The organism is Parabacteroides sp. APC149_11_2_Y6, assembly GCF_054506995.1.
The window spans coordinates 4,207,738-4,323,080 of sequence record NZ_CP173709.1; the positions used below are offsets into that span (position 1 = coordinate 4,207,738).

Annotated in this window: 73 protein-coding genes and 1 tRNA gene (2 of these 74 only partly in view); 40 read left to right on the top strand and 34 right to left on the bottom strand. The window is 41.6% G+C overall.

The genetic code is table 11. The features are described 5' to 3' along the window. Nucleotides 1-208 carry the 3' portion of a phosphatidylinositol-specific phospholipase C domain-containing protein gene (locus ACGE0T_RS17540; protein WP_459187871.1) on the top strand. Its footprint begins 1,307 nt before the window's first position, so the window shows 208 of its 1,515 coding nt (coding positions 1,308-1,515); its start codon lies off the left edge, out of view; the stop codon is at nt 206-208. A 92-nt stretch (nt 209-300) separates the two neighbouring features. Here ACGE0T_RS17540 and ACGE0T_RS17545 read toward each other — a convergent pair whose 3' ends face one another. From ACGE0T_RS17545 to uvrA, 3 genes are all read right to left on the bottom strand, one after another. Continuing rightward, the gene (locus ACGE0T_RS17545; protein ID WP_459187872.1) at nt 301-2,520 is read right to left on the bottom strand and encodes a DUF2339 domain-containing protein; all 2,220 of its coding nucleotides are present in this window, start codon (nt 2,518-2,520) and stop codon (nt 301-303) included. Nucleotides 2,521-2,566: 46 nt separating this feature from the next. Beyond that, a complete protein-coding gene (locus ACGE0T_RS17550; protein ID WP_459187873.1) occupies nt 2,567-5,962 on the bottom strand; it encodes an ATP-binding protein in 3,396 nt (1,131 codons plus the stop codon). Between the two features lie 76 nt (nt 5,963-6,038). Further along, nucleotides 6,039-8,828, bottom strand: a complete 2,790-nt coding sequence (gene uvrA / locus ACGE0T_RS17555; RefSeq protein WP_459187874.1) for an excinuclease ABC subunit UvrA — start codon at nt 8,826-8,828, stop codon at nt 6,039-6,041. A 960-nt stretch (nt 8,829-9,788) separates the two neighbouring features. Here uvrA and ACGE0T_RS17560 point away from each other — a divergent pair. From ACGE0T_RS17560 to ACGE0T_RS17590, 7 genes are all read left to right on the top strand, one after another. Beyond that, nucleotides 9,789-11,312, top strand: coding sequence for a glycoside hydrolase family 10 protein (locus ACGE0T_RS17560; protein WP_459187875.1), 1,524 nt, complete (start codon nt 9,789-9,791; stop codon nt 11,310-11,312). Between the two features lie 10 nt (nt 11,313-11,322). Continuing rightward, nucleotides 11,323-12,174: a helix-turn-helix domain-containing protein gene (locus tag ACGE0T_RS17565; protein WP_459187876.1), complete on the top strand. Its 852-nt coding sequence runs from the start codon at nt 11,323-11,325 to the stop codon at nt 12,172-12,174. 98 nt (nt 12,175-12,272) lie between these two features. After that, nucleotides 12,273-13,181 (top strand): DUF5119 domain-containing protein, encoded by a 909-nt coding sequence (locus ACGE0T_RS17570; protein WP_459187877.1) that lies wholly within the window; start codon nt 12,273-12,275, stop codon nt 13,179-13,181. Between the two features lie 59 nt (nt 13,182-13,240). After that, a complete protein-coding gene (locus ACGE0T_RS17575; RefSeq protein WP_459187878.1) occupies nt 13,241-14,212 on the top strand; it encodes a fimbrillin family protein in 972 nt (323 codons plus the stop codon). A 61-nt stretch (nt 14,213-14,273) separates the two neighbouring features. Then, nucleotides 14,274-15,173 carry a fimbrillin family protein gene (locus ACGE0T_RS17580; RefSeq protein ID WP_459187879.1) on the top strand — a complete coding sequence of 300 codons (900 nt, stop codon included), beginning with the start codon at nt 14,274-14,276 and terminating at the stop codon, nt 15,171-15,173. A 368-nt stretch (nt 15,174-15,541) separates the two neighbouring features. Beyond that, nucleotides 15,542-16,525, top strand: coding sequence for a fimbrillin family protein (locus ACGE0T_RS17585; RefSeq protein ID WP_459187880.1), 984 nt, complete (start codon nt 15,542-15,544; stop codon nt 16,523-16,525). A 197-nt stretch (nt 16,526-16,722) separates the two neighbouring features. Further along, nucleotides 16,723-17,877 carry a clostripain-related cysteine peptidase gene (locus ACGE0T_RS17590; protein ID WP_459187881.1) on the top strand — a complete coding sequence of 385 codons (1,155 nt, stop codon included), beginning with the start codon at nt 16,723-16,725 and terminating at the stop codon, nt 17,875-17,877. 159 nt (nt 17,878-18,036) lie between these two features. Here the strand turns inward: ACGE0T_RS17590 and ACGE0T_RS17595 are convergent, their stop codons facing one another. From ACGE0T_RS17595 to ACGE0T_RS17610, 4 genes are all read right to left on the bottom strand, one after another. Then, nucleotides 18,037-19,326: a S28 family serine protease gene (locus tag ACGE0T_RS17595; RefSeq protein WP_459187882.1), complete on the bottom strand. Its 1,290-nt coding sequence runs from the start codon at nt 19,324-19,326 to the stop codon at nt 18,037-18,039. A gap of 20 nt (nt 19,327-19,346) precedes the next feature. Continuing rightward, nucleotides 19,347-19,958 carry a polysaccharide deacetylase family protein gene (locus ACGE0T_RS17600; RefSeq protein WP_459187883.1) on the bottom strand — a complete coding sequence of 204 codons (612 nt, stop codon included), beginning with the start codon at nt 19,956-19,958 and terminating at the stop codon, nt 19,347-19,349. A 3-nt stretch (nt 19,959-19,961) separates the two neighbouring features. Further along, a complete protein-coding gene (locus ACGE0T_RS17605; protein ID WP_459187884.1) occupies nt 19,962-23,201 on the bottom strand; it encodes a protein O-mannosyl-transferase family in 3,240 nt (1,079 codons plus the stop codon). Nucleotides 23,202-23,362: 161 nt separating this feature from the next. After that, nucleotides 23,363-24,445 carry a glycosyltransferase family 87 protein gene (locus ACGE0T_RS17610; protein ID WP_459187885.1) on the bottom strand — a complete coding sequence of 361 codons (1,083 nt, stop codon included), beginning with the start codon at nt 24,443-24,445 and terminating at the stop codon, nt 23,363-23,365. A 310-nt stretch (nt 24,446-24,755) separates the two neighbouring features. Here ACGE0T_RS17610 and ACGE0T_RS17615 point away from each other — a divergent pair, with 310 nt between their 5' ends. From ACGE0T_RS17615 to ACGE0T_RS17640, 6 genes are all read left to right on the top strand, one after another. Then, complete coding sequence (locus ACGE0T_RS17615; RefSeq protein ID WP_459187886.1) at nt 24,756-27,578, top strand: M16 family metallopeptidase; 2,823 nt, start codon at nt 24,756-24,758, stop codon at nt 27,576-27,578. Between the two features lie 21 nt (nt 27,579-27,599). Next, nucleotides 27,600-28,193: an RNA polymerase sigma factor gene (locus tag ACGE0T_RS17620; RefSeq protein ID WP_459187887.1), complete on the top strand. Its 594-nt coding sequence runs from the start codon at nt 27,600-27,602 to the stop codon at nt 28,191-28,193. Between the two features lie 39 nt (nt 28,194-28,232). After that, the gene (locus ACGE0T_RS17625) at nt 28,233-29,222 is read left to right on the top strand and encodes a FecR family protein (RefSeq protein WP_459187888.1); all 990 of its coding nucleotides are present in this window, start codon (nt 28,233-28,235) and stop codon (nt 29,220-29,222) included. A gap of 281 nt (nt 29,223-29,503) precedes the next feature. After that, entirely contained in the window at nt 29,504-32,974 is a 3,471-nt protein-coding gene (locus ACGE0T_RS17630; protein ID WP_459187889.1) for a TonB-dependent receptor, read from the top strand. Nucleotides 32,975-32,998: 24 nt separating this feature from the next. Then, entirely contained in the window at nt 32,999-34,741 is a 1,743-nt protein-coding gene (locus ACGE0T_RS17635) for a RagB/SusD family nutrient uptake outer membrane protein (RefSeq protein ID WP_459187890.1), read from the top strand. Between the two features lie 178 nt (nt 34,742-34,919). After that, nucleotides 34,920-36,779: an endonuclease/exonuclease/phosphatase family protein gene (locus ACGE0T_RS17640; RefSeq protein WP_459187891.1), complete on the top strand. Its 1,860-nt coding sequence runs from the start codon at nt 34,920-34,922 to the stop codon at nt 36,777-36,779. 205 nt (nt 36,780-36,984) lie between these two features. On the opposite strand, the gene ACGE0T_RS17645 is transcribed toward ACGE0T_RS17640, so the two are convergent. Together ACGE0T_RS17645 and ACGE0T_RS17650 are read right to left on the bottom strand one after the other, a co-directional pair. Next, nucleotides 36,985-37,881, bottom strand: coding sequence for a YitT family protein (locus tag ACGE0T_RS17645; protein ID WP_459187892.1), 897 nt, complete (start codon nt 37,879-37,881; stop codon nt 36,985-36,987). 67 nt (nt 37,882-37,948) lie between these two features. Continuing rightward, nucleotides 37,949-40,312, bottom strand: a complete 2,364-nt coding sequence (locus tag ACGE0T_RS17650) for a lamin tail domain-containing protein (protein ID WP_459187893.1) — start codon at nt 40,310-40,312, stop codon at nt 37,949-37,951. Nucleotides 40,313-40,440: 128 nt separating this feature from the next. On the opposite strand from ACGE0T_RS17650, the gene ACGE0T_RS17655 reads away from it, so the two are divergent. The 3 genes from ACGE0T_RS17655 to ACGE0T_RS17665 all read left to right on the top strand — a co-directional run bounded on the left by ACGE0T_RS17655 (nt 40,441) and on the right by ACGE0T_RS17665 (nt 43,715). Beyond that, nucleotides 40,441-41,451: an aspartate-semialdehyde dehydrogenase gene (locus tag ACGE0T_RS17655; RefSeq protein WP_459187894.1), complete on the top strand. Its 1,011-nt coding sequence runs from the start codon at nt 40,441-40,443 to the stop codon at nt 41,449-41,451. A gap of 227 nt (nt 41,452-41,678) precedes the next feature. After that, on the top strand, nt 41,679-42,986 hold the full coding sequence (locus tag ACGE0T_RS17660) for an alpha-L-fucosidase (RefSeq protein ID WP_459187895.1): 1,308 nt from the start codon (nt 41,679-41,681) through the stop codon (nt 42,984-42,986). A gap of 180 nt (nt 42,987-43,166) precedes the next feature. Further along, complete coding sequence (locus ACGE0T_RS17665) at nt 43,167-43,715, top strand: porin family protein (protein ID WP_459187896.1); 549 nt, start codon at nt 43,167-43,169, stop codon at nt 43,713-43,715. Here the strand turns inward: ACGE0T_RS17665 and rfbD are convergent. The 3 genes from rfbD to ACGE0T_RS17680 all read right to left on the bottom strand — a co-directional run bounded on the left by rfbD (nt 43,712) and on the right by ACGE0T_RS17680 (nt 47,851). Next, nucleotides 43,712-44,599, bottom strand: coding sequence for a dTDP-4-dehydrorhamnose reductase (rfbD, locus tag ACGE0T_RS17670; RefSeq protein ID WP_459190505.1), 888 nt, complete (start codon nt 44,597-44,599; stop codon nt 43,712-43,714). The genes ACGE0T_RS17665 and rfbD overlap by 4 nt on opposite strands. Next, nucleotides 44,596-45,819 (bottom strand): hypothetical protein, encoded by a 1,224-nt coding sequence (locus tag ACGE0T_RS17675; protein WP_459187897.1) that lies wholly within the window; start codon nt 45,817-45,819, stop codon nt 44,596-44,598. The genes rfbD and ACGE0T_RS17675 overlap by 4 nt, the downstream gene beginning before the upstream one ends. Before the next feature lie 808 nt (nt 45,820-46,627). Next, nucleotides 46,628-47,851, bottom strand: a complete 1,224-nt coding sequence (locus ACGE0T_RS17680; protein ID WP_459187898.1) for a DcaP family trimeric outer membrane transporter — start codon at nt 47,849-47,851, stop codon at nt 46,628-46,630. A 156-nt stretch (nt 47,852-48,007) separates the two neighbouring features. On the opposite strand from ACGE0T_RS17680, the gene ACGE0T_RS17685 reads away from it, so the two are divergent. Continuing rightward, nucleotides 48,008-49,372, top strand: a complete 1,365-nt coding sequence (locus ACGE0T_RS17685; protein WP_459187899.1) for a TrpB-like pyridoxal phosphate-dependent enzyme — start codon at nt 48,008-48,010, stop codon at nt 49,370-49,372. Nucleotides 49,373-49,715: 343 nt separating this feature from the next. On the opposite strand, the gene ACGE0T_RS17690 is transcribed toward ACGE0T_RS17685, so the two are convergent. From ACGE0T_RS17690 to ACGE0T_RS17715, 6 genes are all read right to left on the bottom strand, one after another. Further along, entirely contained in the window at nt 49,716-49,925 is a 210-nt protein-coding gene (locus ACGE0T_RS17690; RefSeq protein ID WP_459187900.1) for a helix-turn-helix domain-containing protein, read from the bottom strand. A 19-nt stretch (nt 49,926-49,944) separates the two neighbouring features. Then, complete coding sequence (locus ACGE0T_RS17695) at nt 49,945-50,601, bottom strand: DUF2975 domain-containing protein (RefSeq protein ID WP_459187901.1); 657 nt, start codon at nt 50,599-50,601, stop codon at nt 49,945-49,947. Between the two features lie 18 nt (nt 50,602-50,619). Continuing rightward, nucleotides 50,620-52,395 (bottom strand): signal peptide peptidase SppA, encoded by a 1,776-nt coding sequence (gene sppA / locus ACGE0T_RS17700; RefSeq protein ID WP_459187902.1) that lies wholly within the window; start codon nt 52,393-52,395, stop codon nt 50,620-50,622. Between the two features lie 14 nt (nt 52,396-52,409). Further along, a complete protein-coding gene (locus tag ACGE0T_RS17705) occupies nt 52,410-53,093 on the bottom strand; it encodes a DUF2975 domain-containing protein (protein ID WP_459187903.1) in 684 nt (227 codons plus the stop codon). A gap of 425 nt (nt 53,094-53,518) precedes the next feature. Then, entirely contained in the window at nt 53,519-53,725 is a 207-nt protein-coding gene (locus tag ACGE0T_RS17710; RefSeq protein ID WP_459187904.1) for a hypothetical protein, read from the bottom strand. Between the two features lie 90 nt (nt 53,726-53,815). Next, on the bottom strand, nt 53,816-55,573 hold the full coding sequence (locus ACGE0T_RS17715; RefSeq protein ID WP_459187905.1) for a T9SS type A sorting domain-containing protein: 1,758 nt from the start codon (nt 55,571-55,573) through the stop codon (nt 53,816-53,818). 72 nt (nt 55,574-55,645) lie between these two features. On the opposite strand from ACGE0T_RS17715, the gene hflX reads away from it, so the two are divergent. Together hflX and ACGE0T_RS17725 are read left to right on the top strand one after the other, a co-directional pair. Further along, nucleotides 55,646-56,863, top strand: coding sequence for a GTPase HflX (gene hflX, locus ACGE0T_RS17720; RefSeq protein ID WP_459187906.1), 1,218 nt, complete (start codon nt 55,646-55,648; stop codon nt 56,861-56,863). A gap of 3 nt (nt 56,864-56,866) precedes the next feature. Continuing rightward, the gene (locus ACGE0T_RS17725; RefSeq protein WP_459187907.1) at nt 56,867-58,855 is read left to right on the top strand and encodes a DUF4954 family protein; all 1,989 of its coding nucleotides are present in this window, start codon (nt 56,867-56,869) and stop codon (nt 58,853-58,855) included. A gap of 6 nt (nt 58,856-58,861) precedes the next feature. Here ACGE0T_RS17725 and xerD read toward each other — a convergent pair whose 3' ends face one another. Beyond that, on the bottom strand, nt 58,862-59,758 hold the full coding sequence (gene xerD, locus ACGE0T_RS17730) for a site-specific tyrosine recombinase XerD (protein WP_459187908.1): 897 nt from the start codon (nt 59,756-59,758) through the stop codon (nt 58,862-58,864). A gap of 104 nt (nt 59,759-59,862) precedes the next feature. Between xerD and aroQ the strand changes: the two genes are divergently transcribed. The 5 genes from aroQ (at nt 59,863) to ACGE0T_RS17755 (ending at nt 64,067) form a co-directional block, all read left to right on the top strand. Continuing rightward, nucleotides 59,863-60,288: a type II 3-dehydroquinate dehydratase gene (gene aroQ, locus ACGE0T_RS17735; RefSeq protein WP_459187909.1), complete on the top strand. Its 426-nt coding sequence runs from the start codon at nt 59,863-59,865 to the stop codon at nt 60,286-60,288. A 106-nt stretch (nt 60,289-60,394) separates the two neighbouring features. Then, nucleotides 60,395-61,846 carry a pyruvate kinase gene (gene pyk / locus ACGE0T_RS17740; RefSeq protein WP_459187910.1) on the top strand — a complete coding sequence of 484 codons (1,452 nt, stop codon included), beginning with the start codon at nt 60,395-60,397 and terminating at the stop codon, nt 61,844-61,846. Nucleotides 61,847-61,854: 8 nt separating this feature from the next. Next, nucleotides 61,855-62,481: an O-methyltransferase gene (locus ACGE0T_RS17745; RefSeq protein WP_459187911.1), complete on the top strand. Its 627-nt coding sequence runs from the start codon at nt 61,855-61,857 to the stop codon at nt 62,479-62,481. 12 nt (nt 62,482-62,493) lie between these two features. Beyond that, on the top strand, nt 62,494-62,829 hold the full coding sequence (gene rbfA, locus ACGE0T_RS17750) for a 30S ribosome-binding factor RbfA (protein ID WP_459187912.1): 336 nt from the start codon (nt 62,494-62,496) through the stop codon (nt 62,827-62,829). 11 nt (nt 62,830-62,840) lie between these two features. Next, on the top strand, nt 62,841-64,067 hold the full coding sequence (locus ACGE0T_RS17755) for an FtsX-like permease family protein (RefSeq protein ID WP_459187913.1): 1,227 nt from the start codon (nt 62,841-62,843) through the stop codon (nt 64,065-64,067). A gap of 50 nt (nt 64,068-64,117) precedes the next feature. On the opposite strand, the gene ACGE0T_RS17760 is transcribed toward ACGE0T_RS17755, so the two are convergent. Beyond that, nucleotides 64,118-65,200: a mannose-1-phosphate guanylyltransferase gene (locus ACGE0T_RS17760; protein ID WP_459187914.1), complete on the bottom strand. Its 1,083-nt coding sequence runs from the start codon at nt 65,198-65,200 to the stop codon at nt 64,118-64,120. A 157-nt stretch (nt 65,201-65,357) separates the two neighbouring features. On the opposite strand from ACGE0T_RS17760, the gene ACGE0T_RS17765 reads away from it, so the two are divergent. From ACGE0T_RS17765 to ACGE0T_RS17775, 3 genes are all read left to right on the top strand, one after another. Further along, a tRNA-Leu gene (locus ACGE0T_RS17765) sits at nt 65,358-65,441 on the top strand. Between the two features lie 174 nt (nt 65,442-65,615). After that, nucleotides 65,616-66,425: a Fic family protein gene (locus ACGE0T_RS17770; RefSeq protein WP_459187915.1), complete on the top strand. Its 810-nt coding sequence runs from the start codon at nt 65,616-65,618 to the stop codon at nt 66,423-66,425. Nucleotides 66,426-67,134: 709 nt separating this feature from the next. Further along, nucleotides 67,135-67,896 (top strand): hypothetical protein, encoded by a 762-nt coding sequence (locus ACGE0T_RS17775; protein ID WP_459187916.1) that lies wholly within the window; start codon nt 67,135-67,137, stop codon nt 67,894-67,896. A 213-nt stretch (nt 67,897-68,109) separates the two neighbouring features. Here the strand turns inward: ACGE0T_RS17775 and ACGE0T_RS17780 are convergent, their stop codons facing one another. Continuing rightward, entirely contained in the window at nt 68,110-68,595 is a 486-nt protein-coding gene (locus tag ACGE0T_RS17780) for a hypothetical protein (RefSeq protein ID WP_459187917.1), read from the bottom strand. 296 nt (nt 68,596-68,891) lie between these two features. Between ACGE0T_RS17780 and ACGE0T_RS17785 the strand changes: the two genes are divergently transcribed. After that, on the top strand, nt 68,892-71,069 hold the full coding sequence (locus ACGE0T_RS17785; protein WP_459187918.1) for a glycosyl hydrolase: 2,178 nt from the start codon (nt 68,892-68,894) through the stop codon (nt 71,067-71,069). 17 nt (nt 71,070-71,086) lie between these two features. Here ACGE0T_RS17785 and ACGE0T_RS17790 read toward each other — a convergent pair whose 3' ends face one another. After that, on the bottom strand, nt 71,087-71,974 hold the full coding sequence (locus ACGE0T_RS17790) for an AraC family transcriptional regulator (RefSeq protein ID WP_459187919.1): 888 nt from the start codon (nt 71,972-71,974) through the stop codon (nt 71,087-71,089). Between the two features lie 223 nt (nt 71,975-72,197). Between ACGE0T_RS17790 and ACGE0T_RS17795 the strand changes: the two genes are divergently transcribed. Continuing rightward, on the top strand, nt 72,198-73,631 hold the full coding sequence (locus ACGE0T_RS17795) for an arabinose isomerase (protein ID WP_459187920.1): 1,434 nt from the start codon (nt 72,198-72,200) through the stop codon (nt 73,629-73,631). A gap of 132 nt (nt 73,632-73,763) precedes the next feature. Here the strand turns inward: ACGE0T_RS17795 and ACGE0T_RS17800 are convergent, their stop codons facing one another. Both ACGE0T_RS17800 and ACGE0T_RS17805 read right to left on the bottom strand, forming a co-directional pair. Beyond that, nucleotides 73,764-74,909 carry an acyltransferase gene (locus ACGE0T_RS17800; RefSeq protein ID WP_459187921.1) on the bottom strand — a complete coding sequence of 382 codons (1,146 nt, stop codon included), beginning with the start codon at nt 74,907-74,909 and terminating at the stop codon, nt 73,764-73,766. A 72-nt stretch (nt 74,910-74,981) separates the two neighbouring features. Continuing rightward, complete coding sequence (locus ACGE0T_RS17805) at nt 74,982-75,338, bottom strand: winged helix-turn-helix transcriptional regulator (RefSeq protein ID WP_459187922.1); 357 nt, start codon at nt 75,336-75,338, stop codon at nt 74,982-74,984. 165 nt (nt 75,339-75,503) lie between these two features. Here ACGE0T_RS17805 and ACGE0T_RS17810 point away from each other — a divergent pair, with 165 nt between their 5' ends. Both ACGE0T_RS17810 and ACGE0T_RS17815 read left to right on the top strand, forming a co-directional pair. Beyond that, the gene (locus tag ACGE0T_RS17810; protein ID WP_459187923.1) at nt 75,504-76,031 is read left to right on the top strand and encodes a DJ-1/PfpI family protein; all 528 of its coding nucleotides are present in this window, start codon (nt 75,504-75,506) and stop codon (nt 76,029-76,031) included. Between the two features lie 172 nt (nt 76,032-76,203). Beyond that, nucleotides 76,204-77,679 (top strand): TlpA family protein disulfide reductase, encoded by a 1,476-nt coding sequence (locus tag ACGE0T_RS17815; RefSeq protein ID WP_459187924.1) that lies wholly within the window; start codon nt 76,204-76,206, stop codon nt 77,677-77,679. A gap of 229 nt (nt 77,680-77,908) precedes the next feature. On the opposite strand, the gene ACGE0T_RS17820 is transcribed toward ACGE0T_RS17815, so the two are convergent. From ACGE0T_RS17820 to ACGE0T_RS17855, 8 genes are all read right to left on the bottom strand, one after another. Further along, a complete protein-coding gene (locus ACGE0T_RS17820) occupies nt 77,909-78,676 on the bottom strand; it encodes a DNA-binding domain-containing protein (protein WP_459187925.1) in 768 nt (255 codons plus the stop codon). Nucleotides 78,677-78,929: 253 nt separating this feature from the next. Next, the gene (locus ACGE0T_RS17825) at nt 78,930-80,987 is read right to left on the bottom strand and encodes a glycoside hydrolase family 71/99 protein (protein ID WP_459187926.1); all 2,058 of its coding nucleotides are present in this window, start codon (nt 80,985-80,987) and stop codon (nt 78,930-78,932) included. A 60-nt stretch (nt 80,988-81,047) separates the two neighbouring features. Next, nucleotides 81,048-82,877 (bottom strand): RagB/SusD family nutrient uptake outer membrane protein, encoded by a 1,830-nt coding sequence (locus tag ACGE0T_RS17830; RefSeq protein WP_459187927.1) that lies wholly within the window; start codon nt 82,875-82,877, stop codon nt 81,048-81,050. Nucleotides 82,878-82,898: 21 nt separating this feature from the next. Continuing rightward, nucleotides 82,899-85,757: a SusC/RagA family TonB-linked outer membrane protein gene (locus ACGE0T_RS17835; RefSeq protein WP_459187928.1), complete on the bottom strand. Its 2,859-nt coding sequence runs from the start codon at nt 85,755-85,757 to the stop codon at nt 82,899-82,901. Nucleotides 85,758-85,788: 31 nt separating this feature from the next. Further along, on the bottom strand, nt 85,789-87,612 hold the full coding sequence (locus ACGE0T_RS17840; protein ID WP_459187929.1) for a RagB/SusD family nutrient uptake outer membrane protein: 1,824 nt from the start codon (nt 87,610-87,612) through the stop codon (nt 85,789-85,791). A 22-nt stretch (nt 87,613-87,634) separates the two neighbouring features. Further along, the gene (locus ACGE0T_RS17845) at nt 87,635-90,799 is read right to left on the bottom strand and encodes a SusC/RagA family TonB-linked outer membrane protein (protein ID WP_459187930.1); all 3,165 of its coding nucleotides are present in this window, start codon (nt 90,797-90,799) and stop codon (nt 87,635-87,637) included. A gap of 288 nt (nt 90,800-91,087) precedes the next feature. Next, a complete protein-coding gene (locus ACGE0T_RS17850; protein WP_459187931.1) occupies nt 91,088-94,330 on the bottom strand; it encodes a glycosyl hydrolase in 3,243 nt (1,080 codons plus the stop codon). A 316-nt stretch (nt 94,331-94,646) separates the two neighbouring features. Then, on the bottom strand, nt 94,647-96,335 hold the full coding sequence (locus ACGE0T_RS17855) for a Na/Pi cotransporter family protein (RefSeq protein WP_459187932.1): 1,689 nt from the start codon (nt 96,333-96,335) through the stop codon (nt 94,647-94,649). Between the two features lie 82 nt (nt 96,336-96,417). Here ACGE0T_RS17855 and ACGE0T_RS17860 point away from each other — a divergent pair, with 82 nt between their 5' ends. Next, complete coding sequence (locus tag ACGE0T_RS17860) at nt 96,418-98,085, top strand: uridine kinase family protein (protein ID WP_459187933.1); 1,668 nt, start codon at nt 96,418-96,420, stop codon at nt 98,083-98,085. A 746-nt stretch (nt 98,086-98,831) separates the two neighbouring features. Here ACGE0T_RS17860 and ACGE0T_RS17865 read toward each other — a convergent pair. After that, nucleotides 98,832-100,412 carry a sulfatase family protein gene (locus ACGE0T_RS17865; protein ID WP_459187934.1) on the bottom strand — a complete coding sequence of 527 codons (1,581 nt, stop codon included), beginning with the start codon at nt 100,410-100,412 and terminating at the stop codon, nt 98,832-98,834. Nucleotides 100,413-100,580: 168 nt separating this feature from the next. On the opposite strand from ACGE0T_RS17865, the gene ACGE0T_RS17870 reads away from it, so the two are divergent. The 5 genes from ACGE0T_RS17870 (at nt 100,581) to ACGE0T_RS17890 (ending at nt 110,714) form a co-directional block, all read left to right on the top strand. Beyond that, nucleotides 100,581-101,564 carry a FecR family protein gene (locus ACGE0T_RS17870; protein WP_459187935.1) on the top strand — a complete coding sequence of 328 codons (984 nt, stop codon included), beginning with the start codon at nt 100,581-100,583 and terminating at the stop codon, nt 101,562-101,564. A 152-nt stretch (nt 101,565-101,716) separates the two neighbouring features. Beyond that, complete coding sequence (locus ACGE0T_RS17875) at nt 101,717-105,241, top strand: SusC/RagA family TonB-linked outer membrane protein (protein WP_459187936.1); 3,525 nt, start codon at nt 101,717-101,719, stop codon at nt 105,239-105,241. A 23-nt stretch (nt 105,242-105,264) separates the two neighbouring features. Beyond that, complete coding sequence (locus tag ACGE0T_RS17880; protein WP_459187937.1) at nt 105,265-106,758, top strand: RagB/SusD family nutrient uptake outer membrane protein; 1,494 nt, start codon at nt 105,265-105,267, stop codon at nt 106,756-106,758. 217 nt (nt 106,759-106,975) lie between these two features. Further along, a complete protein-coding gene (locus tag ACGE0T_RS17885) occupies nt 106,976-109,093 on the top strand; it encodes an alpha-N-acetylglucosaminidase (RefSeq protein ID WP_459190506.1) in 2,118 nt (705 codons plus the stop codon). A 19-nt stretch (nt 109,094-109,112) separates the two neighbouring features. Next, a complete protein-coding gene (locus tag ACGE0T_RS17890) occupies nt 109,113-110,714 on the top strand; it encodes a glycoside hydrolase family 31 protein (RefSeq protein ID WP_459187938.1) in 1,602 nt (533 codons plus the stop codon). 129 nt (nt 110,715-110,843) lie between these two features. Here ACGE0T_RS17890 and ACGE0T_RS17895 read toward each other — a convergent pair whose 3' ends face one another. Continuing rightward, entirely contained in the window at nt 110,844-111,410 is a 567-nt protein-coding gene (locus ACGE0T_RS17895; protein ID WP_459187939.1) for an RNA polymerase sigma-70 factor, read from the bottom strand. 170 nt (nt 111,411-111,580) lie between these two features. Between ACGE0T_RS17895 and ACGE0T_RS17900 the strand changes: the two genes are divergently transcribed. Beyond that, nucleotides 111,581-112,525, top strand: a complete 945-nt coding sequence (locus tag ACGE0T_RS17900; RefSeq protein ID WP_459190507.1) for a FecR family protein — start codon at nt 111,581-111,583, stop codon at nt 112,523-112,525. 253 nt (nt 112,526-112,778) lie between these two features. After that, on the top strand, nt 112,779-115,343 hold the 5' portion of the coding sequence (locus ACGE0T_RS17905; protein ID WP_459187940.1) for a TonB-dependent receptor. Its footprint extends 723 nt past the window's final position; 2,565 of the gene's 3,288 nt are visible here — the first part of the coding sequence; it begins with the start codon at nt 112,779-112,781; its stop codon lies beyond the right edge, outside the window.

Consider the following 115,343-nt stretch of genomic DNA (forward strand, 5'->3'; position numbering starts at 1 on the left):
CAACGTTGGCTTTTCAGAAATACTGGTAGGAGGCAAAGGCATGGTTCGCAATTTCAAGCAATACTGGCGTGAAGCCTCAATTCCTGCTACCGGAAATCTGGGTACCGTATTGATGGACTTTAGCGGTTCGTATGAAACGGACCTCATCCGCGACCAGATTATTTTCCGCAACTATCAAAAGTTGCCTGCCGCTTCCAACGGAAGATAAGTACAACAGAATAATAATGGTATTCTTGCAGCGATGCACTGCTATCGGTAGCAAAAGAGTAAGGCTACGGGAGCAGTGCATCGCAGTCAGTGTTAACAGATCACATCATTCTTTTCATCCGCCTCAAACAAAACCTTCTTTAGTTTCTGATAAAGGAAAGAAAGGATAAGCAATATGACCCCTAAGATAATAAAAATGATTATTTTACCCACAGTAGGCAACAGCCAGATATCCACCAGTATCAATTTAACCAGTACAATACCGAAGGTCAGCAAGCTCACCATACGCAGGAACTTTTGATGCAGCCTCATTCCTAACGACATTTCCACGAAACCGGCAATAATCAGCGAAACGGAAAAACCGGCACTCGTCTCCCCCGAATACCCCACTTCCTTCAGAAATGTATTGACTCCTATAACCAGCAATACTGTCGATAAGAAACTAAGCAATCCGGTCATGGGATTGGATATCTTTTGGTGGAAATCATAAGCCGCATAGTAACTCTTTGCAAAAAGCCAGATGTGTACTGCTATGATAACAAACGAAATCCATTTCAAAGATTCCGCCAACTGCTCCTGAATATCCGGATAGGCGAACGCACAAATTCCATAAAGACAAACCGACAGGAACAGCCCGAAAGCATAGCAACCACTATAGACAGCCACAGGAAACCGCTTCCTCAGACACAACAACAGAGCCAGTAAAGCGGCAGCCGTAAACGTCTGCGCCAGTTCCATAGAAAGATGTGAGTCTTTCACATTCAGCAAAAACTCGAGGATAAAGGCAATATACAATATGGCACACCCGTTCAACAGGACAAATGCATTAAACGGAGAATATTTCAACACGTTTACAGCCTGAAACATCTCTTTTTCACGATTCATCAGCCAGCACCACACCAGCAAGGCAAACCCCGTAAATATGCCGGTAGCAAACATACCATTGGCAAACAAAGGAACTACGCCTCCCTCCGTAACCGCATTTTCCATATCCATCAAATAGGATGCATTGGTCAGGAAAAGCAGGGCTATCGAAAAATACTCATAGATAACCATACGGAAACGGGTAAAGAGCCAAAGTACAATGACCAGTTCGCAAGCCCACAAAAGGGTAATGAAAGTCCCTTCCAACTGCACAGGTACTGCGATGGACACAAATGTCAGGGCAAGTCCCGTTAAAGCCGGATAAAGGATTTTATTTTCCGGCGACCTCCGGCTGACAATAAACGCAATAACTCCATTCACCAAAGCAATCCCCAACGGGAAAAGCCCTTTCAAATTCTGCCCCGGTTGCATTTCCCTAAAAAAATACAGACAGAAGAACAGGTAAATAAAATTGTTCAATGAAACCTCGGCCAGCAACAAATGGCTTATTTTATTATTTCCCGTATTCAATATCGAAACAACCGGCAGCAGGAACGTCAAATAAAACAAGGTAGAGAACAATATCAGATGGACTAATTGCGGGCTCCGGGCAATATCCAGATCTGCCGTCCATATATAACCACCAAGGATAAGATAGGTTGCAGCAAAACAGATAAGCGGCAATTCTCCCCATTTCTTATACAAGGACAGCCCGAACATTCCGAGGTTCAGGATAGAAACATAAACAAACAGTACCATATAACTTCCCATTCCATCGCTTACCAGGAAAGGAGAGATAAAACCTCCAATCAGTGCGATAATAGCCAGTTCCCTCCGGTTATACAATACGGACAAGACCGTCACAAGAATTGTAAATATAATCAGAAGGATAAAAGCGGATGCCTGGCTGAACAGTCCATAATAATGGTAAGCCATCGCCACCGTCACATAAAAGACAGCAAATGCACCGCCAGCCAGTAATGAACTGAAAGTCAGGTAGGTCTTACGCAACTTACCGGAAATCACAAGCAACCCGACACCGGTTGCAAAGCCCAGTACCGTACGGAACACTTCGTTAATCCAATCCCTGTCGATAGCATATTTCACAAACAAGCCTACGCCTATCACAAGGATCAGGATACCTATCTTTCCGAATAAGTTTTCTCCGATATATTTCTCATAATTAACCTGACGCGGCTTCTTTTTGGGTTTAGAAGGCCTCTCTATCTTCGGCGGGACAAAGAGGATTTCCTGCTTTTTCACTTCCGCCTTTTCTTCCACCGGAACGGGTTTTACGGCTTCTGCCTTTGGACGGGCAGTTTCCAGTTGTTTCCGTAACTCGGCTATTTCTTTCTTCAGGCTCTCCGTATTCGAAATGGCTTTTCCAATCTGACCGTGTAAGCTAATCCAAATAACCAGAATTAATAAAATAAAAAATGCTGTTTCCATAATAGTCGGGGTTATAATCCACTCATAAATCAGTTCTAACCGTTTTTCAAGAATGAGGGTCGCAAGGCAAAGTAAACCAAAATTCCGTACCTTCGCCCAAGACGGACTCCACACCTATTTCGCCTCCTAAATGTTGTATGATCGACTGGCTGATGGAAAGTCCCAACCCTGTACCTTGTACAAACGCATCAAATTTAGCAAAACGATTGAAAACATTTGGTACATTTTCCGGCGCAATTCCTTTTCCTGTATCTAAAACATAAAAATGCAGACCTCCTTCTATAGGCTTATATCCCATGCGAATAGAACCTTTGGAGGTAAACTTGCAGGCATTACTCAGAAAATTGGAAATCACTTGTGTCAACCTGTTTTTCTCGGAGTGAATGAAACAATCCCCCTCCGGCAATTCACAAATCAGCTCCACTCCTTCCTTTACCCTCGAAACATAAGTCTGCTCTAATCCCCGGAACAGAGCAGGTATATCCACATCCGAATAATTAAAGTCCAGTTGCTCTGCTTCTATCTTCGACAGATCCAGTATATCATTAATCAACTGCAACAATAGTTCGTTGTTCGTCTCTATAATCTTAACATATTCAGCTATCTCGTCCGGATCGTCTTCCTGGGCTATCAGATTGGAAAAGCCGACGATTGCATTCAGCGGAGTCCGTATCTCATGACTCATATTGGCAAGAAAAGCACTCTTTAAACGATTGGATTCTTCCGCTCTATCGCGAAGTTCAATCAATTCGTTGGTCATCTTCAAATCTGTAATATCACGCCGTAAACCGATCAGCTTGGTAGCTCTTCCTTCCTCATCCAGCCCATAAGGTACGGCATGCATTTCAAACCAGCGCGATCCTAAAGCTTCCGTCTGAATACGAATCTGAACATCCATCACCCGTATACGCCCGGCCGACAAGTCCTCCAGCCCTTTACGCAGTACCAGAGCATCATCTTCCTGCACAAATGTCAAATAAAGTTCCAGAGGAATTGTTGCTTCTTCAAAAATTGTCGATTTCGGAGAATAGAATGTTGATGTATCCACATTGAACTCCCACGAAATAATCTGAGCAGCATCCAGCGTAAAATCCAGTTTCAGCTTATTCTCTTCCTGTTCCCTATTCCGCTGCATTTCGACCGTGATATTCCGCTCCGTTCCGATAATCTGGATCACTTCTCCCGTTTTATCGGATTTCAAAGCGATGGCATATGTTTCATACCAGTTGTATTCAGCCGTCCGTTTAAAACGGAATATTTCTTTCGACTTCTCATCCAGCCCGGAAGAAAGCCTATCCATAAACCTACGGTACTTTGCCTCATCATCCGGATGCAATATCTGAATTGCCGCTTCATAAGACAATGATTCATTGGCAACCGTTTCCTTATATAAAGAATAAAATTCCTTCTTCTCTATATCATAGCACCAGGCGGACATGGTTCCCGCATCAAGGGCTATAGACAATTCTTTACGGATATTCTCCAACTCCAATGCACTTTTACGTATTTCCGTCGTATCCACGACTGTCCCTATAATATAAGGACGTCCCTCGCCATCCAGATATTTCGTTTTAGTCACGACACTCCATCTCTGGGGGTCTCCGGTTTTCGGATCTTTATGGACAAACTCAAACGAGACGGGGGTATTACTTTGCAATACCTGCAAGTCTTCTTTCCTGAATAATTCGGCTGTAGGATTTCCGATTTCATTATCATTTTTACCCAATACAATGGATGTTGAGTTTCCGTTAATCTCCATCACCTTCTGATTATAAAACAGGTAACGGAACTTATTTGAGACATCCTTTACAAACAGCCCTACCGGCAGATTATCGATAATGGACTGTAAGAACGTTTTCAACTTCAGAATCTCCCTTTCCGCTTTCACATACGGAGTTACATCATGCATAAAACAAATCAACTGATTATCTTCGAGAGGTACTGTACGCGCCTTTATATAATAAGTGATTCCGCCTTTGACAAATTCATAATTAAATACCCGGACTTCCCTTGTTTTCATGGTGTGGGTTACATTCTGTGCCAACTCAGCCAAAGCTGAATCCGACAGCGGATAAATCTCTTTTATATTCCAAACATTTACCCCGATAAGCTTTCTCCAGTCTGTTCCGAACAAAACCTGCTCCAAAGGATTTATAATGTACTTGATATTTAAATTCTCATCATAGATCATTACCATATCCGGCATCTTCCCAAGCAGGTTCATCATGTGGGCATTTACCGTTTTATAATACTGCTCTTTACGTTTCCTGTAAAAAAGGGAGACAATAAGTAATACCAACATTAAAATAATGGTAAGACTAAACCACAAAACAGACAAAGGATGATCTTCCAATATGGAAGTCGGAGCATTATAAAACAAAACTCCTTCCGGAAGAAAATCTTCAGATATACCTGTTTCCTGCCATACAGGATAATTAATATAGTAATGAGGTCGGGCAGGCGTTTGCTGGAATGCCGGGCTGTTTTCTATTCCTTTTGTCAGCACATCATAAGTAAGCAATGCCAGATCGCGTCCCTGTTCCACACCCAAAACATAATAACCGCCTATATAATTCATATTCGCCCTGCTCTGATCCATCACCTGATAAACAGGAAAAGACTCCATCCTTGCCAATTCATTGTGCAACATGGTATAAGCATGCGGGTTACACACGGCATCCGTATACCATCCGGAAGAAAGCAAGGCATAAGAATCATCCATTTTCGCAATCGAATCCAGTAATTCGGGCGTTGTGAAATCGGTGCCGGACAAATAGCATAAATCCAACGAGTCAATCTTATCGAACAATTGCTTTAAATTATTCAGATAGAACCCTTTTGCATACCGGTTATCATAGCAGAAAGCAACATGGCGTATTTGTGGCTGGAGCTGTTTTATCAATAACAGGTTCTCCATTATATAATCCTTGAAAAAATATCCGGTAACTTTAAATCCACCGAAAGTATCAGAGATATAATGTATTCCATCGGAAAAGAGGACATCCGAGTCCGTATTCTTTTCATAATCCACAAAAGTCTCTTTGACATACCCTAATACAACCGGTATATCCTTCCAACCTTCTTTACATGTCATCTTATAGGAAGACCATGCCTCATTGCCAAGCAATACCACCACATCCGGCTTATCTTTATAGGCTTGGAATAGCTGTATCATCCACTCCTGCCAGGAAGAAAAAAGAGGGTATTGTTCACTGCTCATATATTCTACCTGCACTTTTGCCGGCATTTTTTCCGACATCTGTTCTACAAATGCAGAAATCACATGATTTCCTTCTTCCCTAATCGGTGAATACGAACTGATAAGCAGGATGCTTTTCTCCGGATTATTATTAGCTCTACGTCCCCATACATCTAAAGCAGAGAGTAACAACAGCAACAACAATATTCGTTTTAAAAACAGATGATTTTTATACAATTCCATTTATTGTTTTATTATTAAAAACAAAAATAGAGTTTTTTTATCTTTGGTTGCTCTTGTCGGCACGGAAAAAATAAGTTTACTGTAACTTCTCCTTCAGATATTTGCCGGTGTAGGAGTCTGCACAAAGTGCCACCTCTTCCGGAGTTCCCGCACAAACCAGGTTCCCGCCGGCATTTCCTCCTTCCGGTCCCAGGTCTATCAGATAGTCCGCACACTTTATCACATCCATATTATGCTCGATGATAACCACCGTATGTCCTTTGGCTATCAATGCATCGAAAGCTTTCAATAAGGTTTTGATATCATGGAAATGCAGACCGGTAGTAGGTTCGTCAAACACGAAAAGTGTTGGTTCCTGTTTCTCCTGTCCCAGATAGTAAGCCAGTTTCACACGCTGGTTTTCTCCACCGGAAAGAGTGGAAGAAGTTTGTCCCAGTTTGATATATCCTAACCCTACATCCTGCAATGGCTTCAACCTCCGGACAATCTTTTTCTCCTGTGTTCCGGCATGCTGTTCAAAGAATTCGATTGCCTGGTTGACGGTCATTTCCAACATATCATAGATGCTTGCTCCATGATACTCTACCTCCAAGACATCCGATTTGAAACGCTTTCCATGACAAGCATCACATTCCAGCGTAATATCTGCCATAAACTGCATTTCGACAGTGATTTTACCTTCTCCCTTACATTCTTCACAACGCCCGCCTTCTTTATTGAAAGAGAAATAAGCAGCCGTATATCCCATTTGTTTCGATAAAGCCTGTTCGCCATACAACTTACGAATCTCATCGTAGGCGCCTATATAGGTTACCGGATTGGAACGGGAACTCTTACCGATTGAATTCTGGTCTACGAACTCGATGCTTTTAATCAGTTGCATATCGCCGCTCAATCCCGAACAGTCGACCATCAACCTTGCAGCATCATCCAGATAATGTTTTACGCCTTCATAAAAAATATCCCGTACCAGTGAACTCTTTCCTGACCCGCTGACACCGGTTACAACGGTCATCACATTCAGCGGGAACTTCACATCCACCCCTTTCAGGTTATTTTTACGGGCGCCTTTCACTTCTATATAATTATTCCACGGACGGCGGAATGCAGGAACTTCTATCTTATCTTCCCCGGTCAGGTAACGAACCGTATAACTGTTGCTATCCGTTTTCAGGTCTTTTACATCCCCCTGATAAACCACTTCACCGCCCAGACGTCCGGCTTTCGGACCTATATCGATAATGTAGTCGGCAGCCCGGATAATTTCTTCATCATGTTCTACCACAACCACCGTATTGCCCAAAGCCTGCAGCTGGCGAAGCACCTTTATCAATAAATCCGTATCACGGGAATGCAGCCCGATACTCGGCTCATCCAGTATATAAAGGGAACCAACCAGGCTACTGCCCAACGAAGTGGCGAGATTGATACGTTGGCTTTCCCCTCCGGATAAAGTAGCGGACAAACGGTCTAACGTAAGATACCCCAGTCCTACATCCAGCAAGAACTGCAAACGCCCGGTTATCTCGGCAAGCAACCGCTTAGCGATAGCGGCATCATTCTCATCCAGTTCCAAACGGTCGAAAAAGGCTTTCGCTTCGGTAACCGGCATGGTAACCAGTTCGGCTATATTCTTCCCCCCCACTTGTACATAAAGGGCTTCCGGACGCAGGCGTGAACCATGGCAAACCGGACAAACCGTTTTTCCCCGGTAACGTGCCTGCATCACACGATATTGTATCTTATATAAATTTTCTTCTACGAATTTAAAGAAGGCATCGATCCCGTTCACCCCTTTAGCACCATGCCAAAGCAAATCCTTTTCTTTCTGTGTCAGGTCGTAGTAAGGGCGATGGATCGGGAAGTTGTATTTCTCACTGTCGGCTATAAACTCCCGTAGCCACTCACTCATGACTTCGCCTTTCCAACAGACTACAGCTCCCTCATATACGGAAAGGCTTTTATCCGGCACAACCAGGTTTTCATCAATCCCGAGCACTTTGCCAAACCCTTCACAGGTAGGGCAGGCACCCAACGGATTATTAAAGCTGAACATCATATCCGAAGGTTCATCGAAAACCATGCCATCGGCTTCAAACCGTTTGGAGTATTCTTTCTGAATCGTACCTTCCGCTGCATAAATACGGATAATACACGTACCATGTCCTTCAAAGAATGCCGTTTCTGCAGAATCGGCAAGACGGCTTTTCAATGTTTTATCCTCCGAAACAGCAAGACGGTCTATCAACAGTTCGATGCCGGAAGATGCCAGTAATGCCTCGTCGGCAAGTACTTCCGTAATACGATAAACGGTATCATTGAAAGACAAACGGGAATATCCTTCTTTTTGCAAAATCTCGAGTTGCTCCTTCATTGAACGTCCTTCCGGTAGTATCACAGGAGCATAAACGGCAAAACGGGTCCCGTCCGGATAAGCCAATACCTCTTTTACAATATCGCTTACCTGATGTTTCTTTACTTCCGTTCCGGATATAGGTGAAATCGTTTTTCCAATCCGGGCATACAATAAACGCAGATATTCATATATTTCGGTAGAAGTCCCCACCGTGGAACGCGGATTGCGCGTGTTCACTTTCTGTTCGATAGCAATGGCAGGGGGTATGCCTTTTATATAGTCGCATTCCGGTTTGCCCATACGCCCCAAGAACTGCCGGGCATAGGCTGATAAACTTTCCACATAACGGCGCTGTCCTTCCGCATACAACGTATCAAACGCGAGTGATGATTTTCCGCTTCCGGATAATCCTGTGATGACAACCAGTTTGTCGCGAGGTATCTCGACATCGATGTTTTTCAAGTTATTGACGCGAGCACCCTTTATGAATATAGAATGATTTTCAGACATAATATCTATCTTGTTGCCGGTAGAAAAACAACCGGCGGCTTATTGTTTAAATCTACTATACAAAGGTAAGGAATAAAACCGAGAGATAATACGGTATGAAAAAAGAAGACTTCCTCTTTTATATCATTTTGACAAAATGACAAAACAACTCCTTTATACGCGATTATATGGAGGTTGATACGGGAAGCGTTTCAAATATGCCACTCTTGCGAGGTTAAGGTTTATCAGTTTGTTTACGCTGATAGATTTACAATTACGGAATGACAGGACGCGGATATTATTTTCTGACGCGGATGACGCAGATAAACGTGGATTAATACAGGCATTATATTTCTTAATCCGCGTTTATCCGCGTCATCCGCGTCAAATCATATAGTTACGTTTTTCAGAATATAATAAACTATTTAACATCCGCATCAAGTTCGGTTTTTCAATCATTCCAGAACCGCGTCCATGCCCAATAACATCTAAAAACAGGACATATATGCTTTAAAATCGAAACATATATGCTTTGAAGTCAAAATATAGGTGTTTTGTCCGCGCGGACTATTGGATTTTGGTCCGCAAGTAGTTGGAATTAGTAGCGGTACTAATTGAAAATACCCCCAGAGTAAATGAAAAAAGGTACCGGATAGTGCAGAAACAGTCTCTTTTTGCCTGAAAAAAAGCCCGGTTCTCCCTAAAAAGCCATTTATTCGCGTCTAACGTGTCAGCGCAAGCGACTTTATTCTGATAAAATACCACAAAACAAAGCAAAACACAAACATTTTGCAAAAAGATAGTAGTTTTAACCGGAAGGTTTATCGATGCAGGAAAGATAGCTATACTACCATTACAGATCGAAATTTTAACCTCCCGGACAAAGCATGTAAACCATTTCTTCGTTTAAACCAAACTTTTGTTATATTTGCATGCATATTGTAAGAAAATACTCAAAGTTATAAAAACAACAGCACGTTCATGGTTTCAAAATATCTTCGTCTGCTTGTGGTTTTATTGTTATGCGCAGTAACATCCTGTAAGACCACTCAACAGATTCCACAACAGACGGCACAGAAAGAAGCAAAGCGGGAATTTCGCGGAGCTTGGATACAGACCGCTTTTCAGGGTGAATACAAAAACATGACACCCGCACAGATGCGGAAAGATTTTGTCCGCAAACTGAATTACCTGCAAAAATGCGGCATCAATGCGATCGTTTTCCAAGTCCGTCCGGAAGCCGATGCTTTCTACAAATCGGATATTGAACCCTGGAGCCGTTTTTATACCGGACAACAAGGTGTAGCTCCTGCCGGCAACTTCGACCTGATGGCATTTCTGATTGAAGAATGCCACAAACGGAATATGGAATTCCACGCCTGGTTGAACCCATATCGCGCCAGCACCTCCGGCAGCACCCAGTTTGCAGATAGCCATATTTACAATAAACATCCTGAATGGTTCGTTACCTATAACAAGCAAATTTTGTTTGACCCGGGATTGCCGGACAGCCGTCAGTTTATCTGCCGTGTTGTACGTGATATCGTTACCCGTTACGATGTGGATGCCATTCATATGGATGATTATTTCTACCCATACCCTGCACCGGGAGTACCTTTTCCCGACGATAAGAGTTTCCGGAAATACGGTTTAAATAAAGGATACACTGCTGCCCAACGTGGAGACTGGCGAAGAGAAAACGTAAACACCCTAATCAGGGAATTGAAGCGTACCATTCTACTGGCTAAACCGTGGGTGCGTTTCGGCATCAGCCCGTTTGGTATCTACCGCAATAAAAAAAGTACACCCGACGGTTCGGGCAGTAATACCAACGGACTGCAAAACTATGACGATTTATATGCTGATATTCTTTACTGGGAAGAACAGGGATGGATCGATTACAATATTCCTCAAATATATTGGGAAATAGGCCATCCTGCCGCCGACTATATCACCTTGGTCAAATGGTGGGACAAGAACTCAAAGGGATGCCATCTTTACCTCGGCCAGAGTGTGGAACGTACCATGAAAGCGGGCGAACTGACACGCAAGATGCGCTATGAACGTGCATTGCCCAACGTGAAAGGCAACTGTTTCTGGCCTGCCAACGAAATTCTATGGAACACTAAAGGGGTAGCCGACAGCCTGAAACGGAATTACCACCGTTACCCGGCACTGATACCTGCATATACGCATATGCACGACCGTGCTCCTAAAGAAGTGAAGAAACTGAAAACAGAATGGACGCCTAAAGGCTTCCTGCTACATTGGGAAGCAGAGCAGAGCGCGACCAATCCGGAATTGGCAAACTATTTTGTCGTTTACCGTTTCATGGACGGAGAGCCTGTCAACCTGAGCGACCCGTCTAAAATCGTGGCTATCACCCGCGAATCAGGTTATCTCCTACCTTATGATAAAGGAAAGCTGAAATATCGTTATGTAGTTACGGCTGTAGACCGTTTCCACAACGAAAGCAACGGAAAAAGCAAAAAAATAAAACTCTAAAACCAGCCGTATGCCCGACATAGCCTGTCTGAAATACACAGATTGTGCCACCTGCCCGCATTCGCAGACACAGGTATTCAAGTACCGTTCCTTCCCGAAAGGAATCGTAGTACCGAAGTCCAAATGCTCGCAGAATACAATCTATTTCATTGTTTCAGGCAGTGTGCAGGTAAAAAGCGAAGAGCATCCGAACAGTATTGTGCATGACGGGCAATTCATCCTGCAACCGATAGGTTCATCCGTAGAGTTTAAGGTTCTCGAAAACCTCGAATGTATTTTATATTTGTTCGAGAAGCCGCTTAGCCTCTGTTCAGACCGCTTCAACAAAGGAAGCGAACTGGCTAAAGATATGCAGATAACTCCGACCATCATGCAGATGTGTTTCCCGCTCCGGTTGTATATCAACGGTATTAAAATGTATCTGAATGATTCTCTTATTTGCGCTGAATTTCTGAATGCCAAGCGGACGGAACTTTATTACCTTCTAAACTGCTATTATCCCCTGAAAGATATGGCGGCATTTTATGCACCTATATATAGGTATAGCAAAACATTCCGCTATTTCGTAATGCAAAATTACCTGAAAGCAAAAGATGTGGAATCTTTTGCCCAACTGGGAGGGTATAGTACACCGACATTCCGCCGCCTGTTCAAAGAAACATTCGGTGAACCGGCTTACCAATGGATGACTAAGAAAAAATGCCAGGATATCCACAATGACCTGACGACAACAGAAATGTCTATTTCTGATATTTGCTATAAATTCGGTTTCGAATCCCTCTCTAACTTCTCACATTATTGCCGTGCCAACTTCGGTAAATCTCCACGTGCGATCCGCAACGAGAAAGATGAAAATCTATAAAAATCAAGGATTATCGACTGTTTTTACAACTTTTTGATTAGAAAAAGCAATTTTATCACTTACTATTCTCTCTACATTTGCCACGTAGCAAAACAGGAATGAACAGTATAAGTTGTATAAAAGCAGGTATCATCCTGAGTGCGTGTTGCCTTATTATTGCAACAATGATAAAATGCAGCACGGACAAGACGCCGGATAACGAGGAGCAAGGAGACGTACAGTATGTCTTTCAATGGGATCAACTATTACCAGGATATCCCGCTCCTACCCAGCTTCGGTACTGCTTTTATCCAATAGAGGGAGGTTCTACCATACAGATGGACTATAACAATACGGCAATGTTAAATTTCACATTACCACCTGCCCGGTACAGACTTCTGGTATTTAACTGTGATGCGGACAATATCGCTTTCAGGAATATGCAAAGTTTTGAAACAGCAGAAGCTTATATTCCCATAACGAAAGCAGCAAATGAAACCCAAACCGGAACGATCCCATTGTACGGGATAGCAGTAGACGAGTTAGAAATAATAGGCGGGGATAATAAATCGATCACTTTTACTCCCAAATCATTAGTCCGGAACCTGTCCATAGCAATCAAAGTAGATGGAATAGAAAACGTAGCCGGTTGCAAAGGAGCAATAAGCGGTATGCCGACCTCCATAAGCCTGAGCAAACAGGTTATTGGAGAGAATACACAGACCGATATTACTTTCGAAACGACTCCTTCAGAGGAAGGAATAAATGCAAACATTTTGATACTGGGAAAACCGAAAGAAAAAGGAGAAGAGCAGCCTGTCCCTACCACCCATGAGATAATTTTAGACTTTACCTTATCCGATGGCAGCACAACTTCCTCTCATATTGATTTAGGAACTTCCCTGGACAATACAAATGGCAACTCTATTGACGTAGCGATAGAAGCGTCCGTTATACCCGGCCCCTCCTTCACAGTAAAAATCAACCACTGGGAAGTAGCCTCCGGCGACAACCTGATAATCGAATAAACAGCAATTTATACAATAACAAACGAGAATAATATATTAACAAATTAAAATTCATAATCATGAAAAATTTAGCAGTAAGTATGCTTGCCATGGCAAGCATTGCAGCTATGGTTAGCTGCTCAAGCAATAATGATCCGGTAGATGAAGTGGGTAATGGGGAAAAGGTGGAAATTAAATTGAATGCTGGGGTTGGAGCTATCACTACTAAAGCCACTCCGCTAACAGAACTAAAGAACAATAATATCACATTGTTAAGACAAGATAGAAGCAGTACTCCTTCAAGTTGGGCAAGCTATACTGTTGGAAAATATACAGTTGGAGCAGATGGTAGTATTCCATTAACCGGTGACCAAAAATATTATAATAACGATGAAACTCCTCTTAATAGTTATTTTCTTGGAGTATATCCTCAAATAGCAACAGACCCCACAAGTAATATCATCACATTCTCCGGACAAACTGGCGAAGAAGATATTTTATGTAGTCAAGTTTATGATGCAGGAACTAAGATATTGCAAACAGATGCAACAAACTCTAAAATGAAATTTGATCATATGTTATCTCAAGTACAAATCAAATTGGTCGCAACTGCAAGTGCAAAAACGGCTTTTGGAAAAATAAAAAAGATCATTATCAAAGATATGCCTAAAACATTAGATCTGTCATTAGATAACAGGGCTATTACAGCAAGTAACACTCCGAATAATGCAGATATAACAATATATGATAATTCAACAGGAGAAAATATAGATGCGATTACAATTCCTGCAAAATTTTTACTACCAGGGCTTGGAGGTGAAAATGCTACAGATCTCAAAATAGCAATTGAAACAGAAAAGTACAATACTGGTGCTACACAATCAATAAATATATTGGGAATAAAAACAAATGTTTCCGGTACAGATAAATATGGTACTTTAGCTGGTTACTTGCACAATATTGAACTTACATTTAATGATAATATCTCCATTACAACAGAAGTAAGCTCTATCCAAAATGGAGGTAGCGGTAATGGCAATATTGAGAACTAATAGATCAATAGGCTTAACTATCATGTGATTACATGATAGTTAAGCCTACCATATAATGAAAATGATAACAAGAATATACATTATCTGCTGTTTACTATTCTTATACGTTTCTTGTAATGAGAATAATCAAATACCTGATTCTTCTAGTTATCAGATTCATTTCTCCACCCATATCCTAACCCTATCCAAATCCATCATCACCGAATCCACCCTCCCCGACAACTCCCAAATCGGAGTCTTTTCATGGGGACATCATAAAGATGACGGCGATACAAACACAGCGCTTCGTAAAGACCTTACCAACACGCTTTATACAAAAGAAGCCGGTAACGATGAATTAGTAACGACCATAGAAACTCATTACCCTATCAATCCCGATACCCTCCTTAACTTCTATGCCTATTACCCTTATACACCATCGGCAACCGATATGCTTGAAAGTATTCCATTCGACCTGAATCAACAAGACGATATAATGTGGGCTACTCCTGTCAAGAACCGGAATAAAACGACGAATACAGAGATTGTAAACCTCGCCTTCAATCATATCCTTTCCGCTATCACAATTAAAATCCAAAAAGCAGATGACATCCAGGAAGATATGATTCTACAAAGTATTTCTTTAGAAAACTATTCGCCGATAGTACAACTCAATATACAAGAAGGCAAGTTGACACAAACAGCTTCAAACACTCCATATACCCTTATAAAGGATTTAAACCTTCCTGTTATTCCGACAGAGCAAACCATTGTAACCGACTTCCTGCTTTGCCCAAATACAAAGCCTGTATTCATCGTCCGAATGAGTAACAAGGACTACCGTATCGAATCTACCAAAGCATTCGAATCTGGAAAGAAACAAACCTATGAGTTCACCATACAAGCCAAAGACATCCAATTATCCGGTAGTATCACCCCTTGGGTAGACGGAGGCGGCAGTAAAGAAACTATCTACTTTTAGTATTTAAATTACATCATCTACAATCTTTTTTCAAAAAAAATATCCAACCCTCAAATATCATCCACTCATTGATATTTAAACCCTCACGAAACATCAAAACAAGTATTCCTCACACCCTATTACGGAATAAATTCATTATTAACACTTATAACATTTGCATATAAAATAAATTAGCTATATCTTTGTAATATAATGATTTTCAAATCCATTTGAATTAATTTCATGGCTGTATTGAAAATCAAAGAGTATAAACGGGTAAGATTATAATTAAAACCTTACAGAAGGGAGGAGACAACACTTGACCAATGTAATATTTTTTTTTAAAACCAATTTTATCAAAGTATCAATCACTTAACTGTTAATTTCCAATGATTAAACAATTAGTTTTCAGTATGCTTGCCATAGCTGGTATGGTAAGTTGTAATAGTCACAATGATCATCCTTATGATCCTAGCAATCAAACCAAAATCAACTTAGGCATAGGTGTAAACGAAATCGTTAGCAAAGCGGCTATCAATCCACAGGAGAAGAACGATTTTACAACAGAGGATGATATTTATTTAATTCGTACTGATATTGAAAAAGGTACTCTTTTGCCTACATTAGATGGCGTTAAGGCTGTAAAAATAAACTCGAGTAAAAAGTTTGTTTTACCTTCTGAATGGCAATTCTATAATGGGGAAAAAGAGACATTCTTCACAGGATTTTATCCGGCAGGAACTTTCCATGTTGGGACCAGTGAAAAACCAAGTTGGGTTTCTTTTACAGATGTAAATGGTGAAATAGATATCGTACATGCACTTCCCTACAGCGTTGGAACAAAGGATACCCCTACACCCGACCCTGTTTTAACCTTTAAGCATATACTATCACAGATTCAAATCAACGTTGTAGGGACTGCTGCAGGTCAAAAAGGTTTTGGAAAAATCAAACAAGTATTAATCAAAGATATTCCAAGCTCTATTGACTTGTATTTGAATGATAAAGAAAATATAGATGTTAAAATAACAGACAATAGTCCAGATACACATGTTATTGTCTATGAGGATGCTGAAGGTATGATAATACCAACTACTCCCACCAAGATCGGAGTTATTCCTATGATATTCAATGGAGGAGAAAAGCCTTACGGAACATCAGACAATCCATTGGTTATTACAGTTACGACTGAATATGAAGGAGAAAAAATCATTGATATCATTAATATTGGTGCTCCATCAGAAACAGCTACCGGTTTGGAAATGGGTAAAAAACATGTCATAACTTTGACATTCAAAGACAAGATCATTGTTTCTGCAGACATTACACCGTGGGACCCGAATGGGAACACAGGTGGTGGAGACGTCGAATAGATATTCGAATTAATTAGCCGCTAAAAAACGCCTCATCCTTGTTCTGAAAGGGATGGGGCGTTCCTTTTACTAAAATGCAGTTAATAATCTACTCATACATATCTATAAAACTCATCTAATAATAGATATTATCAATGCAGAAAACACAAAAGAAACAATTAATATCTGTATCTTCGCAAAATATTATATATTGACCTATGAAAACTAAATTAATCGCTTTTTTATTCATTCTTTCCTTTGGCATAACCAGTTGTACCAAATCCGATGAACCGGTTGTCCCGGCTAAACATACGCTATTAATTTATATGATGGCAAATAATGATTTAAACAGATTTGGAGTATTAAATTTAGATGCCCTGATGAAAGTCGCGACAAAGAAGAACCTGAATGGCGGCAATCTGATTGTATATTATACCCTCGAAGGAGCAACACCTCAACTGCTTCAGTTGAAAGAAAATTCAGATGGAAAAGTAATAAAAGAGGTAGTTCTTGACTACGAAAAGCAAAACTCAGCTTCTCCTGAAGTCTTGTTAAGTGTAATTAAAGAAGTTGTTTCCCGTTTTCCTGCCGATAGTTACGGGCTTGACTTATGGAGTCATGGTTCCGCGTGGGTACCCTCTGAATACCAAAATATGATGAAAGCTTTCGGCCAAGATGGTACCAACTGGATGGAGATAGATGAACTTGCCAAAGGTATTCCCAACGGGCTTTTCAACTATATCCTCTTTGATGCTTGTTACATGGCAAGCGTAGAATGTATCTACGAATTAAAAGATAAAGCAAATTACATCCTGGCATCTCCTACCGAAACAATGGGGGACGGATGGCCTTACGAAAAAATTATCCCTGTCTTCTTTGAAAACAATCTCCAACTAGAAAAAGCAGCAGAAATATTTTATAATTACTATAATGCGTTAAGTGGAAATAACCAAACAGCTACCGTATCGGTTGCAAAAACAAGCGAAATAGAAAATCTGACAGCCATAGTAAAAGAAATACTTGCAGACAAAAGTGAAGAGGATATCTTTAATTTAGATCTACAAAGTATGCAACGGCTGGAATATCTGACTAATAGTTATTACACGCTAAGGCAAGGCTTTCTGTACGACTTCGACGATTTTATCAAGCAATTGGCTACAGCCGGACAATATGAACAGTTCCAGGCTGCTATGGGTAAATTAATCACTTACGAAGCCCATACGAAAAATGCTTTCTTCGGAGCCCTAGGTTATTCAAAACCGATCGACCGCTGTTGCGGTTTAACTGTCTTTGTCCCACAACAGTCCATCCCTAAAATCAACGAATGGTACAAAACAAGAGTTGCTTGGGAAAAAGCAGTTTACCCCAATTAAAAAAGTTGACAGTTGACAAGTGACAGTTGACAGTTTAAGCAGCACAAAATAAAAAAGGGAGCAAGTTCTATTAAAGACACTTACTCCCTTTTTATATTATTTACAATTCCGCTTGTCGCAAATTGTCAACTGTCACTTGTTAACTGTCAACTGCTACTTCTACTCCGCCAGCCATCGATTAATCTGCGTCAATATCTTTTCCTTTATGTCTTCCGGCATATTACTGATTCGTGCACGATGGCTACCGCCGGGTTGGATATAAATCTGTTCATTTTTCTTTCCTTTGAAAGTGGGGACGCGAGTTGCACTCCATGGATCGATTTCTCCATAAATGAAAATCATTTTAGGATCGTTTTCTTTCAAAAAATTATAGACTTTATTGTAAAGTTCCGGACGGAACTCCACCTTGTCTATCAATTCTTTTGGTAGCATAACGCGATTCAGGTACCCTTTACTACTCTCTATTGTCAGATATTTTTTGAACGGAGCCGTATCATATCCATAATAACCCAACTCACGTGCAGCCTGTACAAAGAAAGAAACATTCGGTTGGTCTTCTGCAAAATAATCCGGCCCGCTTATATCCAGTAAATGCTGGAACAATGTCTTTGTATCGACAGATAAAGAAGGAATTACAGAAACAGGAGTGCCCCACTGCCAAAGGGCAAACGGATACTCCAATACACAGTAATCCAGCACTTCCGACATAGGAATATGAAACTTATAGTTCTTGTCGTTGCAGAATTTCTCCAATAAAGGAACTATCTCCGCCTTACGCTTCAGGATTTCCATCTGGAATGCTTCGATCTTTTTCCGCTCTTGCTTAGTACCCACTTTACGCAAGAATACTTCATGACGGCCATCTTCCACCGCACGGTTCAGAGGAGCTACATAAGGGACAGAAAAATCCACATCATTTGGGAAATAAGCCCTGTAAAGGGTTGTAGTCTGCCCGCCTTTACTGATACCCGTGCTTATCCACTTCCCAGTATACAACTGACGGAAAGTTTGGTTTACATGATGTAAGTCATAAGCAGAATTTTCGGCTGTCAGATAGTCCCAGTTACAGGGTTTCGGAGTCGATTCAAGAAAATAACGGTATTCCACAAATACCATATTTGCATTCAACAACTTTGAAAGTTCTTCCTGATAACGCGAGCTCAACGCATAAGCGGCGCCATACCCTTCGGTAACCAAAATAGTAGGACGATCGTATCCGACATGTGCAACAACAACACGTTGCGTAAATGTTCCGGCCGCCGGATTTTTATGATCCACCGGTTGTGTAATACGAACCAGATACTTTTCAGCATAATGTTCTGATTCAAGTTTTTCGATACCGCTTACGCCATCCAATGAGGCAAGCCTTTCTTTCAATCCGTCGGGAGCAGCCATTGCTGCAAAAACGAACAGGAAAGAAAGAAACAAAATGTTCAGTGTTTGTTTCATAGTAGATAAATTATTTGTCGTTAATCGAATACTTTAAACTCGTACCCCTGCTCCTTAAGCCATTCGATAGCACGCGGCATAGCTTCGCGCATATTATTTTCAGCTTTCAGAGAATCATGAAAAACGATAACAGAGCCGTTGCGGGTATAATTCTTCACTACGTTCAATACTCCGTTCGGTGTCATATGGGGACTGTAATCACGGGTTACCACATCCCACATGATAATACGGAAATGTTTTCGCAAGCGAAGTACTTGGGGAAACCGCATATGCCCATGGGGCGGACGGAACAGGTTACTTTCAATATAAGAAGCTGCCTTCTCCACATTCGCCAGATAATTCCGGCTCCAATAACGGATGCCCTGAATATGGTTGAAGGTATGGTTTCCTACACGGTGTCCCCGTTCCAATACCATTTTATATACATCCGGATGTTTGCGAACATTATCCCCTACACAGAAAAAAGTCGCTTTCACATCATACTTATCAAGTATATCCAATACCCAAGGGGTAACCTCGGGAATAGGGCCGTCGTCGAAAGTGAGATATACACATTTCTTCTTAGCCGGTATTCGCCAGATTACCCCTGGGAACAGTGCCCTGTAAAACCAGGGCGGTTGTTCTATAAACATATCTTATTCTCTACGAACCGAACCATAAGCCATACGGTAGTTATCAAATTCTTCCTGATATTTCTTACCGAATTCGGGATTATACTTTTTGCTTACTAATAATACTTGCTGCAAAATAGCAAGATTCTGTTCCAGATCTCCTATGGCAGTTGCCATCTGAGCAGGCCGCAAACGGAAAATCCAATTTACATTACGCATTGCATTATCTGCAATTACGGTATAGATATCTTCTGCTTTTTGATTCTGTCCCAGCATATAATAAAGCTCTGCTGTGGCAAGAGCTGTGTAATCCAACGGAACATTTTCCGGAGGCAACACCTGCATGGACTTATCCAGAACGGCCAGTGCCTTATCCTTCTTGCCTTCACTCACCAATGCTTCCGCCAATTTGTTGAACAGCATCATACGGTAGCTCTTGCACATGCGCATTACATTCTCGTCAATGTAAACACCCGGCTTATCCACGCCACCCCATTTAAATTTGTTCATGACATTGTCGTACATCTTTTCAGTATTGACAGCCTTGTTGGCATTTTTCGGAACAATCTGATAGGCCAGACCGGTCTGTTCGAAATAACCATCCAGATTGACAAACTGGTCGGGACTTACCGTAATGGCAAAGTACATCGGACGTTCGAAATTGTTTGTTTGCAACATATCCAGGATTGTCAACTCCTGCTTACCTAAAGCATTCTTTCCTTTCAGGTCGATAGTCATCTCCTTAAGCAAACCAGTGGTATCACCTTCCAAAACTTTTTCACCGGCAACCGAATCCACCTTATAAATTAATGTTTCAGACGGAATATAATCCAGTTCCTGAGCAATGCCAGGCAATTTCTTAAATTTAGGATCATCACTGCGTACGAAATTAAGCGCCGTATTCAAATCGATTGCTTCTTCTGTCAATGGGAATACATAAGCTGCATCACGTTTACCCTGTACATATTGTTCACGAGTCCATGTGATAGGCAACGGAGCTGATTCATATGCCTGTTTCTTCATCTGGTCGGTATACCAGTCTGTCTGCAAATAACTTGTGTTACATACACGGACATCGGTACGGACACCCTCCACTTCCTGTGCATACCACAAAGGGAATGTATCATTATCGCCATTCGTGAAGATAATAGCATTCGGCTCACAAGATTCCAAATAATTCGTACCAAAATCGCGGCAAACATAACGTCCGGAACGATCATGGTCGTCCCAGTTCTGAGCTCCCATCTGAATTGGAACGAACAAACATAATACTGACGCTAACGTACCCGCAACAACAGGACTCATCTTTGCAAACCGCTCCAAGCCTTTAGCCAGTGCCGCGACACCAAATCCTATCCATATGCAGAAAGCATAGAATGATCCGGCATATGCATAATCCCGTTCACGCGGCTGATAAGGTGTCTGGTTCAGATAAAGCACAATAGCCAAACCTGTCATAAAGAACAGGAAAAATGTAACCCAGAAACTCTGAATACCCTTTTCCCCGGAATAAGCTTGGTACAACAAACCGAGAATACCCAGCAATAACGGTAACATATAATATACATTATGCCCTTTATTGTTCACTATATCGAGCGGCATATCATCCTGCGGTCCGATCAGAATTTCATCAATAGCGGGAATACCGGTAATCCAGTTCCCATTCATTACCTCGCCATTACCCTGGATATCGTTCTGACGTCCGGAGAAATTCCACATAAAGTAACGCCAATACATGAAATTCACCTGGTAAGATAAGAAATAACGGATATTTTCAAGGAATGTAGGTTTCATTACCGATACCATTTCACCACAACGGTTAAACTGTACAGGTTCACCTTTCACCTGTCCCCACTCCTTATAAGCTTCTATATGACGAGGATCAGCGCTATACATACGGGGGAACAATGTACTGAGTTCATCCACATATTGATAATCCTGGTCATGGCGGGAAATATAATAATGGTCTTTTTCCTTTTTATCTTTCTTGATAACACGGCTCCATACCGGTTCTCCTTCTTTGACTACCGGAGCACAAGCACCATCCTTATTTTCACGTTTCACTTCGGAAACGAAAGTCTGCCCATAAAATAAAGGTGTTTTACCATACTGCTCACGTGCCAGGTAAGTACGCAGAGTAAAAATATCGCTCGGAGCATTCTGGTTCATCGGAGTATCCGCTGTCGCACGAATTAATGTTACAGCATAAGAAGAATAACCGACTACGATCACCATCAAACAAACCAAGGTGGTATTCAACATCTTAATATTCACCTTCTTGCTTATAAACAAATAAGCAGTCAATGCGGAAGTCAGGATAACAGCCAGTGTATAACCGCTTCCGATAAACGGAATACCAATCAGAACTACCGAAAGGATAAAAGCAATCTTCATTCGCACAGGTTGTACCTCATCGCGCATCGTTTCCCAGATAGACCATATCAATACGCCTGCCAGTATAATCACATAGGCAAATACACCGGAGTTATACGGCATACCGAATACGTTTACAAATAGCAGTTCGAAGTATCCGCAAACTTCCACCAGACCTTGTATCACACCAAACATCATCAGACCGACAATAGCGAACGACACCAGCAAAGCCACCAATGTTCCTTTCATTGTCGGATTCGGATATTTCTTATAGTAGTATACCAGTACGATAGGCGGGATACACAACAAGTTCAGTAGGTGGACCCCGATACTTAGCCCCATCAAATAGGCTATCAAGACAATCCAACGGTCGGCATGCGGTTTATCCGCCATCTCCTCCCATTTCAAAATCAGCCAGAATACAACGGCTGTAAATAAAGAGGAAGAAGCATATACTTCTCCTTCTACCGCACTGAACCAGAACGTATCGCTGAAAGTATAAGCTAAGGCTCCAACCAGTCCGCTACCCATAATCGTAATCAGTTTACCCAACGATATTTCTTCATCGTCTTTCAATAAAATCTTACGAGCCATATGGGTGATAGACCAAAACAGGAACAAGATAGTAAGCCCGCTGAATAAAGCCGACATGGAATTGACCATTCTTGCCACTCCTTCCGTTCCTGCTGCAAGCCGGGTGAAAAGGTTCGCCATTAACATAAAGAAAGGTGCTCCGGGTGGATGCCCTACTTCTAATTTGTAGGCAGAGGAAATAAATTCACCACAATCCCAAAAGCTGGCAGTGGATTCGATTGTCATCAAATAAACGGTAGAAGCAATTGCGAAAACAATCCATCCTAACACGTTGTTGACTAGTTTATACTTTCTCATACGGTATAAAGTAAATTATTAATTTATCAATCCAGCTATCCTCACACGGACAGTCGGGCGCAAAGGTAAACATTTACGTTTAAAACCTACCACCTGAAACTTCCTAAATTGTGTCGAAGAGATTAGAAATATATTAAAAATGAGACAGAAACACTACTGAGTCATTTACGTTCGGTACCACCAATAGGCATTGTTCGAAAATCAAGAAATATCATTTCATAACAAACTGTTAGCCAAACAAGAATACAAGGCCACGCCTTTACTACATATGGACGGATAAATCCATTTCGTATAAAAGGAGGAACCAATTCCGTTGTGGATAACCCTACAATTACCAATGTAGCAATAAACAGCCAATTTTTATATTTCGAACAACCGGAAGGGCTGCATATATACCAGATAGCAACCCCAATCATAGCCAATACATATCCACTCGCTTCTGTTCCTGTACTGAATAAAACGACAAACAACAGGACATTCGCCAGCAACATCAAACGGAAAGATTGATTTTTATATTGCACAACTCGCAGATAAGGGATAAAGAATAATATTAATCCCGGGACAATCAACCATAAATCGTTATAAGTAGCACAACCCGATATTTTACGCACGGCACCCAATAAAGATACATTTTGGGCATCTGCAAAAAGATTCAGGCCATGCTTCAACTGTATGGAATGAAACCATTCGGTATACTGTTCCAAAGTATAGTCTAAACCTGGTGTATATAAAACAGGCACAAAGAAAAAGATAACACCCCACAATAAACAATATAGAATAAAGCGGACTTTATGTTTAGAGAAAAAGAAAAAGGCAAGTCCCACTATCGGATAAATCTTTATAAATGTTCCAAATATAATTAGAAATGCAGCCCAGAAATCCCTTTCCTTCTCTATACAAACAAAAGTCAGAATAATAATCGCAGCAATTGAGATATTAAACTGCTGTACACCCTGCGCCGTCATCAATTCAAATATCGCATACCAATAAATTAATATTTTCTGATTATGAGTAATTGGTAACTGGCTAATAGCATAATAAAGAAAAATAGTATTGGCAAGTATCCACAAAGTCATACCTAACCATTCCGGCAGCACGGCAAAAGGTGCTATCACTGCTGCAAATAACAATCCATAATGATTTACATCATAATATTGTTCAGGATACTCTACATAAAGAGGTTGCCCGTTTGTAGCATGTACAAACACGTGTTCAAATATTCTATAATTATTAAACTTTCCCATCAGAAGTTTTATCACGGCATATAATAGCCCCAAAAACATCCAAACAGAAAAAACCGTACTATCCTTCCTAAAAATCGGGTTGTAAACCCACTGCTTCAATTGGTTCATCTAAAGGTATTAAAAGATTAAATAATAAATAAATAGAGTTTGGGGTGCAAAAATAAAATTTTCTATATTAACAAGCAAGTAATCTGCTTTTTATAACCCGGATAAAACGTTTCCGCTCTTCATTTGTTTTTATAGAAAAACTGCCTACATTTGCCTACGCCCCTAAAAACAGAAGCCAAATATTAATATACAAATAAAGATTATGAAGTACAAACGAATTTTATTTTCCGGTCTGTTATTCTGGATGCTGGCTGCATTCCAGCTAATGGCACAACAGAGCGCCATCCCATCCCTTCCCATAGATCCAAAAGTACGCTACGGTAAACTCGATAACGGATTGACTTATTATATCCGACAAAATGCCCAACCCAAAGACCGTGCGGATTTTTTTATAGCACAGAATGTCGGTTCAATCCTTGAAGAAGAGAACCAGCGAGGATTGGCGCATTTTCTTGAACATATGGCTTTTGACGGGACAAAAAATTTTCCTGGTCACGGTATGGATGATTTTACAGAAAGCATTGGTATGCGTGGAGGAGAAAACTTCAACGCATATACCAGCTTCGATGAAACAGTCTACATGATTATGAATGCGCCGGTAACAAATAAAAATGCGGTAGATTCCTGCCTGCTAATCCTGCACGATTGGTCCGGCTTTATCACATTGGCAGACACTGCAATTGCAAAAGAAAGGAATGTAATCCGGGAAGAATGGCGTACCCGTCAAAACGCACAAATGCGTATTCTCGAACAACAATTACCTAAAATTCTACCGGATAACCGGTATGCCCATCGTATGCCTATCGGCACAATTGATGTAATCGAGAACTTCAAACCGGATGAACTACGTGCTTATTATAAAAAATGGTATCGCCCGGATTTACAGGCAATCATTATTGTCGGAGATGTAAATGTAGACCAGGTAGAGGTTGATATCAAAAAGATATTCAGTGATATTCCCGCACCTGTAAACCCTGCAAAACGTGAATTCTTTACAGTTGCCGATAATGAAGAACCATTAGTTGCCATTGCTACAGACAAGGAAGCTTCCAACACCATCCTCTCCATTCTCTACAAGCATGAAAAAATGCCTGCCGAAATGTATGCAACAGTAGCCGGATTAGTGAAAGATTATATGGAAAGTGCTGTCGAAACAATGATTAACGAACGTTTTTCCGAAATCGTACAGAAAGCAAACCCTCCTTTTGTTGCAGCAAGTGCTTCTGACGGAGATTTTATCATCACCAAAACCAAAGGAGCGTTTTCATTAGCTGCCCTGGTAAAAGAAGGGGATGTAAAACGTGCGATGGATGCCCTCGTTACAGAAGCCGAACGCGTTAAACGTTATGGTTTTACAGCATCCGAATACGAACGTGCCCGTACCAATATACTGAAACAATATGAATCATTGTTTAAAGACCGGGATAAACAAAAGAACCGCAGCTATACCAACGAATATGTCCGGCATTTTACTGATGGCGGTTATATCCCCGGTATAGAAACAGAATATGCACTTATCAACCAGATCGCACCAAAGTTACCGATAGAAGAAATCAACCGGTATGCAAAAGAGTTGGTTGGCGATAAAAACATTGTCATAACTTTAAGCGGACCGGAAAAAGAAGGCCTTAAATATCCGACTGAAGCGCAACTGCTTGCCGATTTTATCAAAGCACAGCAACTTCCGGTAGAACCTTACAAAGAGACTGTTTCCAACGAACCGCTTATTCCGGTTCTACCTACTCCCGGAACAATCAAGGAAAGCAAAGTAGACCCATTATTCGGAGCGACTGTCATGACTTTAAGTAATGGTGTTAAAGTTGTGCTAAAACACACTGATTTCAAAGATGATGAAATTCTGATGACAGCAACCAGCCCCGGAGGTAGTACGCTATTCGGCAAAAAAGATATTGACAATCTAAAAATATTCAACGAAGTTATCGGCTTGGGAGGACTTGGCAATTTCTCTGCAACGGAGCTAAACAAAGTGCTTGCAGGAAAGATGGTATCCTGTTCCGCTACACTTGGATTAAACAGTGAAGATTTAAACGGCAATTCCACCCCGGAAGATGTAAAAACTTTATTTGAATTGATTTACCTCTGCTTTACGGCACCCCGTATAGACGAAGAGGCTTATCTTTCTTTTGAAGAGCGCATGAAAGCCCAATTAAAAAACCTGGAGCTAAATCCGATGGTAGCTTTCAGCGATACGCTAACAGAAGCCATTTATAAAAATAATCCACGTGCTGCCCGAATTACAGCAGCCGATTTCGATCACATCAATTATCTGCGTATCATGCAGATGTACAAAGAACGGTTCGCCGATGCTTCAGATTTTGTCTTCACATTCGTAGGCAACCTTAATATAGACGCAATGCGTCCTTATATAGAACAATATCTGGCTACATTACCCACCCAGGGACGTATCGAAAAAGGAAATCCGGCAGAAGTACCTGCTATACGCAAAGGCGATTATACCAATATATTCAAACGCAAACTGGAAACACCCAAAGCTTCCGTAGTTAATTTCTGGTCGGGGAATATAGAATATAATCTCGAAAACATTTTAACGATGTCAATGCTGAAACAGGTACTCGATTTGGTTTATATGGAAAAAGTCCGTGAAGAAGCAGGGGGTACCTATGGCGTCCAAACCTCCGGACAACTGTCTTATTTCCCAGAAGGTCAGACTTTCTTCCAGGCATATTTCGATACAGACCCTGCCAAACGGGAACAGATGAATAAAATCGTTATCACCGAACTGGAAAATATCGCAAAATCCGGACCTCGTGAAGAAGATTTCAAAAAGACAAAAGATAATATACTAAAAAGACATGCTGAAAATCTTCAGGAAAACAGTTATTGGTTGAATACGTTGGATAATTACTATTTTAGAGGTTTCAACGGGGAAAGTAATTATATTGAAACATTAAATGGCATCACTCCTGCCAAAATCCAACAATTCATCAAAAAACTGTTGAAACAAGGCAATCGCATTGAAGTGGTTATGGAGTCTGAATCCTGATATTGAATACATCACCAGCAAATGTCTTTTTTCCAGAAATCCACACAAAGTGATGAAGCTTTGCTTTCTGCTTTGAGAAAAGGGAGTGAAGATGCGTTTACAGCAATTTATGAGCGATATCATAAATTGCTGTACGTATTGGCATATAAATACCTAAAAAACTCATTTGTGACAGAAGATGCTGTACAACAAATTTTCTTGAAACTATGGGAATCTCGTTCCCTGTTGGTGATTCATGTGAATTTGAGAAACTATCTTTACACGATGCTGAAAAACCATGTCTTGAACGAAATCCGAAATAATAACAGCGCGTTAGAGAAAAATTATGAGATCGTACAATCATCACCGGAATATGAAGACGAGCTATTAGCCAAGATAGAAGAGAAGGACATGATGGAACATTTCTACCAAGTAATTAAACTTTTACCTGAGCAGAAAAGACAGGTCTGTCTATATAAACTAAAAGGGGATCTATCGAATCAAGAAATTGCGGATAAGATGAATATCTCTGTGCCTACAGTTAAATCTCATTACGCTCAAGTTATAAAAATACTACGGACACATTTTGAACAGTTATTTTTATTTCTTTTATATTTGTGGAACTCATCCTATTGATCGTTTGGCGTGTCAATATAATAAAGGAAGACATATTATATGAAAATACCCGATTTAATTATAATAGAAAGAACGCTGAATAATGAGGCGAGTCCTGAGGAAGCTCGTGAAGTGGTTCACTGGTTCAAAACACCAGAAGGACAAGCTTGGCTTGCAAAACGGATGGATATGGATGAGAAAGCTGTTAACATAGGTCAGGAAGACGAATGGATAGACCATCCGATACCATCCGCTATAATGTATCAGCAAATCATGCGCCAACTTCATCGCCAACGGATACGCCGTTTCATTGCATATGCAGCAGCGATTCTGATACCCATTGCTTTATTTATCGGACTTTTCATGCGTGTGAATTCACAAGTCGATTTATTAGCAAATGACGGATATGATGAAGTTTATGTCCCTAATGGTGAGCGCATGCAGGTACTTTTTCAAGATGGAAGCAAAGTCCATTTAAATTCAGGGAGTCATATACGGTATCCAAAAAAGTTTGGTCTTTCCGAGCGTAAAGTCTATTTGGAAGGGGAAGCCTGGTTTGAGGTCGCAAAAAACAAGAACAGACCGTTTATCGTAGACCTTTCCCATATGGATATCAAAGTTTTAGGAACTACTTTTGATGTAAAAGCCTATCCGGAGGAAGATGCCATATTTATTGCTTTAGAATCAGGCTCAATCGAACTGAAATCCAAATTTTCCCAATCATACCAACTATGTCCCGGAGAGAAAGCTATTTATGATAAAGCATCAGGACGTTGCGAAGTCGTTCGTTCACATGATGTTAAATTATACTCTGCATGGAGACGGAATGTGTTAGTATTTAAAAATGCACCTTTATCAGAGGTGATAAAGACAGTAGCCAGAACCTATAATATATCTTTTGAGGTAAAAGACTCCACAGCCTTGAAATATACCTATACGATTACAACTGATAGTACAAATCTAACGACAATACTAAATGAATTAGGAAAAATCACACCTGTACTATTCGAAGAAAAAGAAGGGAAAATAGAAATCCGGATGAAAAAATAAAAAAATAAACTACAGCGACTCATCCTTTTTGATTTGCCGTGTGTCTATTTTATAGGAGAGCAGGAAATAGAATGTTAACCTTAAAATAGATATGCCTATGGATTCCTCATAAATAGACAAGATAGAAACAGCCGAAAAACTCCTACATTTTTCGGCTGCCGATCGTATTAAAAATAAATTTCTAATACAAACTATTAAATCAATACAAATATATGAAAGAAAAGCTAGAAAGCCCTCGGCGCAGGTGCCTTTTAATATTAATTGAGAAAATACCGAATGCCATGAAGTTAGCCTTTCTGTTTTTAGTTCTATCCTCACTAAGCTTTACAGCTAGGGCTCAACAAGTTTCTATTACGTTAGAGAATGCTAAAGTAGAAAAAATACTGGCGGCTATCACTACCCAAACAGGTTTTAATATCGCTTATAGCAACCAAGTCGTAGATGTAAATCGGAGGATTAGTATGAACTTTACCAATGCAGAACTTACTCAGGTCTTGGATAAATTAACAGAAGGAACACCCTTGGGTTATGAAATTAAAAACGGAAAAATTTATTTATTTACTCGTATAGAAAATAAACCGAGAAATCAGCAAACAAAAAAAATAACTGGCCGGGTAACAGATCTGAGTGGGGAACCTATCATTGGCGCCAACATCATAGTAAAAGGTTCCACTGTTGGGACTATTACCGACATAGATGGAAACTATAGTATAGAAGCTTCACCTTCAGATATTCTTTTAATATCTTACATAGGTTATAATTCCAAAGAAATTGCAGTAAAAAATCAATCTACTGTAGAAATAAAGCTTACGGAAGATACCCAAAACCTGGATGAGGTTGTTGTTGTTGGATATGGTGTACAAAAGAAAGTTAATCTAACAGGAGCTGTGGCGCAAATTTCCGCTAAAGAATTAGAGAACAGACCCGTATCCAATGCAACTCAAATATTGCAAGGGACCATGCCAAATGTAAATATCACCTTTTCTACAGGAGAACCGGGTGCCGGAGGCTCTATTAATGTTCGCGGACAGGCATCAATTAATGGCGGCGAACCATTGGTACTGGTCGATGGCGTTCCGGGTGATATCAATCGTGTGAATCCTAAAGATATCGAGTCGATATCTGTGTTGAAAGATGCTGCGGCTTCTGCCGTTTATGGAGCTCGTGGTGCATTTGGTGTAATCTTAGTAACAACAAAAAGTGCAAAAGCAGGAAAAATGAGTGTTTCTTACGGGACATTTTTTGCGACATCCAAACCTACGGTCCGTACTGATTTTATGACTTCAGGTTATGAGGCTGTTTCTTTATTGGATGAGGCATTCCGTCGTGCCACAGGAAACACATATACTCGTTATACCGATGAAGATATGGCGGAGTTAGAGGCGCGCAGATATGATAAGACAGAGGATCCTTCTCGCCCCTGGACTGTAGTGAAAAATGTAAATGGTAAGGACATTTATAATTATTATGGAAACTATGACTGGTGGAATACTGTATTTAATTCTCATCAACCTTCCCAGTCTCACAGTATAAATTTATCCGGAGGCACAGAAAAAATCAATTTCCTGCTTTCCGGTAATTTTTATACGAAAGATGGCATTATGAAGATCAATACGGATAAGTTTACATCTTACAATTTCCGTAGTAAAATCAATGCACAGTTATTCCCTTTCCTGAAAGTTTCTAACAATACTTCATATTACGACAAAAATTATACTTATTATGGACGTGAAGGTGGAGGTAATCCTAATTTCGTATATGTAACAGTTCATGCCTTACCCTGCTATGCTCCAATAAATCCGGATGGAACAGCTACTTATAATACATTGAAAAATAATTATTCTATTGGTGACGGTCTTTATGCGATGCTACTTGACGGCGGAACAAAAGGCGCAAAGGGAATCCATGAATTTACAACAACAACGAGCTTAGAACTTGATATAACTAAATATATCAAATTGAATGCGGATTATACGTATTCTTTCTATATAGCAGATGATTGGTATCGCTCTACAGTTGCAACTTACTCAATACAACCGGGCATTATTCAAGAAGTTCCTAATTACAATACAGATCAACTAAAAAAAACGATGTGGTTTGACCCAATGCATGTCGCAAATGTATATGCAAATTATAATCAAACATTTGGAAAACACACTGTAGGTTTAACTGCTGGCGTGAATTATGAGAATAAAAAGCATTCCCGTCTTTTTGCTTCTCGCAAAAACTTGATATCAGAATCACTGAATGATTTACAACTGGCAACCGGTGATATGTTAGTAGAAGGAGGTGCTTATGATTATGCTTTGTTTGGCGCATTCTTCCGCGCTAATTATGACTTTAATGATCGGTATCTGATAGAAGTAAATGGTCGGTATGATGGAACTTCCAGGTTCAAGTCAGGCATGCGATATGGCTTTTTCCCCTCTGTTTCTGCAGGATGGAGATTAAGTGAAGAGGCTTTTTTCGAGAAAGCAAAAGAAGTCGTAAATAATTTGAAAATCAGGGCATCCTATGGCTCATTAGGAAATCAGGCGGTAAATACAAAAAGCCCTAACTACTACCCTTATATTTCAACTATGAATATGAGTTTGTCTAATTGGTTGATCGATGGACAAAAAACACAGAATGTAAGTTCCCCGAATCCGATTATTGACAACTTGACTTGGGAGAAGGCAACAACTGTTAACGTCGGTCTTGATCTTAGTTTCTTGAATAGCCGATTGAACGTATCGGGTGATGCCTATGTTCGTAACACCACGGATATGCTGGTACCCGGGAAAACACTTCCTTCCGTTTTCGGAGCAGCTTCACCACAACAAAATGCCGGAGACCTTAGAACTAAAGGGTATGAATTAGTTATCAGCTGGAAAGATCAGTTTGACTTGAAAGGAAAACCTTTTAATTATGGCATATCGTTTGTTTTAGGTGATGCTGTATCTGAGATTACCCGTTATGACAATCCGAATAAATTACTGGCGAATCACTATGAAGGAGAAAAATTCGGTGAGATATGGGGATACCGTATTGATGGGTTCTTTAAGACTGATGAGGAAGCAGCCAATTGGAATGTAGATCAAAAATTAGTAAATACTCAAATCCAAAAAGCCCCGGGAGAATGGGGACATTTACGGGCAGGTGATTTGAAATTTAGAGATCTTAATGGCGATAAGGTTATTTCTCCGGGAAAAAAGACCGCAGATGATCCTGGAGATATGGAGATTATCGGAAATTCAGAGCCTCGTTATAATTACGGGTTTAACCTGAATGCCAGTTGGAATGGAATAGATGTGTCAGCCTTTTTTCAGGGTATAGGTCGCAGAGATTGGTATCCAAGTGCAAATGCGGATAAATTCTGGGGACCTTATTCCCGTCCTTATTTTTCTTTTACTCCGAAGAATTTCAATGATTTGGTTTGGACCCCGGAGAATACAGATGCGTATTTCCCCCTGTTAAGAGGTTATACCGCATTAAATAGCGGAGGATGCTTAAGAGACCCGAATGATAAATACATCCAAAACATAGGCTATTTACGTTTGAAAAACCTGGTTATCGGTTATACTCTTCCGGAGCGGTGGATGAAAAAGATTTTTGTACAGAACTGCCGTTTATATATCAGTGGTGAGAATCTGATTACATGGACTCCATTTGTCACAGATTATATTGATCCGGAACAACCGGTCGCCGATAGTAACGGACGAAGTTATCCTTTATCAAAAACTTTCTCTGTCGGGTTAGATATTACTTTTTAAACCACCTATTAAAAGTTTATTCTTATGAAGAAGTTACTCTATATAATGACTATAGGACTTAGCCTATCAGCATGTGATATGGAAAAGTATCCGTTAGATGCTATATCTCCAAATACTTTCTTTAATACAGAAAATGATTTGCGGCTCTATACAAACTCGTTTTATGATGCATTACCTAATGCCGAAGGCGTTTATAACGAAGCAATAGATAACATCATCAAGATGGATCTGGCAGATGAACTGAGAGGAACTCGAATTGTTCCGACCAGTGGCGGAGGCTGGGAATGGGAAAATTTACGTAATATCAATTTCTATCTTGATAATTCCTCAAAATGTAAAGATGAGGCTGCGAGACTTCGTTATGATGCGTTAGCTCGTTTTTTTAGAGCTTATTTTTATTTTGATAAAGTAAAACGCTTTGGCGATGTACCTTGGTATACCCATGCAATTAACGATAAGGATGAAGAAAATTTGATGTTACCTCGTACCCCTCGAACCGAGGTTATGGACAACATTTTGGAGGATATTAATAATGCAATAGAGCATTTACCTGCCGAGAAAAAAGTGAATGAGATTACTCACTGGACTGCATTAGCATTAAAAGCCCGTATCTGTTTGCATGAAGGGACCTTTCGCAAATATCATACCGAGTTTAATTTGCCAGACTATGAGCATTTCTTGAATGAAGCTGTAGCTGCTGCGGATGAATTAATAACGAAGAGTGGATACAAGATTTACAATACAGGAAAGCCGGAAAGTGATTATTTAAATTTTTTCGCTTCTCATGAAGCGATTGCCGATGAGGTTATTCTTGCGCGAGGATACAGTGATGAGTTTCAGGTATATCATAATTTGAATTATTACACAATGACAGCCTCTTATGGACGTCCGGGCTTGGAGAAACGACTTGTAAACAGTTATTTGATGCGTGACGGAAAACGCTTTACAGATCAACCGGGCTACAATACTATGTTTTTTACAGAAGAGATGAAAAACCGGGACCCTCGTTTGAGCCAAACAGTTCGCGCTCCCGGATATACCAGGATTGGTGAGACTGAGACTTTAGTGCAAGAATTCGGTTCTACGGTAACAGGATATCAGTTAATTAAGTTTGTCACAGAACGTAAATGGGATACGAACCAAAAGGATATTAATGACATGCCTTTATTCCGTTTTGCGGAAGCCTTATTAATTTATGCAGAGGCTAAAGCCGAATTAGGTTCATTGACTCAAACCGATTTAGAGAAATCAATCAAGCTACTTAGGGACCGGGTAAATATGCCTAATATTAATATGGCTGAAGCTAATGCAAATCCGGATCCTTATTTGGAAAAGCAATATCCTCATGTAAGTGGAAGTAATAAGGGTGTGATTCTTGAGATTCGTAGGGAACGAAGGATAGAACTGGTAATGGAAAGCTATCGCTGGGATGACATGATGCGTTGGAAAGAAGGATCTACTTTCATGGAACAATTTAAGGGAATGTATTTCCCAAGTTTAGGATCTTTTGATCTGGATGGAGACGGAAATATTGATGTTTGCATTTATGAAAATGAGAAACCGGTTTTAGAAGGGAAAAATATCCAATATTTAAAACTTAATAGTGATATTACATTGGAAAATGGTAATTCCGGATGTATCATCATAAATCCTCATATTAAAAAAGTTTGGGATGAGAAAAAAGATTATCTATATCCGATACCTATCCAGGAACGTTTGTTGAATCCCAATCTAACACAGAATACGGGTTGGAATGATGGCCTATAATTAAATAAATACAGGGGGCTGTGCCAAAAGTCTATATTATGGAACGCAGACTACGCAGACAGGGCGCAGATTTACGCAGACAATAGTTTTTTATAAAGAATCTACGTAAATCTGCGTGTTCTGCGTCATCTGTGTTCAGTAATAGCTTTTTTGACACAGCCTCCAAAAAATGATAGATATGAAAAAAAATATATTATTGTTAGCTTATTTGTTTGGCTGTTTATTTACAGTAAATGCGCAAAAAACAATTGAACCCAAGGAAGAGAACACACTCCGTGTTATGTCTTATAATGTAAGGAATTGCCGGGGTATGGACGAGGTGATTGACTATCAGCGCATAGCGGACATAATGAATCGGGTGAATCCGGATGTGATAGCAGTACAGGAGTTGGACAGTGCATCGATACGTAATAATGGAGTCTTCGCTTTGAAGGAACTGTCAGATCGTACACATATGTTCTATACCTATGGCCCTTCTATAGACTATCAGGGGGGAAAGTATGGCATCGGTATACTTTCAAAGGAAAAACCTATACGTCATTGGATGTTGCCTCTTCCCGGCAGAGAAGAAAGTCGCTTATTACTGATCGCAGAATTTGATAAATATGTCATGTGTTGCTCTCATTTTTCTTTAACAAAAGAAGATCAAGTATTATCTGTCCCCATTATATTTGATGCATTAAAAAATATACATAAACCTTTGTTTTTGGCAGGAGATATGAATTCTGTCCAAGGATCTCCTACTCAAAATGCTTTGCAAAAGAAATTTATACCTTTGAATAATTATAAAGACAATACGATTCCCGGACAAAATCCGAATCGTTGTATTGATTTTATTTACGGATTTGATAATGGTAATCAATATTCTGTGTTACATCGTCAAGTGCTTTATGATGAGCCTATCGCTTCGGATCATTTACCACTGTTCGTAGATGTAAGATTAAAGGCAGATGTAGCTGATATTTTTCGCACGAAGCCCTATTTACAAAATCCGTTAGACGGAGGAATTACGATTTCCTGGTTTACCAATGTGCCAGTTCATAGTTGGGTCGAATATGGTTTGGATCGTAATTTGAAAGAACGTGAAGAAACGATTGTCGATGGTCAGATCATTTGCAACAATAAACATCATAAGATTCGCTTGAATAATTTAAAGCCGGGAATAACCTATTATTATAGAGTTTGTTCCAGGGAGATTACTTTATATGAGGCATATAAAAAGGAATTTGGAGAAACTGCTTATTCCGATATTTATTCTTTCACGGTACCTGACGTTAATACATCAGATTTCACAGCTCTTATATTCAATGATTTGCACAAAAAGAATGAGGTCATGGATCTATTAACAGATCAAATTCAAGGGACTGATTATGACTTTGTTTTGTTTAACGGTGACTGCATTGACGATCCCAGAAACGAAACGGAAGCTGTATATTTCCTATCTTATTTGAATGAAAAAGTAAAAGCAGAAACCGTACCGGTTTTCTATTTCCGGGGAAATCACGAAATACGTAACGCCTATTCAATTCAGTTGAGGAATATTTTTGATTATGTAGGAAATAAAACTTATGGGGCATTTAATTGGGGTGATACCCGCTTTGTTGTTCTTGACTGTGGCGAAGATAAACCTGATTCGACGTGGGTATATTATAATCTGAATGATTTCGATGGTTTCCGGAAGGAACAAGCGAAGTTTCTTCAAGAGGAATTAGCAAGCAAGAAGTACAAGAAAGCAGCTAAAAGAGTTTTATTACATCATATTCCTCTTTATGGCATGTCGGAAAAGAGTTATCTTCCTTGCTTGGAATTATGGGGAGACCTATTAGCAAAAGCTCCATTTGATATAAGTATTAATGCGCACACACATCGTTTCGCTTATTGGCCTAAAGGTTCAAAAGGGAATAATTTTCCTGTAGTCATTGGAGGAGGAAACCGGCCGGAGAATGCGACAGTCATGATTTTATCAAAAAAAGGAAAGTCTATGACTCTTAAAGTTCTTGATACAAAAGGCAATGTATTGCAATCAATACAGTTATGAAGATTTGAAGCCTTCTTTGTAATTCAGACTGCGATTCAATATGAAACATAATCTGAGCCTTCACATCCCGTCTTATAAAAAAATCACCGATGCCGCCTTTTCTTTAACTGGCGGCATCGGCAATCCCTAAAGCATAGCTTCCTATAAAGGTTTCAGCGGGCAGCCTTGACAATTTGTCTACCTTTGGATCAAGCCGAAAATAGATTCAACTCTTTTTCTTCATCTTAAAATGGTCGAATCCTTCTCCATAAACCCCAATAACTGCGCTCTGTGAAACAAATGCACTCGGGTCGATATCATTAATAATACGGAAAATAGTAGTCGACTGGCGTTTCTTGGCCAGGACAAACATAATTTTCTGTTCCTGACCGGTATATAGTCCGGTTGCATCAATAACCGTAACCCCACGATGTAAAGCGTTTATCTCACGTCCTATTTCCTGATATTTCTTCGATATGATAAAGAACTGGACAGACTGACGGGCACTGTTTACAATCTGGTCCAACACAAAACTACTGACATAAAGCGTAACAAAACCATACACAACCTTTTCCCAGTCCTTCAATACAAAGTAGCTGGAGGTAATAATAATCATATCACAAATCATAATAACACGCCCCAGCGTTATATCACGATATTTATTGATAATAGCCGCGATAATATCGGTTCCACCGGTACTGCCATTCGCCGAGAATGCAATCCCGATGCCACTACCACAGAAAGAAGCCCCAAGTACACAAGCCATAAACGGCTGGTCCTGCAAAAGAGATAAACCTGCCGTTACTTTCTGTATCACTGAAAGAAAGAAGGTCAGGACAAATACAGCATAAATCGTTTTCACACTGAACTTCCAGCCCAATACTTTCAAAGAAAGCAACAATAGAAAAGCATTAATACCAAAATACACATACTGCACCGGCAAGCCCGTTGCAAAATAAACAATAGAGGCAATACCCGGTACGCCACCGGTTGTAATGTCATTAGGCAACAAAAAAACGGTCCATCCGATACCGTAAAGAACCATCCCTAAAGCAATCATCAGATAATCTTTTATCTCTCTGTGCATCACCTGGGTAGAAGCTGTTGATAATGTTGGTTTCATTCTAAATTCAGTTTTATGAGGCTGCAAAATTAGTGAAAGTTTAAATGCGAAATAGATTTCCCTATATTTAATGAACAAGAAAGGCTTTTTTAACCGTAAACTTTTCTCCTTCGGGATGATAAACCGTAGCATAAAAAATATAAACACCAGGAAGCAGACGATTACCTTCCATCCCGCATCCGTCCCACAATAACTCACCGGAAATCCCCAATGCCTCATGATTGGCTATTTCCGCAGCCAACCTTCCTGAGCAGTCGAACACTTGTGCACGGCAATTATAACCGGACTTATCCAACAGGAACGAAACCCGGTAACTGTCCTCTTCTTCTTTATATGCAGGTGCTTCCATACCTGTGGGTTCCCCATTCTCCATCATCGATTCAGCATATTGGGAGTTTTGGAAACCGGGGGTTCCATATCCATCAGCTTCCAATGCGGAAGTCCAGTTTGCCGGGTCCTGCGTTTCCTTTTCCGGGTCAATACGTTCCAAAGCCACTCCTTTTTTATCTTTTATGGAAGATGCATGCCATTTGGAAGAATAAGAAATCTCATCTATTACCACATCATCCTCTGTTCGTATCAATACGACTGTAGAAGAGGTATTGGCAAGAACCGGCAACTTTGCTATTTCAAACAAATTTTCCGGAGAGGGCGTTCCGTAAAAAGAAGTTACTCCTTCCATACTTTTTGTCAATAACACATATCCTCCTGCCACGACAGGAACAGAAACGGATGAAAGAGGATAACGGGTTCCAAGTACCCCATCCCCCTTTCTTACTGCAACAGAAAGCATTGATACCGGCAAAGTATGCTCCGAGCGGTTATACAACTCTATATACTCGCTTCCTCCGGAAAAAGGTTCCGGAAGAAGTTCATTAAATATAAGCTCGCCAGGCAAAACTGTCCCGGTTACCGGTTCCACTGGAGAGGTATCGGGTTCGTCCGGTTCATCTGGTTCATCAGGAATATCCGGTTTTGATGGTTCATCCGGCACTGTTCCCGAAATACTATTTTTTGATCCCGGCGTACCTCCCCTTGGGTCTTTTGACAGTTCCCATTTATTCCCGGAACGTTCCCATGAGCAAGCAGGGGTTGCTTTTGCATAAGTGACTTTATCCACCACTTTCCCACCGGCATCTATTAACTGTAATTCTTTTCCTGTATTTGCCAAAGCGGACGGAAAATTATCCAAAGGAACAGCAATCCCGGTTACGTCCACTTCGATATCTCTTCCTGAGCGATAAAGGACAGCATACCCTTGTGCAGGAACACGGATATTGCCAACCGGTTTGGCTTTTCCTCCATAAGAGAATTGCCATCCGGCAAGGGAGAGTTCTTTATTTTCCGTATTATACAATTCTACATATTCCGTTTCGGGTAACTCCTCCAAACCTTTTGGGTCTGCCATAATTTCATTTATCAATAGAACGCCGGAAGAACTATTTCCCGAATCATCCGGGCCTTCTTCTTTATCCCCTTCTTCTCCATGCTCTTCCAAAACCAATTCCTGGGAAAAAGAGGATAGTTTATTGCCAGACAAATCCGAAACACCAGCATATGAAACCGTATAAGCAGAACCTATCTGCAACTCTTCTTTAAAAAAGACATCCACTTTTGTTTGCGTCTCATCCGAGTAGGTTTTCCCGGTTACTTCCCCTATACCGGAAACAGAGAAAACAGCTTCCGTTATATTTACAGGTTTATCAAAAACAAACTGAAGTGCGGATACAGACAACACCTTGATTTCCGTTAATTGGGGAAGCGTTTCCGGAGACGGCTCAGGTGTTTCAGGAAGGGTTGTATCGGTTGGCTTTATCTCATATTGTATTTTTACATTATCGATACTAAACAAACGGCTGCGTTCCTTTGTATAAACAAATTTGAAAAGGAATTGTCCTTTCTCTACCGGAGATACGGGATAAGTGCAATGTCCTTCCTCCACATAATAAGAATCCGCATGCTGACGGCTATACATCGTCCAATACTTATTTTCTTCCAGGGTTACCTTGATATGGACCCACGAATCCTTTTTATAATTATTGGGCAGCCGTTCAAACATATCCCTGTTTCCGTTATGGCATAATCCTAACTTATTCCCCCCGGAATATCCGATTCTCACATAATAGAATTTTTCTTTTTCCTGATAAAGATACACGTATAAGGCATTCTTATCGCTGGGAACATTTCCCATCTGCACATCAAACTCCCACTGCATATCAGAAGCATACAGCAGATTCAAACCGATAGAAGCATCACCGGATGCTGCAGGCTGTATATTTAACTGAAGACGCCCATCCGGATTGATTGCAAATTTATCCCGGTCTTTTCCTATCCAGATTTCAGGAATATTTGGTCCGTCAAATGTTTCAAATACCTGTGAATATAGACAAAAAGGCAGGAATACAAAGAAAAATAGAATGATTTGTTTCATAGTTTTACGGTTTTGTTTATAAATTGTATATCTTTGCACGCCACAGCGTTGAGGCATAAATAGAGCTTGCTTTAATGCCTGGTAAAATTATTACATTTTTTCAATAAACAAATTAATTAGTGCTCAAAATGAAAGTAGCAATTGTTGGAGTCAGTGGAGCTGTAGGACAGGAATTCCTGCGTGTGCTCGACGAGAGAAACTTCCCGATGGATGAGCTGGTGCTTTTTGGCTCATCACGCAGTGCCGGACGTGTTTATACCTTCCGTGGTAAACAGTATACCGTTAAGGAACTTAAGCACAACGACGACTTTAAGGGAATCGATGTTGCTTTTGTTTCCGCCGGCGGTAGTACATCAGTCGAATTTGCAGAAACCATCACTAAACATGGTACTGTAATGATTGATAATTCCAGCGCATTCCGTATGGAAAACGATGTGCCTCTGGTAGTTCCCGAAGTAAATCCGGAAGATGCACTGAATCGTCCGCGCGGTATCATTGCCAATCCGAACTGTACAACTATCCAGATGGTAGTTGCATTGAAGGCAATCGAAAAACTGTCGCACATCAAGCGTGTACACGTATCTACTTATCAGGCAGCCAGCGGTGCAGGTGCAACAGCTATGGCTGAATTGATAAAACAATATGAACAATTGCTGAAAGGCGAAGAACCTACAGTAGAAAAGTTTGCTTACCAGCTTGCATACAACGTTATTCCTCACGTAGATGTATTTACCGACAACGGTTATACGAAGGAAGAAATGAAAATGTACAACGAAACACGTAAAATCATGCACTCCGATATTGAAGTGAGTGCCACTTGTGTTCGTGTTCCGGTAATGCGTGCCCACAGTGAGGCCACTTGGGTAGAAACAGAACATCCAATCAGTGTGGAAGAAGCACGTAAAGCATTTGCTGAAGCCGAAGGTGTTATCCTACAGGATGAGCCGGCTAAGAAAGACTATCCGATGCCTCTGTTCATTGCAGGAAAAGATCCTGTTTACGTAGGACGTATCCGCAAAGATATTACAAACCCGAATGGTTTGACTTTCTGGACTGTAAGCGACCAAATCAAGAAAGGTGCAGCCCTGAATGCCGTTCAGATTGCAGAATATCTGGTAAAAGTAAAAAATATCGGATAATCATTCTTTTAAAATATACATTAGCAGCCGTAAAAGTCATTGAAAGACTTTTACGGCTGCTTTCTTTTATATTAACACCTTTATTCAGGCTTTAATTTGGCTTCCTTCTTCCATTTATCCGATTCTCCTTTCGCTGCTTGCATATAAGATGAAAATCAATCTCAGTGCCATTTATATATCAAGCTCATTTTTATTTCTTATATTTACCTCAATTAATACATTTGACCATGAGAATAACATTTTTGGCCTTACTGCTATCGGCCGCATGTTGTGTCACAACATTTGCACAAGAAAACTATGTACCCACCCCGGAGAACTTGCAGGCACGTGAAGAATTTCAAGACGGAAAGTTCGGCATCTTCCTTCATTGGGGATTATACAGCATGCCTGCACAAGGCGAATGGTATATGCAAAATGCAAACATCAACAAAGATGAATATGCCAAACTGGCTTCGGGCTTCTATCCCATCGAGTTTAATGCTGCCGAATGGGTTGCGGCAATCAAAGCGGCAGGAGCCAAATATATTTGCTTCACTTCCCGCCACCACGAGGGCTTTTCCATGTTCGACACCAAGTATTCCGACTATAATATTGTAAATGCCACTCCATTCAAACGCGATGTGCTGAAAGAGCTTGCCGATGAATGCCACAAACAAGGTATCCGTCTGCATGTATATTATTCGCATATCGACTGGTATCGCGACGACTACCCTATGGGACGTACAGGAAGGGGAACGGGCAAAGATCCGAAAAAAGCGGATTGGAAAAGTTATTATCAATTCATGAACAACCAACTGACCGAGATACTTACCAACTACGGAAAGATAGGTGCTATCTGGTTTGACGGTTGGTGGGACCAGGACCAAAACCCGGACTTCGATTGGGAACTGCCCCAACAATATGCCTTAATACATAAATTACAGCCCGGTTGCCTTATCGGCAACAACCACCACGGCGTTCCTTTCAAAGGAGAAGACATTCAAATCTTCGAACGCGACCTTCCGGGAGAAAACACGGCCGGACTATCCGGACAAAGCATCAGCCGCTTGCCACTCGAAACCTGCGAAACGATGAACGGCATGTGGGGATATAAAATTGCCGACCAAAACTATAAAAGCACGAAAACATTAATCCATTATCTGGTAAAAGCTGCCGGAAAAGATGCCAACCTATTAATGAACATCGGTCCTCAACCCAACGGAGAATTGCCGGCAACAGCAATCAACCGCTTGAGAGAAATGGGCGAATGGCTGAAAACATATGGCGAAACCATTTACGGAACCCGTGGCGGATGTGTAACGGCACGCGACTGGGGAGTAACAACCGAAAAGGGAGATAAAATGTATGTTCATATTTTGAACTTGCAGGATAACGGCCTTTATCTGCCTGTTACAGGGAAAAAAGTAAAGAAAGCTATTTTGTTCAAAGACAAATCCGCGGTTAAGTTCTCGCAAGACAAAGAAGGCGTGTTGCTGAAATTCAAGGAAGTCCCCACGGACATAGATTACGTGATAGAACTTACCTTGCAAAAGTAACTTTACAATCGTTTTCTTTTCTAAGCTCAGCCCGGTTGATTCATTAAAAGGAACTTTAAAAGTCTTCCCCGTCGAAACATTGTGCGAATAAATATTGTACATTCATTTAATTTACTGTTTATTTGCAACATTATTTTAATTTTTACTGTTAAACAGGAATCAGTAATCAATGAAACAAATATGAAAAAGATTCTTTTTTTATTGTGTATGTTCGTAACGCTCCAGGTTAGCGCTCAGGAATTTCATTTTATTCCTAAAATCGGTTTAAATCTGTCTAATATGACAAATAGCGGAGCAAGCATAAAACCGGGTGTTAACATTGGATTGGCTGGGGAACTTATGCTGACTAAACATTTTGCGATTGAACCGGGAGTATACTATTCCATGCAGGGAAACAAAGGGGACGTAGGCAACTACTTCTACAGTGACTACATCAATATTCCAATCTATGCCAAAGGCTATGTATATAACGGTTTATATATATTTGCCGGCCCTCAGTTCGGATTTAACGTAAGAAGCAAACTGAATACTTTCTCCTTTAAAGATTATGCAAAGACTTTTGATTTTTCATTAGGGTTAGGTGTTGGTTATCAATTTGCATGGGGCATGATGATTTCAGCAAACTACAACATCGGCTTAACGAATACTTTCACCAAAGACTATAAGAATATTTTCGGAGAAAACTATAAAAACAGCGTTGTGCAAATCAATCTCGGCTGGAGATTCTAAGCCATATTCCTCATACCTTCTGTCAGGCTATGGGGAGAATAGCCTAATTCATTCTGCGCCTTTTCTATACTTAGCCCGCTATACTGGGGGCGCAGAGTGGTTTCATTCATTTCTTTAGTAGAAACGGGATGTATTAAAGAACGGTCTAAATTGAAATAATCAGCCACCCGGTAAGCCATATCTGCTATCGAAACATATTCTTTTCCACAGATATGCCAGATGCCACTGGCGTTATGGTGTATCAAGCGTTCCACTCCATCGGCCACATCGCCTACATAAGTCGGAGTACGGTATTGGTCGGATACTACGCGTATTTCCTGTCCGGCTTCCAAACGGCTTTTTACCAATTGGAGAATGTTGCCATGTTGTCCAGGCAAGGATTTGCCATAAACAACGACTACACGGACTATTGCATAATTGCCACATTCCCTTGCAACCGCCAACTCCCCTTTATATTTGGAGACTCCGTAATAGTTAACCGGAGCCGGAATATCGGTCTCCGTATAAAGTTTATCTTCTTTACCGTCAAACACAAAATCCGTAGATAAATGGATAAAGCGGCTACCGGCTTTTTCACAGCAACATGCCAAATGCGCTACCGCCTTCATATTTATGGCATCGGCTTCATCCGGATGTTTTTCGCAATAATCAGGAACAGAGAGAGCGGAACAGTTAATAACAACCTCCGGAGAAACTATATCAAACAGCTTTTTAATTGCCGGATAGTCATTTATATCTGCCTGTATATACTGATAACTTTCATCCGGACAAATATCCGGATGAAAAGAACAAGCTGTCACCATATATCCATCCTTTCCGGATAATGTATTCAATATCCGCCTGCCAACAAAACCATTTGCTCCTATTATCAGAACTTTCATCAGAACATATACATTACAACCCCTAATATACGGTGGTTCGTTACAGAATGGGTATTTACAATTTTCCCATTGCCTTTATTCATATCACCATACCAGGCAACGGAAGGGCTATATTCCATTCCAATCTTCCAGTGAGGCAAACAATAAGACAGTTGAACATTCGTTGTAAACACCTGATCCACATCCAAACCAACCCCATAAGTTGAACCGGCCAGCGCTTTGCTTGTTCCCAAATTTTTCAAATAACCGACAAATAAGCCCGGTTGCCATTTCTTTCCATACACAACATTTATCCAAGTGGTAGAGTGACGGAAAGGAGTATATTCCTGCTCCCCGGTACGGGCATCGATGGCAGTAACCCCATATCCTCCCAACATACACCCTTGTGTCAGGTTAGAAGCAAGCATTGTTTTGGCAGAAACCATCCAGTCATTGTTCGTATATTTTGCATGAGCCTCAAACGAAAGAGAAGTAATCCGTTCATTTACTTTATAAACACTCTGTCCCACCGTCGACTGCGTACGCGGTTTTAATGAAAGAACTTCCATTCCGGCACCGGCAACCCAATTATTCCCTTTATAATCCGCTCCTACAAAAAATTCAGGGATACAACTATTCTTTATATATTCCTCACTCTTCCCATTAGGGCCCGCAGATAAATATTGCAACTGCCAGATGGCTGCAGCAGTCAATTGCCAACCACTGTTCGTATAACGGTAACGAAGCATCGGACTTCTGTTAAACAGATTGAATGGAGCTCCGGTAGACAAATTCAACATTTGCGGATAAACATCCCCGAATAAAGGGTGCCAAGTCTGCCCTATCAATACGGCAGATTTTCCCCAATCCAGATTTACATAAGCATGGCGGATACGAAATAGAGCAAAATTACTTCCGGAACCACGAAAATCCAATTCTATTTTCGCAGAACTCTTTGCTTTACCGATATTCGGTCCGCTGACATCCAATCCTAAACGGGAATATAACAGATAAAAACTCCCGTCCGGACGTGCATTCAAATCTTTACCATCAGCATCCGGAGCAATATCTTTCGGATAAAGATGAAATAATCCATCTACTATTTCAGCGTTAGAACGGGAATTATAAAACAAATCTCCCCGGACCTGCCCATAAAACTTATAAGAAAATTTCTTTTTTTGTGCATAAACAGCACTCAACAATGTGCACAGGAAAAAACACAACAGTACAGTTAATCGTCTCATCTATTTAAATTTTGCGCAAAGGTAACAATTTATCATGAAATTGATTAATCGGCCATTACTAATCAGAATAGAGACCCAACTATCAAAATGACAAAACACCCCATGCATACGCGGATTATATGAAGGCAGGTACGGGAAGCGTTGCAAATACGCCACTCTCGCAAAGTTAAGGTTTACCGGTTTGTTTACACTGATGGATTTATAATTACGAAATGATAGGACGCGGATATTATTTTTTGACGCGGATGACGCGGATAAACACAGATTAATACAGGTATTATATTTCTTAATCCGCGTTTATCTGCGTCATCCGCGTCAAATCATATAGTTACGTTTTTCAGAATATAATAAACTATTTAACATCTGCATCAGGTTCGGTTTTTCAATCATTCCAGAGCCGCATCCATGCCCAATAACATCTAAAAACAGGACATATATGCTTTAAAATCGAAACATATATGTTTTGAAATCGAAATATAGGTGTTTTATCCGCGCGGATTACTGTATTTTGGTCCGCAAGTAGTTGGAATTAGTAGCGGTACTAATTGAAAATACCCCCAGAGTAAATGAAAAAAGGTACCGGATAGTGCGAAAATAGTCCCTTTTTGCCTGAAAAAAAGCCCGGTTTTCCCTAAAAAACCATTCATCCGCATCTAACACGTCAACAAAAAAGGTTTTATTCTGTCAAAATACCGCTAATTCAAACAAAACACAAACATTTTGACACACTAAAAAGGGGCTTAAAACAACAAAACCGCCCCACCTTCTCAGGTAGAACGGTCAATAACTTTCCTGTGCATAAAATCCATCAAAAATAATACATTACCAAGGCAAGAATACGGTGATTGGTTACAGCATGTGTATCGGTAACCTTCCCATTTTCCATATTGGTCGAACCATACCAGGCCGTAGCCGGATTATATTCCATACCAAATTGCCAGTGTGGCAAATTATAAGAAAATGCGACATTCACGGAAAGCAATTGATCTATATCCAATCCCATGCCATATTTCGTCGTGGAAACCAAAGCTTTTGTCGTTCCCATATTTTTAGTATACCCAGCAAAAAGATGTGCTTTCCATTTTGTTCCGTATGTAAAATTAACCCAGGTTGTAGAATGGCGGTATGGGGTATATTCCTGTTCCCCATTTTCCGGATGAATGGCACTGATTCCATAACCGCCTATCAATGCGGTCTGGTCAAGGCAGGAAGCCATCAGGCTTTTTGCGGCAAAAGCATAGTTTCGTCCGGTATATTTAAAATGGACTTCATAAGAAGTGGTAGTCATACGCTCATTCACCTTATATTCCTGGCCATTCCATTCGGAAGAAGTACGAGGTTTCAATGAAATCAGATGAATCCCGGCACCAGCCAACCAACCATTGGAAGATGTATAATCAGCTCCTATATAAAATTCAGGCACACAACTATTTTTAATATACTCCTCGCTCATGCCTTTCGGGCCACTCGATAAATATTGTAATTGCCAAAGTGCGGATGCTGTCAGCTTAACTTTGCCTGTTTTATACTGGTAACGGATTTGCGGGCTGCGATTGAATGGCTGGAAAGGCGCACCAGTAGAAAGATTCAAAATATCCGGCATTACAGAACCGAACAAAGGGTGCCAGGTTTGCCCTATCAACAGATTACTTTTATCCCAATCGAGTGCCACATAAGCCTGCCGGATACGCAACATTGTAGTACTTGCGGAAAAGCCCCCGAAATCTGTTTCTACTTTAGCAGAAGTGCGTGCCGTACCTATATTGGGACCTGTCAAATCCAAGCCGAGCCGGGTAGTAAACGTATAAAAACTGCCATTAGGACCCGCATTCAAATCTTTACCGTCTGCATCCGGCTTCTTATCTAACGGATATAAATAAAAATTCCCGTCGACAGGTGCCATATTCGCACGTGTATTATAAAATAAATCCCCTCTTATGAACCCGTAAAACTTGTAAGTAAAGTTCTTTTTCTGTGCCGAAACTTCTGATATAGCCCAAAATGCAATCAGAAATGCCAATAGTTTTTTCATTTTATCATTAATTATCGATTTCCCGTATTTGAGGTGGCAAAGGTATATATTTTCACCTATTCCATTTGAAGAAAGAAATATTATTTGTTCCTTTGCTTCCAGGTTGTAAGCCTTAATCATTAAAAAGATTAATTTTGTAAACTACAGATATAAATCATGAGTACTAAAAAATTCTTATTGCAGGAGAAGGACATCCCCACGGCATGGTATAATGTTGTTGCCGATATGACCAACAAACCTCTTCCTATTTTGAACCCGCAGACCAAGCAGCCCCTCAAAGAGGAAGATTTGTATCCTTTATTTTCAAAAGCAGTTTCTCATCAGGAAATGAATACGACCGACGCCTGGATTGAAATCCCGGAAGAAGTTCGTGAATTATATAAGGTATGGCGTCCTACTCCCCTGGTACGTGCAACCGGACTCGAAAAAGCATTGGATACGCCTGCACATATCTACTTCAAGAATGAAAGTGTAAGCCCTATCGGTTCCCACAAACTTAATTCCGCCCTTGCACAGGCTTATTACTGCAAACAGGAAGGGGTAACGAATATTACAACGGAAACAGGGGCGGGCCAATGGGGTGCCGCTTTATCCTATGCTGCGAAAGCTTTCGGATTGGAACTGGCCGTTTATATGGTAAAAGTCAGCTATCATCAAAAACCCTACCGCCGCTCTATCATGCAAACATTCGGGGCACAAGTCGTTGCTTCTCCAAGTATGAGTACCAAAGCAGGGCGTAAAATCCTGACAGACCATCCGAATTACCAGGGCAGTCTGGGAACTGCCATTTCCGAAGCTGTAGAATTGGCAATGCAGACACCTAACTGTAAATATACATTAGGCAGCGTATTGAACCATGTTATGTTGCACCAAACAGTAATCGGACTGGAAGCAGAAAAACAGATGGAAATGGCCGGAGAATATCCGGATGTAGTAATCGGTTGCTTTGGTGGCGGTTCCAATTTCTCCGGAATCTCATTCCCTTTCATCCGTCATAAACTGACAGAAGGCAAGAATGTCCGTATCGTTGCTGCCGAACCGGCTTCCTGCCCCAAACTGACGCGCGGACAATTCCAATATGACTTCGGTGATGAAGCCGGTTATACACCATTGATCCCGATGTTTACATTAGGACATAACTTCGCACCTGCCAATATCCATGCAGGTGGCCTACGTTATCATGGTGCAGGCTCAATCGTCAGCCAGTTGATGAAAGACCAATTGATGGAAGCAGTGGACATCAAACAGCTCGACACTTTTAAGGCCGCAACTTTATTTGCGCAAAGCGAAGGCATTATCCCTGCGCCAGAGTCCGCACATGCTATTGCTGCTGCCATCCGTGAGGCTGAACAAGCTAAAATAGAAGGAACACCTCGTACAATCTTATTTAACCTGTCCGGACACGGATTGATAGATATGGCTGCTTACGACCAGTATCTGTCGGGAGACTTAACGAACTACGAGTTGACGGATGAAGATGTTGCAAAGAATTTATCCGAACTGGAAAAAATCATCAAATAACTTGAGGATACAATAGAAACAAGACAGTTATTCCTGTAATTCCACAGAATAACTGTCAATTTGTAAGTAAAAAGAAGAAAGGCACTAATAACAGGGACTCACGTCTTTTGTTATTCGTGCCTTTTCTATGTGTCTATGAAATATTATAAAAAAGTATTATGAGAGTTGCTCATTTCAAAATGTCGCGCAAAAGTAGTCGTTTTATCCACATTAAGCAACACTATCATTACAAATAGTCACAAAATACATCATATTTAACACTACGAAAATATTTTTACAACAATAACGCCACACACCCACTTACAAATTGTAAGCCATCAGACTATTTATATGCCTGATAATCTTAATCTCCGTCTTTAAACTCTAATATATCCCCCGGTTGGCAATCCAGCTCCTTACAAATTGCTTCGAGGGTGGAGAAGCGTATGGCTTTCGCTTTCCCTGTCTTTAAAATAGACAGGTTCGCTGGTGTAATGTCGATACGTTCCGCCAGTTCTCCCAGCGAGATTTTCCGTTTCGCCATCATCACATCCAAATTTACAATTATAGCCATATCTTTTTTATTCCTTTTTTTAGATAGTCAACTCCTGTTCCTCACGCAAGCGAATACCCATAGCGAATATACGGCCTACCAAAAGTGCTATCAAGCCCAATATCAAATTAATCGTGTTAAACACTTCAAAGAAATTCATTGAATGGCCATCCAGGGCAATATCTTCTGCCACCGAATAATAATTCAACAAATTGATTATTATTACTATGACAGCAGAAATCAACAATAGTATTCCCAATTTATTTAACCGGCGGACATTAATCCAATCGAATATAATCTGGTGGTTGATCGTGTTTATCAATTTATAAAAACTGATGACGGCCCAGACAATGGTAACAATATAAATAAACTCCAGAATAGCAAATATAAAACTCGGAATACCTTGTGCATTCTGGTCCGTCCATACGATAGCACTGACCATCTGCACATCCAGCATCTTTCCTGTTTTAAGATTCTCCAACTGAATTACATTACCACCAAAATCAGGCATTAAAAACAATTCTACAGGACTTCTATGAGTTGTTTCCGACAGGCCTCTTTTCAATACCCTTGTTTCATTCCAACCTTCTTTAAAACCAGCGACAAAACCTGTGCCCATTGCATAAATATGGGGAAGCAAAGAAAAGCCCAAGCTAAGGAATACCAGTATACAGATTATATTCAATTGTTTCTTCATCGCATGAATTATTAATGCTTATAATCCACTAATAGTAAACGGCATACGAGCAATGATACCAGATTCGGTTTCTGCCTGCCGGATAGTAGAGAACAACTTGAACTGTTCCTCGCCCAACACCGATTTTACCATGGATACTTTTACTCCGTCCATTTTCTTTTCAAGGAACTTAGTAAAGAAATCTTTCGGACCATCAGCAACCGTTACGGAATAATCCGTTAAATTCGCTAAAGTCGCAGCTTCCTTAATTGCCACATCCATACCTCCCAACTGGTCAACCAAACCTCTTTCCAAAGCCTGTTCGCCTGTCCATACACGTCCTTGCCCGATAGAATCGATCTTCGCTTTTGTCATGCCACGGCCATCGGCACAACGCGTCAGGAACAAATCATAAGTTTGCTCTATGCTACGCTGTATCAATGCCTTTTCATCTTCACGCATCGGACGGCTTATATCGCCTAAATCGGCAAACGTATTTGTTTTTACAATATCTGTTGTCACACCCAATTTCTCAAAGGTTCCGGTAAAATTACGAAATACACCAAATACACCGATTGAACCGGTCAGGGTCGTACGTTCTGCAACAATCTTATTTGCAGCACAGGAAATATAATATCCACCGGAAGCCGCATAATTTCCCATAGACACTACAATTGGCTTCTTTGCCTTCAACTCTACAACCTCTTTCCATATTTGTTCAGAAAGATAAGCACTGCCACCCGGAGAGTTTACACGGAATACAACAGCTTTCACGTTATCGTCATCTTTCAACTTACGCAGTTTTTTTGCCATTTCCTCTGAAATAACCTGCTCATCCGCACCGAAAGGAGAAGAAGATTCATCCTCTCTGATTTCACCTTCCGCATACAAAACTGTAATCTTATCCTTATTCTCTTTTTCTTTTACTTTAATGGAAGCTACTTTATCCACATCCGCAGTTTTCAACTTGCCATCAGCATCCTGCCCTGCCATTTCTTTTACCGTATTTTCCACTTCATAACGATAACGGAGCCCGTCGGCCAGTTTACTGTCGATAGCATTAGAAGCCTGTCCCATTGCCAAGCCTTCATTCATATAACGATTCAATTCATCGGAAGAAATAGCGCGACTACCCTCAATAGCAGAAGTAATATTACCCCACACGCTACCTAATAAAGCTGTTAGCTGCTCACGGTTAGCATCACTAAACTTTTTCAGGAAATACGGTTCTACTGCGCTTTTATAAGTTCCTACCTTAAAGATATAATGTTCCACCCCGATTTTTTCGGCAAGGCCTGTATAAAATATGCCCTGTGAAGCAAGACCAACAAGCGATACACTTCCTTGCGGATTCAGAAAAACGGAATCGGCAACACTGCATAGGTAGTAGCTTCCTTGTGTATAAGAATCTCCATAAGAAACTATAAACTTTCCGCTTTCTTTAAAATCCTGCAATTCACGACGGATAGCCTCCAAACTGGCAAAGCCCCCAGATAAGGAACCGGCTTCCATATAGATTCCTTTTATATTTTCATTTGTTTTAGCACGACGAATTGCCTTAATCACATCCTGAACAGCGACTTGGCTACTACTCTCACCCATCAGTTCGGAAAATGGATTTTTAACTGCCTGTTCCACCAATATACCTGATAAAGACAGTTTAAAGACTGCATTCTTTTCCGGTACATACTCTGACGAACCTCCGGCACTGGCAGCAATGCCTACAATCATGAAAAAGGAACAAAGTCCCAGAATACCCACTGCTATCAGCACTCCGAAAGTGGAGGCAAATACTGTTTTAAAAAACTGTTTCATACTATTTTATGTATTTATATTGTTAATTCCTGTTCTTCTTTCATTCTTAATCCCATGGCGAAAATCTCAGCAGCAAGAAACAAAACCGCCGCATTGATAAACCAAGAAAATTCAATAATATCCTGAGATGTTATCCGGTATCCCGGAATATCTATTAAAGAAGTAGCAGTAAGCCACCCTGCATAATTTCCCAATACAGATACAGCTCCCAAAATAAGCAGACAAATTCCCATTCCTCTCAAACGCCAAATATTTGCATACGTAAATATTGCGGCTGATTTAACCGAATTTATCAATTTGAGAAACAGAATCACCAAAACAATTATCGTTGGAAGCAAAAACATTCCAAGCATGCATATCAATATAGAATAACCGGTAGTTCCTTCCTCCGGTATTTCAACCAATACACCCGTTATGCTAGCCGGAGCATATTTACCGGTCTTTGCATTATATACTGAATCGATAAGAGCCGGACCTGCTTCGTTCTTCCGCAAAGTCAGCCAATGGCTGTTCAGAGATTCATCCTTGTTCTGTTTTTTACCGGATTCAAATCTTTTCTCCGAAAATCTGTCTGCTTTTTCATATCCTCTCCGGAAAGAAGAAGAGATATCACTCCAGGAATAGAAAAGCGAATATCCCATTTGTAATCCGAAAGCCAGAAGTATCAGATATGTCAGTATATTTAATCTTGTCTTCATAGAGTTGTTATTTTGTTTTGCAGATATTATTTATCGTTTTTCGATATGCAAAAGAATATATTATATTTTATATCTCCAAATGTTTTTATCGAAAAACGATATATTTTTTATGAAATACATAAATGAAAGTCATCATTAGCTCTAAAAGACCTGCTTTTCTTCTATACAAAAGTCCTACCTCTTTTGTAGAAATATAGCTTTGTTCATGAAAAATAAATAATTCCCGGAAGTGGATTTAGATTTGTGTGTACGATAGCCTCATAGTTATGTTTTTCCCAAATCATAACTATGGTTTTGGAAAATCATAACTATGGTTTGAAAAAAACATAAGAAAGGTATTAACACTAAAACCTCTGTTTTTGGAACAATAGCAGATGCGGAGATTCTTTTTTCTTATACAGATTTACGGATAGCCTCAATCTTCTTTACTCTTTTTCTTTTTTAGCCTTTTCACGCATCTTAAAACGTTTTATCTGTATAAAACGCAAAAAGAAAATAATAACAAGAGTAATACCTATCGTACAAAAATATTTCACATAATCCGGCTGGACATATTTACCCGGCCAGCCGATTATGGATATAACGACTAGATAAATCAATAAGACTACTGTAGTAATATTAATTCTTTTCATGCTTTTAACATTTAAACGGGGCGCAAACTTAGGAAAAATATTGTATACCTTCCTGCTCAAAACTTATAAGGAATGTTAGTAAATCATTTTTTATCTGGATATTACAGTTTTATATCGTGCATTATATTCTCCTGATACAACCTCGACAATATAGATACCGGAGGGGCAAGTTAATGGCACAGACTGGCTTCCTTCCCCTATTGCTTGTGTAAACAGACAGCTTCCGGCAAGATTAAATAAACGGACATAACCATTCCCTTTACCCCGGTTTATATAAACAGTATTATCTCTGACGAAACTCGACACTTCACTTTCCTTCATCTCTTCCGAAGCAGAAGTATTCATAACTGAAAGCGGTTCCATCTTCATCGAGCTTAGCGGAGAAGCCAATTGTAACAAAACATTTTCATCAGATGTATCAAGATTAATCACCTCTAATTGAGTCCCGGCAGATGCTTTTACAAAAAACGCAGCAAAAGAGGGAAGAGCGTAATTACTCCCTACCGGATATGCCTTATACTGATTCCCCTCATACACATATACATAACCATCCAAAGCCGGATTATTCCGTATCCGGGAAAGAGACAGAGGGGCCGGAAAAGGATTTCCACAAAGATACCAACCGTAATTTTCCGGTTTGGCTTCTCCTGTAGAAACCGGGACATCCACCGGAATAATACCATTCTTTGCAAAATCATCCGGAATTTCACCCGGTTCGGAAAAAACAGTAAGAATCTTGCTATCCGCTTTCTCATCCAAAGCTATTAAATATCCTTTATTCTTTTCAAACAACGGGGTTTCCTGAGAAGTTATAACAGGCAGGACCTCCCAATTACCGGAAGCCAGGTTACTATTCGCCCTTCTTTCCCCATCATATCGCTGGACATAAAAGAAATTTCCACCGGCATTGGGTATCCCATCTTTCTGCTCAAGGCCTTCTCCCACATTGTCCGGATATACATTAAAAGGGAATGAGACAAAATACCATTTCCCGGTTTCTTCCAGCTTTTTCTGTAGCTTAATACGTCCATTTATCTTCATCCGGCCTTGAGATACCAGCTCCGTATTATACAACTGCAGCTCTTCCGTACTCAGACAGCCGTCCCGGGTAATGTGCATAGTCGCTCCACCCATACAAACCTGTTTACAATAAATTTCAGAAGATAATACCATATTACCCTGAACCAACGCACACCTATTCCTCAAAGCCGGAAGATGAGACCAACGAAGTGTATCCTGCCAGTTCCCTCTGCCTTCAAATAAGGTATATTGCTGAATTTTACCCGACGCCAGCGCATACTTCACACAATAATACCCCTTTGTATTATCTGAAAATGCTGCATTTACCGTAAATGCAACCGGATTATTTCTTATCAGAACCGATGAATACTGACAGAAAGCATTATCTTTTGACGGACGGAAAAGATTATTGATTTTCTCCCCTTCCTCATAATAAATCGTTATATCCAGCAAATCCGAACGGTTTAAGTAATTCCCTCCATAATAAAGACTTACAGACACATCCGAATGAGTCCGGTCATATTTTGAAAAGAGCAAACTGGCTCCCGGAGAAATCCTTAATCCCATTTTACCGCCAAGATTATCTATATCGACAGAAGACACGTCCATAATTTTAACAGAACCCTGAGTCTGGTAATTCCAGTTATCCCCCTTTGAATCACCGAATGTCTGTAAACGGAATGTATCCGATATAAGTACATTTTCATTACTATTCACAAATTCACGCCACCCGGCAGGATCGGAAAGTTGAGCTTTAACAGATTGAAATGCGAAAGAAAGACTAAGCAGTACACTAAACAGGTAGCATTGTAACATTCTCTTTTTCATAGTTAATACAATTTTGGTTTGTTAATTTGCTTACAAATATAAAGAAATAACCGAAATGATTATCTTTGCCGTATGAAAGAATTTATCATATCTGAAGCACAGACAGAAAAGGCTGTTTTAGTCGGTCTGGTCACTGCCGAACAAAACGAGCAAAAAGTAAAGGAATATCTGGATGAACTGGCATTCCTTGCTGATACAGCCGGTGTGGATGCAGTCAAGCGTTTTACACAAAAAATGGACTACCCAAACACCACAACTTTTGTAGGCAGCGGTAAATTACAGGAAATCAAAGAATATGTGGTAGAAAATGAAATCGGTCTGGTTATATTCGATGACGAACTTTCTGCCAAGCAATTACGTAATATAGAAAAGGAATTACAGGTCAAAATATTGGACCGTACCAACCTCATTCTCGATATATTTGCCCGCCGTGCCCAAACTGCTCATGCCAAGACACAGGTCGAGCTTGCCCAATATAAATATATGTTACCCCGCCTGACCCGGTTGTGGACACACCTGGAACGCCAGCGTGGTGGTGTAGGAATGCGTGGTCCGGGTGAAACCCAGCTTGAAACGGATAAACGTATTATCCTGGACAAGATTTCAAAGTTGAAACGGGATCTGGTTGAAATAGACAAACAGAAAAGCGTACAACGCAAAAACAGGGGGAAAATGGTACGCGTGGCATTGGTCGGTTACACAAATGTCGGCAAGTCTACGCTAATGAACCAGCTAAGCAAAAGTGAAGTTTTTGCAGAAAACAAGCTATTTGCCACATTAGATACAACTGTTCGCAAAGTGATTGTGGAAAACCTCCCGTTCCTTTTGTCTGATACAGTAGGTTTCATCCGTAAATTGCCTACGGAATTGGTCGAATCATTTAAATCAACCCTGGATGAAGTACGGGAAGCCGATTTACTGGTTCATGTAGTAGATATTTCCCATCCGACCTTTGAAGAACAGATTGAAGTAGTAAATAAGACTTTAGCAGAAATAGATAATTCGGAAAAACCGATGATTATGGTGTTCAATAAAATCGATGCCTTCACTTTTGTACAAAAAGATGAAGATGATTTGACACCTCGTACCAGAGAAAATATAGACCTCGATGAATTAAAACGAACTTGGATGGGGAAATTACAAGATAATTGCATATTTGTCTCTGCGAAAGAACGGACAAATATAGATGCACTGAAATCTTTATTGTATGAACGGGTAAAACAAATCCACATCACCCGTTTTCCCTATAACGATTTCCTCTTCCAGCAATACGATGAAGAAGAACAATAAATTATGGACAAAACAAGAAAATTACAACCGGATGAAATCGTCCGGTTGCAATCAAATGGCTGTAGTGCCGAAAATTGGGAGAACATAACAGTTGCAGTTCCCTTTAGACCCGAATTTGTAAGTAATACCCGTTTCTCCGGAGATATTGTATTAGGCTATTTTGAAAAAGAAATAACATTTGCCGGAGGAGTTAGAAAACACAGCGGAATCCGCAATGCCTCCCTCCATAACTGTACGATAGGGAACAATGTCCTGATAGAAGATGTACATAATTACATTGCCAATTATGAAATCGGTGACGAATGTGTTATTCTGAATATCAATGTCATGTTTGTCGAAGGAGAAAGTTCTTTCGGAAACAATATTCCTGTTTCCGTATTGAATGAAACCGGAGGACGTGAAGTCCCTATCTATAACGCATTATCGGCATCTTTAGCCTATGTCATAGCTCTTTACCGCCACCGTCCCTTATTGATTGGACGTTTACAGGAACTGATAGCCGATTATTCAAAAAGCATCAGTTCAGATCGTGGGAAAATAGGCAAACAAGTGCGGATTATTAATACCGGTACAATACGTAATGTTGCTATTGGCGATTATACGACCATAGAGAACAGTACCCGGCTTTATAACGGAACCATCAACAGTAATGAAACGGCCCCTGTTTATATTGGCGACAGTGTAATTGCCCAGGATTTCATCATATCTTCCGGTGCGGTTGTTGCCGATGCCGCAAAAATTATCCGTTGTTTTATCGGACAAGCTTGCCACATAACACATAACTTCTCTGCACACGATTCTTTGCTATTCAGTAATTGTGCATTTGAAAACGGTGAAGCATGTGCTATTTTTGCCGGTCCGTTTACAGTGTCCATGCATAAAAGCAGCTTGCTGATTGCCGGCATGTATTCATTTCTGAATGCAGGCAGTGGCTCCAACCAGAGTAACCATATGTATAAATTAGGGCCTATTCACCAGGGAATTGTGGAGCGTGGTTCCAAAACCACCAGTGATTCTTATATTTTATGGCCTGCCCGCGTCGGAGCTTTTTCACTGGTTATGGGACGCCATCACCACCATAGCGACACAACAGATATGCCTTTCTCTTATCTGATTGAAAATGATGACGAGACCTATCTGGTTCCAGGTGTAAACCTCCGGAGCGTAGGAACTATCCGTGATGCCCAAAAATGGCCCAAACGTGACAAACGGAAAGACCCGGTCCGCCTGGATATGATTAATTATAATCTTCTCAGTCCGTATACCATCCAGAAAATGCTTAAGGCCTCGGAAATATTGAGAAATCTCCAAAGCCTGGTCGGAGAAACATCCGAAATCTATTACTACCAAAACACCCGCATCAAAGGGGCCTCTCTACGTACAGCTCTTGAACTGTACAAGATGGCGATCAATAAGTTTCTGGGTAATTCCCTGATCAAACGACTGGAAGGCACAGCCTTTAAATCAATAGAAGAAGTCTGGGAACAGTTAAAACCTACTTGCCAGCAAGGACTCGGTGAATGGCTGGATTTATCCGGACTCTTTTTACCAAAAGTTGAACTGGATTGTTTAATCGAAGAAATAGAAAACGGTAATATTCATTCGCTGGATGTCATCGAAGATTTTTTCACCTCCATGCATAAACGTTATTATGAAATGGAATGGACATGGGCTTACAATCAGATACAGGAATATTACCAGATAGACCTGGGCAGTGTTTCCGCACAACAAATCATTAATATCGTATGCTGCTGGAAAGATTCCGTTATCGGGCTGGATGAGCGTTTATACAAAGACGCCCGCAAGGAGTTCTCCCTCATTTCCATGACCGGTTTCGGAGTAGATGGTTCCACCAAAGAAAAACAGGAAGACTTTGAAGGTGTACGAGGCATTTTCGAGAGCAACCCGTTCGTCACAGCCGTTAAAGAACATATTGTTGTAAAACGAGCTTTAGGAGATGAACTAATAGGAAGAATGCAGCCGTTAATCTGATTTATCCTATTTATTTCGCGGATGATGTTCCAAAATCTCTTTCCGCAAAAACTGACGGTCTATATGTGTATAAATTTCAGTGGTAGTAATCTTTTCGTGCCCCAGCATTTCCTGGATGGCACGAAGGTTCGCTCCACCCTCCAATAAATGGGTCGCAAAAGAATGCCGGAAGGTATGCGGGCTTACATTCTTTGTTATTCCTGCCAGTTCAGCTTGTTGCTTAATAATATGAAACACCATGATACGCGATAATGAAGTTCCCCGGCGACTTAAAAACAAGACATCCTCAAATCCTTTTTTCACTACGACCGTATTACGGTCATACAAATAATTCTTTATCTCCCGTATAGCTATATCCGATATCGGGACCAATCTTTGTTTGCCACCTTTCCCTTCTACTTTTATAAATCCTTCGTCAATATAAATATCCGTAAAACGAAGATTTATAAGTTCTGAAACACGCAAACCGCAACTATACAAAACTTCCAGCATCGCCCGGTTGCGATGTCCTTCCGGAACAGAAAGATCTATGGAGTCCAATATATCATTTATTTCATTCACACTCAATACTTCAGGAAGTTTCAATCCAATCTTGGGAGTTTCTAACAATTCGGTCGGATCAACTGTTATATAGCCATCCAGGAAAAGAAAACGATAGAACGATTTGATACCTGAAATAATTCTTGCCTGCGACCGCGGATGAATACCAACATCATGAAGCTGGGCGACAAATTGTTGAAGATTTTCATAAGATACTTCATCAAACTTCAGCCCTTCGCTTTCCACAAAACGGATTAACTTGTCCAGGTCAGTCAGGTAGGCATCAATGGAATTGGCAGAAAGCGCTTTCTCCAAACGGAGATAGGTATTATACCGGTTAATTATATCTTTTCCCTGTTGCATTATAGATTGGTCATTATGTATGTGTCAAATTAAATCATTACCTTTGCACGGTATTTTTCATCCGTTGAAGGATGGATACTACAAAGGTAACAAATTACAGCAAAATGAAGAAAATTCAGATTATCAACGGCCCAAATCTTAATCTGTTAGGCAAACGGGAGCCAACAGTATACGGCAATGCTTCATTTGAAGACTATTTAAGCAATTTGCGTGCAAAATATCCCCAATGCGAAATTGCTTACTTTCAAAGCAATATAGAAGGAGAAATGATTAACAAGATACATGAGGTTGGTTTTGATTATGATGGAATTATCATGAATGCCGGAGCTTATACGCATACCTCCATAGCATTACATGATGCAATAAAAGCTGTAACGACCCCAGTCATTGAAGTGCATATATCCAATGTACATGCACGGGAAGCCTTCCGCCATGTTTCCATGATTTCGGCAGCCTGTAAGGGAGTTATCCTGGGCTTCGGACTCGATTCCTACCGGTTGGCTCTTGAATCTTTCCTTACGGAAGAATAAAAATTACAATAAGAATAATAGGTAAAAAGATGTTTAATAGAAGTTGGACCTAAGCCGGTGAAGCATAAGTACCGGAATTTAATCTCCAACGAATAAAAAAGGTTATATGTTAAAGCATACGAAGATTGTTGCTACTGTTTCTGACCAGCGCTGTGATGTGGAATTTGTCGACGCATTATATAAAGCAGGAATGAATGTTGTCCGCCTTAATACGGCCCACATGGCAGAAGAAGGATTAGCTAAAGTTGTAAATAATGTCCGTGCCGTATCCGACCGTATAGCTATCCTTATGGATACAAAAGGTCCGGAAGTCCGCACAACGATATCCCAAGCTCCCATTCCTTTCAAAACCGGAGAAATCGTGAATATCGCAGGTAATCCGGATAAAGAAACTTCGCATGATTTCATTTATGTATCGTATAAGAATTTCGCAAACGACCTGAATGTCGGCAGTGATATCTTGATTGACGATGGAGACCTGGAACTGAAAGTTATCGATAAAAAAGATGATTATTTGGTTTGCGAAGTAGAAAACGACGCCACTTTAGGCAGCCGTAAAAGCGTAAATGTTCCAGGGGTACGTATCAATTTACCATCGTTGACAGAAAAAGACCGCAAAAATATTGTGTGGGCGATTGAAAACGACCTTGATTTTATTGCACATTCATTTGTTCGCAGTAAACAAGACGTTATGGATATCCAACGCATTCTGGACGAATATGGAAGCCCTATAAAAATCATCGCAAAAATCGAAAATCAGGAAGGAGTGGATAATATCGACGAAATCCTGGAAGTAGCTTATGGAGTTATGATTGCACGTGGTGATTTGGGTATCGAAGTTCCTGCCGAGAAAATCCCGGGCATCCAACGCACACTGATACGTAAATGCGTAGAAGTGAAAAAGCCGGTAATCGTGGCAACGCAGATGCTTCACTCCATGATTTCCAACCCACGCCCGACTCGTGCCGAGGTAACAGATATAGCTAATGCAATCTACTACCGTACAGACGCATTGATGTTAAGTGGTGAAACTGCTTACGGAAAATACCCGGTCGAAGCAGTACAAACAATGACTAAAGTTGCACGTGAAGCTGAAAAAACAAAATTATCGGCTAATGATATCCGCGTTCCTATTGAAGGCAATGACCTGGATGTAACTTCTTTTTTAGCAAAACAGGCTGTAAAATCTTCTTCGAAACTACATGTAAAAGCGATTATTACAGATAGTTACACAGGACGCACTGCCCGTTATCTGGCGGCTTTCCGTGGAACCTCCACCGTGTTTGCCATCTGCTATAACCACCGTACCACCCGCATGCTCTCATTATCTTACGGAGTATGGGCCGTTTACCAACCTTTCGACCATAGCCGTCGCGGTTATTTCTATCAGGCTCTTAACGAATTGATCAAGAGCGGCCGCATTACACGCAACGATATGGTTGCTTACCTGAGTGGAAGCTTTGGTGAAGGAGGCGGTACAAGTTTCCTTGAAATTAATAATGTTGGAAAAGTGTTGGATGCAGGAAAAGATTACCAGCTTCCGACGTTTAAAGACTAATTTGATACATGACATTAGAGGAGTATATCCTATCTCATAGCGACGATGAAGGAGATTTACTTGCAGCCCTTAACAGGGATGCGCACGTAAATCTCCTTCGTCCGCGTATGTTGTCTGGGCATTTACAAGGACGTATCCTGAAAATGTTCTGCCGGATGCTTCGTCCCCGCCGGATATTGGAAATAGGGACATACACCGCTTATGCCACCCTTTGCATGGCTGAAGGGCTGGAGGAAGACGGTTTAATCCACACCCTCGAAATTAACGACGAGATGGAGGACTTTATACAGAAATACCTGAACCAGTCACCACATAAGAACAAAATCAAATTACATTTTGGGGATGCTCTTGAAATCATCCCAACCCTGAATGAAACATTTGATATGGTCTTTATCGATGCAGACAAACGGTTGTACTCTGAATATTTCGATATGGTATTCCCATTGGTTCGCCCGGGAGGGTTGATTCTTGCCGACAATACGTTATGGGACGGAAAAGTTCTGGAGAAACCTCACGCATCGGATAAACAAACAATCGGTATCCTTAGTTTTAATGATAAAATAAAGGAAGACCCACGTATTGAAAAAGTTATCTTACCTTTGCGCGACGGTCTGACAATGATTTGGAAAAAATAAAATTAGAAAATTATGGAAAGAACAAGATTAAGCAAAATAGAACGTCTTCTTCAAAAAGAACTGGGTGATATCTTCCTGAAAGAAGCAAAAGCAATGCAGGGTGTACTGATATCCGTATCTGTAGTCCGTGTTAGTGCAGATTTAAGTGTTGCACGTGTCTATCTAAGTATTTTCCCTTCTGAAAAATCAGGAGAATTGCTGGAGGCAATCCGTGCCAATACAAAAGCCATCCGCTTTGATTTAGGGCAACGTGTTCGTATGCAGTTACGTAAAATTCCGGAATTGAGTTTCTTTATCGACGACTCTCTGGATTATATCGAGAATATAGACAATCTGTTGAAACAATAAAATCTGAAGCGTTGAACTTCCCGTTTTATATAGCCAGGCGTTACCTTTTTTCAAAGAAATCCCACAATGCCATCAACATAATTTCGATGGTTTCAGTTTGTGGGGTAATGATTGCCACAACCGCATTGGTCTGTGCTTTGTCTGTATTCAACGGATTTGAGAGCCTGGTTGCTTCTATGTTCAGCAATTTCGACCCGGTATTAAAAATAACACCGCGCCACGGTAAGGTATTCGACCCTTCGGTAGCCTCTTTGCAAAAGGTTAAAAAGCTACCTGAAATCACTTATTTCAGCGAAGTACTGGAAGACAATGCCTTAGTTCGTTACAAAGACCGGCAGGATGTTGCAACAATCAAAGGGGTCGACGATACATTCCGGTATCTGACAAATATCGACAGTATCCTGATTGATGGGGATTTTATTCTATACGACGAAGTAGCCAATTATGCCATACCGGGGGTGGGACTGGCTTCACGCCTCGGAATAAGGGCCAACTTTGCCGATCCTTTAGAAATATATGTACCTAAAAGGGATGAAAAAGTCAACCTTTCCAATCCTGCGACTTCTTTTAATCTGGAATATGCTTTCACACGGGGAGTATATGCAACCAACCAACAAGTGTACGATGATAAAGTCATGCTGATACCCCTCGCATTAGCACGTTCCCTATTCCATTACAACAATGAAGTAACAGCCATCGAATTGGGTGTGACACCAGATACGAATATCCAGACTCTTAAAGAGCAAATTAAATCCATACTGGGTAATGAATATGTTGTTAAGGACAGGTATGAACAGCAGGATGCTTCCTACAAAATGATGCAAGGAGAAAAATGGATGACATTCCTGATATTGTGTTTTATCCTCGGTCTTGCTCTATTTAATGTGGTCGGCTCTTTATCGATGTTAATGATAGAAAAGAAAGATGACGTACTTACATTGCGCAATATGGGAGCTAATGATAAACTTATCCGACAGATATTTTTATTTGAGGGCTGGATGATTTCCGGTTTCGGAGCTTTAACCGGTATTCTGCTTGGTGTGGTACTTTGCTTCTTACAACAGGAGTTCGGATTACTTAAGTTAGGGGAAGTTTCCGGAGCATTCGTTATTGACGCCTATCCGGTCCGTCTGGTTGGCAGCGATATTCTAACCATATTTGTCACTGTTATCGGAATTGGATTCCTGGCAGCTTGGTATCCGGTACATTATTTGGGAAAGAAATGGATTGATAAATAATAGATACAAAAAATAGGGGAGCGTTTGCCCCCCTACCTACTATTTACTTCTTAATTGAACTCTTTGCCGTATTTAATCTGAACGTCTGCAACAAATTGCTTGATTCGCTGTTCATCTTCCTTTTTGCATATAAGCAGGACATTTCCGGACTCTGCAACGATATAATCGTTTAATCCCTGAATAACAGCCAAACGTCTTGGGTTATCCAATGCAACTACATTACCGGAACTTTCATAAAGCAATGCTTCATTATTTCTTAGTACTGCATTATTTTCTTCGTCTTTTTTGGCAATATCAAATAGTGACCCCCATGTTCCAAGGTCTGCCCAACCGAAATCAACACACAGCATGTATACATTGTCCGCTTTTTCCATAATACCATAGTCTATGGAGATATTCAGACAGTATTGAAAGTTTTCGGCAATAAAATCACGTTCTTCCGGGGTATTGAATTTATCCTTACCTAAATCAAAACGCTGTGAAATATCGGGTAAGAATTTTGCAAATGCATCCAGAATAGCATTTACATTCCATACGAATAGTCCGGAATTCCAGAAGAACTCACCACTTTCCTGAAAGACCTTAGCTAATTCCAAATTCGGCTTTTCTGTAAATGTTTTTACTTTTGTAAATTCACCCAACATAATATCGCTACTTTGAATATAGCCATAACCCGTTTCCGGACGGCTCGGCTTGATCCCCAAAGTAACCAACGCTTTATTCTCTCTTACAAAATCCAAACTCTTCTTTACATCCCTTACAAACTCATCTTCTTTTAAAATAAGATGATCGGAAGGAGCTACTACAATATTTGCATTCGGGTTACATGCTTTTATATGATAAGCAGCATAAGCAATACAAGGTGCAGTATTCCGACGTGTTGGCTCCAAGAGAATCTGTTTCTCACTTAATTCTGGCAGTTGTTCTTTTACTAAGGATGCGTATAGCTCATTCGTCACAATATAAATATTCTCAACAGGAATAATTTTTGCAAAACGATCAAATGTCATCTGCAACAACGAACGACCTGCTCCGAAGAAATCAAGGAATTGTTTTGGATAACTTTCTCTACTAAAAGGCCAGAAACGACTACCGATTCCTCCACCCATGATAACACAATAATTATCTTTCATGATGATTCAGGCTTCTTTTTTAATAATTATACTATTACAAAGTTATAGAATTAATCTGGCATTTCCTCCACCCTATGATATAAATTGAAAAAAAAGCAGCTAATATTTGCACATTAAAAAATAATGCCTACCTTTGCAACGCATTTGAGAAACAAATGCCCAGATGGCGGAATTGGTAGACGCGCTGGTCTCAAACACCAGTGGATTCACTTCCATGCCGGTTCGATCCCGGCTCTGGGTACAGAAAGAAAAGCTAAGTATTGATTGCTCAATACTTAGCTTTTTATTTTGCCTAAATTTTCCTATATTTTCCCCCATGTATGTAGAAATAATAAGAAGAAAATAGTTGATTCGCTTGGTAAAATGTTATATCAAAAGTATTTTTGGAAAAACAACAATTTAAAGATAATCTATCATGGAAAAGGGTATTTGGCAAGAAATAGAAAAACTGTACCAAGAGTTTCATAAACTTGGTATCAGCCAATCGGTAGACTATGAAAAGTACTACCTTTATTCTCTTATTACCCATTCGACAGCCATTGAAGGTTCTACGCTCACAGAAATAGAAACACAGCTTCTTTTTGATGAAGGATTGACTGCCAAAGGAAAGCCATTGGTTTATCATTTGATGAATGAAGATTTAAAAAAAGCCTATGAGCTTGCCTACGGAGACAGTGAGCAAAATATTGAAATTACCCCTGTCTTTTTGCAAAAGCTGAATGCGACTCTTATGCATACTACCGGAAATATACACAATGTTATGAGCGGTTCTTTCGACTCATCCAAAGGGGAGTTTCGTTTGTGCAGTGTTACTGCCGGTGTAGGTGGTCGTTCCTATATGAACTATCAAAAAGTGCCTGCAAAAGTAGAGGAACTTTGTTCTATATTGCAAGAACGGCAAAAGGCGGCGAATACACTTTGGGAACAATATGAGTTAAGTTTTAACGCTCATCTCAATTTAGTAACGATTCATCCATGGGTAGATGGTAATGGAAGAACTGCTCGCTTATTGATGAACTATATTCAATTCTGCTATCATCTTTTCCCTGCGAAGATATTTAAAGAAGATAGAGCCGACTATATTCTTTCTTTACAACAGTCTCAAGAAAATGAAACCAGTCAGCCTTTTTTAGACTTTATGGCAACACAATTAAAGAAATCCCTCTCCTTGGAAATTGAAAGATATAACGCCTCCCATCAAAGAGGTTTTAGCTTTATGTTTTAATCATAAGTTTCGTTTTTTTTGAAGGAAAGGTATATTGGTTTGATTTCTATAATTATTTATTATATCACAATAGATTCAAGCACTTTGTTATAAGAATTGGTTTGATATGTTTTTCCGTCAAATTCGATTTTTTTTCATATCTTCACGACTCAATTAAAATAACGCCTTACTTATGAATGTAAGTGGAAAAAGACACAGAATAATATACTTAGCAATAATTGCCACTATTATTGTGGAAGTAACATTCAATAGTTGCGAATATGGAGACGGTGATAAGCACTCGGATATTAAACATCTGTTATCACTAAACTACTATCCCGAAAAGTTCAAACTGATCCGCATCAAGACCAATAAAGATAAACTTAACATGACGACATGGGAAAATAACTATACAAATTTTTCGGACTGTTTGGACTACAATAATGACACTTACAGGGTTTTTCCTGGTAAGGACTCATGGTATTATATAGGTCAGTATGACGATATTTTTTTTGACTGTAACATGGAGATACTCAATATATCCCTTAAAAATATATGTGAAAGTGAAGATTTTTGGCTCTATCCTCTTGAAGCTGGCAAAATATATATCGATGTTTATAACAATAAGTCCCAAAAATCAAGAATACTCCTGTTCGATATTGACATGCGAAAAGTATATCAACAATTCGACTATATAAGTCCCTCGTTTATCGATAATATACTGCAATACATGAAAAGAAAAAGTGATACGCTCCACAACTTGAATCCACTTCCTCCATTACTCTACCTTGAGCCGGAGAGTTATTCACGTTATGAAAAAGAAATAAAGCTTTTCCATAAAATATATCCACAGGCACAACAGGATATCCTGCAACTAATAGATAAACACCGAGATGATTATGTATCAACATATGGTAATTTTGTGAAAAGTTTCGACTATAACAAAGTGTACTGCGGCTTGTTGTCACGTTTGCAATATACAGATTCGACAGCTAACAACAACAAGGCAGTTGTCTGCCAACAGTACTGGCAGTTGTTTTTTATAAACCATTCTGTAGCCATTGACTATAACACCACGGAATGGAAACCGGACAGCCTCATCCCTTCTCTCTCTAATTTCAAACATGTGCCTGTTCCTCAGAATCATGCTAACGTGAAACTGTGCCAATTTGATTATAGCCTTGTGAGGCAAAGTATACCACACTTATTGAAAGGGTCAAGTACACGAGACGAGTTATATTATTACAATATATCAGTAGGAAATGATACACTTCAATTGAAATATTCGAATCCTGTATACCTGTTTGAATCAAGACGATTGAAAAACAATAAAGTAATCATAGCATTATCTACCAAGGAATTCAAATCAAAAGATCATTCCCAAGAAACCTCCAATGACTTATCAGTTACAGAGGTTTTCTTCCTACTTTACGATCCGGAAAAACCCTCCAAAAACGAGTTACTCGAATTGTCCCAAAAGGTATTGTACTGAATCACACTATCTCAAAGTGTAATAGTCAATCCTTCTTCTTTATCTTTTTTCAAGTTTTGATATTGTTTACGACAGTTTGTTTATGCCACCAATAGTGAAATTAACTTCCGTAGGGGGGGTATTTGCCATCCGATTTCAACACACGGGCATCTCAGACAGTGTCCTATATTGTTTATTATATCACAATAAATGCAAGGCCTATCCATATTCCCATTACGCCCCCATTCCCCCTAAAAGCAATTTCTGCACAGTGTTATTTTTCCAGACAACAGTGAAACTATAATTCACTCCACTCTTTCTGTAGAATATGATTTCCCAACTATCACCACTATATGGTACGGTTATCGCATCAGGATAAAATTTATCCTGCCAAGAAGCATATATTTTTTCTTTATGCGTTTCCCGGATTTTAACGGACATCATATTATCCAATTGTATAGCCATAGACTGCCAGTTTTGGAGCAGTTCCTGTAATTCCGATAATTGTCGGGGGAACGGAGCAGAGGTATCTCCTTCTATCAAAATCATAGTTTCTTCCGCATAAAAAGGTAATCGCACTATGCCGGTCCAAAAATACTGTTTATCCAGCCACCAGTCACAAACCTTACAGGTAAAGACGCACAAATCTTTCACCTGATATTCTTTTTTAGTTCCAAACAACTCATTAACCAGTGCCTTAAATGCTCTTATTATTCTCATTCTTTTAGTATATGCTAAATCGTATTTGTTTTTATCAACCGTACTATTTACCCACGATTTACAAAATCATCACTCATGAAAATCAATGAATTCACAAATATAAGAAAACATTCTTCCTCTTTCCCTTTTTCAGAAGAATTTCCTTTATACTTTGCATCCATCCTATTATCAAAATTTGAAAAAGTATAGTCACTTTTGATAATAGGGCGTTTAAAGTTTGCATCTATTTTTGTATAACTGATTTTTTCGGCTCCATCTATTTATAATTCATAAACCTGATTGATTAATATTGACATATGAAAAACCTGGTTAAAATAGTATTTACACTGCTACTATCATCGCAGATAATACATGGCCAAACAAACGCCCAAGAATTTGCCAATCCGGCAAAGCAATATAAACCCGTCCCGTTGTGGTTTTGGAATAATGCTACGATAGAAGAATCCGAATTACTCCATCAGTTCAGACAAATGGTAGAAAAAGACGGGTATGGAGGTTGTGCCATCCTCCCGTTCGGTAAAGACTTCAAACCTGAGTATTTATCCGAACAATACTTCTCACTGTACGGAAAGATCATAGAAGAAGCAGAGAAAATGGATGTCCATATGTCTATCTATGACGAATACGGATTTCCCAGCGGAAGCATGGGGGCAATCAATGGCGATGAAACCCCTCGCTTCATGCATAAATATCCCGATGCTACCATCAAGCGGTTAGACAAAATTGAATACAGCGTAGCTCCCGGCACTTATTTCAAACAAGCCGTCCCGGCAGGAAAACTAATGGCTACAGTCGCCATGGATACACTCACAGGAAAACGAGTTTCTTTAAAACAAAATATCCGTTCAGGCGAATTAAACTGGGAAGTTCCGGCAGGTGCCTGGAAAGTTATGTTTTTCGTATGTGTAAAAGATGGCGACCCGAATGTCGATTACTTAGACTCTGAAGCGGTAAAACTCTTTATAAAAGAGACTCATCAGGCATATTACGACCGTTTCTCTTCTTACTTCGGCAATGTTATTATAGAAACCTTCTGCGATGAACCGACACTGTACCGCGCCAAAGGACGGATATGGACAAACAATTTCAATGAAAAATTCACAGAGCGTTATCACAGTTCACCCGATTTACTCTATCCCGCCCTTTGGTATGACATAGGCGAAGAAACACAGTCGGCAAGAAACCGCATGTTCGGATTACGCGCTACCTTGTATTCGGAAGGTTTTATGAAAGCAATCAGCGAATGGGCTAAAGCACATCATATCCAGTCGACCGGCCACCAGGACCAGGAAGAGATTCTGAATCCTGTCAGTGTATCCGGAGATTTGATGCTTTGCGGCAAACACATGGGCGTCCCCGGCATAGATAAAATAGGTGGCGGACGTCCCACCGAATTATTTTATAAAGTCGTTTCCTCCTCTGCCTATAACTGGGACAAACAGCGGGTTATGTCCGAGACTTACGGCGCCATGGGCAACCTGAAAGTCAAAGAGCTTTACCACATTGCCATGGAACAATACACCAAAGGCGTAAACCAGTTAATCCCCCATGCAGTCTGGTATAACGACAAGAACGTGACATTCCTTCCCGAATTATCCTGGCGAAACGATTTATACCGGGACTCGCTTCCCAAATTCAATAAATTCCTGTCCCGCCTCAACTATGTCTTGCAACAAGAAGGCAGGCACGTGGCAGATATAGCTGTTCTTTACCCTATCGAGACACTTCAGGGAGAACACCGGTTGGACGGAGAATTGGGATTTTATGAAGGCGGCATTGCCATTCCGAATACCGATTACACACATGTATCCGCCTTATTAACAGACACACTCGGAAGGGATTTCACTTACCTGCATCCCGAAGTATTAGCCGGGAAATGCAAGATAAAAGAGGGATTATTATACATGGAGAATCCTATCAACAAAGAATCTTTCCAGGTTATCATCCTTCCGGGAGTGAAAACCATTTCATTATCGAACTTGAAAAAGATAGAATCCTTCCACAAGGCAGGAGGAAATGTTATCTTCACCACCCGGCTACCGGAGAAATCCGTAGAGCCCGGTAAAGAGAACGAGATAAAAAGCATCATCAACAATATGCTTTCTTCTAAAAAGACCGGCACCTCTTCCGGTAGAGTATTCTTTATAGACAAACCGGCACCTGAAAAGTTAAGGACAGCGCTCACAGCTTGCTGCAGCACTCCGGATATTAGCTTCCCTGTGGGAAAAGAACTGAATTATATCCATAAAGTAAACGGGGACCAGGCAGTCTATTACTTTGCCAATTTAAAAGAAGAACCCTATCGTGCGGATGTTGTGTTACGCGGAAAAATAACACCTGTTTTGTTGAACCCGCATACCGGACAACAAACAGATGTAGTATATAAACACCAACGCTCCCAGGGCATCGAGACCACCTCTATTACGCTGCCTATCGAGAAATGTTCTTCCGTATTTATTATCGACAAGAAATAGAGTATCCGGTATCTATATCAAAGTTTTCCTTTTTTCCTGAAATGGGAAGGAGGAAAACCTTCCCGTTTACGGAAAAAGGTAGAGAACTGCGCCACACTCTCAAAACTCAAGGCATAAGCTATTTCAGAAATGCTCATTTGGGTGGTATTCAACAATTCTTTCGCCCTTAGATAACGCAGTTGCAACTGATATTGTGCCGGAGAAATTCCTGTATATTCCTTAAATGAACTCCGGAACCATGAATAACCCACATTCAGATTCTTAGCAATTGTTTCCACAGGTAGCGGATTATCGATTGTTTTCTTCATAATGGTTCGCGCTTCATTAATCTTTTCAATTGCAATCGATTTCCCGAAAGACATATTCTTTTCCTTATAGTAAACATTCCCCATTATATACAAAACCATACTCGATATCAACTGCTGGTAACCGGTTCTTTCTTCTGTGGCATAGGTCACAATATCTTCATACAGCCCAATAATCGTCGTATTCACTCCAATCTCATAAACAGGTTTTTCTCTGGAAAAGAATTTATTTTCTATCCAACTCTCAATAAGTTTGCCTTTGAAGCCTACCCAGTGTTCAAACCATCCTTCTTCCTCCGGATAATAGCTGTGCCATTCATTCGGATATAACAAGAACATCGTTCCCGCCTTTATCTTCTGTTTCTTACAAAACTGCGACTGGAAATAACCACTTCCTTTCGATATATATACCAATTGATATTCATCAAGCATCCGACCTTTCTGCGGGTCGAACATATAGGATTTCGGATGTTGCGATGATGGATAGGAACTATGCGGAGGTATGCACTGATAACCTGCCGTCACTACCGTCAGCCCCCATTTTTCATCTACCGCACTCACATTCAGGTACCGGATATTATTACTTCGTTGCGTTGTCATGGTATTTATTCCTTCTATTTATAAGTAGTATGATATCTCCATTCGCAAAGATAGAGTTTTATTATTAATTCGATAATGATAATCAAGTTTCTATTATACAAGACATTAATATCTATCATTTTACGAAATAATTAAATCAAATAGATAAAAAGCCGATGCGAAAAACGCCCTACTTTTGTTTCACTATTTATTAATCACGTCAATTATATAGTCATAATACAGCATGGAAAACAGAAAAACGAATATTGGGCTTATCGGCCTGGGACTGGATACTTATTGGCCGCAGTTCGATGGACTTTACAACCGCTTATGCGGATACCAGGAAGAAATTGCCAGGAAGATGTCCTGTCCGGAAGCATCTATTATCAATGCCGGAATCATCGACAATCCGGTCAAAGCGAAAGAGACGGCAACCGAATTGCAAAAGCAGGATATACACCTCCTTTTCATTTTCATATCGACCTACGCTTTATCATCGACGGTATTGCCGTTTGTACAACAGTTGAAAGTACCGGTCATTCTTCTGAACATCCAACCGGCAGCCAGCATCGACTACGAATACATAAACAGCCTTGGAGACCGGGGAAAAATGACCGGCGAATGGCTCGCCCATTGCCAGGCATGCTCGGTTCCGGAATTTGCCAATGTATTCAACAAAGCCCATATCCGTTATGAGATAGTGACCGGTTATTTACAGGAAGAATATGTATGGGAACAAATCCATGCCTGGATTGAAGCGGCATATGTAGTAAACAACATGAAGCATAACCGGATGGGTATCCTGGGACATTATTACTGCGGTATGCTGGATGTCTATAGCGATACCACCCAACAATCGGTCACATTCGGAACCCATATCGAAATCATGGAAATGTGCGAGTTAAAGGATTACCGCGATGCCGTCACCGACCAGGAACTGAACGACAAACTGGAAGAGTTCAGCCAATCCTTCGATATTGTCCCGCAATGCGAACCCTTCGAACTGGAAAGAGCTGCCCGTACCTCCATTGCCCTCGACAAATTGGTTGCCTCCCATCATTTAGGCTCGATGGCATACTATTATGAAGGATATAAGGGCAATGATTACGAAAACATTGTAACCTCCGTCATAGCCGGCAACACCTTGCTGACAGGAAAGAATATCCCCATAGCCGGAGAATGTGAAGTGAAAAACGTCCAGGCAATGAAGATTCTGTCATTGCTGAAAGCAGGCGGCTCCTTTGCCGAATTTTATGCTATGGATTTCAACGACGATATCGTTATGCTGGGACACGACGGCCCCGCCCATTTTGCTATTGCAGAAGGCAAAGTGAAACTGGTTCCCCTTCCCGTCTATCATGGAAAACCGGGGAAAGGGTTATCCATCCAAATGAGTGTGAAACACGGTCCTATCACCCTGTTGTCCGTATGCGAAGGAAAAGACGGAATCTTCCTGCTCGTTGCAGAAGGAGAATCGGTAGACGGTCCCACCCTGCAAATAGGAAATACCAACAGCCGTTACCGTTTTGCCTGCGGGGCACGCAATTTTATCAATGCCTGGAGCAAAGCAGGCCCCTCCCACCATTGCGCCATCGGTATCGGACATTTGGCTGACAAATTGGAGAAAGTTGCATTTTTGCTGGATATACCGATAGTGAAGGTAGTTACTTCTAATTAAGATAATAAAGAACCAGGTTCGCTGATGACACGGATTGGGCGGATTAAAACGGATTTTTAAATTTATTCTTATCCGTCCTGATCCGCCCAATCCGCGTTATCTGTAAACCTTGCTCTTTTAATATCAATCACCTTATCCCATAATCCACCGGGCACGTTCGCCCAGTAAACGGTACATCATCCAGGTAAAGCCCCAGGAAATACAGAAGATGATAACAGCCATAATAGGAACCTGCAAAGGTATGGGCAATGTTACATGCTTCATCAATATAAATACAGGACCTACAATAAAGTAATGCACCATATAAATACCAAAACCACATTTGGTCATATTAGCCAACGCCTTCATTACCGTTTCATTTTTTATTATCACTTTTTGCAGTAAGAGGAAAACGGCAACCGTCATAATGGCCACATTCGGGCTACAGAAAGTAAAGAACAGCTCCATTTCCGCCTCTGTCGACTGCATATTGGCCGCTGCTTCACTGAAACCGGCATAGGTTACTGCGTATCCTACTGCAAACAAAACGGCAGAAACCAGCGTTGTTTTACCCAACGACCAGTCATTCCCTTCTTTCAAATAATGCCCTAATAACAAATAGCCATTAAAACCGGCAAAATAGTACAGCATGCCAAACTGGTTCCAAGTACTTGTTCCAAACATATAATAGGACACATAAGCAGATAAATAAGGGATAAACAAAGAGACAAACCAGATAAGCAGGAAAATCTGCTTCGTCTTCCGGTCTGCCCTTTCAACCCATGCCGAGAAAAACGGCATATACAGATACAGCCCTATCAGCAAATAAATATACCACATATGATTTTCCTTAAAACTGAAATTAAAAGGAATCATCGCCACATCCTTCAAAGAGTCCATCAGAGCTTGGGATTCATTCCCCTGCACATAACAAAAGAAATCGCCAATAATAGACTTAGGCAATCCCAGAACCCCTGTAAACCAAGGGAACATATTATATAAAACCGACCATATCAGGAAGGGAAACAATACACGGAATATACGTTTCTTATAAAAGCCACCTAACGGCTGTTGTCTGACCGGAAGCAATAATAGACCGGTCATCATCACAAACAAAGGGACGGAAGGACGAAGCAAAGAGCCGTAAATTGCAGCCCAATGGCGGTATTCGGGAATACTTCCTAAAGTAGGCGAGATATAAAAGGGGTCGATACAATGAACCCCTATAACCATAATCATGGCAACAGCCCGTATGACATCCAGCCATACCAACCGAGAATTGAGAATTGAGTCTTTCATGCTTGATTTATTTAAACTCCGACAAAAATAAACGTTTAACCCATTCAATGCAAGAAAAACACGTACTCACTGTTATTCAAGGGAAACCAGCGTGCGTCCCTCCAATATATCCGGCATATTAGCGACTGCCCAATCGACCAGGCTCTGGAGATGGGGCAGCAGGCTTTTCCCCCTTTCCGTCAACTGGTATTCGACCCGGGGAGGCACCTCGGCATAGACATTTCGCGCCACCAGCCCGTCCGTTTCCAACGACCGGAGAGTCACCGTCAGCATCCGTTGCGAGATATCATCTATTGTCCGGTGGATATCATTGAAACGCATCGTCCCGTTGGCATTTAGTGTTACCAGAACAAGCATAGACCATTTATTTCCGAGCTTGCTCAGTATCTCCCGTATCGGGCAGTTTCCTGTATTATGAAAATTTTTCATTTTATTTCTTCGGCTAATTGACTTATGATGAACATTAGTTACCTCCATGTAAGTTCCTTACTGTCAAGTGCCTTCTTGTTTATCACAGAAAGGAGATTTACATTTGCAACACAAAGGTAAGAAACTTACCAAAAATAACTATTGTCTCATTTAATATTCACAGTTATGAAAAAGAAAGTAGCAGTTGTAGCCGTTAACCCGGTAAACGGTTCCGGGTTGTTCCAATATCTGGAAGCGTTTTTTGAGAATGGAATCACTTATACCGTTTTCGCCGTAAGCGACTCGAAAGAAATCAAAACGAACTCCGGCATCACCCTTTTTGCGAATGATGTGATTGCCAATCTAAAGGGACACGAAGATGAATATGAAGCATTGGTTTTCGCTTGTGGCGATGCGGTTCCCGTTTTTGCACAGAACGCGGAGAAACCTTACAATCAGGATTTATTATCCGTTATCGGTACTTTTGCACAAAAAGACAAAAAGATGATAGGCCATTGTGCCGCCGCCCTGCTTTTCGAAATCGCAGGTGCCAGCGAAGGCAAGAAAGTATCCGTCCACCCATTGGCTAAGCCTGCCATTCAAAAAGGAATCGCTACAGACGATGATTCAACCATCGACGGCAACTTCTTCACAGCAAAAGAAGAAAACCATATCTGGACGATGATGCCGGAAGTCATTAAAGCTCTAAAATAGGGACGCTGCCTGAGACGCAGATCTATTTGTGGACGCGGATGACGCGGAAAACGCGGATTAATACAGGAGATGGATTATTTAGCCTGTGAAAATCCGCGTTTTCCGCGTCATCCGCGTCTAATTATCCCTACCTTTACCGCCATCGGATAAAACGAAAACGAATAGATACATTATGAAAAACATCTTCTACTCAGCTTTTTTCTGTTTGCTTCTTGTAAGCAATATGCAGACACAAATACATGCCGGCTCATACATATCCGCACAGCAAGACAAACTAATCGTCACCGGAAAAGTTATCAACCGGACGAAAGAATGCCCTAAAGTAATAACCGTTATCGAATGCAGCCCATTGGATGACGGGGGCAGATACGCATCCCAACTGGACAGCAACGGAATGTTCCGTACGGAGATGTCGTTTGTCTACGAGCATAGTTTCACTATAAATTATGCGGATAAATTCATTAACCTGTACGGAGCAAACGGGGATTCCCTTTATCTGGAAATCGATGCAAAGAAGCTGTCGGAAAACAAAGAAAGCCCCATCCTGTTCGGTGGCGACAAAGCTGCCGGAAACAATTATTTCAGTGAAGTCATCGACAAGACCTTTCCACTGATAAACAACGCGGAACTGGCTCCGGCATCCGTACCGCTAAAGGACTATATGGAGACTTTCCAATCCGAATATACCCGGCTGAAAGACAGCATACGCGTGTATAGCCAACCCTATCCCTTGCAGGAAAATGTACTGCGGATGTTGGACCATATGGCCCTGTTCAGCCTTGCCAACATGGCAACAGACTATACAGAAAAGAACCCGCAGGATGCATTAGCCTTTTTCACGCAACCGATTTTCGACCTTTACAACGCAGAGAACCTGAAGGTTATGATGTTCCCTTACCATCTGGATTATTACCGGCAAGCCCTGTTGGACAGCGATTCCATTGCAAAAGCCTGTCTGGAAAAGGAGGATATAAAGACATTGTACCACAGGGGCGCCGAACTTCTGCTTGCTTTGCCCGAAGGTACATACCGGGATATTATGCTGGCTGGTTTCTGCAACCGGCTTAAAAGGTTCAATCCGGAAATACTGCCGCCCAGAGAGTCTTTCTGCAATGACACGGTTTTCCAATACGTCAGCCGGTTATCCGCAGCAGGACACACAAAGAGCCAATTGCCGGAAATGCTTCTTTCGGATGGCGCTTTCTATTATGCTCCCAATGGAAAAACGGAATTTATCCCCGTAAAGAACCTCACGGATTTTCTAAAAGAGAAATACACAGGGAAAGTCGTCTATCTGGATATCTGGGCTACCTGGTGCGGTCCCTGCCGGGCAGAGATGAAACATGCCAAGGCGCTCCACACCCTGTTTAAAGACAGGGACATTGTCTTTGTAAATATCTGTATGATGTCCGACCGCGCAAAGTGGGAAAAGGCTATCCGAGATGAAAACATAGGCGGAGAGAACTATTTCCTCAACGAGGATATGTCGCAAATCTGCATGTCTGCCTTGCAAGTGCCGGGCTTCCCGACTTACCTCCTGTTGGATAAAACAGGCGCTATCATCAACAGGACGCCCCCGCGCCCGTCGACACTTCCGAAACTGCAAAAGGAACTGGAATCTGTAACGTCGGTCGTTACCGTTCGCTAACTGCCATCGTTACCGAACGGTAATTGCAGTGATTACCGAGCGGTAGCGATGGCAGACGCAGATATTAGAGGGATGTACCAAATATATATTAAGGAACGCAGACTACGCAGAACACGCAGATTTACGCAGACCATATTTTTTCAATAAAGAATCTGCGTAAATCTGCGTGTTCTGCGTAGTCTGCGTTCCCTAATAGCTTTTTGACAAAATTATTTATATAGTCGGCAGCTTATAACTCTTCCGGCTTCTCGCCATCGCCTACCATCAAAGTGAATGGGTAGACAAGGGTACGCGGCTCTTTCAACAGAATAGCGGAGTTGCTATACCAGGTTTCGAGTTCCAAACTGTAGCGTCCATCATTCAGAGAGGCAGGGAGGGTAAACATCAGGCGGCTCGGGTCGTTGATACCGAAGGTAGTAATGGTGGCGACTACTGCCTGTGTGCTTTCCTTTATCAGTTTAAGCGTACCGGTTCCTGTGCCGTCGGCATTGACACATTTGATTTTAGAACCTGTAACGTCCAGCATACCGCCCGGAGTAATGGTGCCGTCGGTCAAGCCCGTGGTCACATCTTTTACAAGGCTGATACGTGCACCTCCCAGGTTCTTCACGTTCCCCGAAAACTCAGGGGTTACCTTTGCCACCTCGGCACGCATGGCTGCCGAAGGAGCCACATTTACTATACATTTGTTGATTTCCGGGTTTATTGCTCCCGTAGTGCCGATAAGCAGTCCGGTGATGGATGGCGAATACAAAGCAGAACCGGTTACCACCGTATTGCCCTGACAGACCAGTTGACGGATTTTCTCGTCTACCAGGTTGCAGATATTCACAATCGTTTCCGGGCGGTATTCCGTACGTTCAGCAGCGATGGCATTAGCCACGCCTTCGATGGTTAACGACTTGAGTGTTTTCACTTTTGCTATGTAATCTTCTTTCACGTCCTTTGTCATTGTGTACTCTTCAAGGTCAAAGAACCATTTGTAGTTTGCTGCCATAAGATGGGGCTTTTAATGATTAATTTGTATTTGTTTAAGGGGAAATTAGTATTCCCCGAAGAAAAAGAATCAAATGAATTGAATGAAATGGGTGTGGCAGGCAATACGCCTGCCTTTATTTATTGACGGACACACCTAACCGAGAACCCGCTCGCCCTGTCGCTTGAGTTCTGGTAGGACTCAATAAAACAAGGGGTACTGCCTGTAATTCACAGACAATACCCCTTGTTCTATTTCATATATCCTTACTCTCCTACTTCTTCCAGATACAACGGTAATTAAAGCGGCGGTTCGGAGCCGTATCGCCATTTACACAAAGGGAGATAAGGTCGTTCAAGTCGGCAGCATTATCGCTCCACTTAAAATCGAAGGTAAAGGCGTTGCCTTTCAGCCCTAAGATTGTACGGGGAATAGCCAGTGCCAGTTTATTTTCGTTCATGCAATAGTCCAGTTGGCAAACCGTTTCCCAACTCTTAGTGGAGGAGTTATAACGCATCAGTTCCGTCTTTTCCGAATCGATTACATGCTTATTTACCAAATAGTCATAGCCGTACCAGCCAGTGGAAGCATCTTGATCCGCATCTATCAACAGCAACATCCAGTTCGGGTCGGTGTACGGAGTCAGTTCGTCGGCCGTTTCCACATAGAAATACACATTCTTTTTATCTACCGCCACTTTGGAGAGGGTTATATCGTTCCTGCCGGAGTCGTTCGTATAGTAAGTGCCGCCATATCCTTTATGGGCACGGTGGGTCACATCTCCTTTCGTATCCCGGTATTCCACCGTTACAGCATGCCAGTCGGCAAAGTTGCCATCCAGACGAATCGTATGCAAGCCCTTATTTTCGGGAATAGGGCGGACACCTTTGTAGCGGCGGATATTCTGGGCCATCTGCATATAGTAGTTATCCGTATAGTCTCCCTTCATCGGCTGTATGGTGCGGTTAAACTCCGAATTATACTGGTCTACAAAATAGAAAGGGTTTTCGCGTCCGAGGAAAGTGGTAGGTCCCGGCAGTTCGGAACCGGGAGCTTTGCCCGATTTGTATTTACCGGCAGTCCACTCGTTCCAGTCGTTCAGATACAGGAACTGAGGGTCGCTTTTCAGTGCTTCATCCCAGCGGTCCTGAAAATAAATACCGTAAGCAGTCGGATTATCCACCGTTTTGCCCAGCCAGGGGACATAGGTCGGTTCCGGCATGTCGTGGTCGTTCAGCTTCGGTTCCTTATGCTCGCGGGTCCAGGATTTGCCAATGATGGATATCGGATGCTGTGCCGGAGTTACTGCTGCCTGTTCCCGCTCCCCTTGCCAGGTAGACACCAAGCTGTCCGGCGGCAGGTTGCATACCCGCTCGTCTCCCAAGTCATAGCCGAAACTCCAATTTCCTTCCGTCCCGACAAAGCGTTCGCCTGCCCATTCATAGTAGCCCCACCACATCGTCCGGAGAGTAAAGAAATTCTTCACATCCTTCGTATAGTCCGTATAATATTGCTGTGTGTAATCCGGGTCCTGATAGTGCGGATTGGAAACATCCGTAAGAGCTTTCGCGTCGTAGTGCGGATTCGGGTTCTGTACACCTCCCCCATTTGCATCGAATTTAGGCTTACCGTTGCAAAGGAGCAAGGGCTTGCCGTCCCAGTAGTACCATAAATCGCGATACTTATTTGCCTTATATATCTTGTCGTATAAATCCTGCACAACCGTAATTACCGGCCCGTTGAATGCCCAGAAACAGAACTGGGGGACTTTATTGCCTTCCGCTTTCATCTTTTGCATGGTGGTAAACAGTGTTTCCCACTCATCCCAATAGCGAACGGCATTGGTGACATCCATCACCAGGACATCTACTCCGGCGTCGGCCAACATGGACATGTCTTTGCGGATAACATACTCATCACGGCTCAGAAAATAGCCCAGTTCCGGTTCGCCCCAATGGTACGAACCACTCGTCCATGCCGGATTATCCCCATCCAGACGCGCTTCGGGAGCTTTATCCAATACTTTGGAGACATCCGCCCGGTAAGGTGCTTTCAGATTGGCAAGACCGTCCGAGTGCCAGGTGATATAAAAGATGCCGACTACACGGCGTTTGTCGTTTTTAGGTGCGCCTGCTTCATTATAATCCGGCATGGTCCGTCCCAACGCATCCGTTGCCACCCAGGTATCCGGATAAATATCCGTATAATAGGAATCCTCGGTAACTGGTACCGTATCACTTTTCGCTACTTGAGCCGGATTGCCACATCCCGCGCTTCCGGCAAGCAATGCCACACCGGCAAGCATACCTGCAAAAGCCGCTCGTTTTTTCATGCAATTCTTTCGTATTAAATCCATTTATATTGTTGCTATCGATTATTACTCTTTTACGGGTTACCATCCCGGGTTCTGCCAGTTATCCCCGGTGTACTTCAATATCTTTGCCACTTCTTTCCCGTCTATCGGATAACGCAAGTATTTGTCGGCAGCCGTCGAACGTTCGCTCAACTTGAAACGGGTATAGGTATAAGCACTATTCTCTTTTACAATCTGCATACCCGTCACGAAGCGGTCTGTTTCGGACAGTATTTTCCAACGGCGCACATCAAAGAAACGATGTTCCTCGAACGCCAGTTCCACACGCCGTTCGTTCCGGTAACGTTTCTCAAATGCCTCTTTCGACAAACCGGCAGGCAAAGCCGGCATTCCGGCACGGGTACGAGTCTTGTTCACGGCTTCCCGGGCCGACAGCATTCCGGCACCACTGGAAGAAGCGACCTGCACATCCGGTCCGTAAGCCTGATAAGCAGCTTCCGCAAAGTTCAAATATAGTTCAGAAAGATGAAATATCCGCATTAATCCGTCGGCATCTACATCGATTCCCGAACGGCAATTATTATACTTCCGCAGGTAATAGCCGGTACGGGTATGGCGCACTTCTTTCACGTCATCGGAAATGCCGCAATTTCCTCCTGCATAGGTTTCCACTTTTATGCCGTTCGGGTCGTCCAGATAGCGGACTGCCTCATTATAATAAACGGAAGCATAAAAACGGGGGTCCCTGTTTTTATACGGGTCGTTCGGATTGTATAGTTTATTCGCCGGATTATAGTTGGGCTGCAAATGGTCGGAATCCTGATAAGGTTTATCCGGATTCAACACAGGCTCGCCGTTTGTCGTTTCATAACAGTCTATCAACTCCTGCGACGGGCAAGCTCCGGCTTTCTCCATTCCCGGAGTAATGGGTACACCGGCAAGCCGCCATACATTGGAACGCCATGCGGTTGTTTCGTAAATGGTTTCCTTATCCCACGAACGGCTGGGATCGGAACGGGTAATGAAATAATAGGCATATGCATTCTGCGCATGTTTCGGGTCGGGCGGTGTGGAATAAAGTTCAAAACCGTGGTTCAGGCACTGGTCCAAAGCCTCTTTGGTAATTGTTGCCGCCTTCTCCCAGGTATAAGTGCCGGAACCGTCATTCCATAACGGGCTTGCCGCATAAAGCGCCACTTGCGATTTGATGGCATAGGCCATTGCACGTGTCATCTGTCCCCGCTCATTATCGTTGATAGCCCAACGGAAACCGATAGATGAACCTTCTGTTTCCTTCGTTGCCAAAGCGGAGTCGCAATCTGCTATAATAAAATCTGCACAGGCTTCGAACGAAGCTCTTTTATCTTTGGAGAAATCGTGGTCCAGTTCATAGGGCGTATGAATCAGGGGAACGCCTCCGTAACGTTTTACCAACTGCAAATAAAAGAAGGCCCGCAGTACACGAACCTGCGCAATCCATCCGTTCTTTTCGTCTTCCACAAAATGATAGGTAGCAACTTCCGGGTTTGCGATAGAAGCTAAAAAAGTATTGCATTTCCGGATACCGGCAAAATAATGAGACCAGACATCTATATATCCGTCATTCAACGGATTATAGGAGGAAGAGGTCAGCCCTTTGTACCATTTTGCCACAGGACCGTTTGTATGGTCGCCGGCATCGTGCGCCTCATCACAGAAAGAAGCAAGTGGCGTAGAATTCCCATTATAGGTAAAACCGACCTGTGGCATATAATTGTAGCAGGTGTTCAGATAGCTTTTTGTACGCTCGTACCGGCTGAATACCTCTTTCAAATCCAAACGCCCGTCAGAGGGCAAATCCAAGTCTGCACAGGAGGAACTGAACAGCCCTGCTCCCACTATTAATAGTATAGATATGATATTTTTCATACGGAATAATCTTTTGGAGGGTTAGAATATTAAGTTGACACCGATATTATACACACGATACGGCTGGAACGTACCCATCGAACCGACTTCCGGGTCGATATACTTCGAACGCATATTATCTATCGTGAACAGGTTTTGCGCCGCAAGGGAGAAGCGTATCTTTTGGGCGAAGATGGCACTCGATGCCTTCAGAGGCAATGTATAGGCTATCTCTATATTCTTCAGGCGGAGGTAAGAACGGTCCATCACGAAGAAACTGTTTGCCCGGTGGCTGGTTGTCTCGTGCAGGGACAAGGCGGGATAATCTATTCTCTCGTTGTTGGCATACCGTTCCGGAGTCCATGCATGCATATGAATATCATTGAATACGCCTTGGGAAGCATATTCGTAGGCGCCGATTCCGCTGACAGTAGTGGAAGCCTGTCCGGTTCCCTGAAACAGGAAGCTAAATTCAAAGTCTTTGTAGGTAAGTCCCCCGGAAATGGTATAATAGTTCTTCGGCAACCAGCTATATCCTATGGGAGCGATATCTTTTTCATCTATGACTTTGTCGTTATTCAAATCCTGATAGATAAAATCGCCGACACGGGGCGTACCGATGGCATAAGTCAGCCCGCTTTTCCTGATTTCATCTTCCGAATTAAAGAAACCGTTTCCATTGCTCCTGTCAATCAGGTATCCCCATTGCTGACCGTATGCATAGCCTTCCGTACGGTAACGGTATGCGTATTCATTCAGGTAAGGGGCTTCTCCGATATCGAGCACTTTATTATCGTTCCGGCTGAAAGAGCCGCCGGCCATTATGCTCCAGTCTTCATTTATCTTCCTGGAAAAACCGACTGTCAACTCAAATCCTTTATTCATCATCTTTCCGGCATTGATTTTGGCGTAATTGCCCAACTCGATACCCTGGTAAGAAGGCACATAACCGGCACCGTTTATCAACATGTTGTCACAATGGTTATGATAGTAATCGAACGAGAGGGTAAACATATCCAACAGCCCCAGGTCTATCCCGTAATTCTGCTTTTTGACTTTCTCAGCCATGACCGACGGATTGCCACGCAACCCTTCCGAAATGGAGCCGTTCACTTCGCGTATATCATCCAGATACAGGAAACGGGTACCGCCTAACTGGTCGTTGGCGCTGATACCGTAAGAGGCACGCAGTTTCAGAAGATTCAGCCAGTGTATATTTTCCATGAATTTTTCATTGGAGGCTATCCATGCGGCACTCACGGCAGGCGTTGCCACATACCGGTGGTTGCGGTGGAACTGTTCCGAACCGGAATATCCCAGGTCTCCTTTTATAAAGTAACGGTCTTTGAAGCCATACGTAACCGTCCCGCCAAGACTTTGCCGTTTATAAGGCAAAATAGCACCCGAGTTTGAACCCTCTTTTTCCTGCATCTGATAGAAGATGTAAGCCATCGCTTCTATGCTGTGATTGCCAAATGCACGCTTATAATCGAGATTGGCAAAGAAATTCAGGTTATAATAGAACAGGGAACCTTTGCCATAAGACAGCGGTGTGTTGTTGGCGGACCCTTTTTTGGTAAATTCCAGCTTATCGGGGCTGCCCGAACGTACCCAACGTTCAAAGTTCTGGTGCGTGTACAGGCCGTTCACCGAATTGGTCTGATAAGCCATCAGCCCTTTCAAAGACAAGCCTTTGGTCAGGAAATCCATATTCAGGTTCAAGCCCGCCTGTGCGATGATATTGGTAACGACATGGTTCGTATAGCCGGAGCGGTTCAACATACCGTAAACCGGAAGGTCTTCTCCCAGATGGGTAATCACCTGGTTGCTCGAAGCGTAAGCCGGGTCATTCCGGTCTTCCACCACTGGAGTCAACGGTCCGTACATGGTCGGAGGCAAGTTAAACAAATGGTTATAAATCGTAGTATTGGCATATTGGGTGGTCTTTTCCGTCTTAATATTTCCGGCAAGGCGTATGAAAGCATCCAGATATTTGTTGATTTTCAAATCGACATTGGAGCGGAAGTTAATCCAGTTGTTCATGGGAGTCGGGTCGTACTTCTCATTCTTTTCCACTTTAAAAGGTAATGCCTGGTGCATGAAATTCACGTTAGTGAAATAACGGACAGCTTCGGAACCTCCCGATAAGTTTATCCCTGCACGTTCCATCAGGGTAACCTTTTTCATGTACATATCATAATAGTTCATATTGGGATAGAGCGGGTCGGCTCCCGAACGGTATTTCTCGACGGCATCCTTCGAGAACTGGGAATACTCCCCTAAGCCGTCATTTACCCCCGCCTGGTTCCGCAATCCGGCATAATCCCACGAGTTTAGCGACATCGGAGTCTTTGTCATCTGTTGGAAGGACTGGTTATAATACACATCCACACTGACCTTTCCTACTTTTCCCCGCTTGGTGGTAATCACAATCACGCCATTAGCTCCCTGTATGCCATACAGGGCGGTAGTAGAGGCATCTTTCAGTATGGTGATACTTTCTATCTCTTTCGGAGAGATATATTCGTAATTGGTATTCGGGCATATCACCCCATCGATTACAACCAAAGGCGTATTCCCATTGGTTGTGGAAATGCCACGGATATACAGGCTTGCCCCGCCACGGGAAAGTTCCGAGCCATTTTCTATCGTTGTCAGTCCGGAAAGCTGGCCGGCAAGCAGTAAAGACAAGTTTGCCACGGGTACTTTTTCCAGTTGTTTTCCGGAGACTGTAGATACAGCTCCGGTAAGCGAGTTGCGGGAAACAGAAGTGTATCCCATCTCGATTTGCTCATTCAACCGAAGTGTGTCTCTTGATATTTCCTGCGCATAAAGCTCCATATCCAGCAATCCGATACAGAAGAACAGGCATATTCTTTTTATGTTTTTCAGGTTTTCCATGTTGTGCTTCTTTTAATAGTATAGTGATTGATTACCATCCCGGGTTCTGCCATTTATCCCCTGTCAATACTTCCATACGGGAAGCCTCCGATAACGGCAGCGGCATCAACAGGTCTTTGTTCTCATAGCCGAAACGGGGATTCTGGCGGACACTGACACGCTTATAGCCGAATGTTCCATCCGTATTCTTCGTTATCTGCATCCCGGTAAACCATTTGCAGGTAGAGCTCAGATTTCCGTCTGGTTTCTGCCAACGGCGCAAGTCGAAATAACGGTGTTCCTCCCAGGCAAATTCCACACGCCGCTCGTTATGGATACGCAAGCGTATTTCATCCTGTGTCAATCCTTCCGGCAGAGGCGGCATACTCACGCGGGCACGGATTTCATCTACAGCCGCCTTTGCTTCTGCCAGATGTCCGGCTTCGGCAGCAGCTTCCGCATAATTCAGTATAATTTCCGCCAAACGGAAATGCTTCCAGTTTGAACAATTAATCGGGTTCGTTCCACTGGCTCCCGGGGTCACCATTTTCCGATGGTAATATCCGGTACGGGAAAAGTTACGTTCCGACGGATTCAGATCCATGTGATGGCGCCCTCCGATAAATGTCTCCACTTTCCATACCTGACCGTTATTCCATACCAAGGTATCTCCATTCATTAGTGCGGTTATATACAGGCGTGGATCACGGTTCTTATACGGATTTCCGGGATTATACAATTTGTTTGCCGTGTTGTAATTCGGTTGCAAATGCTTTTCATCCAGATAAGGTTGCCCCAGATTCAGAACAGGTTGTCCGTCGGATGTTTCAAAGGCATCCACTAATTCCTGAGTAGGACAAATGCCGCATTTATAAGTGTTCGACATATTACTGCCGATATAAGAGATATGCCAGACAAAAACTCCACCGTCACGCTGTTGCCATATCGTTTCCTTATCCATCGGAGAAGATGAATATTCGGCATTCTGGCAAACCAACTGATGAAGGGCTGCCGCCGGATGTGTACCGAATGTGTTTTTATTCGTGCAGGTAGTGAACAGTTCATATCCGTTCTTCTTCAACTCTTCCACTGCCTTTTTATTTTCCTGATAGGCTTCTTCCCAATGATTTACTCCTTCATTATGAAGGGGGCTTGCCGCATAAAGCAGCATTTTGGATTTCAGGCACCATGCCAACGCCTTAGTTGCGCGTTGTCCTTCGGATGCCGTAGTAATACGCCAAGGTAATTCCGGGGTATTGATTGCCGCATCGCAATCTTCGGCAATAAACTTGGCCACTTTATAGACAGATTCCCGTTTCAGGTCGGAATAGTCCTGGTCATACGACATGATTTTACGTTCAATAGGCACTTTGCCAAACCATTTTATCAGTTCGGAATAGAAATAGGCGCGCATGACATAGGCTTCTGCTTTCCATCGGGCCCGTTCCGTTTCACTGGGAACCGCCGCTTTATCTATATGTTCCAGAAATTGTGTACACAAACGGATTTGTTTCCAGTATCTTGCCCAATAACCGGAAAGGAAAGCCCCGTGGCCATCGTGCATATCCCGTATCGGATGGGAACTTGCCGATGCTTGCCCGTCGTACATATATTGTAGTGGAACTCCGGCATTCTCATCGGAACTCCAACCATCGTCCGAACAAGCTACGGGCAACGATTCAAAAAACCAGTAATTAAAACCTTTTTTCGGGATATTGCTATAGCAGGAATTCAGAAACGCTCCTACTTTATCCGGATCTGCAAAAACTTCTTCCAGCGTAAGTGTCCCGTCAGGAGCTACATCCAGAACATCCGAGCAGGAACATAAGGCTCCCGAGGAAAGCAATAAGGATAAGATTATATTTTTAAGTCTCATTGGATTAAGTTGTTTTAAAAGGTTAGAAGGAGACATTCAGGCCGAAGTTTACCATCTTGGTGATCGGATAGCTCAAAGCAGCCGACTGTTCCGGGTCTATTGTGTTCACGGGCAGTTTGCTCCAGGTTAATAAGTTGTTTCCACTGATAAATAAGCGCAGATTGTTAATGCTCACCCGCTTTAATAAGTCTTTAGGGAAGGTATACCCTAATTCGACGTTCTTCATACGGAGGAAAGAGCGGTCCATAATAAAGAAGCTGTTCGCTACCTGGCTGGTTCCTCTGGAAGTTCCTAAAGCCGGATATAAAATCTCTTCTCCATTCTTATAACGTTCCGGAGTCCATGCTTTCAGATGATAGCCGGAATAGAACCCGGCCAACGAATATTCCCAGACTCCGCTTCCCTGATAAAGGCGGGAGGCTTGCCCGATTCCGGAAAACAATACGGAGAAATCGAAACCTTTATAACTTACAGAGCCGGAAAAACCATAGGTAATACGGGGGATATCGCTATATCCTATCGGAGCCATATCCTTTTCATTAATATAACCGTCGCCATTCAAATCCACATATTTGAAGTCGCCGATACGGGGCGTCCCTATCTGGTACACCGGCAGTTTATCCAGTTCATCCTGCGAATTGATGTATCCGTTTCCATTGCTCGTATCTATCAGATAACCGAAATTTTGTCCGATACTGAAACCGGTCTGGCGGTAACGGTAAGCATATTGGTCCGAATACATAGCTTCGTCCATAAACTTCTGGACATTCTTATTATAAGCAAAGTTTCCTTTTACCGTAAAAGACAAGTCTTTGTTGATTGTCTTGCTGTAAGACAATTCCATCTCGAATCCCTTATTATTGATTTTACCCATATTGACTTTGGGAAGATTTCCCAATTCGACCCCTTGTATCTCAGGAACCGTACCACGGGAAATTAAAACGCCGGAACGCTTCTCCATAAAATAATCGACAGAAAGAGATAGCTCCCGGAAGAGTTGTACATCCACCCCATAGTTCTGTTTATAGGCAATCTCCCAACTCAGGTTCGGATTGCCCAGCCTGCCCTGTACGATCTGTTTTCCACGTCCCAAAGAAGAGATATACCCTCCGGACTGCGAAATATTGCTTATATAAAGGAAACGTGCCGAACCTAATTTATCATTCCCGACCTTTCCATAAGAAGCGCGCAGTTTCAGGTTTGTTATCACTTTGTTTTCTGCCAGAAAGCCTTCGTTACTTATCACCCAACCGGCTGAGAATGCAGGAAAGAATCCGAAACGTTTCCCTTTTGCAAACTGTTCGGAGCCATTATATCCTACATTCGCTTCCAGCAAGTAACGGGAATCATATGCATAGGTGGCACGTGCGGAAAGCCCTAACATATTATAAGGTAAGTCTCCGTCCCACTTCTGCCAGTTATCCCGTTGGAGCAGCGCCATTGCTGTAACATCATGGCGACCGAACTGGCGGGCATAGTTCAGGGAGTATTGTATATTCATGTAATAATTCGAACCCATCGATTTAGAAAGGTTTATCGTACTTGCCTGGTCCACGCGTATTTCCTTATAGTGATTTTTCTCACCTGCATTTCTTGCCACGACCGCCCCGTACATATCCAATCCCCGCACACCATCCATAGCCGTTTTGGCCCTTGCGTCATAAGAAAGCATCAGTTTGGTACTTAATCCTTTTGTAATGAAGTCGAGTCCCCAATCCAATACGAGCGAAGTATTCAGGTTCGTATTGGTTTCCTGGCGGTACCCGCGACGATTCAGGTCTCCGTAAATATTACGGTCGCTTGTCCCCATCTGGGCAATAATCTGGTCGGAAGGGACACCATATCCATCTACCGTCAGAGGTCCCGGGTCTGTAGGAGGAGTCGCCCAGGTCATATGCAACATATCCGTAACCATCGCATCCATACTGCCGCCATATAAATCACGTAACTGGGGGGAATTCATCTTTTCCAGATAAGTTGCGACATTAACGGAGGCTTTCAGATTCTTAGCTATCTGATAATCCAGATTCACACGGAAATTATAGCGGTCCATCCTGAAACTCGGGTCATATCCTAATTTATCTTTCGACTCGGTTTTAAGTTGCCCGCCTTGCCCCAAGTAAGCGGCATTTACAAAGTACCTCAGTTTCTCGGTACCTCCGTTCAGGTTCATATTGACACGGAACTGGGGAGCCCATTTACGGAATATAGCGTCATAAGGGTCTTTGTCCGGATAGAAAACAGGGTCATCCCCGCTTCTGTATTTCTCTATCATATAAGGAGAGTACGGCAGGTTCTCTTCAGAGGTACCGCTATTACGCGCCGCCTGGTTACGAAGTTCGGCAAACTCCCAGGAATGTATCCGGTCCGGGCGGGTGATAAAAGATTGGATACTGTAGTCGGCAGTAATATTCAACTCCTGCTTGCCGACCTCCCCACGACGGGTTGTAATCATAATGACTCCATTGGCTCCGCGTACCCCAAAGACTGCTGTGGCGGATGCATCTTTCAGAATGGAAACGGATGCAATCTCATTCGGGTCCAGCGAACTGATATTATCGCGGGGCACCCCGTCTATCATAATTAAAGGGCTGGCGCCATTGGTCGTACTGGCTCCACGCAGATACAAGGTAACGTCATCCTTTCCCGGCTGCCCGGATGTTTGGATGGCGGTCAGACCCGGCAATCTTCCAGCCAACGCATTGGACAGGTTTGCCGAAGAACTTTGTTTCAACTCTTTCGTTTGTACGGAAGCGACAGCCCCGGTAACAGATACCTTTTTCTGAGAACCGTAACCAACCACGACTACTTCTTCCAAAAGCTCGGAATTTTCCAACAAAACAATTTGCAGGTGTTTTTGCCTTTTGACTTCTACGGTTTGGGTAACATAGCCGATATAAGAAATACTCAACTTGGATGAAGGGGTAGCCTGAATGGAAAAGTTTCCGTCTATATCGGTTACCGTACCGTTGACCGGACTTTCCATAATATTCACTCCGACCAGCGGGAAGCCGTCTTTATCCACGACTGTTCCTGTTACCAGTACCTTTTGTTGTGTTATATCCGTTTTCTGGTTTACGGGTATGTCCACACTTTCCGCATATCCGGCGGCAGGCATTAAAGAAAAGGTTAGCATAATTTGTAGAATCAGCCAGTTAATTCTACAGACATTTTTATTCTGCCTCATAGCATATATACATTAGGTTAACTCAATAAGGGTTATTATTTATATGCAAATGAAGAGATTATTATGCGACTGAAACTTGTAATTATGATTTTATATGTTAGAGTTTTGACATAAATATTTTAACACTTTAACCTTCTTAACAAAACTGATATATAACCACTTAAGAAGAGCTATACCTGAACTATGACAGTGATTACCAATCATAAAAACGGGCACTTTACCTAAATAAATGACGCAGACCGGTTTCCAGTACCAGCCTGCGTCATCAACAGTAGGATATTATCTATTTTATTTATTCACAATCGATATCGCTTCTATCTGAACCGGACCGATTAAACCGGATTTCTGCAAAGGAGAATCGGGAGTCCATGTATTAACAGGTATCCAGGTTTTTCTTTCCTGCTCCGGCAACTTGGTATCGCCTATCAAGCGGTTCATCCAAGTGGTTACCACTTCTACCTCTACCTTGTTCTTTCCTTTCTTCACCCATTCGGTAACATCCAAACGATAGGGAGCCGTCCAAACGCCTCCGGCATACTGCCCGTTTATTTTCACTTTTGCCATTACGCCTACATCATTCAGATTAAGGAATAAGTTTCCGGCAGGCCTCTTTTTCAGATTGAAATCTGTTTCATAAAGAATGGTTCCCGAATAATGCTGAATATTGAAATCCGCATGCTTACTCAAATCTTCCAGACGGGTAAAGGTCTGTGGCTTTTCGGGTCCTCTCCTCTTAGCTTCAAAAGTGACTTTCCACGGACCATCCAAAGTTACGACAGTTTCAGCTTCCGGATAGTTCACGGCAAGGCTGGTTCCTTTCGATGCTCCGGCCGGACTGCGGAAAACGATAAAGGCGCTTTCATTCGGATATAATTTCATCGGAACCACTGTTCCCGTTGAAGTTTGCTGATAAGAAGTAAGCGGACGTATTGTTCCGGATACCGGGTCCCACAATTCCGGTTGAAGTGAACGGACTCTAAATTCCGGATTAATTTCGATGACCGATTCCTGCTGGTTGGAGATAAAATATATCTCCTGTCCATTAAGGGTACGGTGTGCATACTGTACCGGGTCGTTTGCTCCCAATTTGCAATCGGGCACACATCCTATCTGCTGCATAGCTTCCTCCATGCTCATACCATAAAGAAGCTGGCCTTTTCCTACTTTCGAGGCTTTCCGGTTCACGCCATCGAGGTTCGCCCAAAGAGCATCCGCCATTGTTTGAACCTGCTTGTCTGCATTCGGGTAGCCCTGCAAACTGGGCGAACGTTTCGGAGCCGGTCCAAGGACAACAGCCCCCTCTTCTATCAATTGTTTAATCTTAGCCAGCAGCTCGGGACGCATGGTTTCCAGCTTAGGCAATACAAGCATACGATATTGCGTGCCATGAGGCAAAGTCAACAAACCGTCCTTCACGAACAGGTCGCGTTCTATTACTTCGGCATTGATATAGTCGAACTGATATCCTTTTGGCAAGGCCGGGTCTGTGATACCTGTCATCTTAGGTGCATCTTCGCCAATGAAATAAGCCACATCCGCCACATTCAATCCCTGTTGAAGCATGAAGTTTGTACGTTTCAAATAGGTCGTAAACAAATCCAACTGGGGGAACCAGGTATTCTTACGGTTAAACTCATTGCTGAAAGAGGCATTTACCCCCGGGTCTTTGTCTTCATAAGGCTGGGTAATGTAAACATGCAACAATGTATTGTTGATACCTTCTGTAAAGAAACGGTCACCCCGCTGTTTCATGATTGCCGGATAACGCCGGTAAGGAGTCCCTCCGCAAGTAAACGATTCGGCAGATATTTTTGTCTTTCCATAGATATGCCCACAAGAGGATGCCGCCCGGTTTTCGATATTACCCAAATCACCTTCGCTCCAGAACTCGCCTCCTATCTCATCCGATTGTCCGCCATATTGAAGAAACTCGCCGGGGAATCCCCAGTGCCCGTAATTCTCCAACCAGGTCGTCAGACCATATTTATGGCTGACATCTCTTAGACCGCCTACATAGTCGTAAGCAATCTTGTCTGCTACCAACCGGCGTACATCCCAAAGGAAGCGGTCGGACATATCTTCGCTCTCCACTACATATCCTTTATATACCGGAAGGAATGGAAGCGGGTCGTATCCGTAACGTTCCCGGAACTCTTTCAGGAAACCATCGGTAAAGTTCTGCCCGCCCGTTTCATAACTATCCTGCACTACTACTTTCCAACATTTACGGTCTGCCGCAGGAATACGCCGGCAGATTTCACCCATATAGGCTTCAAAATGGGCTTCGATATGCTTCTTGCTCATCTTGTCTGTTTCCAATCCTGTAGCTTCCGGGCTGGCGGGAGCGTTCGTCACGCCTGTAGGAAGCATACCCAGCCGCATAACCGTCCAGTTCCCGGCCGGTGCATTCCAAGTCAGGTTATCACCATTCAGATATTCGGTAATATCCAGCACCTTATCCGGGTCGATAACTAAAGATGCATCATCAGAAGCAGGTTGTACGGGCCATTGGTATTCGTTCCAATAAGGTAACGGGGTCTGGAACATCTTTGCCAATGTCTTTTCCGGGTATCTTTCTACATGAGGTAAAGATGAGAATTCAATCTCTCTGATTCCATTTGCAGCTGAAACATGAGAGAGAAGAACACGAAACTCCTTGCTCGTCGTCGCAGGAGTCGACACAACTATCGGTGCATACGGTTCAAATCCCACATTCAATGCAGGATTGAAACGATCTATAGTAAACTCGGCTATTGTCTTATAAGAACCGTTTTCCTTCACCTGCAATTTGGCAGGGCTGTTAACGGCCTGTTTGGAGGCAAATATTTTTAAACTCCGTAATGTAAACGGTTTATCCGTCTGGAAATCCAATGTAACCTCATTTCCTGACAGACCGGAGAATGTTGTTTCGGTCTCCTTATTCCCGTCTAATAAATATGTGAGGTCTTTCAATGCCGGAGTAGAAGAGATTTTCGTATCGGCAGAAGAAAGAATGGATGCTTTCTTATCTACAGAAGGAAATGCAATTACTTTCACATCCTGAAAATCCTTATCCGGTTTTACCAGTAGTACATTTACTTTCTTTCCTCCGGTAACTTCCGCCTTCACAGAAGTAAGATAACGCATAGCCTGTTCCGGTTTTACCCAAGGACCACCCGACTGGCTCCAGCCCGGAGAGTTGAATATACCGATTTCTATTCCTAATTCTGTTGCTGTTTTAAGTGCTGTATGCAGGATATTCCACCATTCAGGAGTCGCAAATTTTACTTTCCCGACACCCGATTCGCTTTCCGACAAACCGATATTACCTATGAAGGCACGGTTAATCCCGGCTTCTTTCATCGAATACAAGTCTTTTACAACTCCTTCTTCCGATATATGATCAGAAATCCAATACCAGTAAACGGACGTTTGTATATCTTTTCCGGGGTTTACGAAGGTATTCTCCAAGGTATTTGCCTGCTGGGCATAAAGGGGAAAAGAGCAGCATAAAGACAAACACAACAAGGCTTTACATAAAGGTTTTCTCATGGTACATACATATTACTGATTTACCGGTAAAAATAAGGAGTTATTTACGGAGGGATATTATACATATTGATTTATCTGTTTTTAAAAATGACAGTTTTTTATCCCCTTAAACAACAATATTCCAGAATAATACATCTTATGCTTACTTATACTGCCATAAGAAAATGTAAAAGGGGGGAGGCTTCTGCTATTATACAAAAACAAACCCTGTATGAACAGGATATTTGCCGCAAGGCATGTATCACTGTGCATACAGGATAGCTAAAAGGATTTATTTTATCAAATTGCCAGAATCGGTATACGCCGGCAATCCCTATTAAATTTTCTTTTCGATAATGGCTTGTACCACATTCAGTACATAATCGGCCAACTTTTCAGACTCACCGACAATATCCATATAGTAAACGCCGTCCTGATACTGGTACTTCTTATCGTTTACATCTTCCATATTATGAATCTTCAACTGGTTACGATAATTATTTATTTCGTTTTCCAGATTATAGGACAAATTAATATCATCATGTACCACTTCCGATTTCTTCAATATTTCAATCATCCGGCGAAGCGCTTTATCTACCATAGCAAACATCTGGTCCACATTATGATTTTGTTCATCTGTAAAGACAGACTTTCCTTCATTGCGACGCTTGATACTACGGGCCAGATTATTGCAAGAGTCGGCTATACTTTCTATTTCGGTAACGGCACGCAACATGATACGTATCTCTTCCTTACCTTCCGAACTCAAACGTCCTTCGGCTACGCATGTCAGATAATTGGCTATCTCGATTTCCATACGGTCGCTGATGCTTTCATACTTCTCAATGCGGCTGTAGGTCTTCAGGAAGTTATCTTCATTCTTTTCATAGAACAGTTCCTTTACCATATCCATCATACGTCCGGTACGTTCACCGAACAAGGTTATTTCCTTACGCGCCTGCAAAATGGATAACTCGGAGGTAGACAACATACCACCGGATATATAGCGCAAACGGTATTCCTCATCTTCATCCGTCTTCGATTTGATAATCGAACATACCGTTTTCTCTATCAAGCTAACGAACCATATCATAATAAAGGTGTTGCTGATATTAAATGTAGTATGGAATGCGGCAAGTTTAAATGAAACGGCAACAGCCGGATCGGTTATCTTCATCACATTGGTGACAAACCAGGATACAGCATTGGTAAGCGGATAGAAAACGACAAGTACCCAGCAAACACCGAATATATTAAATACAAGATGCGCCAAAGCAGCACGCCTTGCCTGCGTATTACCGGTCAATGCCGCCAAATTAGCAGTAATGGTCGTACCTATATTTTCTCCTAATACGAGTGCCACACCCAACTGGTAGTCAATCCAACCGTTCGCACACATAATTAATGTAATAGCCATCGTTGCTGCAGAAGCCTGCACCACCATGGTTAAAACGGCACCTATGAATAAAAACAGCAAGATAGATAAAAAGCCCATATCCGTATAGTTCTGCACAAAGGCAAGCATGTCCGGATTGGCACCCAAATCGGGTGCATTGGCTTTCAGGCTTTGAAGCCCCATAAACAGGAAAGAGAAACCGAAGATAAATTCACCGACTGACTTACGTGAACTTTTACCGGAGAAAAGAAAAGGAAGGCCAAAAGCAAGGAGAGGAAGTGCAAAAGCAGCGATATCTACTTTAAATCCGAGGGCTGATATTAACCAGGCGGTTACTGTCGTACCAATGTTGGCCCCCATAATGACCCCGATAGACTGGGTAAGTGTCAGCAAGCCTGCATTTACAAAACTTACCACCATTACGGTGGTTGCTGACGATGATTGGATAAGAGCGGTGATAAGAACACCTGTTAAAACACCGGTCACCCGGTTGGTTGTCATTGCAGTGAGAATTCTTCGTAAACTGTCACCGGCAAACTTCTGCAAACCTTCACTCATGATTTTCATTCCGTACAAGAACAGGCCTAACGAACCTATCAGGCGTAGAAAATCAAATAAAGAATAGTCCATTTAAATTTTGTCTAAGTGGATGTATATCCGATTAATATTCCTAACTTTAGGGGACAAAATTATAAATAATAACTGAAAATATATGTCTGAAACCATTACAATTTACTGTAAAAACAACAATGTATATAAGGATGTTCCAATCGGGTCCTCTCTATTGGAGATATATTCCATGATGGGAGCCCCACTTCGCTACCGTCCGATGAACGCCCAAGTGAATAATAAAGTAGAAGGCCTGAACTACCGGTGTTGGTATCCCAAGGATGTCGAGTTTATCGATTACACGCAGTCTTCCGGCCTACGTACCTATGTCCGCTCTCTCTGCCATATCTTCTCGAAAGCGGTCAACGACGTACTGCCTTCGGCTACCCTCAACCTGGAACATCCGATATCCAAAGGCTACTACTGTGTAATCCATAACGGAAAACAGATAGACCAGATTACGATTGAAAAAATTAAGAAAAGGATGCAGGAAATTATAGATGCCGACCTTCCTTTTCATTTAAAGAATGTCCGCACGGCGGAAGCTACCACTTTATTCCGGGAAAGAGGGATGAACGACAAAGCCCGCCTGATAGAAACTTCCGGCATGTCGTATACCTCTTATTACGAACTGGATGGTTACATCAATTTCTTTTATGGCTGCCTGACGCCTTCGACAGGGTATATCCATGCATTCGACCTGGTTCCTTATTTCGACGGCGTACTGTTGCGCGTTCCCCGGAAAGATAATCCGGAAGAACTCGAACCTGTCATCCGCCAGGATAAAATGTTTGAAGTATATAAGGAGCATCTTACCCTTCAACGGGCGGTCGGCATGAATAACGTCGGAGACCTGAACCTGGCAATTGCTCACGACCACACAGCCGAAATCATTATGGTTTCCGAAGCATTACAGGAAAAGCAGGTAGCCAATATAGCCGAAGAAATAGCCTGCCGGTATAAAGAGGGAGTACGTATTGTCCTGATTTCAGGCCCCTCCTCTTCCGGGAAAACGACATTCTGCAAACGGCTCCAAATACAACTTATCACCAATCTGATCCATCCCGTAGCTTTATCATTGGATGATTATTTCCTGAACCGGGAAGATACACCTAAGGATGAATCCGGAGAATACGATTTCGAATCTCTGTATGCACTCGATTTGCCTTTCTTTAATGAGGAGATGAAAAAATTATTGTCCGGCGAGGAAATAGATGTCCCCAGTTTTGATTTTAATACGGGACGCAGGGTATTTAAAGGCAAGAAACTGAAAATGCATGAAAAATCCGTATTGGTGATAGAAGGTATCCACGCACTGAACCCGGAATTAACAGCTATGATAGAAGATAAGTACAAGTACCGTATCTATGTTTCCGTCCTTACGAGTATTTCTTTGGATAATCATAACTGGATACCGACTACAGACAACCGCTTGTTGCGCCGTATTATCCGCGACCATAGTTTCCGCGGTTATTCTGCCCGCGACACAATAGCCCGCTGGCCCAGTGTACGTCGGGGCGAAGATAAATGGATTTTCCCATATCAGGAAAACGCAGATGCCATGTTCAACAGTGCCATGTTGTATGAACTGGCGGCTTTAAGAAAAGAGGCTGAAAAGATTTTAGTTGAAGTCAGGGAATGCGACCCTGAAAATGCAGAGGCTTACCGTTTATTGCGTTTCCTCCGTTACTTCAACTATATGCCGGATGAAGAATTACCGAAAACATCCTTGCTGAGGGAGTTCTTAGGGGGAGGAAGTTTCAGGTATTAATACCTTTCCCGCCTTAAGAAGGGGATTAACTCAAGAGGGCTGCCTGGCTGATAATAGCAAAAGGCAACCCTCTTTCTTTTTTACAAAATATCCGTATTTATTCTTAATAGATAGCATATTGATAGAATAAAACCTTTTATACTGACTCAAGATATCTACTCCAAAGCCCTTTCAGGATAAACCGGGCTTTTTTTCAGGTAAAAAGAAACTATTTCCGCACTATTTTGCACCTTTTTTCATTTACCCTGAGGGTATTTCCAATTAGTACCGCTACTAATTCCAACTGTCTGCGGAGCAAAATCCAATAATCCGTGCGGATAAAACACCTATATTTTGACTTCAAACCATATATGTTTCGATTTCAAAGCATATATGTCCTGTTTTTAGATGTTATTGGACATGGACGCGACGCAGGAATGCTTCTGAAACCGATCCGGATACGGATGTTAAAAAGATTGTTATTCCCAGGAATACGTAATAATATGATTTGACGCGGATGACGCGAATAAACGCGGATTAAGAAATACAATGCCTGTATTAATCTGCGTTTATTCGCGTCATCTGCGTCGAGAAACAATTACCGTGTCCTATCATTTCGTAACTGCAATCCCTGTTCGCGTCAACAAACCGCTAAATCTTAACCTCGCGAGAGTAGCCTATTTGCAACGCTTCCCGTATCTGCGCCCATATAATCCGCGTATAAAGGGGATGTTTTGTCATTTTGACATTTTTCTATTTGGTTTCTATCACCAATAATAGGTATCCATAATCTGTTGCATCCGCGGCGTATTGCTATCCTCATCATCCACCGCTTTCCTTAATTGAAGCAATTCCCCTTTCATCTGCTTGATAATATCCTTATAAGCCGGAGAGTTGTAAGCATTCGTATTCTCATGCGGGTCCGCCTGTAAATCATAAAATTCCCAGGAAGGTGTAGTCGGTTCCTTTTCCGAACCGGTTGCATTCAGGCAATCGCCATACAGGAACATCAACTTATAACGTTCATTTCGTATACCGATATGTGCCGGACGTATTTTATGATGAGTCCAATATCTGTAGTACATGGATTTACGCCAATCAGCCGGAGTATCCCCACGCAGATTGGAACGAAAACTCTGTCCTTGCGACCTTTCGGGTGTTTTCACTTTTGCATAATCGGCAAGTAAAGAAGCAAAATCGGTATTCAGTATAATGTCTTTATTCCGCGTGCCGGCAGGTATCTCTTTCGGGTAACGGATGACAAACGGCATACGCAGCGGTTCTTCATACATCATGCGTTTATCAAAGAAACCATGCTCGCCCAGAAAATATCCCTGGTCGGAAACATAAACGACAATGGTATTCTTCGCCAACCCTTCTTCATCCAGAAAACGAAGTAAACGCCCAATGTTATCGTCGATGGTAGCCCCGCAACGCAAATAGTCCTTGATTAATTTCTGATAAATCTTCTTCCGGGCGGCAATCTTATCCATTCCCTGAACGGAAAATGGTAACTCCGGATATCTGCACCACCAGGAATCCGGGTCTTTTGAGGCAGTCTCCCAGCGCCATGCCATATTTTCCAACTGTTGTCCGGGGAAAGTACGTCCGGATTGTTCCGGTCCAAACTCCATCATATTGGCCGGTTCGGGGAAAACCACATCATCATACAGATGTTTCATTCGCTCGGGGAAATCCCAGGGTTCATGGGTTGCTTTAAAATGGCAGCACATCATAAAAGGTTTATCTTTCTCCCGGTCGCGTATCCACTTTATGGTTTTATCCGTTACAAGGTCAGTCGAGAAGCCTTTCTCTTCTTTCCCGCTCTTTCCCTGGTCATCATCTATCCAGTTTTCGGCTGTTTTGAACAGCGGATTCACATATTCGCCCTGGTCATGGAATACACAGAAATAATCGAACCCGGAAGGTTGTTTCTTCAAATGCCATTTTCCTATCAAAGCAGTCTGGTACCCTCCTGCCTGCATTTGTTTGGCTATATTATCTTCCGCAGGGTCCAATCCATCTTCAAGCGTATATACCCCGTTCTTATGACTGTAAGCGCCGGTAAGGATACAGGCACGGCTGGGTGAAGATATCGAATTTGTACAAAAGCAATTATCCAATACACATCCTTCGGCGGCAAGCCTGCGGATATTTTCATTCTTTACATAAGGAGCCAATATCCCTCCATAAATTCCCCACGATTGGGATGTGTGGTCGTCCGACAGGATAAACAAAATATTCGGACGGTCATTATCACCTGTTCTTTGTTCGTTTCCCTCGGCAAACCCGGAACTTGCCAAAGCAGAAAAGCCCGTGCCGAGAAGTAATACGTTTATGTTCTTCATGTATTATTAAGTATTATATCAACTATTTACAAGTACAAAGTAGTCCTATGAATCGTACAAAAGTGAGTAAAAAATACGGTATCTCAAAATCTTTCAAATAAACATACAATGTGACTCAGTTCGTATGGTACTCAGTCAACCGTACCGAAGAATGATAACAGACAGTATATGGAAACAGAACAATCGAACTTGATAATCGGCTACTTGCAAGGCCGTCTGGACCGGGAGGAAACCGACCGCTTCTACGCTTTCGTAAACGAAAGTGCAGAGAATAAGCGCCTTTTCTTCGAAGTCAAGGCGATTTACGACGCAGGGATGTCTTCAGCCAAAGAGGAAGATATGCTGGCGAGCTGGAAGCGGTTGGAGGAAAAAATCAATAAGAAGAAAGTTTCTGTTTATTCTTTGTGGAAACGCATGAGCAGTTATGCAGCTGCTATACTAGTCGCCGCTGTATTTACTTCCGCTTGTTTCTTATTCCTTGGGAAAGAAAAGGAGACTGTTTCCGCCCGTTATATCGGAGGCGATGGTCTGGAAGCTGATGTTGTAGAATTACCTGACGGTTCACAAATAAGTTTAGGCTCTAAAACTACCTTCCATTATGAGACAGATTATGGGAAAAAAAGTCGTATCGTATATCTGGAAGGAGAAGCCTTTTTCGATATAGCTAAAGAAAAAGACAAACCGTTTATTGTCCGTACAAAAGAACAGGATATAGAAGCACTCGGTACAAAGTTTAATGTATCGGCATATCCGCAAGATTCCTTATTAGTAACGACTTTGTTGCAAGGTTCCGTATTGTTGACAACAGGGGAAACCGGAGAGCAAGCGATTTTGAAGCCAAACGAACAAATGATTTATAATCGTAATACCCGTTCCTCTCAGGTTTATCAGGTAGATGCTTCCCTGTACACATCGTGGACTACCGGTTATTATTATTTCCCCGAACAAAATCTGGAAGCTATTCTGTATCGGATGGGCCATGTGTATGGCGTACAATTCTCTATCGGTTCGGAAGAATTGAAAAAGAGAACATTTACCGGAACATTCTATCGGGGACAAAGCATCAAAGATATTATGGAAATTATCAGTCTGTCTATTCCTATTCGATATAAAATAAACGATCATCACGTAATCATTTCGGAAAAATCATAAATAAAGAATCGCAAGTGCCAATCTAATCATGAATACAAGTTAGCTAAAGAAAAAGAAGAGAAAATCTTGCCGGATTTCCTCTTCTAAAATGAGTGAATCAATTAAACTCCCATTGCCGTGGGATAGTGTTTAATCTTAAAACAATCAAATGTATGAATAATCAACGTATAGTTGTTTCTTTAAATCTGAAAAGAACTATAAAAATTATGAAACTTACCGTACTAATGCTTGTTGCATGCCTATCGCAAGTAGTTGCTGCAACTTATGCCCAGACGGCAACGCTGAATGTATCAGCTCGCAATGCAACATTGGAAAGTGTGTTGAAACAAATAGAGAAACAATCCGAATTTTTGTTTTTCTATAATCTCGAAGAGATAAACAAAAACGAAAAAATCTCAATCAATAAGAAGAATGCCAATATTCAGGATGTCTTAGAAGCGATCTCTGCTAAAACGGGTATTAAATATACGATTAAAGAACGTCACATTGTTTTGACTACCGAAGCCGGAAAGGATGCAAAATCAGTAGCCACAACAACACAGCAGACCCGAAAAGTAACCGGTACCGTTAAGGACGTGTTAGGGCCTATTGCCGGAGCAAACATTATAGAGAAAGGTACTACTCATGGTACAACTACGGATATGGATGGAAATTATTCCATTGAAGTTTCCGATCATGCAACTTTACAGGTTTCCTTTATCGGATACATCTCACAGGATGTTCCTGTGAAAAATCAATCGGTAATCAACATCACACTGCGGGAAGATGCACAAGCATTGGAAGAGGTCGTTGTAGTAGGTTACGGTACAATGAAGAAAAAGGATATGACCGGAGCTGTTGCATCTGTAAAGATGGATGATACGCCTGTAGGTACAGTCTCCACTATCAGTCACGCTCTGGCAGGGAAAGCCGCCGGTTTGCAAGTAAATACAACCAGTGCACAGCCGGGTGGAGGTTCTTCCTTCCGTATCCGTGGTGCTGCCTCCGTAAAAGCCGGCAACGATCCGCTGATTATTATCGACGGTTTCCCTGTGAATCCGGTGGATAATGATAAAATGGATGACCTTGGTAAATACAAGAATGGTACATCCGATAATATCCTTGCTTCCATCAACCCGAATGATATCGAGTCTATTGAAGTATTGAAAGATGCAAGCTCTACCGCTATTTACGGTGCCCGTGCAGGTAACGGTGTAATTATCGTGACAACTAAGAGAGGTAAACTGGGTACTCCTAAAGTAAGCTACTCCGGAACAGCATCCGTTCAAACGCTTGCCGGTGAATATGAGATGATGAATGCGCGGGATTTTATGATTGAATCGAACCGTTACAAGAAAGAAGAATGGATGAAGAATAATAAAATCGGAATCTACGGCGGTCAATCGGAAGCAAGCGCATCAAGCCCTTACGTACCACGTTATACCGATGCACAGATTGCAAATCCTGCAAACGATACGGACTGGTTTGACGAAATCACACGTCTTGGTTTCCAGACACAACACAATATCTCTATCAACGGAGGTACGGAATATACGAAATACCTGGTATCCGGAAACTTCTTCAAACAGAATGGTGTGGTAAAGAAAAACAGTCTGGACCGTTATACCGGCCGTGTCAACCTGGAACAGAAAATCAGTAAATATGTAAATACGGGTATCAACCTGACGCTGTCGAGAAATCAGACAAACAATGTTCCTTTAGGTGAAGGCCAAAACGAAAATGCAAGTATCATGACTGCCGCAGCACAGTTTAATCCGCTCCTTCCTATCAGGGACGAAAACGGAGAATATGCATTGAACTCGGAAGCAGCGTTCCTTCCTAATCCGGTTTCTCTTTTGGATATATCCGATAAGACTACAAAAGAAAGAGTATTGGGAACTGTTTTCGTAGAGATAAAGCCAATTCAGGATTTGACTTTGAAAGCAAATTTCGGTATCGATCGTAACTACCAGAAACGTAAAGTTTATCTGCCGAAAACTACACTTTACGGACAGAAAAAGAATGGACAGGCTGATATTGCCCAGTATGACAAGTCCGACTATTTGATGGAATTGACTGCCAATTATGTGAAGAAAGTAGGCCAGCATAGTGTTAACGCTTTGGTGGGTTATTCCTTCCAGCGTTTCACCGACGAATATTTAGCCGGAGGAAACAGTGACTTCCTGACAGACGGCTTCTTGTACAATAACCTGGGAGCAGGTGCTTATCCTAAGCCAACTGTAAAATCATCTGCATCCAAAAATGAAATGGCTTCTTTCTTCGGCCGTGTAAACTATACGTTTAAAGACCGTTATTTATTGACTGCCACATTACGTGCCGATGGTGCTTCGAACTTTGCAAAGAACCATCGCTGGGGATATTTCCCATCTGTAGCTGCCGGATGGCGTTTCACGGAAGAAGAATTTATGCAACCGCTTACCAAAGTGCTTTCTAACGGTAAATTACGCTTGAGTTTTGGACAGACCGGTAACTCGAACATCGGAAATAAAGCGATCAGCTACTACAAAACCGGTACGAACAATGAGTTTGGCGGTATTGAATATGTAGGTGTTTATCTGGACCAAATGGGTAACCCTGATTTGAAATGGGAAACAACCACCGAATGGAACGTCGGTCTGGATTTAGGTTTCTTTAATAACCGCCTAAATGTAACGGCCGAATATTTCCATAAAGTAGTATCAGACCTGTTGAGCGAACGTACTTTATTGTCATACAATGAAGTGGAAAAGATTGCCGCTAATATCGGTCGTACTCAGAGCCAGGGTTTTGAACTGACTGTCAATACCAAGAACTTCGAAACAAAAGATTTCAGCTGGACTACGGATTTAACTTTCTCACTCTATCGTGATAAGTGGAAAACAAGGGATGCTTCCTGGAAACCTGCCGCATATTCGCAATATGATGCACCACTCCGTTATTTCTACGGATACTTGTCTGATGGTATCATCCAGCCGGGAGAAACAGTGGAACATATGGCCGGCTCTGTTCCGGGACAGGTGAAAATTAAAGATATTGACGGATATTTGTATGCAGCAGACGGTTCAATCCGGGTAGATGAAAACGGCATTCCGATGAAAACTGGCGAACCGGACGGTAGACTGGATGATGCAGACAAAGTTATTTATGGTAGCAAAGACCCTGGATACCTGTTAGGTTTCAACAATACATTCCGTTATAAAAACTTTGATTTCAATATCTATTTCTATGGACAGTTTGCCCGTTGGAATATCGGTTCTTACAGAGATTTATGGTTGACAGGTGCCGATGGTATGACCGGTATTGTAAATATGTACCGCGGTTACAATATGCCGACATCCGCCATGGAAGTTTGGTCGCACGATAATACTTCCGCAACCCGTCCGGGATATTTCCAGGATAAGAGTCCGGTTGCAGCCGGAGGTGCAAGTACAAGTTCTGCAGAAAGCTCCAGTACAGGCAAGATAGGTGACTATTATCTGGAAAAGAGCTGGTTTATCCGTTGCCGTAACATCACAGTCGGTTATACAATTCCGATGAAGCAGGATAAGAAGTTACTCTCTAATGTACGCGTTTATGCAGATATAAACAATCCGTTCGTACTCACTCCGTATAAAGGCCTTGACTTGGAAACAGATAATTCCATCTGGGCTTATCCGAATGTCAGAACATTCAGTATAGGATTGGATATTACATTTTAATTAAATCTTAAAGTAAGACGAATATGAAAAAGTTATTATATATAGTATCGGTGTCATTGGCTACGACAGCGTTCCTTCCTTCTTGTACAAACCTCGAATCGGAAATGTATGATGTCATTAATCCAAATATGTTTCCGGTCAACCAAAGCGATGCCGAAGCTTTGGTTACGGCAGCCGCTTATGGACCTTTCCGTTCTAATTGGTATGATGGGCTTTACACATCTGCTAACGGAGGTTTCCATGTTATCGGAGAAATGACTACAGATATCGGATACTGCCAATGGAATGATGTTTGCTGGCCTGATTTGCTGGATTTCAATTTTTCGCCGGCATCCGATTGTCCTACAAAAATCTATAAGACTTATATTAAAGATATAGGTAAGATGACATTGACATTGGATCGTATTGCCGGAATAGAAATGAAGGAAGAGGTGAAGACACGCCTTGAAGCAGAAGTCCGTTGCGCAAGAGGTTGGCTGGCTTATCTTTTATATGATTTCTACGGAACGATACAAATTCCGACATTGGAACAGTTGAACAGCCCGTTGGAAGAAGTAATCATACCGCGTGCCACCCACGAGGAAATGGTTAAATTTATCGTAGATGACCTGGAAGCTGCAACGAAAGTGCTGCCGGCAACTTATAAGATAACAGACCCTAATTACGGTCGTTTCACCAGAGGTCTGGCTTATACGGTCTTGATGAAATTCTATATGCAGGAAAAGGATTGGACAAAAGCAGTGGCTTGCGGACGCGAATTGATGAAGCCCGAATATGGTTATGACCTGATGAAGAATTATAAAGATATCTTTACCCTGGAAAATGAAGGAAATGTGGAAACGATCTGGGCATGTGTTTGTAGTAGCAGTGTAAACCAACAGTTGTGGCTGGCTCACGTATTATCCAGTGAATATCCTACCAAAAATGAAAGCATCCAGAAATGGGGTGGATACCGTGTATTGTGGTCTTTCTATAAGACATTCGATAAAAAGGACGACCGTTTGAAGGTTTTAGTTGGGGAATTTGTCGGAACAGATGGCAAAACATACAATGAACAAAATCCGGGAACCGTATTGACTGGTGGTGCTATGCCTGTTAAGTATGGTGAAGACCCCGCTGCAACCGGCGAAGAAAGCCAGATTGACTGGATTGTTTATCGTTATGCAGACGTGCTGACCTTATTGGCAGAAGCGATTGTACGTGACGGTAATGCCGTAACAAATGAAGCTGTAGATTTATTGAACAGAGTTCATACACGTGCCAAACTGGATGAATATCAAATGAGTGATTTCACCAGTGTAGACGACTTCCTGGAAAAAGTATTGGAAGAACGCGGACACGAGCTATGGTTTGAAGGTGCACGCCGTACAGACCTGATACGTTACGGAAAATACATTGAATATGCCAAGAAATACAGAGGTTCTGTAACTGCTAAAGATTATATGAATGTAATGCCATTGCCTCAGTCTGTTATCAACGAAGGTAAAGGTATCGTTCTTCAAAATCCGGAATATTAATAGATAATCCGGATAATATCCAAACAGGTGAAACTCTTTATGTGGTATTTTCTGGCTAAGAAGTGCTGCATAAAGAGTTTTCTTTTTTATATAAGATGACCGGCTATTGATTATCTTTGCTCCGATGTCAAAACACTCCGGTATCTGTTTTATACTTGAATCATTTAATAAATATACCATGAACAGGCTTAAAGTCATTACTATTTTACTGCTATTGATGATAATAAAGGCGGGTGCAACGCCTATCGACGGCCTTCTGGAACGTATCGATAAAGGGGCTTCCCGTAAATTTATTATCGAGCAGGCTAAATCCCCGACAGACTTTTTCGAACTCGACCAGAAAGGAGATAAGGTGGTAGTCCGCGGAAATAATTATGTAAGCATAGCGACCGGAATCAACTGGTATCTGAAATATCATGCGGGTATTCATCTTTCGTGGAATGGCATGCAAGCGAAATTGCCGGATGTACTGCCTGCCGTTAAACAAAAAGAACGGCATGAAACGGATATGGAGCTCCGTTATGATTTTAATTATTGTACCTATTCGTATACCATGGCGTTCTGGGACTGGGCGCGTTGGGAGAAAGAGATCGACTGGATGGCCTTGCATGGCATCAACCTTCCGCTGGCAATGACAGGGGTGGAAAGTGTTTGGTATAATGTTTTAACCAAGTTAGGCTATAGCAAGGATGAGATCAATGAGTTTGTAGCCGGTCCCGGTTTTATGGCGTGGTGGTTGATGAATAACCTGGAAGGTTGGGGAGGTCCCAATCCGGATAGCTGGTATAAGCAGCAGGCCGCTTTACAACAAAAGATACTGAAACGTATGCGCGAATATGGCATTCATCCTGTACTTCCCGGTTATTCGGGCATGGTCCCCCATAATGCAAAAGAGAAACTCGGACTGAATGTTTCCGACCCCGGACTTTGGTGTGGCTATCGCCGTCCGGCTTTCCTGCAACCGACAGACCCGCGTTTCCAGGAAATAGCTTCTCTTTATTATAAGGAAATGAATAAATTATTCGGTAAAGCGGATTATTACAGCATGGACCCATTCCACGAGGGAGGAAGTGTTGCCGGTGTAGATTTGGATGCAGCCGGTAAAGCGATTATGAAAGCGATGAAGGATACGAATCCGAAAGCTGTTTGGGTTGCACAGGCATGGCAGAGCAATCCTCGTTCGCAAATGATAGAGAATCTAAAAGCCGGAGATATGCTGGTACTTGACTTATTTGCAGAAAGCCGTCCGCAGTGGGGGGATAAAGAGTCTACCTGGTACAGGAAGAATGGTTTCGGCCAACATGACTGGCTCTATTGTATGTTACTGAATTATGGAGGTAATGTTGGTTTGCATGGAAAGATGAAACATGTAATCGATGAATTTTATAAAGCGAAAGAAAGTATTTTCGGTAAGACATTACGTGGAGTAGGTATGACGATGGAAGGTTCGGAAAATAATCCGGTCATATACGAGTTGCTATGCGAACTGCCCTGGCGTACCGAACACTTTGAAAAAGAGGATTGGTTGAAAGGTTATCTGTTTGCCCGTTACGGAGATGTGAATCCTGTGGTCTGGCAGGCATGGGAACTATTGAGCAATTCAATCTATAATTGTCCATCGGAGTCGGTACAGCAGGGAACACATGAATCCATATTCTGTGCCCGTCCTTCATTGGATGCTTACCAGGTTTCCAGTTGGTCGGAAATGAAAGATTACTATAATCCGCAAGATGTGATACGTGCAGCTTCCCTGATGGTTTCAGTTGCTAATGATTATAAAGGCAACAATAATTTTGAATACGACTTGATTGATATCGTAAGGCAAGCTGTCGCAGAGAAAGGCAGATTGGTTTTAAAAGTAGTCAATGCCGCTTACGAGGCTGCGGATAAGCAGTTGTTTGCCGTATCTTCCCAGCGCTTTCTGAATTTGATACTTTTGCAGGACCAACTACTGGCAACCCGTCCGGAATTTAAAGTCGGCTCCTGGATTGCAAATGCCCGTAATCTGGGAACTACCCTGGCTGAGAAAGATTTGTATGAATGGAATGCCCGGGTACAGATTACGACCTGGGGAAACCGGAATGCCGCCGATACTGGCGGTTTACGCGACTATGCCCATAAAGAATGGAACGGTATCCTGAAAGATTTTTATTATATGCGCTGGAAACTGTGGTTCGACTATTTGGGGCAAAAGCTAAATGGACACTCTCCTGCTGAAATAGATTTTTATGCAGTGGAAGAGCCATGGACAAAGGAAACTACACCTTATGTTTCCCGTCCGGAAGGTGATTGCGTTTCTACAGCGAAACGTGTATTTGCAGAAATAACCAACTAAAATTGAAATAGAATACAATATGTTTATAAGAAAAATTTCCTTTTTGTCGTTGTTTCTTTCCCTGGTTGTATTTTATAGCCTTGCCGAAAGTAAATATGAAACAAAAATAGCCTCTTTATCCGGCGAAAAATGGTGGGGAGGCATGGTGGCTCTCGGTTCCCGAATGCCTTATAGCGGAAATCTGCGCCTTTACGATTTGGCATCTGAAAACCTGAACAATCAGAATGTGCCTCTGCTTCTTTCATCGGAAGGACGTTATATCTGGAGTGATAAACCGTTTTCGTTTAAAGTGGAAAATGGTGAACTCCGTATTTATTCCGATTATGAAAATGTTGAACCGATTTTGGCGGGAAAGACGTTGAAAGATGCGTATATGGCTGCTTCATCCAAACATTTTCCTGCTGTTGGAAAACTGCCGGAACCTTTATTTTTCTCCATGCCCCAGTATAATACATGGATAGAGTTGATGTATAACCAGAACCAGGAGGATATCCTGAAATATGCGGATAATGTGTTGAAGAATGATTTCCCTGTAGGTGTTTTCATGGTGGATGATAACTGGCAGAAATATTATGGAAATTTCGACTTTAAACCGGAACGTTTTCCCGACCCGAAAGGGATGATCGACCGTCTGCATCAACAGGGTTTTAAGATTATGTTTTGGATTTGTCCCTTTGTCAGCCCGGATAGTCCGGAGTTCCGCGAACTTCAACAAAAAGGTTTCCTGATAAAAAGGAAAGGGACAGGCGAAGCGGCTATTATCCCCTGGTGGAACGGTTATAGCGCTTGCTATGATTTGAGCAATCCGGAAGCTGCCGCACATTTGAAGCAGCAGCTGCGTACGATGCAAGAAAAATATGGCGCGGACGGTTTTAAGTTTGATGCCGGAGATATCAGCCACTACACAAATCCGGACCTCGAATTTTATGATAAGTCTGCCACTTCAGTCGATATGTGCGAGTATTGGGCAAAGATCGGTCTGGACTTCCCTTATAATGAATACCGTGCAGGCTGGAAAATGGGTGGGCAACCATTGGTTCAGCGTTTAGGGGATAAAGATTATTCCTGGAATGCAGTCGGAGTATTGATTCCGGATATGATTTCTGCGGGATTGTTAGGATATGCCTATGCTTGCCCGGATATGATCGGTGGTGGCCAGTTCGGTTCTTTTTTAGGAATAGACCAAACCAAATTAGACCAGGAACTGATTGTCCGTTCCTGTCAGGTCCATGCCCTGATGCCGATGATGCAGTTTTCTGTAGCTCCTTGGCGTATCCTCGATGAAAAACATCTGGCTATCTGCCGCGACTATGCCCATTTGCATGAAAAAATGGGTAGTTATATTTTAGAACTGGCACATCATTCCGCCGAGACCGGCGAACCGATAATCCGTCATATGGAATATGTTTTCCCACATCAGGGTTTTACTACATGTAAAGACCAGTTTATGCTGGGGGATAAATATCTTGTCGCCCCAGTCCTGACTAAAGAACATATCCGTAAAGTGATATTACCTAAAGGAACATGGCGCGATGATACCGGCAAGAAGTTCAAAGGGCCTAAAACAATTGAAGTGAATGCTCCGCTGGAACGGTTGCCTTGGTTTGAAAAGATAAAATGAAAGAAGCAGAAGAATAATCTGTATTTTTAATATCATAGTTATGGTTTTTCCGATTCATAGTTATCATTTGGGAAAATCATAACTATGATTTTTTTTGTTACCCTGATATGCAACCTGTTTTTTGTCCGCTTAATTAATGCGGGACAGGAATATCAGTAGTGGAATGTAATCTTTCAGGTTGGTATGAAGTTTTTTTAATGTCTGGGCGATATGATACTCGACTCCTTTTGTTGTCATACCGAATGTTTGGGCAATTTCTTTGTGTGACTTATTTTCATAACGACTCATAATAAAGATGCGGCGAGTTTGTTCCGGAAGTTCCGCTAATGTCTTATTTACAATTTCTTGTGCTTCTGTGGAGAACAATTCATCCGGATTACAGGCTTCAAGTGTAAAGATACGTGTATTCAATTCCCATTGCGCATGGTCCATTAACTCTTTGTTGACATCTTGCCGGATTTGTATATGCTGAAGATAGTTGATACATTTATGTTTGATTATAGTAAGAATATAGGCAGGGATATTTGAATTTTTTTGTAATGCATGTCGATTTTCCCAGTAATATGTCAGTGCTTCAATGACAAAATCTTCCGCTACGGCAGTGTCTCGCACATACATGTTGGCGAAGCGGATAAATCGTCCTTGATAATCAGCAAACAGTTTATTGAATGCTTTTAAATCACTTGAGTATTCCATATCCTCATATTATTGACTGGTAAATATAGAGGATTTTATGGATTTGGACATAGTTCTGAGGTGACTATGATGAGAATATATGTTAATATATATTTTTTTTACGATTTAAACTAGGGATGTTCTTATGTGAACTGCTTGTATATATGTAATCGGCTATAAATATGTTGAACATGACACGGGAAATGCTATATAAATTTTTTGAAGGAACAACTTCTTACGAAGAAGAAGTTGAAATTCGGCAATGGATGGAACATTCTCCGGAAAATGCCCGTGAATTATTGAAGGAAAGGAGAATATTTGATTCGATACTACTTCTTGACGAAAGCCTGGTTCAACCCAATAGTTCCAAGAAACAAAATCACATAAGTCACCTCAGAACTCAGGTATTGAAAGTCGCTTCTATTATAATTTTAACATTAGGGATTAATTTTCTGTATCATTATGTTTCGGAGAAGAGTACAATAATACCTATGCAATCTATTTATGTACCTTCCGGACAACGTGTAAATATCACCTTATCGGATGGAACGAATGTGTGGTTAAACGCTCGGACTAAGATAAACTATCCGGCAATATTTGATAAATCCGTACGTCGCGTAATAGTGGACGGTGAGGCTTATTTTGATGTTGCGAAAGATAAGAAACGGCCTTTTATCGTAGAAACGGATAAATGTAACATGGAGGTATTAGGGACAAAGTTTAATGTTGAAGGCTATTCAAACAAGGAGGATTTCGAAATCACATTGATGGAAGGAAGTGTAAAAGTCGCTTCTAAGCACGGAGTTGGCGATACGTTGGTTTTGACTCCTGATAATAAAGCCAGTCTACAAAAGGATGGAAAATTAAAGGTAACGCCTGTTGATGATTATAATCCCTATCGCTGGAAAGAAGGTTTGATCTGTTTCAAGACCGAATCATTTTTATCTATCATGAATGATTTGGAGAAGTATTTCGGAATAAATATAGTCGTAGAGAATAAAAGCGTATTGAAATATAATTTTACCGGAAAGTTCAGACAGGCAGATGGAATTGATTATGCATTAAGAGTTTTACAACGGGATATTCGCTTTACCTATGACCGGGATGATGAAAACCGGATTATTTATATCAGATAAACACAGTGATAATATAAACGCAAAATAAAAACACAACATTAGTAATAATCTTAAAAACAAGGAGGCATGAAAACAAACAAACACTAAACAAAAATGCCGGCAAGCGCTGGGGGGCATTTACCGGCATTCAAATCAACACAATTTTTTAAAATCATTGTATTAACTTCAAATCAGTAACAAAAGTATGAAAAAAAACTTTTTGTGGGGTAGATATTATCTTAAATCCCCGTCAGGTCAAAAAATCTCGAGAATTATGCGAATATCCACATTCCTTTTAGGAGCCTGCGTATTCTGTTCATATGCTGAAAATTCATATTCACAGAATGCCCGGGTCAGTATCAACAAAAACAATACTCAACTGGAAGAAGTCCTGAATGAGATTGAAAGTCAAACAGATTACCTGTTTATTTACAATAGTCAGGTAAATGTGAACCGTAAAGTATCAGTAAAGGCAAAAACAAAGCCCGTTTCTGAAGTATTGGATAATCTGTTGAAAAATGCAGGCATCGAATATAAAATGGAAGGAACCCATATCGTTTTATCAGTAAAGGATGCTGATACAGCGGCTTCTGTCCAACAGCAGACACATATAGTAACGGGAACGATTGTTGATAAAAACGGCGAGCCGATTATTGGAGCGAATGTACTTATAAAAGGCACAACGAACGGAACGGTTACCGATATCGATGGTAAATTCTCAATAGAAGTTGAATCTAACGCAGTTTTGGACATTTCTTATATTGGTTATCTGACAAAAGAAATTACAGTCGGAAATCAGAAAGTAATCAATGCCGTTTTAGTAGAAGATACAGAAACATTAGATGAAGTAGTTGTGATTGGTTATGGTACGCAAAAGAAAGCAGACTTGACCGGTTCGGTGGCTAATATCTCTACTGATAAACTAAGTACTCAGAGTAATGTCAATATTGGACAAGCTCTTCAAGGGAAAATAGCCGGTGTCGATATTGTTTCTCAGGGCGGTGCTCCGGGGCAAAGCAGCCGTATTATGGTCCGTGGTATCGGTACACTGAATAATGCTAATCCATTATATATCGTAGATGGTATGTATATGAGCAGCATGGATGATCTGAATCCGAATGATATTGAAAGTATCGATGTATTGAAAGATGCATCTTCTGCTGCTATTTATGGTTCACGTGCAGCAAATGGGGTTATAATTATAACGACTAAATCCGGTTCAAATACCGAAGGTAAACCTATTGTTGATGTATCGGCAAATATCGGTGTACAGACCCCGTCTAAATATCTGGATATGTTGGGAGCTGACGATTGGGCGCGCTTAACTACAGTTTCCCGCAGTGCTATTGGTGCAAAACCTCTTGAGATGGCCGGTAATATGACAGAAGATAATGATTGGCAGAGAATCATGATGGGGCCGGCCTTAATGCAAAATTATAATGTAACAGTCAAAGGCGGAACAAAATATTTTACTTATTATACAGGGTTAGGTTATGTAAACCAGGACGGTACGGTTAAAGGGACAAATTACCAGCGCTATAATGCACAGTTTAAATCTGAATATAAGCGTGGATGGTTTACTTTTGGGAATAATGTGGTATTCAGTTCACAGCAAAACAACCCGTTATTTCCTTTTTCTCGAGGAGGTTATCTGGGAATTATTCTTCAGTCAATACCTTCTTTGCATCGATATGATCCGGCTAATGAACAAGGTGGGTACGGCAAGGTATATGGAGATGCTACCGATATCCCTAACCCATTGGGTATTTTGGATGAAAATTTGACTCATAGAACTAATGATTCTTATAATGCATATATCAATTTGTATGCAGAAATAAAATTACCTCTCGGTTTCAAATATCGTCTGAATGCAACTCCTGATTTTTCATTTGAACGGAATACCTCTTATGAAAACGTTTATGATTTTGGTTTACGGAATAATGCAATATCTAACATGTCCGAAAACCGTTATCGTAGAAATAACTTCTTGATTGAAAATCTTTTGTCTTTCGATCAAACATTTGGAAAACATAAAGTCAGTGCTTTATTAGGTTATTCTTTTCAAGATTATCATACCCGTTATATCATGGCTGCCGGAAAAGGTTTACCTGACGGGATCAGAGAGGTTGGAGCCGCAACGCAAGAGCGTACGAATGATTCCTGGTCAAATGAAAACGCATTAACTTCTATTATTTCCCGTGTTTTTTATTCTTATGATAATCGTTATTTAATTACTGCAACTTATCGTAGGGATGGTTCTTCCAAATTTGCTAAAGGAAACCGCTATGGGCATTTCCCTTCTGTGTCTGTCGGTTGGAATGTAGCAGAAGAACATTTTATGAAAAATACAAGAAGCTGGTTGGATCAACTTAAATTCAGAGGCGGGTATGGTGTTTTAGGTAATCAGGAAATTGATGATTATATGTATACCAGCGTGATTACCTCTAATATAAACTATCCGGATGGAAACGGCGGAATTATCAGTGGTGCATTTCCGAAAGATTTTGCTACCCCGAATATTAAATGGGAACAAACTGAAATGACAAATATAGGTCTGGACCTTGCTTTCTTAAATTCCCGTTTAATGATTACTGCAGACTGGTATCGTAAAAATACGAAAGATATTTTACTATCAGTACCTATTCCTGTTTCTACCGGTGGAGCAAACGACCCGGTTCGTAATGCCGGAAAAATTAGGAATACGGGTGTTGAATGGACTGTTGGTTGGAATGATGCTCCTTCCAAGGATTTTACATATGGTATAACATTAACCGGTAATGCAATGAGCAATGAAGTTCTTGCAATGGGAGACGCGAACCAGGTAATTGAGGGAGGTACC

Excerpts from the sequence above, each read along its gene's own strand:
- ACGE0T_RS17545 (WP_459187872.1), bottom strand. The coding sequence starts at position 2,520 with ATGGAAACAGCATTTTTTATTTTATTAATTCTGGTTATTTGGATTAGC.
- ACGE0T_RS17550 (WP_459187873.1), bottom strand. The coding sequence starts at position 5,962 with ATGGAATTGTATAAAAATCATCTGTTTTTAAAACGAATATTGTTGTTG.
- uvrA (WP_459187874.1), bottom strand. The coding sequence starts at position 8,828 with ATGTCTGAAAATCATTCTATATTCATAAAGGGTGCTCGCGTCAATAAC.
- ACGE0T_RS17560 (WP_459187875.1), top strand. The coding sequence starts at position 9,789 with ATGGTTTCAAAATATCTTCGTCTGCTTGTGGTTTTATTGTTATGCGCA.
- ACGE0T_RS17565 (WP_459187876.1), top strand. The coding sequence starts at position 11,323 with ATGCCCGACATAGCCTGTCTGAAATACACAGATTGTGCCACCTGCCCG.
- ACGE0T_RS17570 (WP_459187877.1), top strand. The coding sequence starts at position 12,273 with ATGAACAGTATAAGTTGTATAAAAGCAGGTATCATCCTGAGTGCGTGT.
- ACGE0T_RS17575 (WP_459187878.1), top strand. The coding sequence starts at position 13,241 with ATGAAAAATTTAGCAGTAAGTATGCTTGCCATGGCAAGCATTGCAGCT.
- ACGE0T_RS17580 (WP_459187879.1), top strand. The coding sequence starts at position 14,274 with ATGATAACAAGAATATACATTATCTGCTGTTTACTATTCTTATACGTT.
- ACGE0T_RS17585 (WP_459187880.1), top strand. The coding sequence starts at position 15,542 with ATGATTAAACAATTAGTTTTCAGTATGCTTGCCATAGCTGGTATGGTA.
- ACGE0T_RS17590 (WP_459187881.1), top strand. The coding sequence starts at position 16,723 with ATGAAAACTAAATTAATCGCTTTTTTATTCATTCTTTCCTTTGGCATA.
- ACGE0T_RS17595 (WP_459187882.1), bottom strand. The coding sequence starts at position 19,326 with ATGAAACAAACACTGAACATTTTGTTTCTTTCTTTCCTGTTCGTTTTT.
- ACGE0T_RS17600 (WP_459187883.1), bottom strand. The coding sequence starts at position 19,958 with ATGTTTATAGAACAACCGCCCTGGTTTTACAGGGCACTGTTCCCAGGG.
- ACGE0T_RS17605 (WP_459187884.1), bottom strand. The coding sequence starts at position 23,201 with ATGAGAAAGTATAAACTAGTCAACAACGTGTTAGGATGGATTGTTTTC.
- ACGE0T_RS17610 (WP_459187885.1), bottom strand. The coding sequence starts at position 24,445 with ATGGGAAAGTTTAATAATTATAGAATATTTGAACACGTGTTTGTACAT.
- ACGE0T_RS17615 (WP_459187886.1), top strand. The coding sequence starts at position 24,756 with ATGAAGTACAAACGAATTTTATTTTCCGGTCTGTTATTCTGGATGCTG.
- ACGE0T_RS17620 (WP_459187887.1), top strand. The coding sequence starts at position 27,600 with ATGTCTTTTTTCCAGAAATCCACACAAAGTGATGAAGCTTTGCTTTCT.
- ACGE0T_RS17625 (WP_459187888.1), top strand. The coding sequence starts at position 28,233 with ATGAAAATACCCGATTTAATTATAATAGAAAGAACGCTGAATAATGAG.
- ACGE0T_RS17630 (WP_459187889.1), top strand. The coding sequence starts at position 29,504 with ATGAAGTTAGCCTTTCTGTTTTTAGTTCTATCCTCACTAAGCTTTACA.
- ACGE0T_RS17635 (WP_459187890.1), top strand. The coding sequence starts at position 32,999 with ATGAAGAAGTTACTCTATATAATGACTATAGGACTTAGCCTATCAGCA.
- ACGE0T_RS17640 (WP_459187891.1), top strand. The coding sequence starts at position 34,920 with ATGAAAAAAAATATATTATTGTTAGCTTATTTGTTTGGCTGTTTATTT.
- ACGE0T_RS17645 (WP_459187892.1), bottom strand. The coding sequence starts at position 37,881 with ATGAAACCAACATTATCAACAGCTTCTACCCAGGTGATGCACAGAGAG.
- ACGE0T_RS17650 (WP_459187893.1), bottom strand. The coding sequence starts at position 40,312 with ATGAAACAAATCATTCTATTTTTCTTTGTATTCCTGCCTTTTTGTCTA.
- ACGE0T_RS17655 (WP_459187894.1), top strand. The coding sequence starts at position 40,441 with ATGAAAGTAGCAATTGTTGGAGTCAGTGGAGCTGTAGGACAGGAATTC.
- ACGE0T_RS17660 (WP_459187895.1), top strand. The coding sequence starts at position 41,679 with ATGAGAATAACATTTTTGGCCTTACTGCTATCGGCCGCATGTTGTGTC.
- ACGE0T_RS17665 (WP_459187896.1), top strand. The coding sequence starts at position 43,167 with ATGAAAAAGATTCTTTTTTTATTGTGTATGTTCGTAACGCTCCAGGTT.
- ACGE0T_RS17675 (WP_459187897.1), bottom strand. The coding sequence starts at position 45,819 with ATGAGACGATTAACTGTACTGTTGTGTTTTTTCCTGTGCACATTGTTG.
- ACGE0T_RS17680 (WP_459187898.1), bottom strand. The coding sequence starts at position 47,851 with ATGAAAAAACTATTGGCATTTCTGATTGCATTTTGGGCTATATCAGAA.
- ACGE0T_RS17685 (WP_459187899.1), top strand. The coding sequence starts at position 48,008 with ATGAGTACTAAAAAATTCTTATTGCAGGAGAAGGACATCCCCACGGCA.
- ACGE0T_RS17690 (WP_459187900.1), bottom strand. The coding sequence starts at position 49,925 with ATGGCTATAATTGTAAATTTGGATGTGATGATGGCGAAACGGAAAATC.
- ACGE0T_RS17695 (WP_459187901.1), bottom strand. The coding sequence starts at position 50,601 with ATGAAGAAACAATTGAATATAATCTGTATACTGGTATTCCTTAGCTTG.
- sppA (WP_459187902.1), bottom strand. The coding sequence starts at position 52,395 with ATGAAACAGTTTTTTAAAACAGTATTTGCCTCCACTTTCGGAGTGCTG.
- ACGE0T_RS17705 (WP_459187903.1), bottom strand. The coding sequence starts at position 53,093 with ATGAAGACAAGATTAAATATACTGACATATCTGATACTTCTGGCTTTC.
- ACGE0T_RS17710 (WP_459187904.1), bottom strand. The coding sequence starts at position 53,725 with ATGAAAAGAATTAATATTACTACAGTAGTCTTATTGATTTATCTAGTC.
- ACGE0T_RS17715 (WP_459187905.1), bottom strand. The coding sequence starts at position 55,573 with ATGAAAAAGAGAATGTTACAATGCTACCTGTTTAGTGTACTGCTTAGT.
- hflX (WP_459187906.1), top strand. The coding sequence starts at position 55,646 with ATGAAAGAATTTATCATATCTGAAGCACAGACAGAAAAGGCTGTTTTA.
- ACGE0T_RS17725 (WP_459187907.1), top strand. The coding sequence starts at position 56,867 with ATGGACAAAACAAGAAAATTACAACCGGATGAAATCGTCCGGTTGCAA.
- xerD (WP_459187908.1), bottom strand. The coding sequence starts at position 59,758 with ATGCAACAGGGAAAAGATATAATTAACCGGTATAATACCTATCTCCGT.
- aroQ (WP_459187909.1), top strand. The coding sequence starts at position 59,863 with ATGAAGAAAATTCAGATTATCAACGGCCCAAATCTTAATCTGTTAGGC.
- pyk (WP_459187910.1), top strand. The coding sequence starts at position 60,395 with ATGTTAAAGCATACGAAGATTGTTGCTACTGTTTCTGACCAGCGCTGT.
- ACGE0T_RS17745 (WP_459187911.1), top strand. The coding sequence starts at position 61,855 with ATGACATTAGAGGAGTATATCCTATCTCATAGCGACGATGAAGGAGAT.
- rbfA (WP_459187912.1), top strand. The coding sequence starts at position 62,494 with ATGGAAAGAACAAGATTAAGCAAAATAGAACGTCTTCTTCAAAAAGAA.
- ACGE0T_RS17760 (WP_459187914.1), bottom strand. The coding sequence starts at position 65,200 with ATGAAAGATAATTATTGTGTTATCATGGGTGGAGGAATCGGTAGTCGT.
- ACGE0T_RS17770 (WP_459187915.1), top strand. The coding sequence starts at position 65,616 with ATGGAAAAGGGTATTTGGCAAGAAATAGAAAAACTGTACCAAGAGTTT.
- ACGE0T_RS17775 (WP_459187916.1), top strand. The coding sequence starts at position 67,135 with ATGAAAAGAAAAAGTGATACGCTCCACAACTTGAATCCACTTCCTCCA.
- ACGE0T_RS17780 (WP_459187917.1), bottom strand. The coding sequence starts at position 68,595 with ATGAGAATAATAAGAGCATTTAAGGCACTGGTTAATGAGTTGTTTGGA.
- ACGE0T_RS17785 (WP_459187918.1), top strand. The coding sequence starts at position 68,892 with ATGAAAAACCTGGTTAAAATAGTATTTACACTGCTACTATCATCGCAG.
- ACGE0T_RS17790 (WP_459187919.1), bottom strand. The coding sequence starts at position 71,974 with ATGACAACGCAACGAAGTAATAATATCCGGTACCTGAATGTGAGTGCG.
- ACGE0T_RS17795 (WP_459187920.1), top strand. The coding sequence starts at position 72,198 with ATGGAAAACAGAAAAACGAATATTGGGCTTATCGGCCTGGGACTGGAT.
- ACGE0T_RS17800 (WP_459187921.1), bottom strand. The coding sequence starts at position 74,909 with ATGAAAGACTCAATTCTCAATTCTCGGTTGGTATGGCTGGATGTCATA.
- ACGE0T_RS17805 (WP_459187922.1), bottom strand. The coding sequence starts at position 75,338 with ATGAAAAATTTTCATAATACAGGAAACTGCCCGATACGGGAGATACTG.
- ACGE0T_RS17810 (WP_459187923.1), top strand. The coding sequence starts at position 75,504 with ATGAAAAAGAAAGTAGCAGTTGTAGCCGTTAACCCGGTAAACGGTTCC.
- ACGE0T_RS17815 (WP_459187924.1), top strand. The coding sequence starts at position 76,204 with ATGAAAAACATCTTCTACTCAGCTTTTTTCTGTTTGCTTCTTGTAAGC.
- ACGE0T_RS17820 (WP_459187925.1), bottom strand. The coding sequence starts at position 78,676 with ATGGCAGCAAACTACAAATGGTTCTTTGACCTTGAAGAGTACACAATG.
- ACGE0T_RS17825 (WP_459187926.1), bottom strand. The coding sequence starts at position 80,987 with ATGAAAAAACGAGCGGCTTTTGCAGGTATGCTTGCCGGTGTGGCATTG.
- ACGE0T_RS17830 (WP_459187927.1), bottom strand. The coding sequence starts at position 82,877 with ATGAAAAATATCATATCTATACTATTAATAGTGGGAGCAGGGCTGTTC.
- ACGE0T_RS17835 (WP_459187928.1), bottom strand. The coding sequence starts at position 85,757 with ATGGAAAACCTGAAAAACATAAAAAGAATATGCCTGTTCTTCTGTATC.
- ACGE0T_RS17840 (WP_459187929.1), bottom strand. The coding sequence starts at position 87,612 with ATGAGACTTAAAAATATAATCTTATCCTTATTGCTTTCCTCGGGAGCC.
- ACGE0T_RS17845 (WP_459187930.1), bottom strand. The coding sequence starts at position 90,799 with ATGAGGCAGAATAAAAATGTCTGTAGAATTAACTGGCTGATTCTACAA.
- ACGE0T_RS17850 (WP_459187931.1), bottom strand. The coding sequence starts at position 94,330 with ATGAGAAAACCTTTATGTAAAGCCTTGTTGTGTTTGTCTTTATGCTGC.
- ACGE0T_RS17855 (WP_459187932.1), bottom strand. The coding sequence starts at position 96,335 with ATGGACTATTCTTTATTTGATTTTCTACGCCTGATAGGTTCGTTAGGC.
- ACGE0T_RS17860 (WP_459187933.1), top strand. The coding sequence starts at position 96,418 with ATGTCTGAAACCATTACAATTTACTGTAAAAACAACAATGTATATAAG.
- ACGE0T_RS17865 (WP_459187934.1), bottom strand. The coding sequence starts at position 100,412 with ATGAAGAACATAAACGTATTACTTCTCGGCACGGGCTTTTCTGCTTTG.
- ACGE0T_RS17870 (WP_459187935.1), top strand. The coding sequence starts at position 100,581 with ATGGAAACAGAACAATCGAACTTGATAATCGGCTACTTGCAAGGCCGT.
- ACGE0T_RS17875 (WP_459187936.1), top strand. The coding sequence starts at position 101,717 with ATGAATAATCAACGTATAGTTGTTTCTTTAAATCTGAAAAGAACTATA.
- ACGE0T_RS17880 (WP_459187937.1), top strand. The coding sequence starts at position 105,265 with ATGAAAAAGTTATTATATATAGTATCGGTGTCATTGGCTACGACAGCG.
- ACGE0T_RS17885 (WP_459190506.1), top strand. The coding sequence starts at position 106,976 with ATGATAATAAAGGCGGGTGCAACGCCTATCGACGGCCTTCTGGAACGT.
- ACGE0T_RS17890 (WP_459187938.1), top strand. The coding sequence starts at position 109,113 with ATGTTTATAAGAAAAATTTCCTTTTTGTCGTTGTTTCTTTCCCTGGTT.
- ACGE0T_RS17895 (WP_459187939.1), bottom strand. The coding sequence starts at position 111,410 with ATGGAATACTCAAGTGATTTAAAAGCATTCAATAAACTGTTTGCTGAT.
- ACGE0T_RS17900 (WP_459190507.1), top strand. The coding sequence starts at position 111,581 with ATGACACGGGAAATGCTATATAAATTTTTTGAAGGAACAACTTCTTAC.